The following is a 112,387-nucleotide window of genomic DNA, read 5'->3' on the forward strand; positions in this document are numbered from 1 at the left end:
CAAGACCCTCGACCCCACCTGCGCCCTGTTCAACAAGACCAAGGCCGCGTGGGACGCCGTCAGCCTGCCGGCGCAGCCGAACGACCCCACCTGCACCTCGGGTCCGAGCGACCCCGACTTCTCGATGACGCTCAACCCGACGTCGGGCAACGCGCCGCCCGGTGGCGACGTCACGACCACGGTCGGCACCACGACCACCGGCGGCACCGCGCAAACCCTCACCCTGACCACCTCGAACCTGCCCAGTGGGGTGACCTCGGAGTTCACGCCGGGCACCATCCAGTCGGGGGCCAACTCGTCGCTGAAGTTCTCGGTGAGTTCGTCGGCGACTCCGGGCACGTACCCGGTGACGGTGACCGCCACCGGCACCACCACCCATACCGCGCAATACACGCTGACCGTCGGCAACGGCCCCGGTGGCTGCACCGCACCCGCGTGGAACGCGAACACGGTCTACACCAACGGCAACGTGGTCTCGTACAACGGCCACACCTACCGCGCCAAGTGGTGGACCCAGGGCGAAGTCCCGGGAACCACCGGCCAATGGGGAGTGTGGGTCGACCTCGGCGCCTGCTGAGCAAAGCCGCACGCGACCGGTCCGCGCGACTTCGGCCCTGATCGGTCCGTCTTCGAACAATGCTGCCCGGTAGGCCGGTTGCCCGGCCTACCGGGCAGCAGCACGTCCGGAACATCGCCATGATCCCGACTGCCGCGGCCTCCGTCTCGGGCAGGGCCGTGACCTGGCCTTGAGCCGCGGACTCCACTACTGTCTCGTTGCCGGTCCCGGACGGCCTCGAAGCAACGATCCCGCTGCGGAGAGTGCTCCTGCGCTTCGTCGACCTGCCCTTGAGGAAGCCAGAGGAAGCCAGTCGACACCGATGGAGCCGTTCATGTCGCACGACCACAAGACCCTCGCCGTGACCGACGAGGGCGGCGTGCTGCGGGTTCGTCTCGACCGCCCCGACAAGGGCAACCCGCTCGACGAGACCATGTTGTCCGAGCTCGGCACCCTTCTTGCCGGACTCCGCGAACGCCCCGACGTTCGTGTCCTGGTGCTCTCGGGTGCGGGTGACGACTTCTGCCTGGGTGGAGGTCGGGCCGAGATGGCCGAATTGTTGGCGGCCGACCCCACGGGCCTCGCGCTTCGCCGCCTGGGCGACCGGGCCCGGGCCGTGTGCGAGGCGCTGGCCGCGGCCGAAGTCGTCACGATAGCCCGGGTACACGGCAGAACGATCGGAGCCGGGGTGGCCCTCGCACTGCACTGCGACCTGCGTGTGGGCACCGAGGACAGTCGCTTCCGGCTTCCCGAACTCGCGCTCGGGCTCCCCACCACCTGGGGCGGCGCGCTCGCCCGGCTGATCAGCGAACTGGGCATGTCGCGGGTACGGGAACTGGTACTGACCGCCGACGCCCTCGACGCGCAAACCGCCCACCGAATCGGCCTGTTGCATCGCGTGGTGCCCTCGACCGACATCGACCGGGTGGTCGACGGCTGGATCAGGCCGACACTGCGCAGGTCGGCCTCGGCGCTGCGCACGAGCAAGGCGCTCCTGCACGCGTACTCCGCCCCGTCCCGGCTTGCGGACGTCGGGCTTCTGGACAGCCACCTCCTCGCCGTCGCGGTCGGCGAGACCACCGGCGGCTGACCGGCACACCCATGCCCGGCCGTCATCCGCGGCCGGTGGATTCGGATGCCTCGGTGGCCACTTGGCGTGAATCCGACGCATCCCGGCGTCGGTCGTCGTCGCGACGGGCGCGTCATCGACACGGGATCCACCCGTCCGCCGCGTGCCACGCCGGGCTGGTTCGAGCGCACCGTGCGTGCCGCGCCCGCCGCGGGAGCCGCGTCCCGCGTTCCACCCCTGCCCCGCGACGTGGGCACGGCGTCGGCCCGGCATATCGGCCACCGGCGTCCATGCATATGACGCATTCCAGCCATCCGGTTCGCGCATTCCGGATCGCAATCCTCACCGACCTCTCCAATCGGCCGATTTCCCACTCGAAATGCGTCGCCGACCACCGTTCGTACCGTCGATCGGGATAAAGCAGCATGTCTCGATACTTCGGGACATAATCGCGTACTTCGTCAAGTCCGTCGCAGAACGGAATGGCTGGAAAGCGCCGCGTGACGAGGATTCGATCTGGGCAACTCAACGCCATTAGAATCACAAGGCCCTACAACCGAGAGAGCAATGCCAAAAGTGACGCTTGGTGTCAATGAGACATATTCGGCGCGTACGGAGAGGTCGGGTCGAACCATGGCCGACCGCTCGTGTTGTCGATGCACCCGCCGAACCGAGCCGGCCACCCGGGCTTGCCTTATCGCGTGACGAGGATCTTGTAAATGGATTTCATGCACGACCCCGCACTCTGGTACGGGGTGATCGGCACGGGCGCCGCCGGGATATACGCGGCGCGAAGCCGAAGAACTGTCAAGGGTTTGCGTGAAAGAAACCGCACACTCGCCGAGAATGTGAATATGCGCGACGACGAGATTCTCAACGTGGCGCGAACTCTGCTGCCCGCCCTGGTGGAATCGGGCGAACGGCTCAAGGGCTCCGTCCTGCTGCACGAGGAGCTACGCGACACCCCCTACGCGCAGGGCATCGAGACGGTCGTGGAGATGTTCACCACCGCGGTCGAGGACGCCCGGAACCGCGCCGATCATTCGGCCAAGACCGCTCTCAAGGCCGCGATGCGGACCCTGCAGGGTCTGGCCAGTGAGCAGCAGCTCGCGATCTCCGAGATGCAGAAGAACTACGCCGATTCCCAACTCCTCCAGGACCTGCTGGGAATCGACCACATGAACTCGCAGTTCGGCCGGCGGGCCCAGGTGATCGCCGCGCTGTGCGGCGGTTGGACCGGAAGGCAACGCAACGCCACACCGCTCTACGACGTCATGCGCGGCGCCAAAGGTCGGATCCGGGACTATCTGCGGGTCGAGATCCGGATGCAGTCCAACGTGGCGGTCATCGGCCGAGCGGTGGAGCCGGTGGCTCTCGCCGTGGCCGAACTCCTGGACAACGCCGCCAGTTACTCGCCCCCGCACACGACCGTCGAGATCAACTTCCAGACCGTGCCCAACGGCGTCTGCATCATGGTCGACGATGCGGGTGTGGGCATGCACGAGGAGGTCCGGCAAAGCGCCGCGCGCTTCCTGACCGCGGACGAGCCGGTCGGCATCACCCGGCTGGGGCATCCCCCGCAGTTCGGCTTCCCCGTGATCGGCATGCTCGCGGCCCAGTACGGGTTCACCGTCTCGGTGGACACCCGCTCCCCCTACGGCGGTACCCGCGCGGTGGTCATGCTGCCTCCCGAACTGCTCACCACCGCTGTGGACACGGGGCCGTCGCCCGAGCAGCCGATTCGACGCGAGCGCAGGGTCGCGGCCCAGCCCCGGGAAGTCGTGCCGGCCGCCCCGCGAGCCGCGCAGCCGGCCCCGGCGTCCGCACCCTCGGAGGACGACCTGCCGCAGCGCCGGCGCAGAGCGCCGCTCCCGGCCGCGCGGTCCGAGCAGGCCGACCCGCCGGACGCCCCCGCCCGATCGGACGCGGAAGTCGCGGGACTCATGGGTGCCTTCCAACGAGGCACCCGTTCCGGCCGCGTCCCCGACACAGACACCAAAGGGCACGAATCTCGATGAACAACGACCTGGCCTGGATGCTCAACGACGCTCTCAAGCTTCCAGAGGCCCGACACGCGATTCTCCTGTCCGCCGACGGGATATTGCGGGCGCATTCCGACGGAATCTCCCGCGATGAGGCGGATCGACAGGCTGCGGCGCTTTCCGGCCTCCAGTCGATCAGTCGCAGCACCGCGGAGTTCACCGGCAACGCGGAAACACCGTGGCGGCAAACCCTGGTCGAGTTCGGTGACGGATTCATCTTTCTCGTGGCGGCCGGCCCCGGAGCCTATCTGGCGGTGTCCGCCACCGAACACGTTGATATGGAGATCATCACGTTTCGCATGCAACAGCTGGTCCGTCAGCTAGGAAAGGAACTGACCAGCCCGCCCCGACAGGACGTGGATCACGCCGTATGATGACGCCCGACAAGCCGGAGCCCGGCACTCCCGAATTAGTCCGTGCCTACGTCATCACCCAGGGCCGCGGGCATCCCACCCGTGATGGCCTCGACCTGGTCAGTCTGGTGATCGCGCTTCCCGGCGACATGTCCCCGCACATCCTGGATCCCGAGAAGAAGCGCCTGGTCGCCCTGTGCCGGGGCGGCATCCTCTCCGTGGCCGAGGTGGCCGGGCATCTCGAACTGCCCATCGGCGTCGTCAAGGTGCTGCTGTCCGACCTCATCGACAGCGGCATCGTCGCCACTCGGCAACCCATACCCCCGGCCGAGTTGCCGCGGCGTGAACTCCTCCAGGAGGTGCTCGATGGACTCGCTCGTCTCTGACGACCGCCCCGGTGCCGGCCCCCCCGTCACCGTGGCAGACGTCTACCTCTCGGACAGCGTGCGCGTCGCGGCCAAGATCCTGATCGTCGGGCACTTCGCGGTGGGCAAGACCACCTTCGTCGGCACGATGTCCGAGATCCGCCCGCTGAGCACCGAAGAAACCATGACCCAGGCGAGCGTCGACGTGGACGACCTCACCGGCGCCGGCCGCAAGACCACCACCACCGTGGCATTGGACTTCGGCCGGCTCACCCTCAGCGAGCGCGTGGTCCTGTACCTGTTCGGCACCCCCGGGCAGCAGCGATTCGCGCAGGTGTGGAAGGACATGACCATCGGCGCCCTCGGCGCCCTGGTACTGATCGACCCGCAGCGCTTCGATCAGTCCTTCGACGTGATCGGACTGCTCGAGGAACACGACATCCCGTACGCGGTCGCGATCAACCGCTTCGACGGATCCCCCACCTACCCCATGGACCGGCTCCGCGACGCCCTCGACCTCCTTCCCGAGACGCCGCTGATCACGTGCGACGCCCGTGATCGCGATTCGTCGAAGGAGGCCTTGATGACCCTTGTCCGCTACCTCCAGGCCCGTGCGCAAAAGGAACCCGCGTGAACTCTCGTCCCGATGATCCGTCCGCGCCACCCCCCGGCTGCCCCGCGCACGCCGGCAACGGCGCGACTTCGCTGCACGGCAAGGCGTTCTCCATGGACGCCCATGCCGTGTACGCCGAACTGCGCCGCCAGGGACCTGCCGCACCCGTGGAGTTGGCGCCCGGCGTCGACGCCATGCTCGTGACCTCGCACGCCGCCGCGCTGCACGTACTGCACTCGCCGGAAGTCTTCGCCAAGGACCCTCGTCGCTGGCGGGCACTGGCGGACGGTACGGTGCCGGCCGACAGTCCGGTCGTGCCGATGATGATGTACCGACCGAACTGCCTGTTCACCGACGGTTCCGAGCACCTGAGGCTGCGTCAGGCGGTGACCGACAGTCTGAATCGGATCGATCCGTACGAGCTGCGTCGATTCGTCGAGAGCAGTTCGGACTACCTCATCGACCAGTGGGGCGACAGCGGCTCGGTGGACCTGCTGCACGGCTACGCCAAGACCCTGCCGCTCCTGGTCTTCAGCCGACTCTTCGGCAGCCCGGCCGAGTTGGGCGACCGGCTGGTCGCGGGCATCTCGGGAATCTTCGAGGGCGTCGACGCGGAGAACGCCAACGCGGTGCTCACCGGCGCCCTGGTGGAACTCGTCGCGCTCAAGCGCGCCCATCCCGGACCCGACGTCACGTCGTGGCTGATGGCGCATCCCAACCGGCTCAACGACGAGGAGATGATCCATCAACTCGTCATGCTGATGAGTGCGGGCACCGAACCGCAACGGAACCTTATCGCCAACGGGCTGCGGCTGATCCTGTCCGACGAACGCTTCTCGGCCAGCCTGTTCGGAGCCGGGGGTTCCGTCGAGGACGCGCTCGAAGAGGTGTTGTGGACCGACCCGCCGATGGCGAACTACGCCGTGCACTACCCCGTGCGCGACGTCGACCTGTCCGGCGTCGTGGTGCGCCAGGGAACGCCGGTGGTGATCAGTTTCGCCGCCGCCAATACCGACCCCACGCTCTTCGCGCACGGACAGCGCCCGAACAACCGCTCGCACCTCGCCTGGAGCGCCGGGCCGCACGCCTGCCCGGCCAAGGACTCCGCGTGGCTGATCGCCACCGCCGCGATCGAGAAGCTCCTCAACCGCCTCCCCGATCTCGAATTGGCGATCCCTGTTCAGGAGTTGGACTGGCGGCCGGGCCCCTTCCACCGCGCCCTGAACGCGCTGCCGGCGCGCTACACCCCCGTCCTCACCCACCGCGCGGCGAGTACACCACCCCCCGTACCGACCGCCGCCCCGCGCGTCGCCGCCGGCCGAGCCGACCGTGGTGAGGACGTTCGCAAGCCGGGTGTGTGGAGTTCCTTCCTGAACTGGTGGCGCAACCAATAACCCGCCGCACCGCCGATTTTTACCCCCACCCCCCCGGCCCTTTGGCCAAGTCCCGGGGGTGCCCCCCCCGCCCACACCACCCAAATACCACAAACCGCGGCGCCCGCCCGGACAGCGGGGCGCCCGACCGATCACGCCTGTGCCGAGCGTCTAGTTGACATCCTGTTGAGTTCCACCAAGGAGACGTCATGCAGTCCTCAGTATCCGCCACCGTGATTGACCGCCGGACCGTCGTCGGCCTGTTGTCCCGCCTGCGCTCGGTCGGCGGACAGGCGGACCCCCTGCCCATCTACGCGGAACTCAGAGCGATGGGCGAAGTCGTGCCCGCGCCCTGGGGCGGATATCTGCTGACGTCCTATCAGACCTGCGATCAGGTGCTGCGCAGTCCGGCCTGGCTCGCCTTGGACGGCGCGTGGCGCGCCGCTCAGACCGACGGTTCCCGCTGGACGACGCCCGCGTCCCGGGAGCTCGCCCATACCCTGGTGGCACTCAATCCGCCGCAACACACCCGGCGGCGCCGATCCATCAGCAACATCTTCGACCGCAGCACCCTCGACGCGATGCGGCCCGCCGTCGAGCGGATCACGGACGGATTGATCGACCTCCTCGTGGAACGCATGGCGGCGGGCGAAGCCGACTTCGTCGACACCGTCGGCGAGCAACTCCCGGTGGCGACGGTCGGGCACTGGCTGGGCGTGCCGGCCGAGGACTTCGATCTCCTACGCGCTCTGACGCACGCCCAAGCGTACTCGCAGGAGTTGCTGCCCACCAAACGCCAACTCCGCGAGGCGGACGCCGCCGCGATCGGACTGCGCGACTACTTCACCGCGTTGGTCGCGGAACGACGCGCGAAGCCCGGAGACGACGTGATCTCGACCTGGCTGCGTACCTGGGACTCCATCGAGCCGGACCGGGAAGTCGCCGACGAGGAGGTCTACTTCCTGGTCATGTTCATCGTCATCGCCTCGCTGGAAACGACGTCGACCCTGTTGTCCACCATGATGTGGATCCTGCACCGACATTCCGCCCAGCGGTCCTGGCTGAGCGGACGACCGGACGCGGTACCGGACGCGATCGAGGAGGTCTTCCGCTACGACCCGCCGATCCACGTGACCACCCGCCTGGCCGGCGAGGACACCGAACTCGCGGGAGTGTCCATCGCCCGCGGGGAAGTGGTGCACACCATGCTCGGCGCGGCGAACCACGACCCGGCGGCCACACCCGACGCGGACGACTTCGACGTCACGCGCCGGGGCCGACACATCTCTTTCGGCGGCGGAATCCACTACTGCATCGGCGCCGGTCTGGCCCGTCTGGAGGCCACCGTCCTCCTGGAGAAGACCCTGCGACGCCTGCCCACCCTTCGCGTCGTCACCGAGCCGAACTGGGAACCCCGCCTGGCCTTCCGCCGCATCACCACCCTGCGGGTGAGCGAACGCTGAACCCCCGCCGTCCACTTCCGGCTCCGCCGGGCCCCCGCCACCGCCTTGTGTGGGTCGCGGGTGCCCGGCGGGCGGCGGGCGCGGCCTCAGATCCTTGTCGTCTGCGCGCAGCCATGCGATGTAGTCGCCGGCAGCTCGGTCGGTGTCGTACTCGGCCTGGTAGTCGGTGTCTTCCCAAAGACGTCCGATGTCGAGGTCCATGCGCTGTCCCCCGCCTCCGGTCGGGAGGTCGATCCGAGCGTCGGGAACCACCTTCCCGATCGCACCGACGAGCACGGCGTTGGTGATGAACCGACCCTAACCAGCGTTGTAGGTAAGGCGGTTCAGTTTGTCCGAGAGTTGGAGAAGGGCGGCGGCGCACCCGGTGTCCTTCACGTAGTCGAGGTCGAGCCCGTGCGGCGCCGACGATCGTGTCGGAACGTCCGCCGGGAACAGGGCCTTCACTTGCTGCGCAACATCCCCAGTGGGTCGGCGGCGTCCTCCAGTGCGGCGACCGCGGTCTTCCAGCCGGTGTCCTCGGGGCGGAGCGCGCTGCGGAGGAAGGCCGTGGTGAACTGCTGGATCAGGGCGACGCGCGCGGGGCTCTCGTCCGTCGTCTCGGCGACCTCGTACCCGGGGATGCCGCCGAGCGAGTGCTCCGCCCCGAACAGGGTGAGCAGGCTCTTGTCTCCCGGGCTGTGGGTGTAGGGGTCGGTGAACCAGTCCGGTCCGCGGGTGGACAGGTGGGACTGGTCGTGGTCCCCGGCGACGATGAGGGCCGGGGTGGTCATCGCGTCGAAGGACGGCCTCAGGAACGGGAGGTGCTCGACGGCGAAGGGAGTCAGGTCGTCGCCCAGGCCGGTCAGAGCCAACAGCACGCCCGCCTTGACGCGGGGGTCGGACATGTCCTCGCCGGGAACGCCGTCGGCGTCGAGGACACGCGCCCCGAGCAGCGCGCTCGCCGACTGGGCGCCCCAGGAGTGGCCGGCGACCGCGATGCGATCACGGTCGACGCGGCCGGCGAGGCCCGGCACGGAAGCTTCGAGGACGTCGAGCCCGTCCAGCACGCGTGTGAGGTCCTCGATCCGAATGCGCCAGATCCGGGGCGTACGCGGGTCCTCGTGCGGGATGGCGAGCGTGCGGGAGTCGAGGTGGGTGGGCTGGACGACCACGAAGCCGTTGGCGGCCCAGTGATCGGCGAGCGGCGCGTAGCCGTTCATCGACCAGCCGAAGCCGTGCGAGAAGACGATGACGGGCAGGTCGCCGCCGGTCGCGGGGGCGGACACGCGCACCTGGAGGTCCTCACCGCGCCCCGGGGCGGGCAGGACGATCGGCTTCGCGGATACCACCGTGGTGCTCGGGATGTTTGTAGCTGCTGTGAAGTCTGTGGTGTTCGAGTCGGACATGGCACTGCCTTCCGTTCGGCTTCTTCGCACTCTTGGTTCGGTGGGGCCAACCGCCGCTCGCCTCGCAGGCGGCGGGACGGGTGGGATTGGAGGCGAGGGCCGTCCCCGACACGCGGGCACGCCGACACCGCCTGTCGAGGTCGTGTGCCCTTCCCCGGACGGAGCGTGAGCCCGTCGGACGGCATGGGCCGCGGTCTCTCGATCTGCCATCATGGGCGAAACGGAACCTCGCTCCGCCAACGATACGGAACATGGTTCCGCTTTGCAATGGCACGAAAGGACGCACGGCGATGAACGACGGCAACCGGCAGGGAAGCGCGGCCGAATCCAAGCGCAAGGACGTCCGGCGCAACCAGAAGACCCTGCTGGACGCCGCCGCCGCGGTCTTCGTCGCCTCGGGCGTGGAGGCCCCGGTACGCGACATCGCGACCAAGGCCGGCGTCGGCGTGGGTACGGTCTACCGCCACTTCCCCACGCGGGCGGACCTCGTCATCGCCGTCTACCGCCACCAGGTCGACGCCTGCGCCGAGGCCGGCCCCGCCCTCCTGGCCGCCGGCCCGACGCCCCACGTCGCCCTCGAACGGTGGGTCGACCTCTTCGTCGACTTCCTGGTCACCAAACACGGCCTGGCCGCCGCGATGCAGGCCGACAACGCCGGCTTCGAGGCCCTGCACGCCTACTTCCTCGACCGCCTCCTACCGGTGTGCGCCCTACTCCTCGACGCCGCCGTCGCAGCGGCCGAGGTCCGCTCCGACCTCACCGCGTACCAACTCATGCGCGGCATCGGAAACCTGTGCATCGGCGCCGAGACGGACCCCCGCTACGACGCACGCGCCCTGGTCGCACTCCTCGTCGCGGGCCTGCGCCAACCTCGCTGACCCGACACCCGGCAAGCCACGCCCACGCAGGCGGCCCCACCGACCGTGCGCGGTGAGCAGCGCGGTCCGCCGACGCGCCCAGGCGGCGAAGACGACGGCCGCGGCGTCGGAGTGCGAGACCGCGCCCAAGGCACGTCGACCTCGTTTGCTCCGATCGCGGATCCTTGACGAACGAAAATGTGAGTGATTAGCTACTCACATCTCGACTGACAGTAGGAGTACATCAAGACAACGTCGGCATATCGGTTGAATTTGCGCGAACTTGCCCGACATTCCTGTGATCCAAACTTTGAGTGATCAATCACTCATGAACTCTTCTCATCGAGGAGATCTCGCCATGAGCACCGGAGCCACCCCCCCTCGCCGCCGGCACACCCAACGCCGCCCTCCCCCCGATCGAGGCCGTCGACGCCGACGCCCCCGTCATCGTGCGGCTCTCCATCACGGTGAACGCCCCGCTCGCCGACGTCTGGGCCCTGCACAGCAACATCGACGCCTGGGCCGACTGGAACCCGGACATCGACCGCGCCGAACTCGACGCCCCACTCGCCCCCGGCGCGCGGTTCCGGTGGCTCACTCACGGCCTCGACATCACCTCGACCGTGTACCAGGTCGTCCCCGGAAAGCGCATCGTCTGGGGTGGCCCGGTGCAGGGCATCGAAGGCGTCCACGTCTGGACGTTCCACGAGCAGGACGGCGTCGTGGCGGTTCGCACCGACGAATCCTGGAGCGGCGCACCGGTCGACGCCGCCCCCGACGACATGCGCCACGCGCTCGACCACTCGCTGCGCCAATGGCTGCGGCACCTGAAGGACCACGCCGAGCGACGGCAGCAGTAACTCCGCCGCTGCGGTCGATGCACCCGGCCCGCCGACCCACCACCCACCACCCATCACCCACCGCCGAACAACTCACGGAGACCACCATGAGCAACCCTGCCGACGCACTGACCAGCCCCCCGATCTCCCTCACCAAACACCACCTCGAAGCACCCGCCGAGTCCACCCATGACGACACCGGGCGGTGCACGGGCGCCAAGGGCAAGGGCAAGCCCAAGGGCAAGGGCAAGGGCAAGGGCAAGCAGCGCAAGTCCACCAAGCACCGCCTGACCGAAGCAGCCGCCTACACCGGTCTGGGCCTGCTGGTCCTGATCGAACCGTGGGTCCTGCTATTCCTCGTCCCGGTGATCCTCTTCATGATGTGGAAGTAGCCCACTCCGGCTACACCTCGGGCGGAGGCGGCGGGCATGCACGAGGCGGTGCGCCCGCCGGTCGCGGAAACCCGGGACGGGTGACATGACGCGGCCGTCGACGTGATCGGACCTGATCGAAGGCTGGATGCCCGTCTCGCGGGTATTGGAAATCATGTCATCGCACGAAGGGAGCCGGTGATGAACACCGCGAAGATCGCGTACAAGCCGATCGGCCTGCTCGCGGGGGCACTGAGCGGAATGGTCGCGGGTGCCGTGTTCAAGCAGATGTGGAAGGTACTGGGGCACGAGGACGACGCCCCGGATGCCACCGACGAGGACCGTGGGTGGCGCGAGGTGCTCATCGCCGCCGCGCTACAGGGGGCGATCTTCGCAGCCGTCAAGGCCGCCACCGACCGCGGAGGGGCAACCGCCGTCCGCCGCGTGTCGGGCAAATGGCCCGGCTGACCGGCGCGGAACCCGAAGCCCGGGATTTGCCCCTCCGTGTCGGCCGTCCCGGTCGGCACCGGGAACTGCCGAGTCCGCGGCCAAGTCACCGGCGAGGAATGCCGGTTCCCGGGCATCCCTACGCCCGGCCGCCCACCGGCGAACTGCGCCGACAGACACCGAGACCCGTTGCCGACTGGCGGGGGGTCAAGGACTGCCACCCGTACGGCACCTCCTGTGCGCAGCGGCTCGGAACTGTTCACGCGTGATGCAAACCGGCTTGGCAAGGCCGGACTTCGTTGCGCCGAACACCACCCTCGCCGCGCCCGGCGCGGGTCCGCCACGGCGCATGGGGTCGCGCGTGCGCCGGGCCCGGGCGCCGAAGCATCACCGGCACGAGTCGGGGTAGCGGTTTGCACATGATCGCCCTGGCTCGGCTCGAATCGGCCTCGGCGGGAACCGTGGCCGCGGTGGCCATCCCCGCCGCACTCCTGGTCGCCGTCCTGCTCATCATTCCCGTGGTGAGCGGAGTGCGTCGCCGGCGCCGGCCGCCGCCCGCGCCTCCGCAGGGGATTCCCACCACCGCGTCCGAGGCGCCGACCGAAGGCGGGCGGCGGGAGTCCGCCGAGATGCCCCGGGACGGGCACCGGAGGGGCCCGCACGACATGCCCGGTTTCGGCAATCTCGGATCCCGGGCGGCCGACCCGCACAGGGAGGACCGGGACGGCATCCGACGGGACCACCCGGCTTGGTGCGGTTCGGCTGTGAACACGACGTTTGTCGACAATGCGCGTGGGCAGCAGGGGCGGTGGGTCGCCGCACAACCGATCGGCGGCCCTCTTCCCCTTGTCGTGAACCGCGAACCGAAAGGCCGACCTCGATGAACGACTCCGACCTGACCGGCCGACGCATCCTGGCGATCGTCACCAACTACGGCGTGGAGCAGGACGAACTGGTTGTCCCGGTCCGCCGTCTCCGCGAATCCGGTGCCCGGGTCGACATCGCGGCACCTTCGACGGAACCGATCCGGACCCTCGTCGGCGACAAGGACCCGGGCGTGAGCGTCGCGCCGACGCTCACCCTGTCCGACGCGGACCCGTCCGGCTACGACCTCCTGCTCGTGCCGGGCGGCACGCTCAACGCCGACTCGTTGCGCCTGAACGACACCGCCGTCGGCATCGTCCGCTCCTTCGCCACCTCGGGCCGCCCCGTCGCCGCCATCTGCCATGGCCCGTGGATGCTGGTCGAGGCCGACGTCGTACGCGACCGCACGCTGACCTCGTACGCGTCTGTCGAGACGGACATCCGCAACGCCGGCGGCCGTTGGCTCGACGAGCCGGTCGTGCGGGACGACACGGGCGACTATGTACTGATCACCTCCCGCACGCCCGATGACCTCAAGGACTTCGTGCACCAGATCGACGCGGCCCTGACGATGTCCGACCTCGGGTCGACGCGCCGGGTGTGAAGCGCGAACCACCTCCCGGCATCAGCGACATCCGGCTTTCGGACCACCGGACCACCGGACCAATCGATGGCGCTCCCCCCGCTCGGCGGGGTGGGGCGCCATCCGCGTGCCCGCAGCGTCCGCAACCCCACGCCCTCCGAGGTCGCTCGGCATGTCCCGCGGGCCTCGGAAATTTGGGAGCCGCGAAGAAGGGGCAAGGCGAGCGCGACGGCACCGAGCGCCGGCGAGAGCGAGACGAGCGCCGACAGTCGTTGCCGCAGTCAAGATTATGAGCATGCTCACAATCGTCGGCGCCGTCATCGCCAATCCTTGCTCTCTGCGATGATCACGACACGTTATCGACGTGTTGCCCGATGGTGATCCTTGGGTATTCACGCAGAATCTCTCGCCGTATTCCGATTCCGGAAAAGATCTTCCAGCATATCGCCGCCGAGTTCGAAGTATCTGCGGTCCGAGGGCAGGCGCTGTCGAGCGCGCGCCGACCGGAGGTTTGGCTTCCGACTTCCGGGCAACGTGCGCGCGTGCACCCGAAGATTACGAAGAGGTGCCCAGGCGGGGAAGGTCCGTCCTTCCGGTCCACCGAGAGCGCCTCGGTAGGTTCGATCCGCATGTCCGCCGAAACGAAATTCTTCGCCGAAACGGAATCCGCACATCCCGTCGTCTCGATGGGTCCACCCGAGCTGCGCGACGGCGCTGCGCTGTGGCAGCTCGCCCGCGACAGCGGATCGCTGGATCTCAACTCCTCGTACAGCTATCTGCTCTGGTGCCGGGACTTCGCGGCGACCTCGATCGTCGCCCGTGACCACGACTCCCGGGTCCTGGGCTTTGTGACCGGCTACGTCAGACCCGGTCTGCCGGACACGCTCATGGTGTGGCAGGTCGCGGTGGCCGAATCCGCCCGGGGGCAGGGGCTGGCCACGCGCATGCTGACCGCGTTGATGCGGCGGCGCCTACCGCATGGGCAAACCCGCCTGGAGACCACGATCACCCTCGACAACTCGGCGTCCATCGCGCTGTTCACCGCGCTGGGACGCGAACACGGGGCGGGCGTGAGTCGTACCGAACTCTTTCGCGCGGCGCTCTTCCCGGATGGGCACGCCGACGAAGTCCTCTTTCGGGTAGGCCCGTTCACCGCAGCCGCCTGACCCCCGACAGGCCCCGAACCGGAGGGGGCGGCACCGTCGGACGTGGCTCGCCGCTGCCCTCGACCATGCGATCCAGGAGAAACATGACTGTTTTCGAAACTCTCGAGTCCGAGGTCCGCAGCTACTGCCGGAGCTGGCCGACGGTGTTCACCCACGCGCGCGGCAGCCGGATGCACGACGAGAACGGCCGCACCTACCTGGACTTCTTCGCCGGAGCGGGCGCGCTGAACTACGGCCACAATCACCCACTGCTCAAGCGCGCGTTGCTCGACTACCTGGAGAGCGACGGGGTCACGCACAGCCTGGACATGTCCACCGTGGCGAAACGCACGTTCCTGGAGCGCTTCGACGAGGTGGTGTTGGAGCCGCGCGGCCTGGACTACAAGGTGCAGTTTCCCGGCCCCACCGGCGCCAACACCGTGGAGTCCGCGCTCAAGCTGGCCCGCAAGGTGACCGGGCGTGAGGCCGTGATCGGGTTCACCAACGCGTTCCACGGCATGACCCTGGGCGCGCTCGCGGTCACGGGCAACGCGAAGAAGCGCGCCGGAGCCGGTATTCCGCTGGTGCACGCCACACCGATGCCGTACGACAACTACTTCGACGGGCAGTTGCCCGACTTCATCTGGTTGGAACGCCTGCTCACCGATGGCGGCAGCGGCCTGAACCTGCCCGCCGCGGTGATCGTGGAGACTGTGCAGGGCGAGGGCGGCGTCAACGTCGCCCGTTCCGAGTGGCTGCGCGCACTGGCCGACCTGTGTCGGCGCCACGACATCCTGTTGATCGTGGACGACGTGCAGATGGGCTGTGGTCGCACGGGTCCGTTCTTCAGCTTCGAACCGGCCGGGATCACCCCGGACATCGTGTGCCTGTCGAAGTCGATCGGTGGCTACGGCCTGCCGATGGCACTCACCCTGTTCCGCCGCGACCTGGACGTGTGGGAGCCCGGCGAACACAACGGCACCTTCCGCGGCAACAACCCTGCCTTCGTCACCGCCACCGCGGCGTTGGATCTGTGGGCGGACGGATCGCTGGAGAAACAGACCACGCTCAAGGGCGAACTGATCGAGCGTCACCTCGACGACATCGTCACCGAACATGCCGAGCTCGGCGCCTCCCGACGCGGTCGCGGCCTCATCCAGGGCCTGACCTTCGCCGACACCTCCTTCGCCGACGCCGTGTGCGCACGGTCCTTCGAGGACGGACTACTGGTCGAGACCTCCGGTTTCGAGTCGGAGGTGGTCAAGCTGATGCCCGCCCTGACCACCACCGAGGACGAACTCGACGAGGGCATGGGGATCCTCGCGAACGCCGTCCGCGCCGTCCGTGCCGCCGCCTGAACTGAACTCCCTTACGCCACCGACCACAACGGAAGGACCAGCACGATGATCGTTCGCACACTGGACGAACTCGACGGCACCGACCGCGACGTCGTCGCGGACACGTGGCGCAGTCGCCGCATCGTCCTCGCGAAGGAGGGCGTCGGCTTCTCCCTGCACGAGACGGTGATGTACGCAGGTACCGAGACCTCGATGTGGTATGCCAATCACATCGAGGCGGTCTTCTGCACCTCCGGCGAGGGCGAACTCACCGACGAGGAGACCGGCCGGACGTACCTGATCACACCGGGCACGACCTACCTGCTCGACGGTCACGAACGGCACACCATGCGGCCGAAGACCGACATCCGGATGGTGTGCGTGTTCAACCCGCCGTGCACGGGCCGCGAGACGCACGACGAGAACGGGGTGTACCCGCTGCTGCACGAGGAGGCGGGCGCATGACGATCCACCCGCTCAACCATCCCTCGGTCGACCTCTATCCCACCCGGCAGGTCACCGACTCGCTGCGCCTCGAACGACGCGAACCCGTCGTGTGGGCCGACTCGTTCGAGGGCCCGATGGGCCGGGACGAACTCCGCGGCTACGAGCGGGACGGATTCGTCACGGTCGAGCAGTTGCTCGAACCGGACGAAATCGTCGCGCTGCGCGCCGAGTTGACCAGGCTATGCGGTGATCCCGAGGTTCGCGCGGACGAACGTACCGTCATCGAGCCCGCATCCGAGGCGGTGCGGTCGATCTTCGAGGTCCACCGGATCAGTCCGCTGCTGCGCGAACTCGTCCACGATCCACGGCTGGTGGGCCGGGCCCGCCAGATCCTCGGATCGGACGTGTACATCCACCAGAGCCGCGCCAACCTGAAGCCCGGCTTCGACGGCTCCGGCTTCTACTGGCACTCCGACTTCGAGACCTGGCACGCCGAGGACGGCATGCCCGCGATGCGGGCCGTGAGCATCTCGATCGCGCTGACCGAGAACCACGTACACAACGGCGCGTTGATGATCATGCCGGGCTCGCATCGTACGTTCGTCGCGTGTCCGGGCGAGACGCCGCGCGGTCACTACCGAACCTCCTTGCGTCGCCAGGAGATCGGCACACCCGACCCGGACTCGCTGACCGAACTCGCGGACCGACACGGCATCTCGGTGATCACGGGTCCGGCGGGCTCGGCGACCGTGTTCGACAGCAACTGCATGCACGGCTCCGCGGAGAACATCACCCCGTTCCCCCGCAGCAACCTGTTCATCGTCTACAACAGCGTCGACAACGCCCTGACCACCCCCTACGCGGCCCCGGCCCCCCGCCCCGACTTCATCGCCGCCCGCACGCGTCCCGTCACCTGACCCTCCCGCCCCGGGTCCCGAAACCCGGATACCGCATCACCCGGCGCCCCCGACGAAGGGTCACCGGCCCGAGCCCGCACCCGCCCCGGCGACCCGCCGGGGCGGGCCGACGCGTTCCGGCTCCGCTCCGGAATGGCGGCCGACCCCCGAGAGGCGTGGGCCGGCCGCCGTTTCGGGTCGCACTTTCGGTAACCGCCGGCACGGAACAGCGAGGGCTTGCGCACGAGGTGCGGCTCATGGAAGGAGGCGGCGCGACGCAGGTTGTCGGTGATCGGTCCCGATCGCGGGACGGCGGTGCCGGGCGGGGTCGGATTCGGCTTCGCCAACGCGGCGCGGCCCGGATCGGAGGGTGTCGTCGCGGGTGCGTGCAGCGGCGCGCAGCAGTTGTTGTGCCTGCTGGACGCCGCCGGCGTGGGCATCAGTCACTGTGTGGGGGTCGGGGGTCGTTCTCTCGGCCTCGCAGGGCAGCGGTTCGTCTCGGTCACGGGAACACACTCGCCATCGCGGCGGCGGCCTTGAGGCCCGATCCGGTCAGGACGACCACGACCCTGTCGCCGGGCCGGATCGCGCCCTTGGCGGTGAAGGCGTCGATCGCGGCGGCGGCCGAGGCCGAGGTCGGCTCAGCGTAGAGGCCGATGCCCGCCAGTCGGCGGGTCGCCCCGATGATGTCGTCCTCCGGGATCGCCACGGTGTCGCCGCCCGATCGCCGGATCGCGTCCACGATTTCCGGTAGACGGATGGGCGACTCGATGGCCGTGCCCTCGGCGATCGTGGGCCCGACGTCGACGGCGGGGCCGCCGTGGAACGCCGCGTGGATGGGCGCGCATCGTTCGGGTTGGGCGACCAGCAGCCGAGGGCGCCGGTCGATGTGACCCGCGTCGAGCAACTCGCCGAAGCCCAGATCGCATCCCAGTACGATGCTGCCCGCGCCGGCGACGGTGACGACGACGTCCGGTGCGGCGAAGCCCAGGTCCTCCCACATCTCGTACGCCAAGGTCTTGGTGCCCTCGAGGAAGAGGGGGTGCCAGTTGTGGCCGGCGTACGCGGTGGTTCGCGCCTCGCGCATCGCCTGCTCCCCGGCGGCCGCCCGACCGCCCGGCACGAGCACCACCTCTGCACCGTACGCACGGGCCTGCAACACCTTCGCCGCGGACGTGCCCTCCGGGGCCAGGATCCGGGCTCGGATGCCGGCGGCGGCACAGTAGGCCGCCACCGAGGAGCCCCCGTTGCCGGAGCTGTCCTCGAGTACCGACCGCACTCCGCGCTGGGCGAGCAGCGACATCATCACGCTGGTTCCGCGATCCTTGAAGCTGCCGCTCGGGTTGAACCATTCGAGCTTGAAGTGCACCTCCCGTTCCCCCCAGCGCCTTTCGATCAGCGGGGTGCACCCCTCGCCGAGCGACACCGGTCGGGTGACGTCTCCCGGGAGCGCGGCGCGGTAGCGCCACAGGGAGCGCGTGGAGGTCTCGATGTCCTTCGGCCCGATGCCCGGCCGCGGCCCGACCAACAGCGGCGCGCCGTCGTCGCCTTGCCAACGCAGCGCGTCGAGTGGGTAGGTCCGGCCGGAGCGGGGGTCGAGATAGACGTCCATGTTCACCTTCCTCGCATTGGACGGGAAGTCTAACATTGGACGCTCAGTCCAATCGGGCGCCGGGCCTCTGCTCCGATCGGGCATCGGGCATCCGGCGTAGAGCGCGGGCAGCGGCACGCCGCGGCCGACGCCTCACTCCCGCAGGCGACTCAGCGCCTGCATGGCCTCACGCTCGATGCGGGCCAGATCGCCGACGACGGCGCCGGCCTGCGCAAGGCATCCTCCGTCGCCCGATTCACCGGCCTTCGTGATCAGTTCCGCCGCTTCCGTCCAGAGGATGGCTGCCTCCGTGTACAGCGCGAGGCCGGTGCGCAGCCGGCCGCTGTCGATCCATTGCGCGCACTCGGCGAGAAAGTCGCGGTAGAGATTGCGGAACAGCGCGCCGCCGGTCCCGGCCCTCTCCATCAGGACGGCGGCCTGGGGCAGATCCCGTCGCGGGGTGTCCGTGCGCTTGAGCCAACCGGGTATCAGCTTGCCTGCCTTCTCGATGCCCCGGTGACCCAGGTTGGCGATCGGCGGGTTGAGGAAGGCGTGGGCGCAGACCGTGATGGCGGGAATGACCAGGTCCTGCACCGAGGGCGGGTTCTCGGGCACGGTGAGGGTGAAGGATCGGTGCCTGGCGGTCATCGGGCCGCGCGCGGCTCTGGCCCGGGCGAGGCTGATCAGGCTGGTGGATACCGCTCCGCCCTGCTGGTCGGTGTCCACCAGGTGCGCGTCGTGGTCGTCGTAGCCGTACATCGCCACGACATGGGCGCCGAAGTGCACCTTCGACGCGAAGTAGTCCAGGTGGTAGCTGTCCAGCTGCAATCCGACAGGGCGACCCGCGTCGATGGAGGCAGCCACGTTCTCCCATGCCTTGCGCGGCGAGGTGGTCTCCTGGACCAGGAGTTCCAGGTCGAGTCTTTCGGCCAGGTTCCTGGTGAGCTCGAAGGGCTTGACCCGTCCGCCGAGGAACGGGAAGTCCAGATTCTTGCCGTCCCAGTAGATGAAGGACAGACCCGAGCCGAGCCCGAAGAGCATGGGCTCGGACAGATCGAGTCCCTGGTGCCGCAACAGCACTCCCAGGGCTGTCGTCTCGCAGTGCCGCATTCCGCGGATGTCGATGTCTTCGAGCGTGGTCATGCCGTGTCCTCCTGGACGGGGATGATCAACCGGGTCATCAGCTCTTCTTGCGGTGCCTCGGCCGGCGCGACGAGATAGACCTCGCGTACGGGCGCCCGCGGGCGCAGCCCCCGCTCGTGGATGGCGGCGAAGAGCGCGTTGTAGGCCAGCGGCAGTTGGGTGTAGGGCCCGATGTGCACGGTCTCGGCCACCGGGCCGCCGGGCAACACCTCGAACTCCGGACCGGGCACGCCCTTCCCGTGCGGCGTATGCGCCCCGAGGGCGATCTCCATCCGGTCTTCCAAATCCAGCGGGTACAGGGCCCACAACGGTGGCTCCCAGGCGATTTCGGCCCCGGCGAGTGCGGGCAACAACCGACCCACGCACTCCGCGATCGTCGCTCCGATCCCCTCCGGGGCACAGACCGCTCGTACCACCGCCAACCGGCGCTCCGGCTCGCTGCCCATCGTCACCTCATAGCCGGGCAGGCCGCCTTCGACCAGGCGTTCCAGCATCTCCAGCCGTGCCCGGTCCCTGCTGATCCGCTCGGCCAGCCGATCCCGTTCCGCACCCAGGATCCGCGCCCTGGAGGCGGGCTCGGCAACCAGCGCCCGGGCGATGACGGCCAGCGGCAGATCCATGTCCCGCAGCAGGCCGATGGTCAGGGCGTCCCGGGCCTGTTCGGGCGCGTAGTAGCGATACCCGGAGCCGGCGTCCACGTGGGCCGGTGCCAGCAGTCCCAGTTCGTCGTAGTGCCGGAGCTGCTTGACACTGAGCCGACACAGGCGGGCGAAGCGCCCGATGGTGAGAAGTTCGTCGTGCACACCACCATCGTGGACTCTCCCACGGGGGGAGAGTCCACCGCCCGTCCGTCGGTTGCGCGGGAGCCGGGTAGTTGGTCCGGAAGGTGGGTTCGGTGCCCGCAACGTTCACGGTCCGGGTGCGCGCTCCGGGGCATCGGGCGTTGTCGACGAGCAGATCGATCCGGTCCGTCGCGGTGCGCACACGCCGGACCAGGCCGGCCACCTCGGCGGGTTTCCCGTACTCGGCGGAAAGCAGTCGAGCGGTGCTTCGGCACCCATCTCCTTCCGCACCGCGCGCAGCAGGTCTGCGACCTCGTCCTCTCGTCCGGCCCGCCGCCGGCCGACCGCCCCGCGCGCCGACACCCGCCGACCGCCCCCGACACGGGGTCCGGTCGGCGGGTGTCGGGCGTCCCGGCCGCAATCCCGCCACGGCGGGCGACAACGGCCGAATTCCCGGCGGGTGTCGGACCGCCGTGTTCCATCGGCGGGTGGGGCGTGGCCGCCTTCGACCGCCTTCACTCGTCGCTCGGTGTCCGCGTTCGGGCGGTGTCGGGGAGGGACGGGTCGGCGAGGAGGGCGTCCACGCTCGACGTGCCGTCCCAGGGGACATGCGTGCCGTACGCGGCGTCGAAGCGCGCGTCGCCCAGGATGTCGCGGGCCCGCGCCGTGATGCGGACCACGTCGTCCTGTTCGCCCTCGGGCAACGGGATACCGACCGAGCCGCGGGCCGCCGCAGCCGCGCCGAGCAGCCGCGCCGCGTGGTCGGCGTGGCCCCCCGACACCTGTGCGCCGGCCAGGCCCTCCAGCGCCAGCGCAACCGCCCGGGGGTCCCCGGATGCTCGGGCCGCGGACAGACCCTCGAGCTGCAACTCCAGGGCCGTCGCCGTCTCGCCCCGCAGCTCGGCGACGAACCCGAGCTCGGCCAGGATCAACGCCGGCAGGCTCGGCTCGTACCCCATCCGCCGGTGCACCTCCAGCACATTCCGCATGTGCTCCTCGGCGGCGTCCAGGTCACCCGCGCGGCGGGCCCCCATCCCGAGTCCGATCTCCGCGTACTGCTCGCCGAAGGTGTCCGCCTGCGCGACCGCGACCCGCTTGGCCCGCTCGTGGAACTCCCGGGCTCCCGGGTAGTCCCGGGTGAGCATGGCGACGCGTCCCAGGCCCGAGAGTTGGAAGGACACCTCCGGCCACAGCCCGAGGTCCTCGGCCATCCGCAGCCCCTCGCGGTGCAGCCGCCCGGCGCGTTCGTAGTCGCCCATCACCTCGGCCAGCGTCTGCAGCGGCACCATGGCCCGCAACTGCCCCCACTGGTCGCCCAGTTCCCGGAACAGCTCCAGGCTCCGCTCACCATGGCCGCGCAGCACGCCGAAGTCCCCACGCAGCTTCGCGTGGAAGGCCAGGCCGGCGAGCGCCGCGGCCGTGCCCCACCGGTCGCCGATCGATCGGAACGTCGCGAGCGCGGACTCGACCAGGTGCAGACTCGGCGAGGAATCACCGACGCCGTACAGGTTGGACGCCACGAACCACTGTGCCCGGGCCCGGGCCGGCGGGTCGTCGACGGTTTCGTACGGCCGCAGCGCGGCGCGGTACTCGCCGACGGGGTCCGCGCTGCCGCGGAGCGCCAGCGTGACACCGCCCAGCCAGGCCGTCGCCTCGGCCACCGACCCGGCGGGGGCATCCGTATCGACCGACAGGGCCGCGGCGAGGGAGCGTTGGGCCTCGTTGTTGCGTCCACGCAGACACCAGTACCAGGCCAGCGCGTTCACCAGGCGCAGCGCGCAGTCGGCGTCCCCGGCCCGCACGGCGCCGTCCAGCGCGGAGCGCAGGTTCGCGTTCTCGATGTCCAGCCGGCGCAGCCATCGGCGCTGCTCGTGGCCGCGCAGGTGCGGCTCGGCCCGCTCGGCCAGCGCCGTGTAGTAGGCGCGGTGCCTGCGCCGGTAGACCGCGGACTCGCCGGATTCCACCAGTCGTTCCGCGGCGTACGCGGCCACCGACTCCAGCATCCGATAGCGGGGTCCTTCGGCGCCCGGGCTCTCGGTCATCACCACCAGCGAACAGTCCACCAGGCGGGCCACCAGGTCGAGCACCTCCGCCCGGTCCACGCCGTCCCCGGTGCAGAGTTCCTCCGCGGCGGCGAGCGTGCACCCGTCCGCGTGTACGGCCAGGCGCCGCAGCACCGCCTGTTCCCGGTCGCCGAGCAGGTCCCAGCTCCAGTCGATCACCGCCCGCAACGTCCGCTGCCGGGCCGGGGCGCGGCGCGCACCCACCGCCAGCAGGTGGAAACGGTCGTCCAGGCGGGCGGCCAACTCGTGTACCCCCAGCGCCCGTACCCGCGTCGCGGCCATCTCCAAGGCCAGCGGAAGGCCGTCCAGGCGCCGGCAGATCGACACCACCGCGTCCAGGGTGCTGTCGTCCAGGACGAAAGGGGGTGCGGACGCGGTGGCCCGTGCCACGAACAACTCCACCGCGCCGAACCGGAGTACGTCTGCCGCGCTCAGCCCTTCGGCGGACGCAGGCTGCCGCAGCGGCGGTACCTCCCACAGCTGCTCGCCGGTGATGCCGAGCGGCACCTGGCTGGTGGCCAGGATGCGCAGGCCCGGGGCCGCCTTCAGCAGTTGTTCGGCCAACTCGGCCACGGGTTCGGCGACATGCTCGCAATTGTCGAAGATCAACAGGGCCGGCCGGTCCCCCAGCGCGTGCGCGACGCGCGCGGCCGACGACAGCGGCTCGTCCCCGGGGCGGATGGTGTCGTCCCGCACTCCGAGCACCGCACCGACCACCTCGTCGACCTCGGCCCACGCACCGGTCCGTGTGGTGGCGGATGTCGGTTCGAGCGCGGAGAACTCCGCCAGGTGGATGCCGGCGGGAAACGTCGCGCCAAGCTGCGCGGCGGTCGCCAGCGCGAGCTGCGTCTTGCCGACGCCGCCGGGGCCGGTGAGCGTCACCAGCCGGTGCGCGGCCGACAGCAGTCGCAGTTCGGCGACCGCCTCGTCGCGGCCGATCAGTGCGGCCGGCAGGGCCGGCACGTTGTTCGGCGGGCGGCTGGAAGGGGCGGCCGGCGCGGGTGGGGCGGCCGGGGCGAGGTCCTGGGTGAGGATCGCGTGGTGCAGGGCGGTCAGTTCGGGCCCCGGGTCGAGCCCCAGTTCCTCGGCCAGCCGGGTACGCAGATCCGCGTGGCTGCGCAGGGCCGCGTCCTGGCGACCGGCCAGATACAGCGCCCGCACGTGTGCGGCGCGCATCCGCTCGCGCAGCGGGTGCAGGACGACCAGGTCACTCAACTCGTCTGCGACGAGGGCGTGTTCGCCGAGTTCGAGGCGGGCTTCGGCTTGTTCCTCCAACGCGGTCAGCCGCTGCTCCTCGAGCAGGGTCGCCGCGGTGCGGGTGAACTCCTCGTCGGCGAAGTCGGCGAACGCGGGACCGCGCCACAGCGCCAGCGCGTCCGCCAGCACGGCGGCCCGGGTCCGCGGATCGGCGACCGCCCGCGCCCGCCCGAGCAGCTCCTGGAAACGGTCCGCGTCGACCGCGTCGGGTCCGACCCGCAGCTCGTACCCCGGCGGGCGCGAGACCACCAGGAGCCGTCCGCCCGGCTCGGCGTCCTCCAGCGCGCGCCGCAGTCGCCACACCTTCGTCTGCAGCGCTCCCGGGGGATCGCTCGGTGGCCTTGCCCCCCACAGGTCCTCGACGAGTCGGTCCGCGGAGACCGGGCGCCCCCGATGCACCAGGAGACACGCGAGAAGGGCGCGGGCCTTCGACTCGGGGACCTTGCTCTCCGAGCCGTCATCCGACCACACGCCGAGCGAACCCAGCACCCCGAAACGCATACGGCCAGGTTAGTCGACGGCACCCGGCGGCGGACGGGACGGCGCGGCGAGCGCCGAGCACGGGTCGGGAGCCGGCGCGGAAGGGCGGGAGCCGCGCGGTACGAACCCGGAAGCGGACCGGCAACCGAACCACAAGCCGACCCGGACGAGCCGGACGCGCCGCGAGCCGCCGAGCCCGAACCGAGAGCCGATCGAAAGCGGCGTGGCGTACCGAGGGACACCCAACGCGAAACGCGGATGCCGATCGAAGGAAGCCCCGGCTCCGGCGACCCCCGACTGTCCGGGAGGTGTGCAACAGTGCGCGCCATGACCTTGCGAAGCACCCCGCACGACTGGACGGAAACCGTCGCACTCTTCGAGCGGCGGGAGTTCCCCGAATCCTCGTACGGGAACCTGTACAACGAGACGTACGACGTACACGAGGGCAACACCTCGATACCCGGCCACTTCGACCTGGACGAGGCCGAACCCACCGGCACGGGCTACGTCATCGACGGCGATCTGACCGTCGACGGCAATGTCGTCAATGTGGACGACGGCTGCCCGGCACTGATCGTGCTGGGCGATCTACGCGCCGGGAACATCTACCTCGAAGGCGACGCCAAGCTCCTGGTCCAGGGAACCGTGCACGTGGACGCCTTCATCGGCAACATGACCGACAAACTCGTCATGATCCACGGCGACCTGCGGGCGACCGTGACGGTCCTGTCCGCCGAGTTCTCCCCCGACCTCGTCGGCGGCGAACTGCACGGCGGCGTGATCGCCCCCTCGTATCTCGAACTCGCCCAGGACCGCGATCCGGCCGCGCTGCTCGTCCCCGAGGTCCTGGTCACCGACGAGGACCCCGACGATGCCGACGACCGCCGCGGCTTCGACGCGCCGAGGGTACACGGCGGCCGCCTGCTGCGCCGCATCCGGAAGGGACTCCCGGTCACCCTGACCATCGAGAATCGGTGACCGCACAGTCCCGGGTCCCATAGCGCCACAAGAACCCTTTCCCTCCGCAGCCCCGCCCCCCGCACAGCGCAAAACCACCATCCGCACCCTGCCCATCTCCGGCGACAAACCCCTGGCCCCCGGTCACCCACAGGCCGGGGCAACCAGCCCCGCAGCCATGACCGAGACGGCGACACCAGACGACGACTCGGCCCGACCGAGCACCGCGATCAGCCCGGTCCCGATGAAGACCGGCTTCCGTCCGGTCGGCACGTTTACCGGAACGGGCGGCACGTTGTCCCTCGACCTGATCCTGGACCCTCCTCCCTGACCTCCCGAAGCCGAGGTCGCACGCGCAATACGCGAGCCGGCCCGGCGCGGCGGTGGCAAAAAGTCCTTGAGTCTCCAGTGAGGGGAGACGCCATGATGAGGGACATGAACGACGTGGCCCTGCATGCGATCGGGGAAGTCGCCCGACGCACCGGACTGTCGGTGAAGACCATCCGCTTCTACTCCGACTCGGGATTGGTGCCGTTCTCGGGTCGTAGCCCCGCCGGCTACCGGCTCTACGACCTCGACGCACTGCTGCGCCTGGACCTGGTCCGCACGCTGCGGGAGTTGGGCCTGGACCTCGCCACGATCCGTCGGGTGCTGGACCGCAAGGTGTCGGTGGCGGAGGTCGCGGCGGCCCACCTCGACGCCGTCGACGTACAGATCCGGACGTTGCGGCTGCGTCGAAGTGTCCTGCGAGTCGTGGCCACCCATGGCTCCAGCCCGGAGGAGACCAACCTCATGCACAAGCTCACCCGACTGACCGCGACCGAACGCCGACGCCTGATCGACGACTTCATCGGCGCCACCTTCGGCAGCGAACCCGCCTACCTCGATCTGGCGACCATGGTGCGCGCCGCCGCCCCCGACCTCCCCGACGATCCCTCTCCCGAGCAGGTTCGGGCGTGGGTCGAGCTCAACGAGCTCATCGGCGACGAGGATTTCCGCGACCGCATGCGCAAGTCGGCCGCACGCGAGGGCGACCGGGCCGATACCGGCATCTCCGACGAGGTACTGGAGGCCCTCCGCGAGCGGATCACCGCTGCGAAGGAAGCGGGCATCGACCCACTCGGCGCGGCGGCCGAACCCGTCGTCGAGGGCATCCTCCATGTGCTCGCGCGCGCGTACCCGCACGTGCCCGACGCGGAACTGCCGGCCTGGACGATCCGACACCTCGAACGGATCGATGATCCGCGCGTGGAGCGGTACTGGCGGCTGGTGTGGGTCATCAACGACTGGCACGTGCTGCCCGGTCTGCTCCCGGACTTCACCTGGCTGCTCCAGGCGCTGCGCAAGGACCGCGACCTTTGAGCGGAGGGCCGGGCGGCCCACCGGTTCGAACTCGGGTATCGGACCACCGGTGTGTTTTCCGAGCCGGGAACCGAGAAGGGGCCTCCCGTGCGGCCATGCGCGAGCGCATGCCGCGCGGGAGGGCCCCGGTTCGGCCTGGCGCCGATCACCCGTCCCCAGAACGGGTGATCGGCGGTCAGGCGCCGGCGGCCTTGGCCCGGTAGGTGGCCACGTGGACACCGGTGCCGCTGGTGACGGTGGAGACGAGGTCGAAGGCGCGCAGGGCGCCGTCGGCCGGGTAGATCGTCTTTCCGCCACCGAGCAGCACCGGCATGATCATCAGGCGGAGTTCGTCGGCGAGTCCTTCGGCGATGAGAGTACGGGCGAGCGAGGCGCTGCCGGTGACGACCAGGTCGCCGCCGTCGATCTCGCGCAGCTTCCCGATCTGCTCCAGGGCCTGGTCGCCCGGTATGCGGATGGTGTTGTTCCAGGTCAGGTCGTCGTCGGTGAGCGTGTTGGTCACCACGTACTTGGTGACGTTGTTCATGTGGTCGGCGAACGGGTCGCCCGCGCGCTCCGGCCAGGCGGCTGCCATGACCTGCCAGGTGTTGCGGCCGAACAGCATGGCCCCGGTACCGGCACTCCATTCGGCCAGGGCCTTGCCCATCACCGCCGGGTCGAAGTAGGGGTGGGTCCAACCACCGTGGGCGAAGCCGCCGTCGGTGTCCTCGTCCGGGTGGCCCGGCGCCTGTACGACACCGTCGAGGCTGACGAACTCGGCAATCACAATGCGCATTTGAGCATCTCGCTTTTTCTCGTGGTGGCGACGTCGGGTAGTCGGTGCGGTGGTCACCGGGACGGGTGCCAGGGCGCGTTGGATCGCGCCGCCTCCGCAACTCGCGATCCGGGACCTTCCGTTTTCCAGCTGGGGAAACGCTAAGTTGCATTCACCGGAAGGTCAATCGACAAGACCGTCAGTTTCCACTATTTTCCCAGGTCATAGCAGGTTACATCGTTGCAATGAAATGCCGCCGAACGCAAACACTACACATCAAACGTTGCAATGACCTGTCGCTGAACGCCCCCGGGAAGGGCTGTGGCGATCAGCCCGTCGGCGCCGACTGGTTGGTGAGGAACTCGCCGGCGGGCGGGGCCAGCAGCCCGACGTTCGGGTTGTGGCTGAGCTTCGGGATCTCGATGTGCCGGGCATCGGGCAGCACCGCGGTGGCGGCCCGGGCCGCGGTACGCAGCAGCGCGTCGCTGCGCGCGCCGGAGAGCACCAGCACCGGCACCCGTACGCCCGCCCAGTCGGCGGGGTCGAGCGGCTCGCCGCGCATGTACTCGCCCATCACCGCCCAGTCGTGCGGCGTGGAGCCGGCCACCGCCGTGAGCTTGGACCACATCGGGGTGATCCGCATCAGCCCCACGAACGGGGCGGGAATGCCCATCGCCTTGGTCATGAAGTACCGCACGACCTTGCCGCGTCGGTCGGCGGCGACCAGTGCGTGCAGGGTCTCGCCCAGGTCCGCCGGCGGCACATGGCGGGTGCGGTCGACGACGAACGGCGGCTCGAAGGCAACCACCCGACCGATCCCGGGAATTCGCCCCGAGGCGGCGGCCCGCAGCGCCAGGCCCGCGCCCGAGGACCAGCCGAACAGCGCCGCCGAGCCACCCTCGGCGGCGACCACCGCGGCCAGGTCGTCGATCTCCTGCGCGACATCGTGGCGCCCCGGGGTGTCGCCGCTGTCACCACGACCGCGACGGTCGTAGTCGACGACGGTCAGCCCGTACGAAGCGACCAACAACCGCGCCAGTTCCACCATCTTCGGGAACCCCCGGTAGCTGAAGGCGCCGCCGACGAGGATCACCGTCCCCCTGCTGTCACCCGCGGGCGTGTGCCGGTCGTACACGATGGTGGTGCCGTCGGCGGAGGTGACGGTGTGCGTGGTGGCCATGGAAGCTCCCGTGTCTGTGTTCCGGCGTCTCGCGTCGCTCTCGTTCCCGCTGCGAACGCTGTGATTGATCAGACCGGGCCCACCCGGAAAACTCATCGCCATCCCGGAACTTCTTTTCGATCACCCACTGCTCACCGTGGCCGTGCAGCCCGGCGCACGGGTCGCGGTACGCCGGGTCGAGTGCATCCGGCCGCGTGCCGGCACGCCGCCCCGAGCGATGCGTTCGTCCGACGCGGGATATCGCCGTGCGCCGCCGAAGCGCCGAGTGGTAGTCCTTGAGCTGTGATCACTCCCTTTCGAGCGGCGTCCTTCCGCCGTTCCATACCCGTGGCCGTAGCCTTGCTCGTGGCCGCGGGGTGCACCTCCGGCGCCGGCGACAGGGCGTCCGACACCGCCGTCGCGAAGCCCGTTCCCACACCGGTGACGACCGCGCCGCCGGCGCCCACCCCGCCGCCGGCAAAGCCCAAGGGAGCGGCGGACCCCGCGCTGCGTCCCTTCTACGAGCAAAAGATCTCGTGGCAGGCGTGCCAGGACGATCCGGCGACTCCCAAGAAGGACGAGGGCGAATTCCGGTGTGGGACCTTCAAGGTCCCGCTGGACTACACCGCTCCCGACGGCAAGTCGCTCGACATCGCCGTGATGCAACATCCGGCCGCCAAGCCCGATCAGCGGATCGGCTCGCTCGTGCTCAACCCCGGCGGACCCGGCGGCTCCGGCCAGGACTTCGTCAAGTACGCGTTCACCGAGTTCGACGGCGTCCTGCACGACCGCTACGACGTCCTCGGCTTCGACCCGCGCGGTGTCGCCGACAGTTCGCCCGTGCGCTGCCTGGACGACAAGACCCGGGACGAGCGCAACGCCCAGGACTCGCCGCACGATCCGATCGAGCGCAAGGCGCACGGCGAGCGGAGCGGCAAGGCGTTCTCCGCCGCCTGCCAGGAAAAGTCCGGCGACCTGCTCCCGTTCGTGGGCACCCGCAACGCGGCTCGCGACATGGACGTCCTGCGCGGTGCGGTCGGTGACGACAAGCTCAACTACCTCGGCGTCTCCTACGGAACCTACCTCGGCTCGCTGTACGCCGAGGAGTTCCCCGACCGGGTGGGCCGCCTCGTCCTGGACGCCGTGGTGGACCCGGCGGCCGACAAACTCGACGCGGCCATCGACCAGACCATCGGCTTCGAGCGCTCGTTCCGCGCGTTCGCCGCGGATTGCGCCGCCCGCAAGGGCTGCCCGCTGGGCGGCAACCCGGACCGGGCCGCCGAGATCGGCGCCGACTTCCTCGACAAGTTGCAGGACAACCCCCTGCGTACCGCGAGCCAGGGCCGCAAACTCACCTCCAGTCTCGGCTGGGCGGGCGCGAAGAGCCTGTTGTACGGCAACAAGGAAACCTCGTGGAAGTACCTGCGCGAGGCATTCACCGTGGCCATGAACGGCAAGGACGGCAGCGCGCTGTTGTTCTACGCGGACAACTACCTGGGCCGGGACAAGAAGGGTCACTACGACAACGGCTCGGACTCGCGCGCGGCGATCCGCTGTGCCGACGGCGCCGCTCCCGCTCCCTCCCCCGAGGCGATCCAGCAGGTCCTGGCGAAGCTCAAGGCCGACGCACCGTTGTTCTCGAAGGACACCGTCGCATCCGACATCGAGGGTCCCGGTTGCGAGTTCTGGCCGTATCGGACGCCCGAGAAGCCGCACGTGATCCGGGCCGAGGGCGCCGCGCCGATCCTGGTCGTCGGCACGACGGGCGACCCGGCCACCCCGTACGCCGCTTCCGAGAAGCTGGCCAAGGATCTCGCGCACGCGACGCTGTTGACCCTGGAGGGCGAAGGCCACGGCGCGTTCGGCCGCAGCAAGTGCGTCGACGCGAACGTCATCGCCTACCTCGTGGACGGCAGCCTCCCGGCGGCCGGAACACGGTGCACGGACGCGAAGTAGACGAAGCGGGCGAGATCGCCCCGTCGTCGTGGCGAACCCGCCGTGACCGGAAGGCAGATCCGGTCACGGCGGGTCTCGATCGGGTGCGCTCACACTCCCGCGGCGGCCGGCTTCGGCTTCCGCGGCGCGCGGTCCGCGTGCTCGGGTATCGACTCCGCGACCGGGCGCCGCGGCCACAGCAGGTGCGCCGCGAGGGTGACCGCGAGATTGGGTGCCAGGGCGATCAACCCCGCGTCCCAACTCCCCACGTCGACATGGGCGAACGTCAGCCAGCTCAGTACGCCGATGCCCGTCGTGATGCCCAGGAGCGCGGGCATCGCGGCCTGCGGGTTGCGCCGGCGCAGCGCCATCACCGTGGCCGGCGCCAGTTGCGACAGACCGCCGTAGGTGAGCAGCAGCAGGTTGGCGAGCAGTCCCGGGCGGCCCAGCGCCAGGATCAGGGCGAGGCCGGACGCGAGCACTACGCACGCGTGGTTGACCCGGAGTCGGTTGCGCTCGCCGCGTACGGGCACCAGGTTGTGCGACACCAGGGTCGAGATGCCCATCACGATCGCCGCCGACGGCACCATCGCGGCGGCGGCCGCGGCGACCGCGACCACGCCGACGAGCCAACCGGGCATCGAGTGCCCGGCCATGGTCAGCAGCACGCCGTTGCCGGCGCTGTCCGGCGAGAGTTCGAGCACGGCCGCGAATCCCACGATCACCGGGACCGCCAGGGCGACCTGGTACAGCGGGAGCCAGATGTAGTTCTGCCGCAGGGCGCGTGCGCTGCGCGCGGAGAGCACGGGCGGCCACAGGTGCGGCATCGTGTTCAGGCCCGATCCGATCGCGCTGATCAGCAGCGCGGTGGTGTACCAGGTCTTGTCGTAGTCGCCGCCGACCGTCAGCAATGACGCGTGGCTGTCCCGGACGGTGTCGAAGATGTGCGCGAACCCGCCGGTGACCGACATCGGCACCGCGATCAGGAGCGCGACGAGCGCGACGACCATGAGCACGTCCTTGGCGTACGCCACGCGGGCGATGCCCCGGATGCCGGACCACAATACGAAGCCCGCGGTCAGGACGGTCGCGAGCACCATGCTCAGGTGGCCGCCGGCCTTGCTGCCGGTGGCCAGTTGCACGATCAGCCCCAGGCCGGTGATCTGCAACTGCAGGTACGGCAGCAGGAACACCGCGCCGACCACCGCGACCACCTTGCCCAGCAGCGGGCTGGCGAAGCGGTCGGCGAAGAAGTCGGCCTGGGTCAGGTAGCCGCGGTCGCGGCCCAGTCGCCAGGTCCGCGGGCCGATGAAGTACATCGTGACGAGGGAAATGGCGAGATAGCCGAGCGCGTAGGTGGCCGCCACGCCACCCCCGAAGGCGAGACCGGCCAGACCCAGGAAGCTGAAGGTGGTGAAGGACTCGCCGGCCTGGAGGAACCACGAGGTCATGGCCGAGAAGCGCCGGTTGCCGACGGTCCATTCGCCCAGTTCGCCCTTGGCCGGCCGACGGGCGCCGACGCCGATCGCGGCGAGTGCCACGATGCCGAGCACGGTGATGACCATGGTGCTGTTCACGACGTGATCTCCGATGCGGCTGCGGCCTTCGTGGCGGACCCGGCGCCGTCGTGCTCGAGGTCGTCCCCGTGCTCGAGGTCGTCCCCGTACTCGACGTCGACCTCGTGCTCGACGTCCTCGTCGTCGTCCTCGGGGTGATCGGCGTAGCGCTCGATCGCGAACAGCGCGACGGTGCAGCCGACGGTCCACAGGACGGCCCAGACCAGTACCGAGGGCAGGCCGAGCCACAGGTGCGGGCCGTTGACGAACGGCAGGTAGGGAGTTGCGAAGAAGGCGAGCACGGGCAGCGCGGCCCATGCGGCGTGGCGTTTTCTCATCGGGGCTCCCTGGAGGGGACGGAACGCGGCGGGGACGAGGGCGGGGTCAGCCCCGGGGCGGGCGTCGGCGCCCGTGTCGGGTCGCGGCCTCGAACGCCGCGCCGATCCGCAGCGTGGTCAGGTCCGACCGCGGCGCGGTGACGATCTGCAGGCCGACCGGAAGGCCGCCGGGCGTGAATCCGGCCGGCACCGACAGCGCGGGGGCGCCGAGCAGCGTGACGTAGTACGCCGAACGCATCCAGTCGAGGTAGGTGTGCTGCGCGAGTCCGGCGACCGATTGCGGGTACTCCAGGTCGGCGTCGAAGGGCACGACTTGGCTCACCGGCGCCAGCAGCACGTCGTAGCGATCGAAGAAGTCGATGCCACGCGCGTACAGCCGACTGTGCGCGATCGTCGCGCGCGCGAGATCGTCCGAGCCGAGCCTGCGGCCCTCCTCGATGTTCCACACCAGGCTCGGTTTGAGCGCCGCGCGCGAGGAATCGAGCACGTGGCCGAGGCCGAGGTTGAACTCGTGGGCGCGCAGGGTGCGGAAGACGTCGTCGGCGCCGCGGAAGTCGGGGCTGTCCGACTCGACGTGGCAGCCGAGGTCCGCGAACACCGCGACCGCGTCCGCCAGGACGTCGAGCACCTCCGGGTCGACGGGCACGCCGGCGCCCAAGTCCGGTGCCCAGGCGACCCGCAGCCCTCGCGGGTCGAAGTCCAGGGGCGCCGCGAACGCCGAGCCGGGTGTCTCCAGGGCGATCGGGTCGCGCGGATCGGGCCCGGTCATCGCCGAGAGCAGCAGCGCGGTGTCGGCGACCGTGCGGGCCATCGGGCCGGCCACCGCCAGCGTCTGCCAACTGCTGCCTGAGGGGGCCTGCGGGACGCGGCCCGGCGTGGGGCGCAGGCCGACGACGTTGCAGAACGACGCCGGATTGCGCAGCGAGCCGCCCATGTCGCTGCCGTCGGCGATCGGCTGCATGCCGGCCGTGAGGGCCGCGGCCGCCCCGCCGCTGCTGCCGCCCGCCGAGCGGGAGGGGTCGTACGGGTTGCGGGTGGTGCCGAAGACGGTGTTGAAGGTGTGCGAGCCGGCCGCGAACTCGGGGACGTTGGTCTTGCCGATCCGGATCGCGCCGGCCGCCGTGACCCGGGCCACCAGCGGGTCGTCGTGGTCGGGCACGTCGTCGGCGTGCAGCGGGGACCCGTGGGTGGTGCGCATGCCCCGGGTGTGGTGGGTGTCCTTGAAGGCGATCGGCAGTCCGTGCAGCGGGCCGGTGGCCTCCCGGCGGGCGAGCGCCGCATCGGCCGCGTCGGCGGCGGCGAGGGCGCCCTCGGGGTCGAGGGTGACGATCGCGTTGATCGCGGGGTTCACCGCCGCGATGCGGTCCAGGTGCGCCTGGACGACCTCGCGGCTGGACAACTCGCGCCGCCGGATGCGGGCGGCGAGGTCGGTGGCGTCGAGGTCGGGGATGTCGTCGGTCATGGGTGTCCTGGTGCGAGCGGCGGCGGAAGCGGGAGGTGTGGGGTGGCGGCCGGAGGTGGTTCGCCTCCGGTGCGGCCGGGCCAGTCTGCGGATCGTTGACGAATTCAGTCAAGGGTTTGAGCAGCATGAACTTTTCGGCCGACGAGTAGCCGTCCGGATGTTCACGACCTTGCGCTTGTGGATCGAACAAGAAAACACACGGTCCGATCTAGACGAATTCGGCCATGCATGCTTATCTTCTGACTGTTTCAGTCAATAGACATCGCACACGTAAGGGGTCCCATGTCCGGCGATCCGTCCGGTATCCGCGGCCCGCTCGACGGCCGCCTCGTCCTCGACCTGTCCCGAGCCCTCGCCGGCCCACACGCCGCGATGATGCTCGGTGACCTCGGGGCCCGCGTGATCAAGGTCGAGCTACCCGGCGGCGGCGACGACACCCGGGGCTGGGGTCCCCCGTTCGTCGGTCCGGCGGACGCCCGCGAGTCGACCTACTTCCTGGCCTGCAACCGCAACAAGGAGTCGGTCACCGCCGACCTCAAGAGTGCCGAGGGCCGCGACCTGGTGACCCGGCTGGCCCGTCGGGCCGACGTACTGATCGAGAACTTCAGGCCCGGGGTGCTCGACCGCCTCGGCTTCACCGTCGAGCGCCTGCACGAACTCAATCCCGGCCTGGTCGTGTTGTCGATCAGCGGATTCGGCCACGACGGTCCGCACGGCGGGCGGGCCGGCTACGACCAGATCGCGCAGGGCGAGGCCGGCCTGATGAGCCTGACCGGCGAGCCCGGCGCGCCGACCAAGGTCGGTACCCCGATCGCCGATCTGCTCGCCGGGATCTTCGGCGTCTCGGGAGTACTCGCGGCGCTGCTGGAACGACAGGCCACCGGCCGGGGACGTGTGGTGCGGACCTCGCTGTTGTCCTCGATGATCGGCATCCACAGCTTCCAGGGCACCCGGTGGACCGTCGCCGGCGACCTCCCCGAGCCCACCGGCAACCAGCATCCCTCGATCGCTCCCTACGGGCTTTTCCACTGCGCCGACGGCGACATCCAACTCGCCGCCGGCAGCCCGGCGCTGTGGCGGGCCCTCGCCGCCGTCACCGGCCTGGATCCGGACGACCCGCGCTACGCCGGCAACGGCGACCGGGTCCGCCGGCGCGACGAGCTGGCGGCCGAACTGACGGCGGTCTTCGCCGGCGCGAGCGCCGCCGACTGGCTTGCCCGGCTCGACGCGGCCGGGGTGCCCGCGGGGAAGGTGCGCGGCATCGACGAGGTGTACGCGTGGGAGCAGACCCGGCAGCAGGGCCTGGTCGTCGAGGTGGAGCACCCCACGCTCGGAGCGATCGAACTGCCCGGACCGCCCTGGCGCTTCGACGACGGGGGGCGCCGCGAGCACACCGCGCCGCCCACCCTCGGCCAACACGACGCGAGCGTGCGGGCATGGCTGGACGCGCGGGACGCCGAGGACGAACACCCCTCGGACGCGCACCCCTGCGACCCGTCCCGGGCCGCCGACGACGCGCATCGCGACGCGGGGCACGTCGTCGCGGCCGACGTGCACCGAGCCCCGCGCACCGACGTGGGGACGCGCCGATGACACCCGCCGCCGCGACCCGCGGTCGGCCCACCGCCCTCGCCTTCGCCACCGACCTGCTCGACCCCGACAGCTTCCGCTCCTGGGACGAACCGATCCCGCCGAACGCCGCCCCGGGCCCGTACGCCGATGCCCTCGCGCACGCCCGCGCGCGCAGCGGGAGTGACGAGTCGGTACGAACCGGCGAGGGGCGCATCGCCGGGCACCGGATCGCCGTGCTCCTCGGCGAATTCGGCTTTCTGGCCGGATCGATCGGGGACGCCGCCGCGAACCGCCTGGTGGCGGCCATCCGTCGGGCCGGCGCCGAACGACTGCCGCTGTTCGCCTCACCGGTCTCGGGCGGCACCCGGATGCAGGAGGGCACGCCTGCGTTCGTGCGGATGATCGACATCACCGCGGCGATCGTCGCGCACAAGGCCGCGGGCCTGCCCTACCTGGTCCACCTTCGCCACCCCACCACCGGCGGGGCGTTCGCGTCCTGGGGCTCGCTCGGACACGTCACGACCGCCGAGCCCGGGGCGCTGATCGGGTTCCTGGGGCCGCGCGTGTACGAGGCGCTGCACGGCGCACCGTTCCCGGAGCATGTGCAGCGGGCGGAGAACCTGTACCGCAGGGGCGTCCTGGACGCGGTGGCGACCACACCCGAACTGCGCCGCCGCACGGCGCGGACGCTCGACCTGCTGTCCGGGGAACGAGCCACCACCACGGCACGAACCACTTCGGCGCACTCGGGCTCGGGGCCGGATCCCGGCGCGGCGCCCTCGGACCGGTACGGGAGTCCCCTCCAGGCGCCCCCGAACCAGCGTCCTCGTCCGGCCCGCGCGCCACACGGCGTCTGGCGGTCCGTCGTCCGGACCCGCCGGGCGGACCGTGTCGGGCTCGCCGACCTGCTGCGCCGCGCCGAAACGCTCGTACCGCTGTCGGGGACCGGGGCCGGTGAGCGCGACGACGCGATGCGGATCGCCCTCGCCCGGATCGGCGGTACGGCCTGTGTCGTGGTCGGCCACGATCGTGAACGGGCGGCCGTGGGCGGCCCCGTGGGACCGGGCGGCCTGCGCACCGCGCGGCGCGGGATGCGGCTGGCCGCCGAACTGGGCCTGCCGCTGCTGACCGTGATCGACACCGCCGGCGCCGCGCTGACCCCGGCCGCCGAGGAGGGAGCCCTGGCTGGCGAGATCGCCCGCTGTGTGGCCGACCTCGGGTCCTCCCCCGTGCCGACCGTCGGTCTGCTGCTGGGCGAGGGTGCGGGCGGCGCCGCGCTGGCGCTGATACCGGCGGTGCGCCGGATCGCGGCCGAACACGCGTGGCTGGCCCCGCTACCGCCCGAGGGCGCGTCGGCGATCGTGCATCGCGACACCACCCGGGCCGCCGAACTCGCCGACGAACAACGAATCGGCGCCCGGGCCCTGCTGGCAGCCGGAATCGTGCATCGCGTCGTCGCGGAAATCGCCGGAGCCCCCGGAGTCGCGGAAATCGCGGGAGCCGCCGAAGTCGCCGAGGTCGCGGAACCCGGGTCGCTCGCGCCGGGCGACTTCCTCGACCGACTCGGCACGGCGATCGCCGAGGAGTTCGCCCAGGCCCGAGCGGCCCGCTGAACCCGGCCGTACCGCCTGCGAGTCAGCCGACGCCGGCCCCGCGCCCGGCCCCGACCCGCGCACCGAGCAGTTCGCGCAGTCGTGGGGTCGGGGTCGCGCTGCGCATCAGGGGTTCGACCACGAGGTGCGACTGCACCGCCTCCACGCGCCGCACCCACGGCGAGGTGGTCAGGAACTCGTGCAGCGCCTGCTTCGACGGCTGCACGACGTCGACCAGGATCTGGTACTCCCCCATCACCACCGCCGCGTAGCGCACCAACGGCGAGTCGAGGAGCAGCCGACCCACCGCCTCGACGTCGTCGGGCCGGGTGCGGATCCACAACATGGCCTCCACCGGGAAGCCGAGCAGGGCCGGTTCGGTCGAGGCACGGATGCTCACCATGCCGGAACGGGTGAGCGCCTCCACCCGGCGGCGCGCGGTGGCCTCGGAGACACCCGCGATGGCGGCGAGTTCCTCGTGCGTTCGCCGGCCGTCCTCGGCAAGCGCGTGCAGAATGCTCCACTCCTCCGGGCCGACGTCGGCATCCGCCGGCTCGACGTGCTCGGTCGGCGTGGGAAACCGCGCGAGCGCACTCGCCTCGTCCGGGGCGAGGATGTCCGGCTGCCATTCGTGCACGGTGCGGAAGTACCGCAACACCGGCGCGACCTGTTGGGAGACCAGGCCGGGCAGGGTGGGCAGTTCCTCCAACATCAAACGCGCGAGCCGATCGGGCGGACACTGCACCTCGGCCACGCAGTCCACCGAGCCGGCCAGCACGTACGCGAACACGGTGCCGCTGCCGGACGCCGCGGCGATGGCCGCCTCGCGGACCTGCCCCGGCCGGCAGTTCAGCCGCACGATCACCGTGTCACCGCCGGCGACGAGGCCCGTCACGGTCACCGATCGGGTCTCCAGCAGGCGCAGCCCTCGGCGCGCCACGGTGCGCTCGGGCTCGCCGAGGGCGGTCGCGATCCGACGCCAGGAGGCGCGGCCGTCGACCTGGAGGGCGGCGATGATACGGCGGTCAAGGGCGTCCACGCCCGCGTCGACTGGGGTCACCGGAAACACGGTACCCACCGACCCTGCCGACCCGGGACCGCCCCACCGGGGCGACCGTGCGAGGCCGGTATCGGCCGACCGGCCATCCGTCGGGGCGGGGAGATCCGCGGAGCCGCGCGGGGCGCCCGACCGGAAACCTTCGGCCGAGCGCCCCGCGTCGATCACCCGCTCAATCCCTCACCCGCGCACCCGCTCACCCGCCGCTCGACCGCAGCGGCCGGAAGAAGGACCGCAGGTCGGCGACGACCTGGTCGGGTTCCTCGTGTGCCATGAAGTGGCCGCCGCGCTCCGGGATGTGCCAGTGGCGCAGGTCGGTGTGCACACGTTCGGCGAGGCTGCGCGGGTAGTTGCGGAAGGCGGGCTCATTGCTCAGGGTGATCGCCGCCGGGACGGTGATCGGCGGGACGGGAGTGTTCTTCGGGTAGTCGTAGTACTGACGGAACGACGAGCCGATGCTCCCGGTGGCCCAGTACAGGGTCGCCACCGTCAGCAGCGTGTCCCGGTCCCAGCGGGTCTCCAGGTCGCCGCCGCAGTCGCTCCAGTCCCGGTATTTGTCGGCGATCCAGGCCAACAGCCCGGCCGGTGAGTCGGCCAGGGCGGCGGCGATCGTGTCCGGCCTGGTCCACATGATCTCGCTGTAGCCCTGATCACCCTGGTCGTACGCGTCCAGCGCGTCCAGGAACGCCTGTTCGTCGGCGGTCGGCGGGGCGGTCCCGAAGTCGGCGGAGATCACGGCCGAGGTCAGGTGCACGCCGGCGACCTCCTTCGGGTACAGCGCGCCGAGCCACTGGTTGACGCCACCGCCGATGTCCCCGCCGAACGCGCCGAAGCGCGGGTAGCCGAGCGTCTCGGTCATCAACTCGTGCCAGATCTCGGCGACGCCGCGACGGGTGAACGGCCCCCGGGGCAACTCGGAGAACAGGAAGCCGGGCAGGGAGGGGATCACCACGTCGAACGCGTCGGCGGGGTCGCCGCCGTAGGCCGCCGGATCGGTCAGCGGCCCGGCCACGCGCAACATCTCCACAAAGCTGCTGGGCCAGCCGTGTGTGAGAATCAGCGGCATCGCCGCCGGCGCCCCCTCCGCCCGCCTGGCCTTGAGGTGCACGAAGTGCACACGCTTTTCGGCCACTTGGGCGGTGTACTGGGGATGGGCGTTCAGTGCCGTCTCGGCCGCGCGCCAGTCGAAGTCGTCGGCCCAGTAGGCGACCAGGTCGCGCAATTGCCCGGGGTCGACACCGGCGGCCCAGCGGGTGGAGTCGGAGGCGGTGGTGAACAGGGTACGGCGCAGACGGGTCCGCAGGTCGTGCAGGACGTCGTCGGACACGGAGATCCGGAAGGTCTCGACTGTCATGGTTCCTTCGTTTCGAGAGCGCGCTCACGCGCGGGGCACTCCCGAATGCGTCATACGGACGCGGCGAACGGGAGGGCCCGGTTCATACCGACACATGCCATGCGGTTGTTCATCGGGCTCACCTCCTCGTGTTGGTTGCGCGCGTCGCGCAACGGGCTCGATGGTACACACTTTCGCGTCGTCGCGGGCATCCGGCACGCCGCCCGCCGCCCGCCGACAACGGGCGGGCGGCGGGCCCGCGCCGACGGGCCGGCTCGACGCGTCAACTCAACGCAGGAGCAGGCGAGACACTCCAGAACTCGGCGTAGCGACCCCCGTGGCGCAGCAGTTCGTCGTGGCTGCCGGATTCGACGATCCGGCCCGCGTCCAGGAAGACGATGCGATCGGCGCGTTGCACGGTTCGCATCCGGTGCGCCACCATCACCACCGTCCGGCCCGCCATCAGGCGTTCGATGCCGTCGTGGACTGCGGCCTCGTTCACCGGGTCCAGCGCCGAGGTCACCTCGTCCAGCAGCACGATCGGCGCGTTCTTGAGCAGTGCGCGCGCGATCGAGACGCGCTGGCGCTCGCCGCCGGACAACAGCGCTCCACCCTCGCCGACGTGCGTCGCCCATCCGCCGGGCAGTCGCTCGATCACCTCGTCCAGCCGGGCCGCGGTCGCCGCCGCCCGCACCTCCGCGTCGTCGGCGTCCGGACGGCCCAGGCGTACGTTCTCCTCGATCGTGCCGTCGAAGAGATAGACGTCCTGGAAGACGATGGCGAACCGCTCCATCAACACGCGCGGATCGATCGCGCGCACGTCCACCCCGCCCACCCGCACCGCGCCCGCGTCCACGTCGTGGAACCGTGCGAGCAGCCGGAGCAGGGTGCTCTTGCCTGATCCCGACGGTCCGACGACGGCCAGTCGTTGTCCCTCCGGCACGGACAACGACACGTCGTCGATCACCGTACGGTCGCCGTGTCGAAAGACCGTGGACTCGAACTCCAGGCCGTGGCCCACCGGTTGCATCGGTTCGGAGGCTTCCGGCAGCGGCTCGGCGCGCAGCACCGCGTCGAGGCCCGCCAGCACGGAACGCGCGCCGCGGAGTTTGCCGGCGATGTCCGTCAGCGACAGCAACGGATCCGCGCAGCGGGCCGCCAACACCAGGATCGTCAGGACCTCCGCCGCGCCGACGTCCCCTTCGAGCGCGAGGTAGGCGCCCAGGACCAGCAGCACGGTGAACATCGCCTGCACCACGAGTGTCAGTCCCACCACGCCGGGCAGCGCCGACAGCGTGGAACGGCGGGACGTGCGCCGCACCTCCCGCAACGAGTCGTCGAGCAGCCGGAAGCGTTCGACGGTCCGGCCGCCGGCCCGCAACACCGGCTGGGCCTGCAGGTATTCGATCACCCGCCCGGTGGCCTCGTGGTCGCGTTCGGTGCGCTCCGCGTCGGCGGCGGCCATCGAGCGTGCGGTCCGGATCTGGATCGCCGCCACGATCGGTGCGGCGGCCAACGCGGCCAGCCCCATCTGCCAGTTGAAGGCGAGCATCACGACCGCGATGGTCAGTGGGGTCACGCAGGCGGAGACGAGCGGTGCCAGCAGATGCGCGATCACGCCCATGGCCTCCAGGACGCCCCGACTGGCCAGCGTGGACACCTCCCCGACGCGGCTCGCGCTGTACCAGCCGATCGGCAACCGGGCCATGTGATCGCCGAGTCGGTGGTACGTGCCCCGCAACACCGTGGTCCCGATCCGGAATCCGGACAGGTCGCCGCTGTAGCGCAGCACCGCGTAGACCGCGACCGCGCCCCCGAACGCGATCAACCAGGGCCAGGCGTCCTCGGGTGTGCTCCCGAACAACGCCCGCAGCACCGGGACCAGCAGTGCGTACGACAGGCCCTCGGCCAGCGCGGCCGTCGTCATCAGCGCCACGGTGCGGCGCATCGGCCGGGCGTGCTCGTTGCCCAGCACACGCAGCAACATTCGGATCATCGGGACTCGTCTCCTTGCGCCGCGTTTTCGGGGGCGCCCCCCTCGTCGGCGACAGCCGATCGGTGGGTGTGCCAGAACGCGGCGAACTTTCCGTCCTGCGCCATGAGTTCGGTGGGGCTGCCGCGTTCGACGATCGAACCGTTCTCCAGCATCACGACGGTGTCGGCGTCCGCGATCGTCTCCAGGCGATGCGCGATGACCAGCATGGTGCGATCGCTGCCCGGCGTCGCCAGGGCTCGGCGCACCGCGTGTTCGGTCTGCGGGTCGACGAACGCGGTCGCCTCGTCCAGCACCAGCACGGGTGTATCGGCCAGCAGGGCGCGGGCGATCGAGATCCGCTGCGCCTCGCCTCCCGACAGTCCGACGTCCGCACCGATCACCGAGTCGTATCCGCGCGGCAGTTCGAGGATGCGATCGTGAATGTTCGCGAGTCGGGCGGCACGCACGACGTCGTCCGGGTCGGCCTGCGGTACGGCGAGCGCGATGTTCTCCGCGACGGACGCGCGCAACAGGCGGACGTCCTGGAAGACGAAGGAGACCATCCGGTAGAGCTCCCGGCTGTCGAGCTCGCGCAGATCGACGCCGCCCAGGGCGACCGATCCGTGGGTCGGGTCGAAGAATCGCGGCAACAACTGGACCAGCGTGGACTTTCCGCTTCCCGACGGCCCGACGATCGCGGTGACCGTTCCCGGTTCGAGCACCAGGTCGATCCCGCGCAGCACCTCGTGCTCGGCTTCATAGCCGAATCGCACGTCGCGCAGTTCCACCCGGTGGCCGCGTGGTGCGACCGGGTGATCGGGCTCCGGTAGCACCGGCGCGTCGAGGACGTCCCGGATCCGGCCGACCGCGCGCCCGGCGGCCTGCATGTCGTCGAAGCCGTGGCCGAGAGCCGCCACCGGCGCGGTCAGGCCCAGTCCGAGCAGCAGGAAGGGCAGCAGATCGGCCGGGTCCATGCCGCCGTTCGTGATCAGCGCCGCGCCGCCGACGAGCACGACCAGCAGCACGAACGGCGGCGACAACACCAGCTGCATCGCGGCGGCGATCCGGGACAGCCCCTGCACCCAGCGGTGGAAGGTGTCGACGAAGTCGTCCGCGGCGGTGCGGAACTTGCGGTGGGCGCGCCCGGATCCGCCGAACGCCTTGACCACCGAGATGCCCTGCACGAACTCGACGACGGAACTGGAGATCCGCCCCATGGCCGCGTCGAACTCCTGCTGCTCGCCCAGCCGGGTCGGCGTCATCATCAACGGGACCATCGCCACGGCGAGCGCCACCGGGATCAACGTGATCAGCGTGAGTCGCCAGTCGATGGTGAACAGGTAGATCAGCGACGCGAGCGGCACCACGAACGCGGAGACGAGTTCGCCGGGGGCGTGCGCGATGAAGGGGTGCACGGCGCTCACGTCCTCCCCCACCACCTTGGCCAGTTCGCCGGTTCGCCGCCGGGAGAACCAACCGATCGGAACGCGCCCCAACCGTGCGGCCAGTTCCCGACGGAACATCAGCTGCACCCCGCCGTCGAGGATGTGCCCGATCCCCGACGACGCCGCCGTGAACACCAGCCGGACCAACATGCCGCCGGCGCCCGCGATCACGACCATCCGGACGTGATCACGATCGGTCGGGCCGGGCGACAGCAGGGAGCGGCCCAACTCGACGACCGCCAGCAGCGGCGCCAAACCCGCGAGCGCGCCGACGACCTGCAGGACGACAACGGCGGCGAAGCTCCATCCGTACGGGCGCAACAACCGCACCAGGCTCTTCCCCGCCGCCGCGTCGGCCTCCGGCGGGGATGGCGGGGATGGCGGGGATGGCGGCAGGGCCGCCGGCGGCGGTATGGACTGCGCCTCCGCCTGGGCGAGGTCGGTGGCCTTCATCGCTCTCCCGTCTGCGCCGTCAGCGCGGACTCCGGTCCAGGGCGCGGCCCGATCGACTTTCCGAACATGTTCCGAAAGTAGCATCGAGCCTCTCCCGTGTCGACCACGAGACCCGAGCCCACCCCGACGGCACGAGGAAGGAGGGGCGAGGCGCGTCCGCGCAACCGGCGCGCCGGCCGACCCCGGAACCCGCCGACGCACGGACCCTCGCGGCCCACGATCCGCAGCGCGACCCTCATTCGGCGCCGACCGAACCCTGGCGGTGCGTCAGCACGTTGACCACCCGGCCGTTGGGGTCGCGGACGAAGAACCGGCGTACTCCCCACTCCTCGTCCTGCAAGGGGTGCACGATCTCCGCGCCGCTCGCCCGTACCGCCGCATGGACCGCGTCCACGTCATCGACCTCGACGCTCACGTCGGGTACGACCGGCGCGGTCTTGTCGTGGGTCATGAAGGTGATTTGCGCGGTGGGGTTCGACGACGAGGCGAGCGTCATCACCCAGCCTTGGTTCATCACCTCCTCGAAGCCCAGGAGGCCGTAGAAGTCCCGGCTCTCCGCCATGGCCTGCGAGGGAAAATCGGGCATCACGCGGCGAATGGACATGGGCAGCTCCTGGTGACGGGCCGGTGGGCAGCGAAGAACCACCCGTCGGCGGGCGGACACCGACGAGGGTGCCCGAAACCGCCACCGCGGTCTTGTACAAATGGGAACGCCACGCCGAACGGCCGACGACGGCCCGTTCCCGGCGACGGCCCGTCCGGCAGCCGCCCGGCTTCGACGGCGAGCCGCACAAGACGCGCCGTCGAACCGGTCGTCATCGGTCGGCCGTGTAGCGCTCCCAGGGACGGCCCAGGCCCCGGCCGCGGCCCCACCCGCTCGACGGCGGCCGCATGCCTGTCGGCCGACTGCCCGCCCGGCCCGCGCACGAAGCCGGCGCCGCCGCGTGCCGCGCGCTGTTCCGACCGGCTCCACACGAGACCGGCAAAAGCGTCCTTCTCCTTCATGGCCGATTACTCCATGACGGGCTTGTTCGATGCCCGGGCCTTCCCTCGCCGGGGAAAACTGCGTGCCGTGTCCGTTCGCACCGGGAAAGAATCGGCGCATGGTGGACATGCGAGCGTTCCGGGATGCGGTTACCGGCTGGGCGGCGGGCGGCCCCGGCGGGCCTGCGGGTGAGTTGGCCGTGCGACTGCGCGTGCGGACCGCGGTGTTGCTGGAAGGGCCGAGTGATCTCGCGGCCGTCGAGACGCTGGCCGCGCGGCGCGGCCGGGACCTGTCCTCCGAAGGGGTGTGCGCGCTGCCGATGGGCGGGGCGATGAGCGTCGGCCGGTACGCGGGCCTGCTCGGGCCGCCGGGGCTGGGGCTGCGCCTGGCCGGACTGTGCGACGAGGGCGAGCAGGGCTTCTACGACCGCGCTCTCGAGCGGGCCCGCGCACCGCGCCGCGGGTTCTTCGTGTGCGTGTCGGACCTGGAGGACGAACTCGTCCGCGCGCTGGGCGTGGCACGGGTCGAGGAGATCCTCGCGGCCGAGGGCGACCTTCGGGCCTGGCAGACCTTCGTGAGCCAACCCGCACACCGGGACCGGCCCTCGCACCAGCGGCTGCGGCGCTTTCTCGGTACGAAGAAGGGCCGCAAGATCCGCTACGGCCGGCTGTTGGTCGAGGCCCTCGACTCCGAGCGGGTACCCGCTCCCCTCGACGATCTGCTCGCGAGCCTGTGACCGGGGCACCGATCGAGACCGGCGGCGGCGGCGCGGTGGCGGCGGTCAGTTCGAGAAGTCGGGCCGGTAGGGGCTGTGCATGGTGAGGAAACGGATGTCCAGATCGGACTGGAGATAGTCCATGCGGCTCTCCCAGAAGGCGCTCATCCGGGGGAGCGCCAGGTGGGCGTCGAGATCGGCCTGCGAGCGCCACGCCTCGTAGAAGACGAAGACTCCGGGTTCGTCGCGGTCCTCATGGAAGTGGTATTCGAGGCAACCGGGTTCCGCTCGTGTGGGCTCGACGAACGAGAGCAGGAGCTGCTTCAACTCGGCGGCGCGTTCGGGCTTGGGCCGGGCGGTGCCGACGAGGGTGAGCGGCTGGGGCATGGGATTCTCCTCCAGAAGGTAAGACGAAGTTCGTACCTAGTGCCCGGTGGACGCTAGCAAGGCAGTAGGTATGATGCAAGCCGTACCTGAAAGAGAGGTGGCCGCATGCCCGACGACGAAGGTCATCCGGACGTCGAGGAGATCGAACTCGGCCGGGTGCTCTCGGCGCTGGCGGACCCGCTGCGTCGTCGGGTGGTGCGCGAATTGGCCAACGAGCCCGATGCCACGGCGCGGACCTGTAGTTCCTTCGGGCTGCCGGTGTCCAAGGCGACCCTGACGCACCACTTCCGCACGCTGCGCGAGGCCGGGTTGGTCCGTCAGGTCGACCGGGGCAACAGCCGCATGGCCAGCCTGCGTCGAGCCGACGTCGAGCGGCGATTCCCGGGGCTGCTGGACATCATCGCTGCAGAACCGCAGGACTGACCCGCGGCGCGCCCCACGACCCGGGGCCGGCTCCGTACCACCGGGCCGACCCGCGTGGCGGGCCGCAGTCCGCGGACTTCGTGGTGGCCGCGGCCGCCATGCGGGACGCCTACCGCCGGGTCGTCGTGCAGCGCTCGTACCTCGACCTACCCGCTCGTGCCGTCGTGACCTCGTTTATTTGGCGGGCGTGGCGTATTCGTGGATGTTGCCGGCGAAGTCGAAGACGACCGCGGTCTCGTCGCCGACGACCCACGCGTCGTGGCCGGGATCGCAGACGAAGACGTCACCCGCGCCGAGATCCTTCTCCTCACCGTCGTCCATGCGGATGTGCAGATGCCCTTGGGCCACGTAACCGTTGTGGTGGAACTGGCAACTGTCGGTCCCCGCGATGGGTCCGACATCCTGCGACCACCGCCAGCCCGGCTCGAATCGGGCAACGCCGAAATCGACGCCTTCCAAACTGACTACGTCGAGGTGACCGTGCGGCATGTCGCGGCTCTCGTCGGCCTCGTTGATCGAACGCACAGCAAGCATGGTGAATCATCTCCTTCGGAGTCCACCACTTCCATCGTGCGCCTCATCGCGAGCGAACGCGAACGGAATCCCCGAACCGCAACCCGGGGCACCCATACGGGTGAGGACCCCTGGCCGGCGGGTCCGGCGGCGGGCCGGGAGTGCGGTGCGCGCGGTGGTCGGCCGCTTTGCGCGCGGGGGCCGTCTGCGAGGGAGCGGCACGGCAGCATGAGGAGCGCCGAGGGCCGCGGGGACGGCGCCGGCTCGGGAGAACGAAAGGTGACGGCAGATGCCCTACGGGATCATCCTCTTGCCCGACACGCGGACATCGGCACGCCTGGTGGCGTATGCCCGCTCCATTGCCCACGATGTGCCCACGATCATGTGTGTGGACGAAGTGCGCCGACCGCACCTGACGTTGCTGCACGTCGACTGTGGTCGGGCGGAGGCCGCCGAGCTGTGGGGGCGTACCTGCGCGACGGTCCCGGCGGAGTTGCCGGTGGTGTTGTCCGGTACGCAGATCGCCGCGTTCGCGACCGGCGACCCCTACGTGCCGCAAGGCGGTGTGTACGTCGGGTCGGAGGCGCTCCGCAGCGCCGACCTCGACGCGGCACACCGCGAAGTGCTCGGGCACGCCCGCGAGTTGTCACTGGGCACGCTCACCTCGGCGGGCGCGGACTATCGCCCGCACGTAACCCTGGCGGTGCTCGAGACGAGCGACCACGTCCTGGTGCCGGTGCCGCCGCAGGAGTTGTCGGTCCCGTTCACCGGCCGGCTCGCCTGGGGAGCCATGGGACCGTACGGGACCTTCCCGGACATCATCGAAATCCGGAACACCGCGGCCACATGAGCGAACTGCGCGGTCGTCGCCGATGATGACGCGGCGGCGAGGGCGCCCGGGGGCTTCGGCGATTCGGGGTCGGTCAGCGCAGTACGGCTGCCAGCAGGTCGGTGCCCAGAGTTGTCACGTCGGGCAGGTTGAGGGTGTAGCGGACGTAACGGCCCTGGCGTCGGGCGGTGAGCAGACCCGCGCGGCGTAGGACGGCGAGGTGACGGGACACCTCCGGGGCTGACAACTCCCAGACGTGGGCCAGTTCGCCGGTGGTGTGCGGGCCGCGGGCCAGGGTGCGCAGCAGGCGCAGTCGTACCGGATGGGCCAGTGCCTCCAGGCGCAGGGTGACCGTTTCCAGTGGCACCGGTTCCGAAGGGCCCGACTCGGCCACGGGGTACTGCACCACCGGATGCCACCCGGGCGCGTGGACCACGACTAGGTGCGGGCGGTTGAAGACGGTGGGGATGAAGGTGACCCCGGTGTCGTGCGCGGTGGTCGCCTTGTCCTGCAGCTTGTCGATGACGATGCGGTCGCCGTCCGGTGCCAGCGCGATCGCGCCGGAGACCGATGCGAGGGCCGACCCGATGCCCTTGCGCTTCAGCAGGTCGTTCTTCAGGCGCAGGTCGGTGGCGAGTTGTACGGCGACGCCCGACCAAGCGGCGTCGAAGAAGGCCTCGGCGCACTGTTCGAGGGTTTCGCGCACCCACACCCGCACGGTGGCCGGGTCCGCGAGCAGCCGTTCCGCGAAGGCCTCCTGTCGTGCGCCGCGGGCCTGGGCCAGATCCAGGGCACGTTCGCGGGCGGTGGCGTCGGTGAGCGGCGAGGGCGCGACGAAGCGGACCCGGTTGCCGCCGCATGTGGTGACGAGTGCGGCGGTCACATATCTCTCGTCGTCGATCCGGTCCACGTCGCGCAGCTCCTCGGCGAGGGTCGGCCGGGGCCGGGCGGGGATCAGGAAGTCGGCCTGTGAGGAGCGCCAGAGGAAGTCCGCCTCCCGCAACCGTTCGGCGAGTTCCGGTGACAGCCCGGCCCAGACGTCCCCGGCCCAGGCGGCGAACTGCGGATGATGTCCGGGTTCGGCCAGCACGTGCAGCATCGCGGTCAGTTCGGCCAGCGGGGATGCGGCGAACCGCACTCGCTCGGACGGCAGGCCGCTGATGTCGATCCTCAAGGTCACCCCCTCATCATCACCGACCGTCCGACCGGCGACGGCGTCGATTGACGGTGTCCGTCAACCGACGCGGGCGAACCCGGCGGCCGAAAGCACCGTTGTCGCCATGCCAACCACCAGCAAGATCCGGCCCCGCGCCCTCGTCCGTGCCTCCGGAGGCCCCCGCTACGCCGTCGCCCTGGCCGTGGACGCGCTCGGCACCGGCCTGTTGCGGCCTTTTCTGCTGCTCTACGGGATGACGGTGCTGAGGTTGTCCGCTCCCGCCACCGGTATCGCCATGACGGTCGGCGTCGTCGTGGGCCTGGTGTGCATGCCCGCCGTGGGTCGATGGCTGGACCGGGGCGCACGCAGCACGGTCGTGGCGGCGTCGATGCTGGTGCGGGTGCTGGGAGTGGCGCTGCTGTTGGCCACCCCGGCGGGGCAGGTCTGGGTATTCGCGGCGGCGGCGCTGTTCCTCGGCATCGGCAACCAGGCGTGGCCGGCCGCCCACGCGGCTCTCGTGGCCACGATCGCCCACGGCCGGGAACGCGACGCCGCTCTCGCGGCGGGCCGTGCCCTGCGCAACGCGGGCCTGGGGGTGGGCGCGCTCCTCGCCACCGTGTGCCTGGCGGGCGGAGCCACCGCCTTGCAGGCACTGGCCGCCGTCACCGGGCTCGCCTATCTCACGGCGGCGGCCCTGGCGTGGTCGGTCCACCTGCACGCACGTCCGGCCGCCACCGCGGTCGAGGACCGGGACGAGGGGTCCGCTCCCCGTATGCGCGCCGTGTTGGCCGCCAACGTGGTGTACGTCTTCTGCCTCAACGTCCCCGAGATCGCCCTCCCGCTGGTGCTGGTGACGCAGTTGCACGCATCGCCCGTGTGGTCGGCGGCCATCTTCGTGGCCAACACGGTGCTGGTGGTCACGCTGCAGGTTCCGCTCACCGTACTGATGTCCCGGTTCTCCCGGCGCACCGTGCTGGCCCTGGCCGGTGTCGTACTCACCGCGTCCTACCTGGGCTTCCTCGCGGTCACCTCACTGGGGCACGGCTGGGCCGCCCCGGCCGTCGCGGTGATGTCCGTGGTCTGCACCGTCGGCGAGATCCTCTACGCCGGCAGTGCCACCGCCCTCGTCACCGCCCTCGCCCCGGCCCACGTCCTGGGACGATCCCTCGCCCGCTTCGAACTCTCCACGGGCTTCGGCCTCGCCGTCTCCCCCGCGGTCTTCACCGCTCTCGCACCGCACGGTCCGGCCGCGCTCTGGGGCAGCCTGGCCGCTGCGACGCTCCTCTCCGCGTCCGCGGTTGCCACCGAGAAGGACGAAGGAGCGCTTCTCGGCGAAAGCGCCCACCGGGCGCGAGCGGCCTCGTGAACTCGGGGGCGTCGCCACCGGTGATCCGCCGCCGAGCCCCGGTCCCGTGCCACCCGTGCATACGCCGAACCGGCGCTCCCCCGGATCCGCGGCGCGAGGGCCGGGTCCGGCACGACGAAGCGGCCCGGCGCCGAGGCCGGCAACCGACGACGAGCGGTGCCGGCGGCTCTCCGGGCCATGCCCTCACCGGCGGCGCCACGCGATCGTGGTGAACGGCGGTGGCCAAGGATGCGGATAGGGCGCGGCATCGCGCCCCCACCCGCCGGCTGCGCAACATCCTCCGCGGCCGGCACACCCGGCCACTCACCGCCGCATGTACCTTCCCCGGGACCCGCCGGCCGGCGGGTCCCGGGCGCCCTCGTCGACAGCGGCCTCGAGAGTTTCCTCCGCAACGCGGCCGACCGGATACCTCGGAACCCGCGCAATGGCCGATCCGGCCGGGCCCGGCTGCCCGACCGGGCGAACCGCGCAGGCGGGGTCCCTGCCGACGACTCGGGGTTCAGTTCTTGTGGGGATCGTGGGCCACGACGCAGAACGGGTGGCCGTCCGGGTCCTCCAACACCACGAAATCCGGGTCGTCCGGATAGTCCCACTCGGGTCGACCGGCACCCAGCCCGATCAGGCGTTCGACCTCGCCGGCCTGGTCGTCCGTGTACAGGTCCAGGTGGACCCGCACCGGTTCGACGCGCTCGCGCACCTCGCCGAGTTGAAGCGAGAGGGCGTGCCCGCTCCCGTCCGGTTCGACCAGGACGACGAAGTCGGTGTCCTCGGCGACCCGATCACGGGGGCGAAGCCCGAGCGCGGACGTCCAGAATTCGATCGCTCGCGGCAGATCGGTGGTGGTGATGACCGTACATCCCATGCGTAGCGTCATGTCCTTGCCGCTTCCCACCGACGATCGTTCGATTCCCCGCCCCCGTCGCGGGTAACGGCACCGCCGACGGCGATCACCCTCGCGACACGGAGCGGCCGGCCATGCCTTCCAAGAGCACCCCATCCCCCGGCTCGACCAAGACGGCCGAGACGAGGCGCGAGCTCGTCGGCGCGGTGCTCGCCGAGGCGGGCACGACATACGCCCGACAGGCCGGCATCCGCCTGACGAACAAGCCCGCGCCGCTGTGGCGGCTGCTCGTGCTGAGCAACTTGATCTCCACGCGCATCAAGGCCGATATCGCGGTGCGCGCGGCGCGGGAACTGATCGACGCGGGCGGCGGCACACCGAAGGGCATGGGCGACCTGACCTGGCAACAACGGGTGGACGCGCTCGGACGGGCGCATTACGTGCGCTACGACGAAGGCACCGCGACACGGCTCGGCGAATGCGCCGACCTGGCCCGCGACCGTTACGCGGGCGACCTGCGTCGCCTGGCGCGGGACGCCGGCGAACGCCGCGAACGAGTGCTGGAACTGTTGCGCGAATTCCCCGGCATCGGCCCGTCCGGCGCCTTGATCTTCTGCCGTGAGGCCCAGGAGGTGTGGCCCTTCCTGCGCCCGGTTCTGGACGAGAAGGCGCTCGCGGGGGCAACTCGTGTGGGCCTGCCGGAGACCGCCACCGCGTTGGCCGAACTGGTCGACGGCGACGACTTGGCGCGCTTCGCGGCGGCATTGGTACGCATCGACCTGAACCGCGACCTGGCGGCGAAGGTCACCGCGTCCGGGTAGGGACACCGGCGCGTCGTCGTAGGAAACGGGCGGAAGAGTAGATATTTCGTTGTACGAGCCGATCCGCCCTGCGCATGAAGACCGTTGCCGGTGGAAACGGGACGCTGGAGTTCCCCTCGATCACTCGAAAGGAAAGAACCATGAACAGCAAAAAGAGGTTCGCCGTACTCGCCACCGCCGCAGCGCTGTTGACGGCGCCCGGTCTGGCGGTGAGTCAGGCGGTGGCGACGACGGGACCGGCGACCGGCCCCGCGGCCGCCGCCCCCTCGGTCGGCCCCGGCTGGCACCACGTGCAGGACTTCGCCCCCGAAGACCTGGGCGGCTGCCACACCAGGGGCCAGTGGTACCTGGACAACGGAGCCAACAGGTACGAGTGCCGACCTGCCGGAGTCTGGCAACTGTGGGTGCTCACGGACTCGTGAGCCGCCCCTCGGACGGGACCTCGGCGGCGCTTTGAAGCCACCGCCGTGGGTCCCGTCCGGGGATCCCGCGGCCGGCCCCCTTGACCTTGACACCGTGACAAGGTCTTGACTACGGCCGAGGAGGTGGTCCCGATGACCTTGCCGAAGCAGGAGGCGGATGTGCCGCGCGTCCTTCGGGCGCTGGAGGACGGCCGCTCCCCGGTGCGGCTGCGGGCGGCGATGGTCGCCGGCACGACCCCGGACCCGCGTTTCGTGGACAGGCTCGTCGAGCGATGCGCGATCGAGCCCGATTTCCAGGTGCGCGAGATGCTCACGTGGGCACTCACCCGCCACGCGTCGACGAGGACGGTCCCGGCACTTGTCGGTGAACTCGGCTCGGAGCGGGCGCAGGCCCGGAGCCAGGCGCTGCACACGCTGTCCAAGATCGGGGATCGCCAGGCGTGGCCGGCGATCACCCGGGCACTTCTGTCCGACCCGGACGACGAGGTGGCGCGAAGCGCTTGGCGGGCGGCGGTCGCACTCGTGCCAGAGGGTGAAGAGCCCGCGTTGGCCGCGGTATTGGCAACCCAACTCGGGCGCGGCGGGCGTGAGATCCGGCTGAGCCTCAGTCGGGCGCTGATCGCGCTCGATGAGGCGATCGTGCCGACCCTGCGCGCGGCGATGACGGATCTCGACCCCGACGTGCGCCGGCACGCGATCGCCACGGAGCGGCTGTTGCGCGACCCGGACGCGGGATTCGAGTTCGCCACCGAGGAGGCGAAGCGTGTCGTGGCACTCGGCAGGGCCGGCCAGAAGGAGTGACAGGCCGTGTTGATCGGTGATGTGGCACGACGGTCCGGGGTCAGCGCCCGCATGCTCAGGCATTACGAATCGCTCGGGTTGTTGCGGCCGACGGGTCGTACCGAAGGCGGTTATCGCGAGTATTCGGGGGAGGACATCCGGCGCATCTTCCACATCGAGAGCCTGCGATCACTGGGGTTGTCGCTGCGTGAAGTCGGGTCCGCGCTGGATGATCCCGGCTTCCGGCCCGCGGATCTCGTCGACGACCTCGTCCTCCGGACGCGGGAACGCATCGCGCGTGAGACGGCGCTGCTGACGCGACTTCGTCGGATCGAGGCCGCGGAACCCGTCGGCTGGGAGGACGTCCTCCAGGTCGTCGCACTCCTCCAGGCCCTGGGGTCGGAGAGCGCCGGGAAGCGCCAGCGCGCGGCGTTGGCCTCGGCCGAAGAGGTTCCGGTGCCGGTGGAAGCCCTCGTCGAGGCGGCGTTGAGCGAGACGGACCCGAACGTCGCCGGGGCCCTTCGATGGGCCTTGGCTCGATCGGGCGACGGCGAATGGGCGCAACCACTGGCGCAGGGCCTCGACTCACCGGCGGCCGAGGTGCGCGAACGTGCCGTCCGGGCCATCGCCGAGATTCCCGACGACGAGGCGTCCGCACTGCTGCGGGACGCCCTCACGCACTCCGACCTCGTGGTCCGCAGGTGTGCGGCTCTGGCGCTCGGTCCGCGCGGAGTGGCCGACGCGGTCCCGACGCTCGTGGACATGATCGTCCATGACACGAATGACGTCGAAGCGGCCGATGCGCTGAGCGCGTTGGCGAGTCGTCCCGCGTTGGCGGACGAGATCGCCACCAGGCTCGTCGACTGCCTCGCGCAGGGCACCGCAGCAGCGTCCGCACGTCGACGGCTGACCCAGGCACTTGCGGACATCCCGGGATCCACGGCGTCCCGCGCCCTGGCGGATCTGTCCCGTGACGAAGACCGTGCGGTCGCGCTCACGGCGGCATACATCCTCACGCTGCGCGACGCGTGATGACGGCTGCTTCCCGGGGGCCGTGCCCGCGTCCTCCATCGCCGCTGCCGCCGGATAATTGAACACGTTCAAATCCTCTGACATGATGCGTCGTGGTATCCGGGGAATGCTCCATGAGGGGACCATGGCATGACGAGTTCGCTGCTTCGGCCCAGGCGCCGAATCCACGAGGACACCGTCGATCGGAGAGTGGTCGCGGGAAGCACGGCGCCGACGCGGATCCTCGACTGGCCGGACCGGCGCGTGACCGCACTGGCCGAGCGCGCCGCGAACACGGCGTCGGCCCGGCACCCGGAAAGCGTCGAGAACCCGGGAAAGGTCGAGAACCCGGTAAGCACCGAAGGCACGATGAACGCCCAGGATCCGAGCATCGCCGGGGATGCCGTCCGTCGGGTACAAGTCCTGCGTACAGCCCATCGTTTGATCGCCACAGCCGTCCGACCCGTGTACTCCGTGCAGGACGAACGGCCCACGTCGCAGGTGCTGCGCCTGGGTCGCGGATCGTGCAGCCAGCGCCTGGCCGTACTCGAAGCCGTGGCCCGCGCGTCCGGAGTGGCCACGCGGGTGCGCGGTCTGCTCCTGGACGGGGCGTTCTGGTATCCGAGGTTCCCGCACCTGCGTCGGATCGTCCCGGACCAAGTGGTGCTGGCCTGGCCGGAATTCCACCTGACGGGCCCGTCCACCGGCGAGCACCCCATGGCGCACTGGTTGACCGTCGCGGAACTCTTCGGCAACCTCGACGAGTTGAGCAACGGTCCTGGTGGCGGCTTCACCAACACCGGCCCGGAGACCCTCTTCGAGGCGCTGTCCAGGACGGCGATCGACTGGGACGGGACGACGCTGTGCCCGACCACCGATGCCCGCACCGCGTGCGACCTCTCCGGCTATGTCCTGGCAGACTTGGGCCACTTCGGCTCGCGCGACGAACTCTTCGCCCGACACGGCCAGACGTTGTGCCGCGTGGCGCGACTCGTCGCGGAACCCGTCCTCGGCCGACACTCGGCAGGGGCCCGGTAGTTCCGTACCGACCCGCCCGATGGAAGGCAGCATGTTCGTCCGGGTGAACCACCTCGTGCCAGGACTTCCGATGGGAGCCGACGAGGGGTGCGTCGGGTCGTGGCTGGTGGCAGGCAATCGGGAGTGGTGAGGAAGCGGCATGTCGATGTGGTTGACCCTGGTGAAGATCGAGCCTGCGGCGCTCGGGGAGGTCGCGGATACTCCGGGGCTGGTCGGCGGGTTGTTCGCCGACAGGGGCCGCAGCGGCTCGGTCGTCTCCGGTTTCCGTCCGCGGGTGGACCGCTACGGATGCGACTATCGCGTGCTGACCATGTCGGCCGAGGGCCGACTGGAGGCCGAGGGCGGTATGGAACGTTGGACCAAGGAGTATCCCTGGTTGGCCAGGGCGGTCGGGTACGGCTGCGACATCGTCGAGGGTGTCGAATTCGCGGGTGAGCCGGCGTACTTCCTGCCTCCGGAGCAGGTGGGGCCGGTGGCGGAGGGACTACGCGACGAGCGGTGGGCCACCGGCGCCGGCGCGTCCCGTCCGTGGAACGGGATCACCGGAGACAACACGTTCGAGGATCTGATCGTGTTCCTCACCGCAGCCGCCACCGAGGGCAAGGCCGTCATCAGCACGGTGACCTGACCACCCTCCGCCCTCCCCGATCCCCCACGCGCTGCCACTACGCGTCGGCGCACGAGCACGCCCCGAAACGCGACGGCGCGGACCTGGTGATCCGCACCGCACAGCGCTGCCGTGCCCGTGGGCAGTACTTCGGTCGTGGTCGCGTCCGAGGACTCGCCGGCGAGAGCGGGTCGGGCAACTCGCGCACCGTCCCGTGCCGTTCGTCCATCGGGAGGGTATGGGGATCGGATTTCGTACCCCAGGGGTTGCGGCTACCGGGCGAGCGGCCACAACTCGGGTCCTGGGTCGGGCGGCCACTCTCGTACCGGCCGGGGAGGCGGACGATCGTTCGCGGGCACGACGTCGTGGCGCCGATCGCGACCAAGACTTGTGGACATCCACCGAAGTCCGACCAGGTCGGACCAGGTCGGACCACGCCAGTCGGTCCCACGCGTGGACGACTCGGCTGATCCGTATCGTCGAAAGCGAGTTGCCATGCCTGTGCACCGGATATCCCGGGTCTATCGTTCGCTCGCCGTCCTGGCCACCGGCACGCTCATCGCGTGCGTCGCCCCCTCGGCGTTCGCCGCCGATCGCTCGGCCGCCGGCGATAAGCCCGGGCCGGGGATCCGGCAGGTAGCGGAAGGGCAGGCGTTGAATGTCGTCGCGGGCGTCGGAGGTCTCGCGGCACCCGCCACCGCGGTGCCCGGATTCGCCACGTTCCGGGTGGCCACCTCCGACCCGGGTCGTGGGCATGTGGGGCTGCTGCGACTGAACCCCGGCGTGTCCGTCGAGGCGTTCGTGCCGAATCTCGTGCGGGCACTGTCGCACGATCCGGACGGGATTCGCGACGGCGGCAACGCGGTCATGCGGGAGGCGACGTTCCTCGGCGGCGCGGCGACCGTCCCGGGGCGCTCGGTCTCGTTCGGGGTGACGCTTCGGCCCGGCATGTATTTCTGGGTCGACTTCCTCGACTTCGAGACGGCGAATCCGCCGGGCGTCGAGCGGGTGCGGACGCTGACCGTGGCCGGCCGGCCGGACGCCACGCCCGGCCCCTCGCCCGAGGGCGTGATCGCCTCCATCCGGACGGGGGAGGGACCCCGCTACGTCGCGCCCGACCGGATCCGCTCCGGAGCGCCCCTGTTGGTGGTCAACCTCCTGCCCCGGCAGGTCAACGAGGCCATCCTCTACCCGGTGCCGGCCGGCACGACGAACGAACGGCTCGCCGAGTTCTTCCGCGCCCTGGACCGAGGCGAATGGGGCACACCGCCCTTCGATACGACTGCCGGCCTGGGCATGACCCCGCTGTCCCCCGGCCGCTCCGCCGTCCTCGACGCTCCCCTCGACGCGGGCCGCTACGCGCTCATCACGTGGGTCCACGACATCTCGGACGCCAAACGCCTGGGAGCCAAGGGCATGCACACTCTGATCGAGGTCGAATAGCCACGGAACGTCGCGGTCCCGACGATGTGGCCCCGGGACTCCCGACCCTGGGCCTCGCCCCTGGCGCCCCGACCCTGGGACCCCCGGCGCGGGACTGGAATCCGGGACCGGATCCGACTTCGCCACACCGGTCGGCGCGCCGTTTCCGCCGTGCCGCAGCGAAGGGCACGCAGGGTCGATCGAAGAGCCGATCACCCCCACCGGCGGCCCGGTGCCGCCGCGGAGGGCGCGCGTCGCCGAACATCGCTCGGGGATTCATCTCATGAGCACCCACGACTCGCCGGACACGCCGGATGCGCCTGCCGGGCCGGGTGCATCCGTGACCCGAGGCAATACGTCGGACCCGCGCCGAGGATTGCTGCGCGGCGCGGCGTGACCACGACGCCGGGCCGGCCGCGGTGTACGGCCCGCCGCCGGCAGCACCGGGCGCACCGCCGCCGAACGGGTGGTCCGTCGTTGCACAGACCCGGACCGGGGAACACGGCCGTGGTGAACGAGGTCCCGCCGGGCCCGAGACGCGCCGCCGACGCCCGGCGCCCGGCGCGTTTCGACCACATCGGCACCCCTCGCGCAGCGGGCCCAGCCCAGCTCCGGGGATCCTCCGGGACCGCGTTCCGGTTCCGGGTGGTCCGCGTCGGATTCCTCGTCTCGCCGCCGATGGACTACTCGATGACGAGTTCGACCGGGATGTTGCCCCGGGTCGCGTTCGAGTACGGGCAGACCTGGTGGGTGGCCTCGATCAGCGCGCGTCCCTCCTCCGCGGACAGGTGTTCCGGCAGTTCCACCCGCAGGGTCACGCTGAGGCCGAAGCCGCCGTCGCCGTTCGCGTTCAGACCGACCTCGGCCGTCACCGAGGCGTCTGCGGCGTCCACCTTCTGCCGCTTGGACACGAGCTGCATCGCGCTCGCGAAGCACGCCGCGTAGCCCGCCGCGAACAGTTGCTCGGGGTTGGTCCCCACACCGTCCCCGCCGAGTTCCTTCTGCATGCCCAGCTTGACGTCGAGCTGTCCGTCGGAGCTCACCGCACGTCCGTCGCGTCCGGCGGAGGTGGCGATCGCGGTGTACAGGCTCATGGTCCCGCCCTTTCGAAGAGATAGACAGAGGGGTCTGTCTTGGCGTGAAACGAATGTAGACAGACCTGTCTGGTAAAGTCAAGGTGTGAGTACGACACCCTCCGACCACCGCCGCGAGAGCCCGGCCCGCCGCCGCGTCCTCGACACCGCGACCACGCTCTTCTACGCGGAGGGCGTGCACGCCGTGGGCGTCGACCGGATCATCGCCGAGGCCGGCGTGGCGAAGGCGACGTTCTACAACCACTTCCCGTCCAAGGACGAGTTGGTCCACGCCTACCTGGACGAGCAGTACCGCACGCAGCGCGACGGTGCCGCGGCGCTGTTGGCGGGTTCGACCGACGTACCGCCGCGCGACGTGCTGCTGCGGGTCTTCGAGCTGATGACCGAGATCGGCCGCGAACCCGGCTTCCGGGGGTGCCCGTTCATCAACGCCGCCGCCGAATTCCCGGACGTGTCCCACCCGGTGCGCAAGGCGGTCCTCGACCACCGCACCTGGTTCCGCACAATGCTGACCGACCTGCTGACCGCCGCCGGCGACCCGCACCCCGTCGCGACGGCCGACATCCTGATGCTGCTGCGCGACGGCCTGGCGGTCGGCTGCTACCTGGACGACGCCGACGCCATCCGGCGGATCATCCCCGACGCCCTGAACCGCGTACTCGGCACACCCGGCGACGCGAACCACTGACCGACGGCGCGGCGCGGCACGGCGCGCGGCCCCCGACGCACACACCGGCGCGGCAGGTTCGGCCCCCGAGCGCCCCGGCTTCCACCCGGTCGACACCGGCACTCCGAGCCCGACCGTGACGCGGTACGTCTTCTACGCGGGGGCGGTCACCCGCTCGTGAGCTCGGCCATCAACCGGACCGCGACGGGTACCGGCGTGCCGTGCCGCGTGGCCGTGCGCAACAACGCGCCTCCGATCGCGTCGAGTTCGGTGGGACGGCCGGTCTCCGCGTCGCGTTGCATGGACGACTTGGTCTGCGCCGGAAAGGAGTCGTACAGCGCCAGGGATCGCGCGGGATCGACCGGCGCACCGCAGGCCGCGCTCACCGCGGCCGCTTCCTCGACGAGAGCGACCAACTCCGCCCGGCGCTCGGCCCTCACCTCGCCGATGGTGAGCCCGTAGCGGGTGGTGAGCAGCGCAAAGGGCGCGAGGAAGGCGAGTTTTGTCCACAGGGCGGCGGTCTCGTCCGCCACCGTGCGCGTGCGCACGCCGGCATCCGTGAGCACGGCCGCCAGGGGAGCGAGTTGCTCCCGCGATCCGGCCAGGTCGATCTCCGTGAACGGGCTGCCGTGTTCGATGACGCCCGGCGCGATGCGCGTCGACTCGACACGGATCACGCCGGGTGCGACGACGTTCCGTTCGCCGAAGTACCCACGCAGTACCGAGGGGTGCTCGATGCCGTTGAGCAGTGGCACGATCAGGCCGTTCCCGACCGCCTGCGGCGGTATGCGTTCCAGCGCGCCGCTCAGCGCGGTGTGCTTGACGGTGATCAGGCACAGGTCGACGGGATCGCGCAGTTCGGTATCCGTCTCGACGTGCGCGGTGAAGTCGCCGAACTGCCCGCTGCACACCCGAATCCCGCTTCGCCGCATAGTCTGTGCGGTCTCCTCCCCCGCGACACAGATCACCCGGTGACCGGCCCGGGACAAGAGCGCGGCGAGCAGGCCGCCCACTCCTCCCGGCCCGAGTACCGCCACGGTCCACGGGCGCGCGCCGGCGTGTTCGTTGTCGGAGGGAGTCGAAGCGGACACGGGATATTCCTCTCGATGGCGGTCGGGGTCGGCACCTGCTCCACCGGGCTCTCCCGTCCGGACGGGGGCGCGTGGGTGAGAGCAGGTTGCCGCCCGGATCGATCATCGAACCGGGGCACTTCCAAGTCAATCCTCGGGTTTTATGCCAACTACCCAAGCGTTACCTTAAGTCCATGACTCTCGATGATCTGCGTGTCTTCGTCGCGGTGTGCCGAGCCGGGAGCCTGAGCGCCGTCGCCCGGGAACTCTCGTGCACACAGTCGGCGGTGAGTCAGCATGTGAAGCGGCTGGAACGGGAGACGAAGCTACAACTCCTGGAACGCCACCCCCGCGGCGTCGCCCCCACCGCGGCGGGACGCCTGCTGCAAGCGGCCGCCGCCGACGGCATCGCCGGCCTGGACGTGGCCCTGCGTCGCCTCGACGAACTGGCCCACGGCGAGGCCGGATCGGTACGGGTCACGACGGGCGCCACCACCGTGCGGCACTTCCTGTCCGGGGCCGTCGTCGCCTTCCGCAGCCGATACCCCAAAGCCAGCCTGGAGTTTCGGACCGAGACCTCCAGTCGCAGTTGCTTCGACGCGCTCGCCTCCAACACCCTCGACCTGGCCTGGATCACCGTCGGCGGCCCGATCCAGGGCATCCAACAACGCCGCGTCGCCGAACTGCCCTGGGTGTTGGCCGTCCGCGCCGACGATCCGTTCGCCGACCGCACCCACATCGACACCGCCGAGCTCGTCGGCATCCGGCACATCAGGCTTCCGGAGGACTCCTCCTCGCGGGCGCACCTCGACGCGGCCTTCGCGAGGCTGGGCATTCACGTCACATCCGACACCAGCGTCGCCGACTGGGACACCGCCATCCTGCTCGCCGAACTCGGCCTCGGACACGCCGTCGTCCCGGCCCTCCCCGACCAACGCGGCACCGACGGAACCGGCCCGATACGTTTCCTCCCCATCCCCGACCTACCACCCCTGTCGGTCGGCTGGGCCGTACGCCGCTGGGACAACCTCACCCCCCTGGCCCGAGCCTTCGCCGACAGCGTCGCCCTCGACGGCCCACGGTGACGGACGAGCCGGCACGGTGCTCGCCGTGGCGGCCGGCCGGACGGCGATTCTCGATCGGGCGAACACCTGCGGCTGTCGTGGCGCGTCGGCTGTCGACGATCGCTTGAGGAACCGGGGCGGGGCAGGGACGGGTTCGGCCGCGTCGGGCGTCGGTGAATTCCGGGCTCCTCGAGGATGTGCCGATCTCGGGCTCGTGCAGGAACGTCGTAACGCTCACGCCGCCGCTCGCGCATGGGTGGCCGGTGGCTCGGGTGGATGCGGGACCGGTCAGGGACTGCCGGCTCAGGCGCCCGGGACAGCGCGAGATCGATGGTGAATGGCAGATGCCGCGATCCGGACTCGGATCCGAATCCGAATTCGGGTCGAAGGGTGAATCCGGGACCGGCCCCGAGGGCCGCGTGTCGTCTCGGTACGTCCCCCACCACCGCTCCACGCACAGCAAGGCAACCGCAATGATCCGCACCGAACGCTGCCACGGGCCATCCCTGCCCCGCCCCGTCGGCCGTCCCACCGAGACCACGGGCAGCACGGACGATACGGACAGTACGGGCAACGCGGGCACCATCAACAGCACCGGAAACGCCGGGAGCACCGGCACAACGGCGACTCGCTCGACCCGGCCCCGTGTCCACGACTCGCACCCGCCGCCTCGCGGGCCGACCTCGCCGCTGCCGGAGGTCGAACTGCCGGCGACACCCCTGGCCCGCCTCGAACACGTCGTCGGCGCGGAACGGCTCGCCGAGGTGCGCGGCGCACTGCGCGAGGCCCGCGAGCGCCTCGACGGGCGCGAGGTGTGGCACGTGAGTGACAATCCGACGCGCGGTGGGGTCGCCGAGCTTCTCCGCGCCACGCTGCCCCACATGCGCGGTGAGGGCATCGATACCCGGTGGGCCACGATCGAGGGCAGCCGCGCGTTCCGCGCCCTGACCAAGGCGCTCTACTACCGGATGTGCGGCGTCGCCGCGCACGCACACGAGGACCCGCCGACCCCGGAAGGCGGCCGCGCCCTGTACGAACGCATGTCGCGCGCAGCCGCGGAGCGCCTGCTCGGCGTCATGGGCCGACGCAGCGTGGTCGTCCTGCACGATCACCAGACGGCGGGCCTGATCCCGTACCTGCGCGAGGCCGGGTGCACCGTGTTGTGGCAATGCCACATCGGCGCTCCTCTGCATGCCGAACCAGCCGGTCCCGCTTGGCAGTTCCTGCGTCGGTACCTGTCCGCCGCACACGGCTTCATCGCGTCGTACGACGGAGCGCTGCCGGTCGGGCTGCCCGACGTACCGGTCCGCATCCTGTCACCGTCGATCAACCCGCTGTCACCGAAGAACCTGCCGCTGCGTCCCGCCGTGGACACGTCGCGCCTGATGGCGCGGATCGGCGTCTTTCGAGAGCCGAGCGGCGCTGACGCGGATCCGTCCGGTGGTTTCGCCTTCGCCGATCCGCTCCTTCGCCATACCGCGCGGATCGATCGTCACGCGGGTGCGTTGCCGGCCGGCACGCCACTCGTCACGCAGGTGAGTCGATGGGACCGGGTCAAGGACATCCCGGGCGTGATCGAGGCGTTCACCGACCATGTCGACCCGGACTTCGGTGCGCACCTGCTGCTCGTGGGACCACGAGCGGCCGGCGACGCGCAGGCCGAACAGGTGCTCGCGGAGTGCCGCGAGGCCCGCGAACGTCGGCGGAACCGGCCGGGCCGGGTGCATCTGGTCGAGATTCCCACCGATCATCCGACCGAGCACGCGTTGACCATCAACGCCATCCAACGGTGCTCGACCGTGGTGATCCAAAAGAGCCTCGCCGAGGGATTCGGATTGACCGTGTCCGAGGCCGCCTGGAAGGGACGGCCCGTGATCGCCTCGCCGGTGGGTGGAATCCGACAACAGATCCGACACGGCCGATCCGGCCTGCTGCTGAACCACCCGCACGATCTGCCGGGACTCGGCGCCGGCATCGACCGACTGCTCGCCGACCCGGCGTACGCCCGGGAGCTGGGCGACAACGGACGCCGCCATGTGCGCACGAACTTCCTCACGGACAGCGGCGTGCTGGGGTTCGCACGGATTCTCTGCGAACTCCCATAGCAGGCGGCGGCGAACCCCTACCCCGAACGGACCGGACCGCCGCACGACATGGTGCACCGGGCGCACTCCCGAGGTGAACACAGGACCCCGCGCAACGCCATCCACCACGACGTCCACCCCGACACCAAGGACCGATCGCCATGCGAATCCTCGCCCTCGGCGCCCACCCCGACGACGTCGAACTGCTGTGCGCCGGAACCCTCGCGCGCTACCGAGCGCAGGGCGCCCACGTGACCATCGCCATCCTGACCAACGGCGCACCGGGCGCACCGACCGAGCCCCGGGCCACGCCCTCCATCCCGTCCGCGTCCCCGTCTCCGTCCCCGATCGCCCGTGTTCGCGCACACGAGGCCCGCGAGGCCGCGTCCGTACTCGGAGCGGACTCGATCATGCTCGGACTGCCGGACGGCTTCCTCTACGACACCCCCGCGGCCCGCCTACTCGTCGTGGACGTGCTGCGCCGCACCCGCCCCGACGTGCTGTTCGCGCATCACCCCGAGGACTACCACCCCGACCACCGGGCCGCGGGCGCCCTCGCGAGCGCCGCGCGGCTACTGGCTCGCGAACCGGGCCTCGAAACCGGGCACGCCGCCCTCGACACCGTCCCGGCGTTGTTCCGGATGGATACGTTGACCGGCGCGAACGGGGGTACGCCGGACCTGTGGGTAAACATCACCGACACCATGCCGACCAAGGAGGCCATGGTGTCGCGACACGCGAGTCAGAACGACGGCCGCCGCCGGCGCGGCGGCCACGACTTCGTGGACCTCGCCCGACGGCAGTCCGCGCTGCGCGGCCGAGAGGTGGGCGTCGCGTACGCGGAAGCGTTCACCCGTGCCCGCGCCCATCCACCGACGACGACGGCCGACCTCGCGCTGCCCTGGATCACCCCCACACCCGCCACGCATGACCCGCATGACCCGCCCGGAGTCGTCGCGACCGTAGCCGACCGCCGCCCGAGCAGGACGTGAAACCACACGGAGAACGGAGAACGGACAGCCATGCGCATCCGCCCCGAAGCACCCGCTGCCCGCCGCGCGTCGCGCCGACGCCGCCGAGACCGGGAACACCGACCGGGTTCCGGCCGGTGGGGGCTGTACGCCGTGTTCTTCCTCAACGGGACGGTCCTCGCCAGTTGGGCGCCGCGCATCCCGCAGGTCAAGGCCGATCTGCACCTGTCGGACGGACAACTGGGCATCGCCCTGCTCGGCGTCGCGCTCGGGTCGGTACCGGCGATGCCGGCGGCCGGCGTCCTGGTCAACCGATTCGGAAGCCGCCTCGTCACCCGTGTCGCGCTGCCGATCTACGCGTCGGCGGTCGCCCTGCTCGCCCTGGCCGACGGTCTGATATCGCTCACCCTCGGCCTCGCGGTCCTCGGCGCCGCCGTCGGCGCGCTCGACGTGGCCATGAACACCCACGCCGTCGACGGCGAACGCGACGCGGAACGCCCACACATGTCCTCGTTCCACGGCCTGTACAGCGCGGGCGCGCTCACCGGAGCCCTGATCGGCACGGTCGCGGCGGCGGCCGGCGTCCGTCCGGCCACCCAGTTCGTGGTCACCGCCGCCGTCGCCCTGACCGCCTCGGCGCCGGCCGTCGCGGCGCTGCGACCGGCCGTCCACCACGTGCCGAAGGCGCGTACCGAACCCACATCCCGAACCCGACCGGGACTGCGGGGACGCCTGTTGGGGCTCAGCCTGCTCGGGCTGTGCGTCCTGCTCATCGAGGGCGTGGTCACCGACTGGGGCACCGTGTATCTGGCGGATTCCGTCCACGCGGGGCCCGGTGTGTCGGGCGCGGGCTACACGGTGTTCGCACTGGCCATGACGCTCGGACGGCTCTCCGGTGATCGTGTGGCCGCGCGCTTCGGCCCGGTGCGGGTCGTGCGCCTCGGCGCGTTGGCGACCGGATCCGCCGCCGCTCTCGCGATCGCGGCGCCTCACCCATGGGTGGTGGTACCCGCGTTCGCGGCCGTCGGCCTGGGCATCGCCTCGTCGTTCCCGCTCGTGGTGGGCGGCGTCGGCCGGCAGTACCCCGACACCCCCGGCCCCGCCGTCGCCACCGTCTCCACCACCGGCTACCTCGCCTTCCTGGCCGGACCGCCACTCGTCGGCTTCCTCGCCGGCCACATCACGCTGCGCTTCGCCCTGCTCCTGCTGCCCCTGCTCGCGGTCGTCGCAGCTTCCCTCTCCGGACTCCTGTCCGAGAACCGCACCTCCCGGAGTCCCGGGGGCGTCCGGGGCGTTCGCGATTCCCGGAAGACCCCGACGGTTCGGCGACGGGAGGAAACCTCGCCGACGACGGCCTCTGCCACCCGACCGGGTCGCGCGGGCCGTCGTCACCATCGAGAGCACCTGCCGCCAAGACTCGCCTAGGCGCCCAGACACGCCCGCAACTGGGCGGTGGCAAAGGCCTTGCCGCCGAGGTTGTAATTCATGTCGTACGCCTTCATGCACTGCGGCAGCCGCCCGTGCTGCGGCAGAGTGGCGTTCGCCGAAGTTCCCGTGGCCAGCACGAATACGGGTGCCAGGACGGCGGCGGAAACGATCGTGACGATCAAGCGGCGTATTTTCACGAGGAGTTGCATCCTTCCGGTTGAGGATTGGCAGCGGTCGATGCCAGGACGAGGCCCGGATGAGCATCGACCGGGGTACACACCGCCCGTGACGGGCGACGATGCCGAACGGGCCGATCCGGATACCGATCCGGCCCTGCTCCGGCCCCGACCGACGATGCCGGCCGGGGCATGGCCTCGATACCGACGAAAGTTGCCTGCCCCAACCCGAAAGTCGAACCGGACCCGGCCGCGACGCGGAGCGGGCCGTCGTCCCGGGAAGATGTGCGACGCTGTGGTCATGTCAGCACCCCGAGACCTCGCCGAGGTCCGCATGCGGATCGACGAACTCGACTCCGAAGTGGTCCGGTTGCTCGCACAACGTCAGGAATTGGTGCGCACGGCCGCCGGATTCAAGAGCGACGAGCAGGCGGTCAGGGCTCCCGATCGAGTCGAACGCGTCATCGCGGCCGTACGTGACCGCGCCGTCACGGCGGGACTGGCACCCGAGGTGGCGGAAGCCGTCTGGCGGGCCATGATCGCCGCGTTCATCGATCTCGAACTCCACGAACACCGCCGAAGCACCGACGCGGCCGATCCCGTACCCCACCAAGGGCCGTAGGCAGCCCGACACGTCCCCCGGGTCGAGCTTCGCTATTCGGCGACCTGCGTGTACCTGCCCTCTTCGGGGGTCTCCGCTTCCCACGGGGTGCATGCCTCGGAGAGGTCGACGGCCACCCCGGCCGGTTCGAGGGCTTCGCGGAGCCGTCGGACGGCGCCGTCACCGAGGAAGTGGTGACGGACGGTGAGGCGTTCGAGGTGGGTGAGGGGCCGGCCGGCGAGCAGCGCCTCGGCGCCGGTGTCGGAGAGCGTGCCCATGGACAGGTCGAGTGAGCGCAGCCGCGCGACGAGGGGGGCGGCGGCGACTGCCGCCGCGACCTCGTCCTGGATCTCGCTGTTCATCAGACCCAGGTGCCGCAGCGCGGGGTGCCGGGTGCCGTCCAGGAGATCGGCCAGGTCGGCCGGGGTCGCGTCGCCTCCGTACATGTCCACGCCGAGCCACAGGTCGAGGTGGTCCAGGGCGGGGAATTCGCACGCCGCGACCGTCCGGGGCAACTGCGCGGGCATGCCGCCGGTTTGCAGGACGAGCTTGCGCAGCCGCGCGTGCCGGATCGGGCGCAGGACGAGTCCGGGTTCCGCGGTGCGGAACTGGCCGAACCGGTAGCCCAATTCCTCGAGGTTCGGGAATGCCTCCAGGAGCGGTGTGATGTCCTCGGGTGGGATCCACGAGACTTCGTGCTCTTCGCTGGTGATGTCGGCGACGAACAGGTGGCGCAGCGCGGGGAACTTGTCGGCATGCGCGCACAGCAGGCCGATGACGGGTTCCTCGTCGCCGTCCAGGATGTCGGTGGCCCAGTAGCCGATGACCAGCGCCCGCACCTGCGTGGTGTCGACGGTCTTGAGGAAGAGCTCCAGCACCTCCGGGAATTCGAGCTCGGCGTCGAAGTGGGTGGCGATCTTCCAGGCGACCGCTGCGGGTTCGGGGGCGGAGGCGACGAGTTCGGCAAGGTGCTCGTCGTTGTCCGTCTCGAAGGTGTCGATGTCGTCGTCCGCCAGGAACGGATGCACCGTGAGCCCGCCCAACTCGGCGAGATGCTCCCACACACTCATCAGGATCTGCTCCGTTCCCGATCCGCCCTCGTCCCGGCGGAAGCCTACGGACACCCGCCGACACGGCGCGTGCGCGGGGGTCCGGGGCGAGGCGCGCCGACGGATCGGTCGCGTGAGCCGGATCGCCGCGTCGGTCACCGCACGCCGTCGCCCATCGACCGGCCCACCGCTATCGACGCTCGACCCTCAGCAGGCCGGCGATCATTTCGGCGGTCTTCTCCCCCGCGCGCTGTTTGATCAGCCCTTCCTTGGCCGTGCCGCGAACCACGACCCGTGTGGTCTCGGATTCGCTCGTGAGCGCGACGGTCACCAGAACCGGGTTCATCCGCAGATGGCCACCGCCCGTGACCACCCGGATCGTCCGCCGGCCCGGACTCGATTCGCCTCCACCCGGCTCCGGTGCGACACCCACGCCGGCCAGGATGGCCGCGACATGTCGCACGGCGCCGTCGAACGACATCGGCAGATCGAGGGTGACCTCGTGGGAGTTGTTGCGCATCAACGCGACCACGAACCCCACGCCGTAGCGGCGGCGGAATTCGGCATTCACCACCGCGTCCTCGTCCGACATCATCGCCCCTTCGCACCGTCCGGCCCCTGCGTGCATCGCGCCCGGCCCGGCCGTGTGCGGGCGGGTGGCAACCGGGACGACCGGTCGCCTACCACGACTTCGACGAAGACTAGGCCCCGACCCGGCGGTGATCTTTCGCCCCCGGGTTCGCGCCCCTACCTTTGGGATGCTTCCGAAATGCTTCGCGAACCGAGGGGAGGACAGGCCGTGGCCTACATCCAGCGGCACCGATTCAAGCTGATTCCGTGGCCGTGGACCACGATGGCCTGGGTGCGGGTCCCCGAAGGGCTGGAGTACACCCTCTACCAGGTCGGCGACGTCGTCCCGCGCGGGCAGTCGGTCCGGTGCCTCCCGGACGAGTACGCCCGGTGGTACCACGCCTTCGAGACCTTCCAGGGCGAGCTGCGATCGGCCGAGTCCGATGTGCGATACCAGCACGGAATCCGCTATGTGTCACGGCCGTTCGCCGATCGCACGGTCATCCGCCGACACTGGGGCGACCTGATGCCCAACCGCCGCGAGCGCTCCCGCGCCTCCTTCGAACGCTGCGCCGCCCGCATGCGCGCGGCCGACGCGGCGTACGCTCCGATCCGCCTGGTCATCGAGGAGCGATTGGCGGAGGCACACGCGACGGAGACACGTACGCAAGCCCCCGGGGAGTAACCCGGCACGCCCATCGGAGCACGGCCGCCGAGAACGGGTGGAAGCGGCACGGGAGCACGCACAGGTGCGACCCGGTGGGTTGAGGGACGGCCGGGTCGGACCCGGTGACGAGGCTGAGCCGCCAACCTCGCCGATCGGGTCGATCGCATCGGGAGGGCCGGTCAGCGGGAACCGGCCAGAAAGCCCCGCACGGTGGCGACGTACTGCTCGGGGTGGGTCGAGTGCGGGACGTGCCCGGCGCCGTTGAACGTCCGCACCTGCGCGTGTGGGATCGTGTCGTCGAGCTTGCCGACGATCCGCGGGAACCACGGCGGGCTCTCGGTGCCGTATGTCAGGAGCACGGGCGCGGCGAACCCGGACACCCCGGTGAGGTCGAGCCCGGCCCAGTGCGGATCGGCTTGTTCGTCCGAGAACGTGGCAGCGTTGGCGATGAACGTGTCGCGCACCGCATCGGTCAACTTCTCCCACATCCCGGGTCCGAGCGCGACCTCCTCGACGAAGCGGTACGCCCCGCCCCGGTCGTCGCCCGCGCGCAGGCTGTCGACGACCGCGTCGATCCGGCCCTGCATCTCGCGCATCAGCGGCTCGAGTTCCGGATCGCCCGCCACGGTCTCCAGCAGCGGCGGCTCGTGCGCGACGAGGCTGCGGAACCACTCGGGCCGACGCGCGGCCAATCCCAGCGCCGTGGACGCGCCGAACGAGTTTCCGACCACGTGGGCGGGCGCCACGTCGAGCCGCTCCACCAGCGCCGCCAAGTCGTCCTCGTCCTGGGTACGGGAGCCCGCTCCGGCCGGGGCGGTGCTCCTCCCGTGCCCCCGACGGTCGTAGGTCACCACGCGGTACGACGCGGCGAGCGCGGGAACGACCGGGCTCCAACTGCGATGGTCGGTCCACGAGCCGTGAACGAGCACGAGCGGCTCGCCCTCGCCCGCGACTTCGTAATACAGGTCGGCGCCATTCACCTGCGCGCGCGGCATGCCGGTTCTCCTCGCTCGTGCGTTCGCGGCGGGCCCGCCGCTCACTTCGTCCACGAGCCCCTGTCCCGGACTCGAGATTCCCATGCGTCCCGGCAACGGCCTTCCGGCGCCGGCCCGGGGGAAATCCCCGTATCCGGTGCGATATCACCGCGCCACACTGGTCGGCAGGTCTCACGAACGGAAGGAGAAGGGCCTTGACGACGACCCACCGGTACTGGGCCCATTCGAGCGACGGTCGCACGCACGAGGTCCGCCTGAACCAACTCACATACGACGTGTTCGTCGAGTGCGACGCGTGCGGTACGCGCCGCGCGGTGTACCTCATCACGCCACGCCAGGCCGCGGCACGCCACCTCGCCGAGGCGCACGCGGCGTACGACCGCCTCGGAAGCAAGCGCACGGCCGGGTGGTACTCCGGACTCTTCTGGCGCATGCTCGGCTCCGCCTGATCAGGACCACCGACAACCCACCCCGAACGGCCGAGCCGGACGCACGTCACCGTCGCGTGGTACGGATGCGGATCCCTTCGACACGGGTGATCATGAAGACCGCCCGAGGAGAAGGCGGCATATATCCATGATTGTTGCGGAAGGCCTCACCAAGAGGTACGGAGCGAAGACGGCTGTCGACGACGTCAGCTTCGAGGTTCACCCCGGACGGGTCACCGGGTTCCTCGGCCCCAACGGCGCGGGAAAGTCCACCACGATGCGGATGATTCTGGGCCTGGACCGGCCCAGTGCCGGTCGGGTGACCGTGGACGGTCGGGCCTACCGGGACCTGGCCGCGCCGATGTTGGAGGTGGGGGCCCTCATCGACGCCAAGGCCCTGCACGGCGGCCGCACCGCCCGGGACCATCTGGTGGTGCTGGCGAAGTCGAACGGCATTCCGCTCACCCGGGTGGACGAGGTGCTGGACACGGTCGGCCTCACTTCCGTCGCCAGGAAACGCTCCGGGGGCTTCTCCCTGGGGATGGGCCAACGCCTGGGGATTGCCGGGGCGCTGCTCGGCGACCCTCGGGTGCTGCTGTTCGACGAACCCGTCAACGGGCTCGACCCCGAGGGCATCCTGTGGATCCGGAACCTGATGAAGCGGCTCGCCGGCGAGGGCCGCACGGTCTTCGTCTCCTCCCATCTGATGAGCGAGATGTCCCTGACCGCCGACCACCTGCTGGTCATCGGGCGCGGAAGGATCCTCGCCGACACGGGCGTGGCCCGGTTCATCGCGGAGAACTCGATCAGCCATGTGAAAGTGCGCTCGCCGCAGGTGGATCGACTCGCCCGGCTCGCGACGGACGCGGGCTGGCAGGTGACCCGGGATCAGGCGGGGGCGCTGCTGGTCCAGGACGTGAGTACCGACCAGGTCGGTGACCTCGCCGGACACAACGGGGTGTTCCTGCACGAACTGGCGAAGGTCGAGGCCTCGCTCGAGGAGGCGTTCATGCGGCTCACCGCCGACAGCGTCGAGTACCACACCGGCGGCGCACCCCCGGAGGCCGCCGCGACGGTCCCGGGTTGGGGTCCGCCGACCACCGCCGACCGGATCGGATGAGGCCTCGATGACGACGACCACGCCCGCCGCGCCCACCGCCCTCGGGCACGCCCCGCGGCTGACCTTCGCCCGGATCCTGGACTCCGAGTGGGCCAAGATCAAGACCGTGCGCTCGACCATGTGGACGCTGCTCGCCCTGTTCGCGGTGAGCGTCCTGATCAGTTGGGGTATCGCCGCCCTGGCGGCGGGCGACGTGGCCAAGGACGTGGCCGAGGGAAAGGAGAACGACGCTCCCGACCTGCTCACCGTCGGCGTCGCCTTCGGCCAGATCGCCGCCCTGGTGCTCGGGGTGATGTCGATGACGGCCGAGTACTCGACCGGCATGATCCGTACCAGCCTGACCGCGGTGCCGTGGCGCGCCTCGATGCTCGCCGCCAAGGCCCTCGTCCTGGCCCTCGTCCTCTTCGTGGTCGGGGCGGTCACCGCGTTCTGCTGCTACTTCCTGGCCAACCTGATGCTCGACGCCAAGGACGTCGGTGTCGGCCTCGGCGAACCCGGCGTGCTCCGGGCACTGATCGGCACGGGCCTGTACCTGGCCATCCTGGGCCTGTTCGGGATGGCGCTGGGCGTGCTGCTGCGGCACACCGCCGGCGCCATCACCCTGGGCATCGCGCTGATCTTCGTGGTCGGCGGCGTGGTGGGCCTGATCCCCGGCAAGACCGGTGACTGGATCGCCAAGCTGATGCCCGCCAACGCCGGCGGACAGGTCATGGCGGTCGAGGCCGCGGACAAGATGTTCCAACCGTGGACGGGCTTCGCGGTCTTCGTCGCCGAGACCCTGCTCCTGCTGCTCCTGGGCGCCCTCCTCCTGGAGAAGCGGGACGCCTGACCCGGCGGGCCCGTCGTACCCCCGCGTCCCGCGCCCGTGCCGGGCGACCCCGGCGCCGGGCACGTGCACCCCGGCCCACGACGAACACGTCGGAAGGCGTCGACCGCACCGCGGTCGACGCCTTCCCTTGCCACACCGTCGCGGACGCGCGACACGACGCACAACGCATCGGCACACCGCGCCCGGATCGATCGCTCTACTTCGCCGGGTCGACCCCGAACGTGCGGGCCAGGTCGTCCAGGACCACGTCCGCGCCCTGGAGGGACACCGCCGTCATCCAACTCTCGTCCTTGACCTCGTACACGTGCCCGGCCTGCACGGCCTTCAGGCGCTGCCACAGCGGGTTGGCCATGAACTTGGCCTTGCGCTCCTCGCCGCCCGAGAAGGACGTCAGGAAGATGTAGTCGGCGTCGGCCTGCCCGATCTGCTCCTCGCTGACCTCGATGTTGAACTTCTCGGGGTCGCGCTGGTTCTCGGGACGGGTCAGGCCCATGTCGCTCAGGATGATGCCGCTGAACGTCTTGCCGAGGTAGATGCGCGTCGGGCCGTCCACGAAGCGCACGATGGACACCGTCGGCTTGTTCGCCTTCGCGTTGATCGCGTCGCCGACCTTCTTGGCGCGCGTCTCGTACGCGGTCAGCTTGGCCTTGGCCTTGTCGTCCTCGCCGAGCGCCTGGCCGACCAGCTTGACGTTCTCCTTCCAGATCGGACCGGTGGTCTTGACGAAGACGGTCGGCGCGATCTTGGACAACTGCGCGTACAACTGGTCGTGTCGCACGGTCGCGGAGACGATCAGGTCGGGCTTGAGCAGCGCGATCTGTTCGAGGTTGGGACTGTCGAGCGGGCCGACGTCCTTGGTGTTCTTCACCGCGTCGCCGAGGTAGGGCGGGAAGCCCTTCTGGTCGCGGTAGGAACCGATGCCGCCGACCAGCGGAACGTCGAGGGCGGCGACCGCCTCGACGAGGCTGTTGTCGAGCGCCACCACGCGCTTGGGCTTCTCCTTGATCGTGGTGGTGCCCTTGTCGTGCGTGATGGTGCGCGGGAAGGAGGCCGTGGAGGCGGCTGCGCCGGAGGACGCCGCCGCGGGCTTGTCGGTGCCCGCGGCCTTGTCGTCGGAGTCCTCGCCGCACGCGGCAAGGCCCGCCGTCAGCGCGATGGCCAGTGCGGCAAGGCCGAGACGAGCGCTCCGTCTGCGGCGTCCGAGCGTGAGCATGTGCCCTCCATGGATGAGCGATTCGGCAGGATGTCCGGGCACGGCGCAGCGCGAGGCCATCCGCATCCGGGAATTGGGGATGAGGTTAGCCTTGCCTATCCGGGCACAAGCGACAGGGTCGTGTTTTCCGGATTTTAGGCGTGCCTTACCTTACGTTCGTGCCTTCGAACATCGATCTCGCCGTCCCACGCGCGGCACCCGAACGACCACCGGCGCCGGAGCGCCACGGCGCCGGCCGCCGCCTCACGGTGACGGCCGTACTGCTCACCGCCCTGGCGACCGTCCTGTTCGCGTCGCTCGCCATCGGCGCCAAGAACGTCCCGCTCGCGGATGTCTTCCACGCGCTGGGCGGCAGCCGCGAGGGCGACGCGATCATCGTTCGGGACCTGCGCGTCCCGCGCACCTTCCTGGGCCTGTTGGTGGGCATCTCGCTGGGTGTGGCGGGCGCGGTCGCGCAGGACATCACCCGCAACCCGCTCGGCGACCCCGGTCTGATCGGGGTCAGCGCGGGTGCGGCCTGCGCGGTCGCCGCGAGCATCGGCCTGCTCGGACTGACCAGCCCCTACCAGTACGTGTGGTTCGCCTTCCTCGGCGGCGCGCTCGCGGGCCTGCTCGCCTACGTCGTCGGCGGCACCGGATACGGCGGCGCCACCCCCGCCAAACTCGCCCTCGCCGGCGCCGCCGTGACCGCGCTGTTGGACGCGTTCACCAACGCTCTCGTGTTGCTGGACGTCCGCACCCTCGACCAGTACCGCTTCTGGGCGGTCGGCTCGCTGGCCGGACGCGACACCGATCTCGGCGTCCACCTCCTGCCGTTCGTCGCCGTCGGGCTGATCCTGGCCCTCGGTCTGTGCGGCCGGCTCAACGCCCTCGCCCTGGGCGACGACCTCGCCTCCACCCTGGGCGTCAAGGTCGGCACCACCCGCGCGCTCGGCGCCCTCGCGGTCATCCTGCTCGCCGGCGCCGCGGTCGCCGCCGCCGGCCCGATCACCTTCGTCGGCCTGGTCGTTCCGCACGTGGTCCGGGCCTTCACCGGCCCGGACGCCCGCTGGCTCGTCCCCTGTTCCGGCCTCGCGGGCGCGACGCTCACCATCGGTGCCGACGTGATCGGCCGGGTGGTGGCGCGCCCCGGCGAACTCGAGGTCGGCGTGGTCACCGCGATCCTCGGCGCGCCGTTCCTGATCGCGCTGGTCAAGCGCGGCAAGCTCAAGGAGCACGCCCGATGAGAGTCGAACTCGGCCCCTTCGGCATGTCCGTTCGCCCGCGCGTGGCGATCGTGGCCGGCACGCTGCTCGCGATCATCGCGTGCGGCCTGGTGGCGTCGGTGTCCATCGGTACGTACTCCATCCCGATCCCCGACGTCGTCGACTCGCTGCTGGGTATCGGCTCCGGCGACGCCGACCTGATCGTGCGCGAACTGCGACTGCCGCGCGCCCTGACCGCACTGCTCGTCGGCCTCGCGTTCGGATTGTCCGGCGCGATCTTCCAAGCCGTCACCCGCAATCCGCTGGCCGGCCCGGACCTGATCGGCATCTCCGCCGGGGCGAGCGCCGGCGCGGTCTGCACGATCCTGATCGGCGGCGTCACCTCGGCGGGCGCCGCGTCCTTCGGTGCCGTCCCCTTCGGCGCGCTCGCCGGGGCGTTGCTCACCGCGGTCTTCATCTACGTGATGGCCTATCGCGGCGGCACCATCACCGGCTACCGGTTCGTGCTGGTCGGCCTGGCGATGCACGGCGTGCTGATGGCCCTGACCCGCTGGATGCTCGCGCGGGCCGACATCGACCAGGCATCCCGGGCCATGGTGTGGCTCACCGGCAGCCTCAACGGGCGCGACTACGCGCACGTGCGCTGGGTGGGTGTCGCGCTGCTGGTCCTGGTGCCGCTCACGCTCGCGCTGGCCCGCCCGTACCAACTCCTGCAGTTCGACGACGACACCGCGCTCAGCCTCGGAATGCCGCTGCGCCGCGCCCGAATCGCGCTGCTCGTGGTGGCCACGTGCCTGGCGGCGGTGGCCGCCGCCTCGGCCGGACCGGTGGCCTTCATCGCGCTCGGCGCGCCACAGATCGCCCGCCGACTCGCCGGCACCGCCGGCATCCCGCTGATCGCCAGCGGACTGGTCGGTGCCGCGACCCTGCTCGCCGCCGACCTCGCCGCCCGGCTCGCCTTCTCGCCGACCGAACTGCCGGTGGGCGTCGTCACCGGCGCGGTCGGCGCCCCGTACCTGATGTGGCTGCTCGCCCGAACCAACCGGGCCGGAAAGGGAGGCTGACGTGACCACCAGCGCACTCGACACCATGGGGCTGTCCGGCCACGGCCTGCGTCTGGGCTACGGCGACCGCGTCGTCGCCGACGACCTCGATCTGCACATCCCCGCCGGCAAGGTCACCGCGCTCGTCGGCCCCAACGCGTGCGGCAAGTCCACCGCGTTGCGCGCCCTGGCCCGCCTGCTCAAGCCCGCGGCGGGTGTCGTGCACCTGGACGGGAGCGACATCGCCGCCCTGCCCGGTCGCGAACTCGCCCTGCGCCTGGCCCTGTTGCCCCAGACGCCGACCGCGCCGGACGGCATCACCGTACGCGATCTCGTCGCCCGCGGCCGTACCCCGCACCAGCGCTGGTGGCGGCAGTGGTCCTCGGCCGACGAGGCCGTGGTCGATCGTGCCCTCGCGGTCACCGGCGCCACCGCGCTCGCCGAGCGCTCGATCGACGAACTCTCCGGCGGCCAGCGGCAACGCGTGTGGATCGCGATGGCGCTCGCCCAGGACACGAACGTGCTCCTGCTCGACGAGCCCACCACCTACCTCGACCTCGCCTACCAGGTCGACGTGCTCGAACTCGTCGCCGACCTCAACCGCACCGACGGACGCACCGTCGTCATGGTCCTGCACGAACTCAACCACGCGTGCCGCTACGCCGACCATCTCATCGCGATGCGCGCCGGCCGCGTCGTGGCCGCGGGTCCTCCCGCCGACATCGTCACCCCCGAACTGGTTCACGAGGTCTTCGACTTGCGCACGTCGGTCATCCCGTGCCCGGTGTCGGGCGTACCGCTGGTGATTCCACTGGGCGGCCGACGGGAGGCCACCGAGCCGTCCGTCAAGGCGTAACCTCCCACGCGAGCGGCCGACCCGCCCAACCGGCGGTCGGCCGCTCGCGCCGTTCCCACGCCGGGGGAATCGCAGCCCTCGCACCGGGCGCCGACCCACACCGATCGCCATCCCGCGGAGCCGCGGCGCCCCCCACGACGCCGGAGTACGCGCTCGCCCCACGCGCGGCCGGGGGCCGGCGCGGCGACCGGGCGGCCGTCTTCGCACATCCACATCCCGAGACAATCGATCGAGTTTCCTTGACTGTCGTCATGCCAACGGCATATCGACCTCCGCGCCGGACGCCGCTCGGGTGTCCGGCGCGGACCGAAGGGAACCATCGGCATGCAGGATTCTCCTCCCGACGTGATCGCGTCGACCACGCACGGCGCCATCCGTGGCGCCGCGCACGGAAATGCTCTCGCCTTCAAGGGCGTTCCCTATGCCGCGTCGCCGACCGGTACGCGGCGCTTCGGCCCGCCGCAGCCCCGGAGCCCTGGATCGGGGTTCGCGACGCCCGGGCGTACGGTCCGGCCGCGCCGCAGAATCACGACGCCGTCCTGGAACGCATGTTCGGCCATCCGCCGTTCGTTCAGGACGAGGCGGAGTGCCTGAATCTGAACGTGTGGACACCCGGCCCCGATACCGCGCGGCGGCCGGTGATGGTGTGGCTGCACGGCGGAGCCTTCCTCACCGGCAGTGGAAGCGACCCGGTGTTCGACGGGGCCCGCCTGGCGACGCGGCACGACGTGGTGGTGGTCACCGTCGACTACCGCCTCGGCGCGTTCGGGTTCCTCCACCTCGGCGAACTGCTCGGCGAGGGCTACCGGCACTCCGGAAACCTCGGCCTGCTCGACCAACGCGCCGCGCTCGCCTGGGTCCGCGACAACATCGCGGCCTTCGGCGGCGACCCCGGCAACGTGACCCTGTTCGGCCAGCCGGCGAACCCAGGCTGCTGATCGCGGACGAGCCGACCACCGCGTTGGACGTCACCGTCCAGGCGGAGATCCTCGATCTGTTGCGCACCCTCCAGGCCGAGACCGGAATGGCCGTACTCATCGTCACGCACGACTGGGGTGTGGTCGCCGACCTGTGCCGACGCGCGGTGGTCATGTACGCCGGCCAGGTCGTCGAACAGGCAGGCGTGGACGCCATGTTCGAGGTACCGCTGCATCCCTACACCGCCGGGCTGATGGCGGCCAACCCCCACCACGCGGGCGCCCGCGGCCCGCTCCCGACCATCCCCGGATCCGTCCCGGCGCCCGGAAACCGGCCGCACGGCTGCGCGTTCGCCGCACGCTGCCCGCGCGTGAGCGACGCGTGCACGCGCGAGCCGGTGGCCCTGGTCGAACCGGCACCCGAGCGGCTCACCCGATGCGTGCATGCCGAGCACCTGCTCACGGAGGGATCCCGCCGATGACACCACCCCTCGTCCTCGATATCCGCGACCTGGCGGTCGAGTTCCGCCAGGGCCGAAGCACACCTCCGCTGCGCGCGGTGGACGGCGTCTCGTTGAGCATCCGCGAAGGTGAGACCGTCGGCCTGGTCGGCGAATCCGGCTCCGGCAAGTCCACCATCGGGCGCGCCGTCCTGGGCCTGAACCCGATCCACTCCGGTCGGGTGCACTTCGAGGGCACGGACATCACGCACGCCGCCCGCGCCACGCGCCGCGGCCTGGCCGACCGCCTGCAGGTGGTCTTCCAGGACCCGTACTCCTCGCTCAACCCCGCCCGGACCATCGGCCGGACCCTGGCCGAACCCCTGGTGGCGCAGCGGCGGTCGGATCGGGCCGCGATCGACGAGCGCGTCGCGACGATGCTCGAACGCGTCGGCATGCCGGCCGACACCGCCGACCGCTACCCGGGACAGTTCTCCGGCGGGCAGCGCCAGCGGATCGCGATCGCCCGAGCCCTGATGATCTCGCCGCGGCTGGTGATCTGCGACGAACCGGTCAGCGCGCTCGACCTGTCGATCCAGGCGCAGGTGATGAATCTTCTGGGGGACCTGCAAAGGGAGTTCGCGCTCAGCTATCTCTTCATCGCGCACGACCTGCCCGTGGTCCGGCACCTGTCGCACCGCATCATCGTGCTCTACCGCGGCCGGGTGATGGAATCCGGCACCGCCGACGAGGTCTACTCCGACCCCGTCCACCCCTACACACAGACCCTGCTGGCCGCCGTGCCGGCCCCGGACCCGCGCGCGCAACGCGCCCGCAGGCAGCGCCGCGTCGCGGCCGAGCCGGCGCGCCCGCCCTCGACGGCCGGCTGCGTCTTCGCGCACCGCTGCGCGCACGCGGTGGACATCTGCCACACCGTCCGCCCCGAACCGCTGCCCCTCCCGGGCCCGTCGGACACACACACGGCCGCGTGCCACCGCAGTGCCGAACTGCACCCCCATCCCGTCGCCGTGAACCCTTCGGCGAAGCGGCACCCGGTTCCCACCGGTCACCACGTGAGAGAGGGATCGTCTTGCGAAGACTCCGAATAGCCCATGCGGTAGCGGCCGTTGCCGCGCTCGTGTTGGTCGCCGCCGGTTGTGGCGGCTCGTCTACGGGCAGTTCCGGCGGCAAGGGCGACACGCTCACCCTCGTCTCGCTCGGCCCGCCGGCCAGCCTCGACCCGGCCAAGGCCAACGTCGGCTCCGACAACTGGTTCGTGAACCTGACCTACGACACGCTTCTGCGGCTCGACCCGAACGGCAGGACCCAACCCGCGCCGGCCACCGAATGGGGCTATGTCGGCACCGGCAACACCGACTTCGAGTTCAAGCTGCGCGAGGGCGTGACGTTCGCGGACGGCACGCCGCTGACCGCCGAGGCGGTCGCCGCGTCGCTGAACTACACCCGCAAGAACGGGCTCAACGTCTCCTGGTTGTCGTCGATCGAGTCGATCACCGCGACCGGCCCGCTGAGCGTGCGCATCCACTGCGCCACCCCGAACCCGGTGCTGCCCCGGCTCCTGGACCACGTGTCCCTGGTCGGTTCGGTGATCAGCCCGGCCGGCCTCGCGGACCCCGCCAAGATGGGTACCGCCTCGTTCGGCGCAGGCCCCTACGTCCTCGACGCGGGCCGCACGGTCTCGGGCGACCACTACACGTACACGCCCAACGCCCGGTACTGGGACAAGAGCAGGATCCACTGGAAGACGGTGGTCATCAAGGTCATCCCCAACCCCAACTCCGCCCTCCAGACGGTCAAGACCGGCCAGGCCGACGTCCTGAACATCACCGCCGGCCAGGTCGACACCGCCAAATCCGGCGGCCTGGAGATCAGCAACACGCCACTGTTCACCCTCGGCGTCGACCTGGTCGACCGGGCCGGCACGGTGGCGCCGCCGCTCAAGGACGTCCGGGTCCGACAGGCGCTCAACCACGCCGTCGACCGCGAGTCGATCACCAAGGCCCTGGTCCGGCAGTACGGACAGCCCACCACCCAGGTCGCCCTGCCCGGGGCCGACGGCTTCTCGGCGGAGACCGATCGGCGCTATCCGTACGACCCGGCGAAGGCCAAACAGTTGCTGACCGAGGCCGGTTACCCCAACGGCTTCTCGTTCGACATGGAGACCACGAACCTGCTCGGCATGGACCTGGTCACCCAGGCCGTGGTCGAGTAATGGAAACAGATCGGCGTCAACGCCAAGGTCACCACCGACACCAGCGTCGGCCAGTGGCTCGCCAACGCCACCTCCAAGAAGTTCCCCGTGCTCGCCTTCGGCTACGGCGCGGCCCCCACCTATCTGATGTCGCTGGACTGGCTGCTGCCGCACGCCACCGCATTCAACCCGTTCGCCTCCGAGGACCCCGAGCTCACCCGCCGGCTGACCGAGGCCGCCGCGGCGCCCGCCGACCGACAGGGGGCGCGTTACGAGGAGGTACTGCGCTATGTCGTCGACCAGGGTTGGTTCGTGTCCGTGATGCGGATGGACGGCATCTACGCCTTCAACGGCAAGAAGCTCTCCGGTTTCACCTCCGCCCCCAACTACCTGCCGGACGTCGCGTGGGTGGTCGCACCCCGGTAGGACGGTCGCCCGTGGCGTCGCGAGACGCCACGGACTTCCGCTCACTGTCGCGGCGAACATGGGACGTGGGACGGTCGGATCGGGTTCAGGCGTCGGCACCCTCGCCGGCGCCGGCGCGCTTCGGCAGGAGCCCCACATCGGACACCGGTCCGAGTCGGTCCGTAGACGTTGGTGTCGTAGACCGAATGGATCTCCTCGACCGTCGCGTCCGCGGGCGCGATGCCCCTCCCTGGCGCGCCGGCGTTGTTGATCAACACGTCGAGCCGGTCGGTGTGCTCTCGAACGAGCCGTACGGCCGCGGTGACCGACTCGTCCGAGGTCACGTCCAGCGGGACCATGACCACCTTCGCGCCGCCGTCGGTCAGCTTGTCGGCGGCCGCCCGTCCCCGGCCCTCGTCACGCGAGCCGAGAAAGATCGTCCAACCCAGTTCCCCGAGGCGCCGAGCCGCCTCGAAGCCGAGTCCCTTGTTGGCGCCGGTGATCAACACTGTGGTCTGTTCCGAGTTCGTCATGGCCTCTAGGACAGCCCTCCCCCATCGGCTGTGACACGTACGGGCGACCTGTGACCGGCCTCACAACCACCCGTCGCGGGCCTGCGGTACCGGCTGCGCCCGCGTCACGGCGCGTCGACGCCGACCGGTTCCCGGCTGCGTCGGACGAAGTCGGCCGGGTCCAGGGTCCCGCCCAGACGTGGTGCCAGTCCCACCTCGGCGACCCGCCGGAAGTCGGGCGCCGTCGCGGCACCCTGCGCGAGGGCGCCGGCCGGCGGTTCGCCGATCGTGTGGGTGAGATCGGCGAGGTTGGAACGGGCGGCGAGGTCGGGTTCCGTCGGCCAGGCCCCGATCACGACTCCGGCACAGCGTACGTCTCGCGCGGCCGGCGCCTCCAAGGTCAGCGTGGTGTCGTTGAGCGTGCCCAATCCGGCCGCGGTGGTGACGGTCTTTCCGACGCCGGTCCCGGTTCCGGACACGATCACGATTCCTTCGAGCACGACGAATCCCCTTGCTGTGGTCGGTGGTTCCCGGCCCTGCCGGCGTGCCCCGCTCAGGGCGAGTTTCGCGGGCGCGGTCCGCGCCCGTGCCCGGCAGTCTCACCGAGCCCGGCCCTTTCCCGCAGCGTCGCGATCCGACAGGATCGAAGCCCCGACTTTGTCCGCGATCAGATGGCGGTGGGAGTTTCCGCCCCACTCCAGGTTGCCTCGCACCCAGGCGTTCGACGAACCGGACCGGGTTCGCGCCGTACTCCCGGTGGCGGCCCACGAGCCCGCCGCGGCGGATCACGCGGACGAAGTCGCGTCCGTCGCAGGAGAGTTCGCGTCGACGACCGGCGATCAGGCGCGCGGCCCCAGGAACAGGCCACCGCTCGCGTCGATGACCTGTCCGGTGATCCAGCGCGCGGCGTCGGAGGCGAGGAACACGACCACGTCGGCGACGTCGTCGGGCCCGCCCAGCCGATCGAGTGCCGTGCTCGCGGCGATGAGTTCGGCCAGGCCCGGCGCCTCGAAGACCGATGTGTTGCTCGCCGTCCGAGTGGCGCCGGGGGCAACCGCGTTCACCGTGATTCCGCGGGTCCCGAGTTCGTTGGCCAACGTCATGCCCATCGTCTCGACCGCGCCCTTCGTCATCGCGAAGGATGTCTGGCCGGGGTTGGCCATCCGGGTCGCCACGGACGAGATGGTGACGATGCGCCCACCGTCGCGGAGCAGGGGCAGTGCTCGCTGGATGATGAAGTACGGCGCGCGCACGTTCACCGCGAAGAGGTGGTCGAACTCGGCCCGCGTCGTGACTCCCATCGGGCCGGCGGGCGCGGCCGCCGCGTTGTTGACGAGGATGTCCAGCGGCCGTCCGGCCAGACCCGCCTCGACTCCCGCGAACAACGTCTCGACGTCGTCGTCGGCACCCAACTCCGCCCCTACGGCGAAGGCGGTCCCGCCGCCGCGCTCGATCTCGTCGACCGTCGCCCGCGCGCCGTCCTCGTCCGTGCCGAAATGTACGGCGACCACCGTCCCCTTCGCCGCCAGCCGGGTCGCGATCGCCCGTCCGATGCCGCGCGACGCCCCGGTCACCAGAGCCGTCTTTCCGGTCGGATCAGTCATGCCGTTCTCCCCGTGATGTCAGCAACCATCGTTGGATAGTCACTACCGACTTGGTAGCAACTACCGACTTGATAGTCACTACCACTCAGGTAGGGTCTACCACATGGCCGACCAGCACTCAACCCTGCGAGCGCAACGACGAGCCGAGACCCAGCGCACGATCCAGGCGCACGCGGTACGGCTGTTCACCGAGCGCGGATACGACGCCACAGCCATGACCGACGTCGCCGAAGCCGCCGGCGTGTCGCCGATGACCGTGTACCGGCACTTCCCCACCAAGGAAGACCTCGTGCTCGCCGACCACCACGGCCTGCTCGTCGCCGAACGGATCCTCGCGTCGCCCTCCGCACAACCCCTGGTCCACCGCATCGGCACCGCACTCGTCGACTCGGCCACGACGTTGACCGGTCGCGGCGACGGGGACGATCCGTCGGCGAACAAGCGGTTCCTGCTCGCCCGCCTCCGGCTGATGATCTCGACGCCTGCCCTGCGCGCCAGACACTTGGACAACCACTACGCGCTCCAACAGGCGATCGTCGACGCCCTCGGAGACGAGGCCGGCGACCCCGACTCGGCGTTTCGGGCCCAGGCGGCGGCCGGCGCCTGCCTGGCCGCCATGCACACGGCACTGGTGCGCTGGGCCGAGGACGACGGACGCACCGAACTGCCCGACCTGATCGCGAAAGCACTCGCCGCCGCCTTCGGCAACGACATCACCGGCACCGACCGGGGCGCGTGAGCGAGACCCCCGACACGCATTCTCCCGAACGCAGAGCCGCGCGCGGCACATGGCCCTCGCGCCGGTCATCGGCGTCCCCGCCCGTCCGGCGCACTCAGGGCAGGGCCCGTCCGGCGCGCTCAGGACCCCGATCGTCCGGCCGCCGCCGCGCGTTCGGCAGACGCGCCCACCGCCCACATCGGACTCGGGCTCCGCCTCACCCGGCCTCGGTCTCGCCTTCGAGCCCGGCCCCGGCCCCAGACGCGGACGCGGACGCGGACTGGACGAGCACACGCCGAAGCCAACGCATTCGCGCGTCGCGGGCGTCCCGGCTCAGCGCCGCCTCCGGCACGAACGTGTCGAACCCGTGGAAGGCCCCGGGCCACACGTGCAGTTCGGCTTGACCGCCCGCCTGCCAGATCGCATTGGCATAGGCCACGTCCTCGTCCCGAAACGTCTCGGCCGACCCGACCTCGATGTAGGCCGGGGGCAGCCCGGACAGATCCGTGGCGCGGGCGGGCGCCGCGTAGGGCGACAGGTCCGCGGCGCCGTACCGGTCGCCCAGCAGCGCCTGCCACGCGGTCACGTTGGACGTTCGGTCCCAGGTGTCGATGCCGGCCATCTGGTGAGCGGAGAAGGTGTCGGCGCGGTCGTCGAGCATCGGGCACAGCAGCAGTTGCCCGATCGGTGTCGGCCCGCCCCGGTCGCGGTTGAGCAGGGCGAGTGCCGCCGCGAGTCCACCACCGGCACTCTTTCCTCCGATGACGACGCGGCTCGCGTCGATGCCCAGTTCGGCCGCGTGCGCGGTCGCCCAGACGAACCCGGCGTGGCAGTCCTCCACCGGGGCGAGGTACCGCGCCCGCGGCGCCAACGGGTACTCGACGGAGACGACGGCCAGCCCCAGCGGGAGCGCCCATTCGCCAAGCAACTGCGGCAGTACGGACCACGCGTTGCCCATGATCATGCCGCCGCCGTGCATGTAGTACAGCAGCGGCAGCGGCCCCTCGATCCCGGCGGGCCGTGCGCTCACCAGCGTGACGTCCCGTCCGCCCGACGCCCCGGGCACGCGCAACTCGTCCACCTCGAAGCGGCCGTCGGCTCGGAGGTCCCGGGCCGTCGGCTTGGGCCGGGTCGCGGCATCCCGCTCCTGCCGGGCGGCGAGGTTCTCCGGGGTGAGTGGTTCCCTGTCCTCGTCACCGAAGGCCGCCAGTGCCGCGCTCAGTTCGGGGTCGAAGGGGGGCGCGACCCGGGTCGTCGAAACCGGTCCGGGCTCCGCCGGCATGCCGGCTCCCACACTCACGACAGGCCATCCCGTCGGGAGCACGCACATCGGCAGCCGGCAGCCCGACCGGAACCCCTCATCGACACCTCCGTGCATGAAGGAACGCTCGCGCGATGTGCATGCGACGTAGTCAATCACCGATGATCTCGCCGCGTCGGGACGGGAGCGGCGACGCATGTGCGCGGCGGGACGGCGACACCCGTTTTCGCGGACCGATCCGGGCTCGCACGGCTGCCGCACCGACGTCACGTATCGACTTCTCTCGCCGCCCCCGCCCGCGACGTGCCGCCGACTCCCCCGGCCCGCGCGCACGTCGCCGGCGGCGGCCTCGACCGGATCAGCGGCCGCGTCGAGGCCGCGGACGCCTCGGCCTGCGGGGTCTACGGGACCTGTGGCAGCCGGATGGACTGCTCGTTGCGGAAGATGTCGTGCGGGTCCCAGTGCTTCTTGGCCTTCTGGAGGCGCCGGTAGTTGTCCTTGTAGTAGAGCTGGTGCCACGGCTCGCGCGACTCGTTGAGGGTCGGATCCGAGAGGTCGACGTCCGGGTAGTTGATGTAGCAGCCGTCCGTGTTCGCCGTCAGGGTCTCGGGCAGTGCCGGGTCGGGCACCACGGGCACTCCGCCGGTGTCCCGGTAGACCGCCCGGTAGAGGTTGCGGATCCAGCGCAGATGCGGACCGGCGATCTCCGGGTCCATTTCGGCGTCCTGGTAGTCGAATACGCCGTCCCTGTTGGCGTCCGTGCCCCAGGCCCAATACACCTGGTACTGGAGCTTGAGGATCGAGGAGCGTTGCGGCACGGCCGTCGCGTCGGGGGCCACGTCGTTGATCGCCCCGCCGTAGGAGTCGACTTGCACCAAGGCATCCGGGTTGCAGTAGTCCGGGTCGGTGAGGTGCTCGTGGATCGCGTCGATCTGTTCGTCGGTGAAGCCCCGCGTCATGTATGCGGACTTGTACTTGCCGCAACGGTTGGGGCCGGAATCGTTCAGGCTCTGGGTGGCGGTCAGCCAGGGCAGCCGGGTGGGGACGAACAGCGCTGCCTGCGCCGGGTGTTCACCCATCTGTCGGTCCAGCACGGACTCCTCCACGAGCGGCCCCTCCGGCGTCGTGAATCCCTCGGTGATCCAGTTCAGGAAGGCCGCGAGGCGATCGACGGAGTCCGCCCTGGTGCCGTCGAGCTGGATCGTCAGACCGACCTTGCCGTTGCTCATGTGGGTGAGCTTGAGCAGGGTGAACATGTCGCGGTACGTGTAGTCGCCGAAGGCGGCCGGGAGTGTGCCCGCGGCCTCGGCCTCGAAGAACTGCCCGTAACGCCGGACGAGCGATGTGAAGAGTTCGGGATGCGTTTCGAAGTCCGACCACTTCCACGCGACGGAGCGCAGCAGCACGCGGGCCGGTGGTTGCGGCAGGTCGCGGAACCAATACCGGGTGATCACCCCGAAGTTGCCGCCTCCCCCGCCGGTGTGCGCCCACCACAGGTCGCGCAACGATTCCTCGGCGGCGTCCTTGCGGGCGATCGTCTTCCTCGGCTGCCTGTCGTCCCCGACGGTGACCACCTCCACCGCGTACAGGTAGTCGACCGTCAGGCCGAACAAGCGGGAGAGCAGGCCGTATCCGCCGCCGGACACGTGGCCGCCGAGCCCGACCGAGTAACAGGAACCTCCGGGCAGTGCCATGCCGGTCGAGGCGTAGAGCCCGGTGGTGCTGTGCCAGTTCGTCGCCCCCGCCTCGATGCAGTAGGCGTTCTCCCGGGGATCGAAGTAGACGCGATTCATCCCACTCACGTCGATGATGACCGCGACGTCCGAGGACGAGACGAAGTTCTCGTAGCAGTGGCCACCGGAGCGCACGGTGATCCGCCGACCCGCATTGGCCGGGTCGGCGAGGAACTTGGTCAGCGCCGCCACCACGTCGTCCGCCGTCGTGGCCACCGCCACGTAGTCCGGCCGGGCGATCCAGCGCTGATTGAACCCGCGGCGCAGGGCGTCGTAGCGCGCGTCCCCGGAGCCCACTTCGATCGGATTCGTCGGCATGTCAAACCCCCAGAGCTGATCCGTCCACCAATCACTCACTCCAAGTTATGACCGTCGAACTGATTGTTACTCCGCCGATCGGGTGAGAACGCCACCCCTCCGGTCCGATATTCGGAGAACCCGATTGTGTGCTTGCATATGCCATCGGAAGCACCGTGGATCATCGAATGAAGGCGGACCACGAAGACGTCGCAATTCGAAGAGGACGATCTCGATTTGATACTGCTCGATTGTTGTCGGAATCGGCTCGGTACCGGCTCGGTATCGACTCGGAATCGTCTCGCTATCGGATCGGGCCCGGCCCGGAGTCGGCGCACACCCGGTTCGGACTCGGTTCGCGCCGAGGTTCGCACTCGACTGGCACGCAACTCGCGCTCGACCTCGACACGCGATCACCGATTGCCCGTCCCCGGCGTATCCGCACGCGGCCGAGCCCCCGCCTTCGGGCGGGAACTCGGCCCGGTGTTCCCAGGCTTGCGTGGGGCACCGGGGCGTGTTGTACGTTCGTACTCCCGTATGCCCCACCGCGTCCCGGGCGGTGCCTTGGCGTGGCGGTTCGGCCGGGGCCGAGGGTGCCCGTGGTTCTGTCCGTACTTGCACTACGGACAGCATCCACCACGGGTACCCGAGGCCGGCGACCGAACCGGTTCGGTTCGTCCGCACGCGCGTGATGTTCAACCGTGCACGCGTGTCCCGTTCGACCGCGTCCGGTCCGTTTGGATCGTGACCGGATCGGAAGTCGATCAGATCGGGAAGCCGGTCGGAGCCGGGGACGCCTTCAGGGTGCAGGTGACGGTCAGCCCGGGCGGCGTGATCGTCATGACGATGCTGCTCGGCGCGCTGGGGATGCCCACACTGGCCGCCTTTTGCAGGACGATGCTGGTGTGCACCCCCGCGCTGATCGCCGTGGGGTTGGCCAGGCCGCTCTGGTTGCCGGTGAGCGTTCCCGTGATGCCACCCGCCGGGATGGCGGTCGGCACCCAGTAGGTGATGCTGGCCGTCAGCGTGAGCAGGTTGGTCGCGCTGCGGTTGAACGTGGCGCCGACCGAACTGCCGTAGATGCCACAGTCGTAGGTCGCCTTGCCGGTACCCGCCGCGGAGGCCGGGGTGACCATGGCGGCGGTGGCGCCGATCGCGCACACCCCCGCGATGGCCGCGCTTCTGATCTTCGACATGAGAAGTAGTCCCTTCCGCATCGACCTCGAAGCGCGGGACTGCGCAACGCACACGTGGCCCCGAGCGCCGAACGTGATGCAGTGATTGCCATTCGTGAGAACCGGGCCGGGCAGCCCGGACGTAGCCGTGCGGTCGCGTATCCTGCCGGCCGTTCGGCGAATGCGACAAAGCAAAGCTCCCTAAGGATCGCCCGCAGGTCAAGACCCTTCGAGAGGAAACCGTAACGACGGTGAAATCCGGGCGCCGGTGAATGATCTTGGATTTGAGACCACGCGCGGAGTCGACACGTGTCACCTGAATCGACTGTTCACCGCTATTGATTTCCGAGCGATTTGCGTACAGATTCCCCAGCATCATTGGACCTTCGCATGCCGCCCCGCATCCGACGGATGTCGATCGCGCGTGGCCCGGAGCCGGGACGACTTGCGGAAGCGATCTCCCACTCGTCCCCGGCGGGTGGGGATCAGTTCACGAAGGAGCACGGTTTTGGGGTTACGAAGATTGATTCCCCACAGGGCCACGGCCGTCGTGGTGACGGGGATGCTGGGAATGGCGGGGATCGCGGCACTGGCGCCGGCCGCGCATGCCGCGCCCATCGAGTACACGTCGCAATGCACGAACCAGACGCTGCCGGACCTTCCGATCGACCCGTCGCAGACCAAGGTCGACATCTCCGTGGACCCGGTCAAACCCACGTACAAGGTGGGCGAGACGATCACGGTGAACTGGAAGTGGCTGTCGTACGGCGTCGTGCCGCCGAACACGCCGATCGTGACCAAGGTGGAGAAGGACTCGACGCTGCCGAAGGGCAGGATCGGGTTGTCGGGGGCGCAGATCCGAGAGATGGACGTCGAGGGTGAACGCAAGAATCCCGAGACCCCGCTCGGCCAGGAGTTGATCGTCACCGACATGAAGGGCACCGTCACCCTCACCGACGCCGGGACCGTGAACCTGACGCCGCTTCAGCACTCGACGTGGACCAAGGCGTTCGGCTTCGACTCCGAGACCCGGTGCCTGCCCACGACCACGGTGCCGGTGGGTGCGTCGATCACGGTGGAGCCGGGTGAGGTGGAGCTGCCGGTTCTCCAGGCACCGGACGGTGACGTCTACTCGGGTTCGACCATCACGCTCACCGGCAGCAGGTTCGCGCCGAACGGCACTCCGCAGGTGGCGCTGTGCGACGCGAACGGCAGCGGATGCGATGCGGGCAAGTTCCTGATGAACACGCTCGCCATCGACGCCCAGGGCAACCTGACCGGAACCGCGATGTTGTACCCGTTCGGCATCGACGACGGCCGCTACGTCGTGCGCGTCTCCGACGGTTCCAAGGAGGCGACGGACACCCTCTCCATCAAGGCGTTCGTGCCGGGGCAACGGGTGCTCACGGCCGACAAGACCTCGGGTCCGGTGGGCACCGTGGTCAGGCTCGAGGGCCACGACTGGGTTCCCAACTACGAACTCCAGATCAGCGGTGTGGACGCGGACGGCAACATCTCCGACGTCCCGATCAGTGTCATGACCTCTCCCGACGGCAAGTTCGCCGCCGAGTACGTGATCGGGGCCGCCGAGGACGCCGCGATTCGCGCCGTCGCGGGCTTCGAGGACGAGGGCATGTCGGTGCCGTTCACGGTGACCGACGGCGGCGGCGGCCTGGAGCAGTCGCTCACCGGCACGATCACCCCCGGCGGCCTGACGATGACCCAGACCGCGGCGGGGATCGACTTCGGTACGACCACCCTCAACGGCCGGGTGCAGACCATGCACGCGGCGTTGAACCGGGTGACCGTGGTCGACGCGCGCGGCAGCGAACTCGGTTGGCAGTTGACCGGGTCGGTGTCCGACCTGACGTCGGACCGGGGTACCATCCCGGCCGCGAACGTGGCCTGGACGCCGTCCTGCGCGGCGGCCCAGGGAAGCCCGTCCACCGTGTCCTCGGGATCGACCGGCCCGATCGGGTCCGGCGCGACCCTGTGCACGCAGGCCCCGGGCGCCGGCCCGACCGGCGGCACTTTCACCGCGGACGCCGCCTTGGCGCTGACCGTACCGGCGTACGCGGCACCGGGCACCTATGGCGGGACGATCACGCTGACCCTGTCGTGACCACCCCGGCGCGCCGCTCGCGCGGCATCGCGTGACCGGCCCCGGCGCATCGTCCGGCCCCGTCCGATCGGACGGGACACCCGATGCGCCGGGGCCTTCGCACGCCCTCGGCCGGGCGGTCGCGCGGTCGAGCGGTCAATAGGCCGGTGCCGAACGCCACTTCGGCGGCGCCGACGCCACCGGGACCCGCGCGCGAGCAGTGCCGGTGGCGGGTCCGGCGGCAGGCGCGGCGGAGGGTGCGGGGTCGGTGACCGATTTCGCCGAGGGCCTTCCGGGAAGTGCCGCCGCGGTGCAGGCGGCGGCCAGGGCCGCCGCCGCAGCCAGGGCGAAGACGATGAGGTAGGCGTGCAGGGTGGGGTACGCGGTGCCGTGCACGTCGGTGGTGAACTGTGCCAGGACGGCCACCACCGTGGTGCTGCACACGCTTTGGCCCATCGTGCGCATCAGGACGTTGAGACCGGTCGCGGAGGCGGTCTGCTCCTGCGGCACCGCTTGCAGGACGAGGGTGGGCAGCGCGGAGTACACCAGCCCGGTGCCGACCGAGCACAGGGTCGCGCCCAGGACGATGGTCCACAGGGTGCCGCTGGTGAAGATCCGGAACACGTACGCTCCGGCGATCACCAGGGATCCCGCCAGGAGCGTCCAGCGGCCGCCCCGGGCGGCCGACAGTCGCGCGGAGACGGAGGACATGCAGACCATGACGAGTCCTCCGGGCACCAGGCACAGACTCGCGGTCAGCGCCGACGCGCCCAGGCCGTACCCGGTCGAGGTGGGGGCCTGGACCAGTTGCGCGGTGGCCAACCAGTTCGCGTAGAACGCGAAGCCGGTGAGCAGGGCGGCGGTGTGCGGCAACGCCACGGTGCGGCGTCCGGCCAGCCGCAGGTCCACCAGCGGTTCACGGGCCCGCAGTTGGCGCCAGACCCACAGGCCCAGGGCCACCACGCCGGTGGCCGCCGACACGGCCACGGGCATGCTGCCCCAACCCCAGACGGCGCCCTTGGACAGCGCCAGCAACAGCGCCACCAGGCCCACCGACAGCAGCACCGCGCCCGCGACGTCGAAGCGGCCGCGGGTACGCACCGGGGAGTTCGGAACCACCCACCACGAGGCGATCGCGGTGAGCGTGCCCAGCGCGGTGGTCACCCAGAACAGCGCGTGCCAGTCGGCGTGTTCGACCACCACCGAGGCCAGCGGCAGGCCCAGCGCCGCGCCGATGCCGACGGTGGAGCTCATCAGCGCGACGGAGGATCCGATGCGGTGCCCCGCGAGTTCGTCGCGCAGGATGCTGGTGGCCAGCGGCACCACCGCGGCGGCCGCGCCCTGCATCGCACGGGCGGCGATCAGCACCCGGATGTCGGACGTGAGCGCGCACAGCGCCGACCCGACGGTCATCGTCACCAGTGCGCCGATCAGCACCGGGCGCTTTCCGTACATGTCCCCGGCCCGACCCAGGACCGGATTGAGCACCGCGCCGGTCACCAGGGTGGCGGTGAGCATCCAGCTCACCGTCGAGGGCGAGGAACCCGTCGCGCGGGGCAGGTCCGGCAGCATGGGCACCACGACGGTCTGCATCAGCGCCATCAGGACACCACCGAACGCGAGCACCGGCACCAGCAGTCGCCGCCGCACTCGCACCCCGAGTGTGGCCGAGTGGGCCTCGGGCCCGGCTTCGGGCCCGGTCGGGGGCGACGCGGAATGGTCACGGGGTTGTTCCATGCTGCTCCTGAGACTCGGCGAGCCGCGCCCGTCATCGATCGACTATCGATCACAGTCACGCATGTACCGTGCACGTGATCAAGGGCCGCCACCCTGGAACTGACGCTCCGTCAGATGACTTGTCTCACATACGACGCCGTGGATCGGTGCCGCCTCCGGGGCACCCCCGAGAGGCGCCGGCGTCCGGTGCCCCCGCGGCGGTCGCCACGCGCGGCCGGGGCGTCGCGCCCAGGGCACAGGGCGCAGGGCGCAGGGCACAGGGACAACGGGCGCGGGGCAACGGGCGCGGGCGCGGGTGCGAGACGCGGGGACGCGAGTCCTCATGGCCGCAGACGTCGGCCACGTACGCGGCGCAGCCGGTGGGATCGTTGCCCGCACCCGGTGCTTGTCGTCGTACCGCCGCCGCCCGGAAACCCTGTTGCCCGCGATCGGGCGTACGCCGGAGGATTTCGACATGTCCGAGGCCGCGTCCCACAGTTCCGTTTGGATTCCCTACCCCAAGATCTCCGCGAAGGCGCGGCTCGGGATGGCCGGGGGTCGGGAATGGCTCGCGCAGGAGAAGGTGCACGGGGCGCACTTCGCGGTGGTGTGCGACGGTTTTGGGGTCCGGCCCGCGAAGCGACGCGAACTGCTCTCCGACGACCTGCTCGACGACTTCTTCGGCGTCAGCAGGATCTGGCCGGGGTTGTCGGTGTCCGCCGCACGATTCGCCGCCGAGCTGCGCGGTGTGTGGGGCGACGCGGCCGTGGTGACCATCTATGGTGAACTGGCCGGCGGGCACTACCCGCATCCGGATGTTCCCGCGGATTCCGCGGTCGAGCCGGTGCAGACCGGCGTCTGGTACACACCGGATCTGCACTGGTTGCTGTTCGACACGACGGTCGAGACCGAGAACGGGCGTTGCTGGATCTCCGAGCGTGCTCTGCGCGATGCCGCGGCCGGGGCCGGGCTGCGCTGCGTACCGACTCTCGCGCACGGTTCGCTCAACTCGCTCCAGCGGTTGCCGTGCGCGTATCCCAGCCTGGTTCCGGGCCTGTTCGGGCTGCCCGCACTCGTGGGCAACCTCGCCGAGGGGTACGTACTCAAGCCCGCCGGAGACTGGTGGGAGCACGGCGACGCCGGAACGAAGGGCTCCGGCGCCCGCCCGGTGGCCAAGGTCAAGCAGAACGGTTTCGCCGAGGACGAGCGCTTCGCCGGTTCCCGCCCGTACCTCGCGCCGCCCGAGGGCGCGACCGGCGTGCCCGCGTGGCTCCTGGTCCGGGCGGCGGCCCTGCTCACCCCCACTCGCGCGGCCGCGGCGGTGAGCAAGCTCGGGCCACGCGCCCCCGCCGACGCCGTGGTGGAGGAGATCACCCGCGACGCGGCGGAGGAGATCGCCGACGCGGTGGGCGGCCTGCCCGGCGCGCACCTTCGTGCCCTGATCCGCGCGCTCGAACCGGGAGCACGCGCCCTGACCCGCTTCGACGCCGACGAACGCCGGGCCGCCCGCCCCGGACGCCGTCTGCCGTAGCCGTCGCGCGACACGGGATCAATGCCCGACTCCGAGACGGATACCGCGATAGTGGAGCCGTTCGATGCATTCGATCCATCCGGGTCGCACGTCGACCCGTACGGCGGCTCGGCGTGCGGCGAGACATCCCGTCGACTCATCCCAGGAGAGAACATGACGCCCCCCGAGGCTCCGAAGACACCGCAGGTACGTCAACTACGCCTGGTCGTCGAGGCGGACGACTTCGAGGCCGCCCTGGCCTTCTACCGTGACGCCCTCGGCCTGCCCGAGCAGGCCGCCTTCTCCGGGGACGGCGGCGCCCGCGTCGCGATCCTCGACGCGGGCCGCGCCACCCTGGAGATCGCGAACCCGGAACAGAAGCGAATGATCGACGACGTCGAGGTCGGCCGTCAGGTCGCACCCGGAATTCGCATCGCCTTCGAGGTCGACGACACCCGCACCGCGACGACCCACCTCGTCGCCGCAGGCGCCACCCAGATCGCACCCCCCACCCTCACCCCCTGGAATTCCCTGAACTCCAGACTCGACGCCCCCGCCGACCTCCACATCTCCCTCTTCCAAGAACTCACCGACCCCGACGACCACCCCGAACCCGACACCCCCCGATCGACGGAACCCAACCCTCCCCGCACCGACTCCTGACCCCCGCCCCCGCATCCCCCGAACCCCGCCCCCACGACCACACCACCGACCCCGCCCGTCGGATGGCGGGGCTTCGGGAGGCGGGATTCGTTGAGTGGGGGTAAACGATGAGGCGGGCATCGGGCGTTGATCGACGACGTCGTAGGCGTGAAGGTTGAGGTGTTGGCATACCACCTCGGGAGCAGCTGTCATGAGCCTGGAAATCGTCGAATCCGCACTCCCTCACCCGCCCACGCCCTCCGGTGGCGACCCGTACGAACCCGACGAGTTCACGGACGCGGCGCTGCGGAGCGTGGAGCGGGTGTACCTGGCCGCCGTACGGCTGGCCGGTGATCGGGACGCGGCGGTGGATCTCGTCCTGGACACGTACGCGCACGCGTACCGGAGCCATCTGGAAGGCGGTCCGAGCGCCCCCGCCGGCTTGCCGCAGGAGCCGTGGTTCAGCGCCTGGCTGCTCCTGGTCCAGTACGAGCTCTGGTCGGACGGGGGCAAGGGGGCGGCGGCCGGGAGTCGATGACCGGGCCCACACGGGGCTTGAGCGAGGGCCGGGTCGCGCCACCGCGGAGAGCCCGGATTACCGCGTACCGGTGGGGCCGGCCGACTGCCTCCCACACTCGGTGCCGGTGGAGTGCGGCCGACCGCCTCCCGCGCTCGGACGAGGTCGCTCCCCCGTCTCGACCGAGCGCGAGAGCGCCGACCGTGCTTCGGCGGCCCGATCCCGGGTGCCGGGATCGGGTGGCCGGCCGCACGCGGCCGCGTTCGGGACGGTCGGTCAGCGGACGTACTTGATCGAAACCCAACCCTTGATACCCGACGCCTGGTGCTTGACGTAGTACCACTCACTGGCCTCGGCGTCGCCGTCCCGGTACACCACGCCCTGGCAGTAGACGGTGACCTTCGCGCCCTTCTGCAGCACCCGCAGAATCGGGTTCCAGGTGCCCTTGGCCTTGCGCAGGCTGACGTTGTTGCCCGTGATCTTGGCGGTGTGATCGCTGAGATCCCGGTAGCACGCCGGGTGGCTCGCGGCGGATGCGGACGGCGCGAGCGCGACGCCCACACCCGTGAAGAGCGACACCGACGCCACTACCGCGGCGGCGCTCCGACCGAGCTTGCTCACTGGTGATTCCTTTGGTCGAAGGGAGAAACGGGTCGGGCCCATCCTTCCCGTTGCCCGCCTCCAACGGATATCCAATTCACGCGACGGCGGCGCCAAAGCCTTGCTCCGGTGGGGAGTTCGCGGGACAGGATCAGGTGCGGCCTTCGTCGTTCTGGGCCTGCCGCAGGATCGCCGAGGTGGGCATCCAGTCGGCCCGGACCACGCGGAATCCCGCGGCCTCGTAGGCGTCGCAGACCTGGGCATCGTCGTCGACGACCATGGCGACGGTCCGACCCCGAGCCAGTTTGCGCAACAATTCGGGTTTGGCGACACGGGCCGCACGGCGGTCCCGGTCGGCGCGCATCAGCAGCCGGCCGGAAGGCAGGCCGTGCCGGTCCAGCCAGGCGACGGTGTCGCGGCGGCAGCGCTCCGGGCGACCGGTGACGTACACCACCTCGTGTGTCTCGGCGCTGTCCCTCGCGAGCGCGACGCCCTCCGCGAGCGGCGCGTCGTGCGCCGCGGCCGCGAAGAACGCCGTCCAGTCACGCGGACGCGACTCGACGAGGTGCAACCGGTGACGAGTATCGGCCACGGTGCCGTCCAGGTCGAACACCGCCAACGGGCAGGATATCACAAGCGCCTCCAAGGCATTCCGACTCGGCCGGGGAGTCTACGCCGGGCCCGGCCGCGGCCCGCCGGCGCCCGGAAACCCGAGTGCGGGCGCTCGGCGCGGTCTGGGACCATGCCGGATGGCCCACTCTCTCGAAGCCCTGATCGTCCGACATGCCCGCCGCCTCCCGGTCCCCTCCGGACCCACCGGGCAAGGCGACGTCGCCGCACGGCAATTCGACGCCGCGCTGTTGACCGTGGGCTTCAAGATGTCGGCGGATCTCTTGGAACGGCTGTCGGGACTGGCCCAGGACACGGTCCTCGACATCGCCACGCGTACGCTGAAGACCGTCCGCGAGATGGTCGGCGACCACGTCGAGCACAACAGCTACTTCATCGACTTCCCGGCCAACGTGCCGGACACCGTCGAGTTCTGGACACGCTGCATAGTCGAGGCGCTCGCCGACGAGGCGTCGCACGACGACGTACCGGCCCGGCTCGGCACCGGCGTGGTCGACCTGCTGACCCTGCCGTCGTACGGCAACTACCGGCACACGTATGCCGAGATGCTCGCGGCCCACGACGAGCTGATCGCCGCCGCGGGCGACCGCCTGACGATCCTGCACCTCGGTGGCGCCCCGGACGAGGAGGTCACCGCCCTCTACCTGGCCCTGGCGGGAAGCACGACCCCCCTGGGCGACGAGGGTCTGCGCGACCTGGGTGTGCTCGCCGCGCACTGCGCCAACGGCCCGAGGCCCGAGGCGATCCCGATCCGGGAGAACCGCGCCGTCGTCAACCGTGCCCGTCTCGACATCGGCGCGGACCTCCTCGTGGACACCGTCACCGACGTGCTCCGCCTGGCCTGCGCGCTCGCGGACGGCGACGTGACCCTCGTGGAACCGACCCGGTTCAAGGCCCTGTCCCGTCCCGTACGCCGGGCCCTGCTCGCCGCCCTCGACACGCTCGTCGCCGCCACCCCGGCCAAACTCGCCGACGTCACCGCGCACCGCGAGCCCTTCAAGCGCCTCGGCGAGCGGCTGCACCCGCACGAGTACCCCCGTTGGCCGCACGCCGCCGACGTGTTCGCCGTGGCCCGGGGCGAACTGAAGGCGCCGTCCCTGGACAGCCGCGTCGAGGAGTTGCTCCGCGCCGGCGACGTCACCGGGGCGACGCGCCTGCTGACGGCCGCTCCCGGCAGGCTGTTTCGCGCCCTGGACCGCCTGCTGCGCACGTGCGGCACCCAGGAGGAGCGCGACGCCGTCGTGGCCGCCGCGGAGCAACTCGCGGCGCGGGTGTCTGGGCGCGTCCTGCTGTCGGTCCGCGAGCACTTCCACAACCGCAGCGACGAGAGCACCGCACGCCGCATCTTCGTCAACCGCCTCGGCCGCGCCTGGGCGGCCGCCGACACCCGCGCACCGGTGCCATCGCCCGAGCGCGAGCGGCTGATCGCCGCTCTGGACGCCGAGACGCGCCGCCGCCTCCCCGAGCCGGGGCACCTGCTGATCGACCCGGACATCCTCGACGTCGCGCTCCCGCTCAGCGGGAAGGCGACGGCCGCCGGTCTGGGCGTACTGCCCCGCGGCTCGCTCTCCCCCGTCGACGGCGAACTGCTGCGGTTCTTCGTGTACTGGAAGCAGACCCGACACAGCACCGACTACGACCTGTCGGCGCTGATGCTGGACGACGCGTACGCGACGGTCGGTTGGCTGTCCTTCACCGCCCTCACCTCGTACGAGGGCGAGCACTCCGGCGACATCACCGACGCGCCCGACGGCGCCTCGGAGTTCATCAACCTGCGCCTGGGCGGTGTCACCGGCAGCTACATCGTCCCGCAGGTCGACATCTACTCGGGGGAGGGCTTCGAGCAGGTCGAGGAGTCGTTCTTCGGTTTCATGCTGCGCGACGCCGAGCAGCAGGGTCGTCCCTTCGAGCCGCGCACCGTGCGGATGAAGTCGGACCTGCGCGGCCCGGGCCGGGTCGCGCTGCCGCTGGCGTTCCTGCGCGGGAGCGACGGCCGTTGGCGCGCCAAGTGGTTGCACCTGTACCTCCAGGGCGCCCCCGACTCCAACACGGTCGAGGGGAACCGGGTGTCCGTCGCGACCCTGCTGCGCGGCATGCTCGAGCGCGAGCATCTCACCATCGAATACCTCGCCGACCTGATGGCCGACCGAGCCGCGACCACCACGCTGTGGGACCCCGAGACGATCCCGGACGGCCCCGTCACCTACATCGGCCTGGCCCGCCCGGACGGCCTGCACCCGGACTCCCGGATCTTCACCCCGGAAAACCTGCGCGACCTGATCCCCGCGTAGTGCTAGCGTTGGCCTCGGCGAGGCCATGAACGGACTTCCTTCTCACTCCTTGAACCAGTCCCTTCGCTTTCCTCGCCCTCGACTTGCAAGGCCGGGGTGCCGTCGGGCGCCCCGGCCTCGTCGTTTTCCCGGACACCGCCGACACCCCGCCGCGTGGGCCGGCGCCGTGCGCGGGGTACCGGCCCGCGTGGTCACGGATCTCCCTGTCAAGACTCGCCCGGCAGCGCGGGAAGAGCGTCGATGATGTCGAAGTCCGCTCGCAGGCCCGGAAGTTGCAGAACGTGCCGGACGAACGGGTCGACCCGGAACAGGCGCAGGTCGCCGTTGCGGGCGTGGGCGCGCTCGCGGCCTCGGGCCAGCACGGAAATGGCGCGGGCTCCGAGGAAGGTCACCTCGCCCAGGTCGACGATCACGTGGGGTCGGTCGATTCCGGTCAAGGCGTCCAGGGCGCGGGTGAGCGGGAGCACGGTGGCCACGTCGAGTTCACCGCGTGGGGTGACTACGAGGTGGAGTCCGTGCGATCGCGTCGCCAGGCGCGGGCGGGCGAGGGCTCGGTGCGTGCGGGTCATGGCGGAAGCGACCTTCCTGGCGGCGGGTGGGCGTGCGGGGCATGGCGGACGTGGCGGGCGGAACCCGGCGCGGTTCCGGGTACCGCCCACCGCGTCGGCGGGGCGAGGTGTCGGCCGACTCCGGTCCGGGGGATCCCGGCGCGGCCGTATCGTCCGGCACCGCGACCGCGCGGCGCCCGCGCCGCGTCGAGATCCCCCGAACCCGCCCCGAACCTGCCTAGACGTGTCCGGCGGCGGCGAGCAGACGGGGGAAGCGGTCGTTGGGTCGGCAGATCTCGCCGAGGTCGGGATCGTCGACCTCCTCGATGCCCGGTTCCACACGCGCGACGTACGCCTGCGGATCGCCCGCGCCCTCGATCTCGGCCGGCACCGGGGCGGGCGTGGCCGCGTGCAGGCGGCCGGCCCAGTGGTGGGCGTCCTCGGGTTCGCCCTCGACCCGATGGTGCAGGGTGAGCAGGCGCATCGCCTCGACGGTGTCGGCGCCGGCGGCGTACCTCCACCAGAACGCGGCGGGTGCGGGCCGCCCGGTGAGGTACAGCAGACATCCGAACACCAGCGCCCCCGCGGGAATGCGCCTTTGTACGAAATCCCCGAGGAGGGGGCCGGTGGTCGGTCGGGCGACGATCGCCTGGCAGAACTGTTCGAGTTCCGCCGCGGCGGCGTTCTGCGCGGCGTGGGCGTCCGTGAAACCCGCGCCGCGCGGGCGTCCGATGCCGGCGGGCCGGACCAGTGCGGCCACGAGTTCCTCCTGGACGATGAGGTCGGCCAGGCGGCGGGTGGCGGCGGCGGGGTCGTAGTCGGCGAAGGCCGTGTCCATGTCGCGACGGCGCTGTTGGAGCGCGCGGTCGAGCGGGGTCAGGTCGTTCATGCGTTGGGTTCCCGAGGGTGCGTGGGGGTCGGTGGGGTGGGGGCCGGTGGGGCGTGCCGGGTTCGGTCGAGGGCGCCGGCGAGTTGTTTGCGGGCCGCGTGGACGTGGCTGCGGACGGTGGAGATGGTCACTCCCAGGTAGTCGGCGACGTCCTGGAGGGGCAGTTGCATCACCAGGTGCAGGCGGGCGCAGGTGGCGCGTTTGGCGGGCATGGCGGCGATGGTGCGGTCGAGGGTGTCCAGCTGCGGGACGAGGGCGGCCGGGTCCGCGGTGGTCGTGGAGGCGACGTCGGGGGCGCCGGGAGCGGTGAAGTCGATCGGTACCTCGAGGCTGCGCCCGCGGCGGCGGCGGATGTCGACGACGCGCCGGCGCAGGATCTCGTAGGCGAGCGCGAGCGGCGGCCCGGGATGACGGACGATCTCGGGCCAGCGTCGGGACAGGGCGAGCAGGACGTCGGCGACCGCCTCGTCGGCGTCGTGCGGACAGCCCAGTTGTTTCCAGGCGTGGTCGGTCAGCGTCTGTTGGTGCTCGCGACAGAACCGTACGAAGTCCTTGGGCGCGTCGAGGACCGGGCCGCCCGGGGCGGGACGCCATCGTCCGAGCGAGTCGCGGTCGAGCGAGTCGCGGACGAGGTCGCGGCGCAGGCGACGGTCCTCGAGGGCGTCGGTCAGCATGCGGAACGCGCGCTTGACCGGCGGGGCGGGCTCGCGCAGTACGTCGTCCCAGCGCCGGTACAGGGCCAGGAGGACCTCGGCGACGATGTCCTCGGCCTCGGGGCGCGATCCGAGGTGGTCGTACGCGAAGCGGGTCAGGGTCGGGTGGTGGCTGTGGCAGAAGGCCACGAAGTCGACGCGCAAGAGGTCCACCAGGTCCACCGGGTCCATTTCCACGACTCGGGCCTGGTCGGGGCGCAGCGGTTCGGTCATCGTCCGCCGCCCTTGCCGCGCGCGGGGCGCGTCCGGCGATGCCCGGAGCCGCAACGGTGGTTCGGCTCGGGGAACGCCGTGCCGCGCATCAGGGCACCGAGCGGCGCGCGCACGACGACGACCAGCACGCCTATGACCAGCCACAGTTGTCTGGCCTCGGGGCCGAGAATTTCGTTCAAGGCAGCGCATCCTTCCGTGAAGTCCGGCGCGGACCCTGCCGGGGACGAAGCGCTTGTCCCCGGCGGCGTCCACGAGGCCCGAGGGCCTCTCACCCCATAACTCGCCCACCGGGCATCCCGCGTCCAAGTCGAAACCGCAAAATCTCACCCACCACGCCCGAACGACCACACGTTCTCGCACCACCAGGAAGAACGCCGACGGCTGTAACCGCGCGGCGGCGCAAGCGAGTTGACGGAGGCCCCGGACAAACGGCCGTTCGCGGTCGGCGGCACGGGCGGGCTCATCGCGGGCGGGTGCGCGCCGGACCGACAGCGGCGGCGAACAGGTCGGCGAGCTCCGCAGGGGTCTACATCGGCGCGCTCATGGACACGTTCCCCCGGCCGGTGTTCCCGACCGGGTAGCGCCCGGTGGCCGACCCGGGCGCGGCGACCGCGAGCCGGACGAGTTGGCCGACCGCCTCGCGCGGGTCGCGGGTACGCACCGCGCGGGCGAGCATCGCGCCGTGCGCACGCACGTGTGGCCACGCCCACGGCTGGGACAGGATGTGCGCCCGCTCCAGATGCGCCCACCCCCGCGTTCCCGGCCCGGCGGCGCGGGCGGCGGCCAACTCCGCGTCCAGCGCGACGCGTACGCCATGAGGCATCTTCGGCATGTCGATCCTCTCGCGTAGGGGTGCATGCGGCGGCGCAACAGGACCGGAACACCGGGACAACACCCACGCGGACGCGCACCCGCCGTGCGCATCGGCCGAGTTGGGCACGTGGGCGGCGGCGGCCCAGCCGGCCCCGTGCCGCAAATGGTCAAGATATGCTGAACAATTGATTCGATGCCGAACAATCAGGAAGGGACGGCGATCCGACTTCCCGTCCCTTCTCGACGCGTCGCGCCTCCGGTCAGTCCCGTGCGGGGACGGGATCGCGGTCGTCGGTTCGGTCGACCTGGTCGACTCGTGACGGCGGGCTGGTCCGACGCAGGACGGTGAGGGCGATGACAGCGGCGACGACCAGGAGCACGGCGCCGAGGGTCAGGCCGAGCGCGTATCCGTCGTTGAGGGCCTCGCGCGTACCGGTGTCACCGGTGCGCTCGTGCGCGGCGGTGCCCAGGGCGGCGAGTCCGAGCGAAGCGCCGATCTGGCGTGAACTGGCGAGCAGGCCCGACGCGGTGCCGGCCTCGTGCGGCGCGACGCCGGCGGTGGCGATGGAGACGACCGGTCCGAGGCACAACCCGAAGCCGAGGCCGGCGACGATCGAGGGCCCCAGGACGTCGCCGGCGAAGCTGCCGTCGGGGCCGATCCGGCCGAACCATGCGAGTCCGGTCGCGGTCAGGACTCCGCCGGCCACCAACAGGTGGCGCGGAGCGAAGCGGTAGCCGAGTTTGACGGCGACCACGGAACCGGCGATCACGCCGAAGGCGAGCGGCAGGAACATGGTCCCGGTCAGCGCCGCGCCCGTCCCGAGCACTCGTTGCAGGTAGAGGGACGCGAAGTAGAAGGCCGAGGCCATGGCCGCGCCCACCAGGAGGTTGTAGGCGTTCGCACCGGCCACGGCGCGATTGGCCAACAGGCCGAGTCGGATCAGGGGTTCACGCGCGGTGGTCCGCTCGACCTGGATGAACGCCACCAGCAGCGCGACGGCGACCGCCAGGGTGGTCAGGGTGACCGGCGAGGTCCACGCATACCGATCGGTGCGCACGACACCGAACACCAGCAGGGTCATGCCCGCCGCGACCAGGACGGCACCGAGTACGTCGGGGCGCCCTCCTCGCGAGGTCGGCGCACTCTCGGTGATGCCGCGCCACGCCAGGGCCAGCGCGCAGGCCGCCATCGGCACGTTCACGAACATCACCCAGCGCCAGCCGGCGTACTCGGTGAGCAGGCCGCCGATCAGGACGCCGAAGGCGCCCCCCGCGGCGTTCGTCGCGCTCCATACCCCGAAGGCCCGGACGCGGGCCTTGCCGGTGGGAAACGTCGCCGTCAGCAGCGCCAACGCGGCCGGGGCCAGCGCGGCGGCCCCGATGCCCTGTGCGGCTCGGGCGGCGACGAGTTGGCCGGGCTCCCGGGCGAAGCCACCGAGAAGCGAGGCCAGGCCGAACAGGCCCAGCCCGAGCAGCAGCACCCGTTTGCGGCCGTACCGGTCGGCGGCCTTGCCACCCAGCAGGAGCAGCCCGCCGAACGTGAGGGCGTAGGCGTGGATCACCCAGGTCAGGCCCACCGCACCGAAGCCGAGACCGGCGGCGATCTCGGGAAGTCCGACGTTCACGACGGACAGGTCCAGCGACACCATGAACTGCACGACGGCCACCACGGCGAGCGTGAGCCCCGGCCGGCCACTCGAAGCATTCGTCCTATTCGTCATCGCGAACTCCGTCCCCCGTGCCGCCGAATGTCTTTTCGAACATGTTCCGAAAGTAACATCGAGGCAGGCCGCTGTCGACCCGGGAACGGCCGACCGCCCATGGCCGACCCCGCACCGGTTTCGCGGCGCAAGAGGGTGGAGCGGCATGATGGGGCGATGCCCTCACCGCTCCCGTCGCCCGTACCGCACGGCCGCACCGGCCGCCCGCCCGTGACCTCCCGCGCGCAGATCCTGACGGCGGCGCGCCGGCTCATCGACCGGGACGGCTGGGAGAAACTGACCGTGCGCCGGCTCGCCGCCGAGACCGGCATCGGGGCGACGACCATGTACCACCACATCCGCGGCAAGGACGACCTGCTGGTCCTGCTGCTCAACGGCTACATCGACGAGATCGAACGCCCACCGCTCCCCGAGGACCCGCGCGAGCGCATCCTCACGGCCGCCACCGCGATGCACGACGCGCTCGCCTCCTGGCCCTGGGCCGCGGAGATCCTCTCGGCCGACGGCTTCGTCGGCCTCCTCGACGAATCGGCACTGTGGATGGTCGACGCCATCGTCGGCGGCGCCCGCGACCACGGCTGCACACCCGCGCAGACCGTCCGCGTGTTCCGCGACATCTGGTACTACACCATCGGCGAGGTCCTCGTCCGCGCCCACAGCGCCCGGGCCCGGGAGAACAACGAGCACCCCGCCTACCGCGAAATCTTCGACGCCACCCGGGTCCCCCACCTCGCCGCCGTCGCCCACCTGTGGGCCGAGGAGGGCGCCCGCGACAGCTACCCCCAGGGACTGCGCGCCCTCGTCGACGGACTCCTCGCCCAGACCACGCCGACCGACTCCCCCGGCACCGACTGAGCACCGGCATCGAAACCGGGCCGAAGCCCCCTCACCCGAAGGCACCGACAAAACCTGGGCGGCCCGCGCGCAACTGCCGCCATCATCAACGGACTTACCGTTCCGGTGCACATCCGCGACGACGAGGACCCCGCTCACGACAACGAGTTCCGCGTCCTGGGGCTCGCTCGCGGAAACGTGACCGAGCACACCGAGCCGCTGCTGTCACCGTGCGTCCCGACCCTCGAGGATCCCTACGAGGAATGACCCGACCGATTCACCGGCCGCCGCGTGCGGGATCGGCGCGAACCCCCACCCGCGCCCACGACTGTTGCGGATCCACCTCGATTTTCAACCTGTCGAGGGTGAAGGTCTGCCTGAGCCCATGGATTCCGGTGATGTCACGCAGGGGCCTGTTAACCATACAATCTGCCTATCCACTGGCGTCTCGCTCTCCTGGTGCTGAGCACACGAACTCAACCGGCCAGGCGGGGTCCAACTTGCCCACACCCGACAGGCGTTCACGACACCGACGGCCGCCTGCGCCGATCTCGCGCGCACCGAACCGGTCGAGGTGCGCCGATGCACGAACCGTCCCCACGGCACACAGGGCGGACGTTCACCCACAGGGACGCGCGCCGACCATCTGCGGCGCTACGCGATGCTTGCGGGCGCGGCGGCGACAGGGCCTGAGTTCACGTCGACGGCGTCGTCGGTCTCTATGGCCGCGATGATCCCGGCCGCCCAGTTTCGAGGGTGGTCGTGGCCGAGGGCGGTCGACAGGTGGATCATGCGGGTGCGGCGTTCGCGGCGGGGCATTCGCAGTGCCCGTCGGAGCGCCCACACGAGGTCGGCCGGCGAGCGGGGGTCGGTGAGGAGGGCGCCGTGGGCGAGTTCCTCGGCTGCTCCGGCGTAGCGGGACAGCACCAGCACGCCGTTGCCGCCCGCGGCCGATTGGGCCGCCACATACTCCTTCGCGGTGAGGTTCATCCCGTCCTGGAGCGACGTCACCCAGAACACGTCCGCGGCGAGGTAGTGGTCCACGACCTCGACGAACGAGAGGTTGTACGGGAGGTATTCGACCGGTTGCCAGGTCGCGGTGCCGAACCGGGCGTTCACGTCGGCGATGCGACGTTCGAGGGCGACGCGGGTCGAATCGTGGGCGGTGATGCCGGGTTCGGGCGGCGGGCAGACCAGACGGAACCGGAAGCGACCATGCAGGTCCGGGTCGGAGGCCAGAAGGGCGGCGACGGCGGCGACCTTGCGCTCGGGGGCCTTGACGTAGTCCAAGCGCTCGACGGAAAGCACCAAGTGACCCACGGCGGACGGAGCCTGCGGCCCGCGCGACCGCACCATCGCGTCGATAGCCGCGCGGTCGACACCCAGCGGATGCACACCCACCCGCGGCGCCCTACCGGCATCGCCCAGTGTGGCCCGGAAGTTCGCGGCGAATCCCTCGGTCTGGAACCCGGCCCAGTCCAGTGCCGTCAGCGAAGTTCGTACCTCGGCCGCTACCGGCAGCGAGTCGAAGATCCGGGCCGGCGGGAACGGCGTGTGATGGAAAAGGCCCACCCGCAGGTCGGGCCGCGACGCGCGCAGGAGTCCCGGTACGAGCCACAGGTTGTAGTCGTGCAGCCACACGGTCGCCCGCTCGGCCGCCCGGGCCGCGATGTGTTCGGCGAAGCGGCGGTTGACGGTTCGGTACTCGACCCAGGCGGCACTGTCGAAGCGCACGCGTTCCGGCTGCGACATCAGCGCCGGCCACAACGTTTCCTTGCAGGCCCGGTGGAAGTAGGCCGACCACGCCGCGGGTTCGAACCGCTGCAAGGACAACGCGAGACCGAGATCGTCGTCTCCGCCCCCAGGACCGAAACCCGAACCCGGACCCACACCCACACCAACGCCGGCACCGGCACCGGCACCGGCACCGGCACCGGCCAGATGGTCCCCCTCCCCCACCGCCCCCGCAACCCACAGCGCCGGCAACACCTGGGAGCTGTCCCCGTGTTCCGCACCGAGAACCGAACACAACGTCGGCAGGATCCCGTTCGGGCTGACCGGAGCGCACCACCCCGTGGAGGTCCATATCCGGGGCGGTCGGTGATAGCCCACGACCAACGCGTGTTCCGGCTCCACCCAACCCAGGTTCCGCAACGCGGCCACGATCCCGGCCGCGCCGTGCTGTTCGGTGCGGTACACCCTCTCGTCGCCGGCCACCGCCCGTTCCAGGGCGGGCTCGGCGCCACCGACCACCACACCGTGCGCGCCGATTCCGAACATCGACAGGTCGTTGAGCGAGTCGCCCGCGACCAGCATGTCCGCCCGTTCCCAATGCAACGAGCGCGCCAGGGCCTCCACCGCCGCGCCCTTGCTCGCCCCCGGGGGCAGAACGTCGAAGTAGCGATCGGCCGAGTACGCCCACGAGCACCCCAACGCGGCCACCGCCGCGCTGAGTTCATCGGTCAACTCCCCGGGAGGCAGTTCGAAGGAACACCGTCCCTCCTGCGCTACCCCGTCCTGATACCTCAGAGCGGGGAATCCGGAGAGCCCGTCGCGCACCCGTGCCGCACCGGGCCAGCCCGCGCGCAATCGGGACTGCAGATCCGCGACGGTACTCAGGTCCCTGCCGTCGGCCAGGCTGGCTCCGACGTCGGCGACGACCCACCGTGGCCTGGGCACGAGCGGGTCGGCCAGCACCTGGCGCACCGAGGCCAGTCCGCGGCCGGTGGCGAAGACCACCGTGATCTCGGGATGACGCGACAGGATCCCGTGCAGCCGCAGGCGTTCGGCGTCCGTACCGCCCAACAACGTGCCGTCCAGATCGGTGACCAGGACTCTCACCACACCCCCCGACGGACCGATGAGCACGCCACGAACACCCCACACACAAACGAATGTCGATCGACCCACGTGCAAAACGCGCTCCGCCCGATGAGCCGGAGAATGTGGTCGACCGACGACCTCGAAACGCTAACACGCGCGCGCAACCGTGGGGAGTACCGCAACTACCAGGGGTGATGCTCAAGTTGCGTCCCTCGGAGCGGCGGCACCGGCTCAGCCGGGGCGAGCCACGCGGACAGTTCGTCGGCGTCCAGGGCCCCGCCCGATCCCGGAGCCGTAGCCGCCGCCGATCCGCAGGCCACTGCCGCTGCCAGAGATCGGGGCAGATCCCAGCCGGCGAGCAGGCCGTGCACGAACCCGGCGTTGAAGCAATCGCCGGCACCCGTGGTGTCCACGACGCGAACCGGCGCGGCGGGAACGGCGATCCGATTCCCGGCCCGCAGCGCGATCGCACCGTGCTTCCCGCGCTTGATCAGGACCGTGCTCACCAGCTCGCCCAGCAACGTCGCCGCGTCGTCCGGCGTGGCGGCACCGGTAAGGCGCAGCGCCTCGTCGACGTTGGGCGCGAAGACGTCCACACACGCCAGGACTTCACGCACGGTCGGCGTCTCCAGCGTGACCGGAACATCCTGGCAGTCCATGAAGATCGACGTGCCCGCCTCCCGCACCGCACGCAGCGTCTCCACGACCCCCGGGCCATACCGCAGTTCGGGCAGTACGAGGACCCGCGGCCGGTGCACGCGCACCAGTTCGTCCACCGGGCGCGGTGTCACCGGGTCCTGAAAGCTGACCATGGCCCGGTCCGCGGTGTACGAGAGCGCGACCGTGACACTGCGCACGGGCTGCGGATGGTGCCGGAATCCGGACTCGGACAACCCCGCGGCCCGAACCCCGGCCAGGACGTGCCGACTGAACTCGTCGTTTCCGAAGTCGGTGGCCCACACCACGTCGTCCCCCAGCCGGTGCAGCGCCATCGCCGGGTTGAAGGCGCCACCGGGCAACATCTCGAACCCGCCGGCGAACGTCTCACGCCCCACGGCCACCGTCCGGGGCAGCTCACGAAAGATCAGATCGGCGAAGTACGCCCCGGCAACCAGCACATCGCAACGAGCCTCGGAGATACCCATGCCCGCATCATCGCCCCACCCTCGTCACGGGCGTCGGGCGTCGGGCGTCGGACGTCCCTGCACATGAGTCGACAAGACGTGAAATCCACCACACCCGAAAGCCAAACTTGATCATCCTTAGGCTAGGCTCCCCTAAATCAGCTCAGCGATCGGTCGCGGATGCGCAGTCCGCGTGCTTCGCCCTGTCCTGGAAGAGGAGTTCGTGTCCGGATCGTCATCACCCCTGGTGAAGAGACTCACCGACAAATCCCGGCTCGCCGCGGTCGCGTTCGCCGCGGTCTTGGCGCTGACCGCCTGTGGTGGCGGCGGTGACGACAAGTCCGCGAACGATCCGCCGGCCTCCGCAGGACCCGCGGCGGGCGCCGCCGGCACCTTCCCGGTCACCGTGGAGCACAAGTACGGCGCCACGCAGATCAAGGCTCAGCCGAAGAAGATCGTCACGCTGGGCCTGTCCGACCAGGACACGGTCCTGGCCCTGGGCGCCAAGCCGGTCGGTGCGATCGACTGGTTCAAGGAGAAGCCGTACGGCAAGTGGCCGTGGGCGAAGGACCTGTGGGGCACCACGCCGCAGATCGTGGGCGAGCGCGACGAGTACAACATGGAGAAGATCCTCAAGCTCCAGCCGGATCTGATCATCGCCGTCTACTCCGGGATGAAGAAGGAGCAGTACGAAACGCTGGCCAGGATAGCCCCGGTGGTCGCCCAGCCCAAGGGCTTCGACGACTACGGCGCACCGTGGCAGGCGATGACGCGGCAGATCGGCAAGGCGCTCGGCAAGGAGCCCGAGACCGAGCAGCGCATCGCGGGAATCGACGCGCGGTTCAAGGCCATTCGCGCGGAGCATCCCGAGTTCGCGGGCCAGACGGTGACCGTGGCGGACACCTTCGAAGCGGGCATCTACTCGGCCTTCGGCAAGACCGACCCCAAGGCGATCTTCTTCGCCGAGCTGGGGTTCAGGAGCAACCCCCGGGTGGACGCGCTCGCCAAGCCGGGCTCCAATGTCGTCAACCTGAGCGCCGAGCAGTTGGACGTCCTGGACACCGACCGGCTGATCTGGGTCACCTCCGGAGCCGAACACAACACGCGCATCAAGGCCGAGCCGTTCTACGGCAAGCTGAAGGTCTCCCAGGACAAGCGTGACCTGTTCGTCCCCTACGAGAACCCGGACGTCGGCGCCGCGTTCTCCTTCAACACGGTTTTGTCGATCCCGTACGCGATCGACCAGATGTTGCCGCTGCTCACCGCCAAGTCCAACTGACGTCTCGTGGAAGTGGAATCCGTTCGCCGGGAGACCGCGGTTTCCCCCGACGCGTCGTCGTCACGGGCGACGCGTCGGGTGACGGGGCTGGCAATCGCGGTCCCCGTACTGGTGCTGCTGTGCTTCGTCAGTGTCTGGGTGGGCTCGCGCGACATCGCGTTCACCGAGGCCTGGAACCTGTTGTGGCACAACGACGGTTCCAAGGCCGCACTGGTCATCCACGACTACCGCCTTCCCCGTACGGTGTTGGGCATCCTGGTCGGGATGGCCCTGGGCCTGGCCGGGGCGCTGATGCAGGCGATGACGCGCAATCCGCTCGCCGACCCCGGTCTGCTCGGGGTGAATTCCGGCGCGTCGACCGGTGTGGTCGTGGCCACCGCGTACGTCGGCGTGGGTTCGGTCCTGGGCCACCTGTGGTTCGCGTTCGTCGGTGCCGCGATCGCGTCGGTGCTCGTCTACGTGGTGGGTTCGTCCGGGCGCGGCCCCGCGACGCCCGAGCGCCTGGTGATCGCGGGGGCGGCGGTGACCGCCGTGTGCTATGCGTTCGACTCGGCGGTGTTGCTCCTGGACCCGCGCGCGTTCAACGACTACCGGTTCTGGATCGTCGGCTCGCTGGCCGGCAGGCAGTACGACGTCGTGTGGGTGATCGCGCCGTTCGTCGTGTCGGCGATGCTGCTGACCTTGAGCCTCGCCCGGCCGCTGAACGCGCTGTCCCTGGGCGACGACGTCGCGCGCGGGCTCGGCATCCGGGTCGGCCGCGTCCGAGTGCTCGGCGTCGTCGCGGTGATGCTCCTGTGCGGGACCGCGACCGCGGCGGCCGGCCCGATCGCCTTCGTGGGCCTGGCCGTTCCGCACGTGGCGCGCTTCATCGTCGGCCCCGACCAGCGCTGGGTCATGGCGTACTCGATCGTGCTCGCGCCGATCCTGCTGATCGGTTCGGATGTCCTGGGTCGTGTGCTGGGATCACCGGGCGAGATCCAGGTCGGCATCGTCACCGCGCTCCTGGGAGGGCCGATGTTCCTGGCATTGTGTCGCCGGCGGAAGCTGGTGGCGTTGTGACGCCCGGCCTGGTCCTGCGCGATCGACGCGGCCGATTCTCCATCCGGGTCAGGCCCCGTCCGGTCGTGGTGGGCCTGGTGTCGTTCGCCACGCTCGTGGCCCTGATGGCCGTCACCCTGACCACCGGCGAATTCACGCTGTCGTTGTCCGAGGTGGTGCGGGCCCTGATCGGTCGGGGCTCGCCCAGTGCCGACTTCGTCGTCAACACCCTGCGCCTGCCCAGGCTGCTGACCGCGGTGTCGGTGGGCGCCGCGCTCGCGGTCAGCGGGGCGATCCTGCAAACCGTGTCGGGCAATCCGCTCGGCAGCCCGGACGTCATCGGCTTCACCAACGGATCGGCGACCGGCGCCCTGGTCGTCATCACCGTGCTGCACGGCGGCATGACCGAGATCGCGCTCGGCGCCCTCGTCGGCGGACTGGCCACCGCCGTGGCCGTCTACCTCTTGGCCTTCGGCGGGGGCGCGGGCGGATTCCGGCTCATCGTGATGGGCATCGGCGTCGGCGCCATCCTGCTCGCGCTCAATTCCTATCTGGTCACCCGGGCCGACTGGCAGGACGCGCTGGAGGCCCAACACTGGCTCGTCGGCAGTCTCAACAACCGAGGCTGGGACCAGGCCAACGCCATGCTGATCGCCTGCCTGGTCCTGCTCCCGGTGGCCTTCGGATACACCCGCAGGCTCTCGCTGTTGGCGATGGGCGACGACAGCGCGCAGGCGCTCGGAGTGGACGCGCGCCGCACCCGACTGGTCATGTTGCTGGTCGGTGTCGCACTGGCCGCGGTCGCCACCGCCGCCACCGGCCCGGTCTGGTTCGTGGCGCTGGCCGCCCCGCAACTCTCCCGCCGCCTGGTACGGTCCCCCGGCCCGGGACTGGTCAACGCCGCCCTCATGGGAGCCGTCCTGCTCACCGCGAGCGACCTGGCCGTACAGCGCCTGTTCACCGCCGGCGTGCTGCCGGTGGGCGTGGCCACGGGATCCCTCGGCGGCCTCTATCTGCTGGGCCTGCTCCTCGCCGAGTCACGCCGAACCCGATCCTGACGAAACGAGGCCCTTCGCCGGCCCGGCGAACCGAGGACACGTCCCGTGTGACCGGGGCGGCGACACGCCCGGAGGCGGAAACCGCACCGCGCACGGCGCCACCGGGTCGGCGCACCGGCTCAGGTGAATGTCGCTTCGGCCAGGGTGGCACCGAGGTAGGCCGCGGCCAGGCCCGCCGCGATGCCGATGATCACGTTGGCGGCGGCGAACGCTTTCGCGCCGGTCTCGGTCAGGCGGACGGTCTCGAAGGAGAAGGTGGAGTACGTGCTGAGCGTCGCGCACAGCCCGGGGCCGATCAGGTGTTGGAGGGCCGCGGGCACGGTGGTGGCGGTGGCGGCGCCGGTCAGGAAGCCGAGCCCGGTGCAGGCGGCCAGGTTCACCGCGAGCGTGCCCCACGGGAAGACGCCTTCGTGCCGGGCCTGGATGGCCTTGTCGGTCAGGTAGCGCAGGGGCGCGCCGACGAGGGCGCCGGTGATGACCATGAGCCAGTTCACGCCGTGCCCGCCTTCCGGGCGGCGCGGGGCGGCGCGAGCCATCGGGTGAGGCCGGCCGCACCCCACAGCGCGAACAGGGCGGCGGCGAGGGTTGCCGCGAGGTAGGCCGACGCGACGCCGGCGCGTCCGTCGTCGATCAGGTGTCGGGCGTCGACGGCGTAGGTGGAGAAGGTGGTGAAGCCGCCGAGGACGCCGGTGCCGAGGAAGGGCCGCACCAGGGGGTGGGCGGTGGCGCGTTCGGTGATCAGCACCATGAGCACGCCCATCAGGGCGCTCCCGGTGACGTTGATCCAGAAGGTGGTCCACGGGAACGTGCCCGGTGCGGTCGGCCAGATCAGGGTCGCGCCATAGCGGGCACACGCGCCGATCACACCGCCCGTCGCGATCGCGGCGAGGATCTCGGCTTGCCGGCGGCGCGGCCCGCGCGGCGGCCACGGGTCGATCGCGGTGTCGGGGTCGACCGGCTCGGCCTGCCACCCGCCCGGCGCGGCGGGTTCGGCGTGTTGATCGGGGCGCTGGTCGGGATGCACGGCGTTCAGGCTCCCACCTGATCGACTTGGCCCCGTGGCGCGCGGGCACGCACGGGGAAGGTCAGGTAGGGACCGTTGGCGACCGGGTCGCGGTTCGGGTACGGCGGGCCCCACCGCCGTGCGGCCGCCCACCGGACCGCCGCACGGTCAGGATACCGACATGCGCGGCGGAAGTCGGGCGCGTGGCAACCCCGCCGGGCCGGTCGGCCAGGGGGGCGGCTTGGGCGGAAGGCGGGGCCGGCTGTCCTTCCGTCCGGGCGGGATTCGCTAGCGCATCGCCGGGTCGGTCGCGTCGCGGACGGGATCGGGCATGGTCCAGCGGTGCCCGCGCCTGGGGTGCAGGTAGGCGTAGTAGTAGAGGTAGCCCGCCGCGACCATGGCCACGGCGATCCCGACCGGGCGCCGGTCGGAGTCGATCGACTCGTACAGCACGTAGGCCATCACGCCGATCACGCCGAGCGGTACCCACGGCCAGGCCGGTAGGTCGCGTGGGCGGTGGTCCCCCTGATCCGGCCGTACAGCGCGGAGACGGCGACGAAGATGTACAGCACCACCAGGTTCGCTCCGGTGGCCAGGATCAGGGTGTCGAGCGGGACGAGCCACGCGACCACGATCGCGGCGCCGCCCATCACCAGGGTGGCCAGGACGGGAGTGCGCAGCCGCGGGTGCACGGCGGCCGGCGGCCTGCCCACCACGTCGGGCCAGGCCCGGTCGCGGGCGGAGGAGTACAGCAGGCGGCCGACCTGCAGCATGATCGCGATCACCGCGTTGACGATGGCGATGGCTATGCCCAGGCTGACGACGGTGTTCACCGCGTCGCCGCCGCGTTCGAGCAGGAAGTAGTTCATCGGGGACGGGGCCGCCATGAGTTCGCTCGTACTCGGCGTGCCCAGGAGTACGGCCACCAGCGGAAGGCACTCCGCGACCACGGTGATGCCGAGCGACCACATCACGACCTTGCCGATCGAGGAGACCTGCCGGGTTTCCTCGGCGAAGTACACGGCGGTGCCGTAGCCGTTGTAGGCGAACAGTGCCGTGGCGGCGAAGGACACGACGAGCCCGGCCGAGGCGCCGACCAGGATGTTGCCCTCCCCCAGGGCGTGCGCCGTCCACAGCGTGGACACCGGCTGCTCGACGTGGACCAGGCCGAGCCAGGCGAGCACCGCGATCGCCGCGAGCTCGACCGCCAGGAAGACCCCGGTGACCCAGGCGTCGAGGCGAATGCCCAGGACGGCGACGAGCGAGGCCAAGGCGATGACGGCGAGCCCGGTCCGCTTTCCGCCGAGCGAGCCCCACACCACACCCAGGTAGT

At 70.6% G+C, this 112,387-nt stretch carries 111 protein-coding genes and 2 pseudogenes (1 of these 113 cut by a window edge); 65 read left to right on the forward strand and 48 right to left on the reverse strand.

Going from position 1 to position 112,387, the window contains the following annotated elements; genetic code table 11:
• The 8 genes from ACIRL2_RS37630 to ACIRL2_RS37665 all read left to right on the forward strand — a co-directional run.
• Nucleotides 1-577: carbohydrate-binding protein (locus ACIRL2_RS37630; protein ID WP_395869616.1), on the forward strand; the 577-nt coding region annotated here is incomplete at its 5' end.
• A 313-nt stretch (nt 578-890) separates the two neighbouring features.
• On the forward strand, nt 891-1,646 hold the full coding sequence (locus tag ACIRL2_RS37635; protein ID WP_395869618.1) for an enoyl-CoA hydratase/isomerase family protein: 756 nt from the start codon (nt 891-893) through the stop codon (nt 1,644-1,646).
• 833 nt (nt 1,647-2,479) lie between these two features.
• Entirely contained in the window at nt 2,480-3,643 is a 1,164-nt protein-coding gene (locus ACIRL2_RS37640) for an ATP-binding protein (RefSeq protein ID WP_402238349.1), read from the forward strand.
• Nucleotides 3,640-4,041 (forward strand): roadblock/LC7 domain-containing protein, encoded by a 402-nt coding sequence (locus ACIRL2_RS37645; RefSeq protein WP_395869622.1) that lies wholly within the window; start codon nt 3,640-3,642, stop codon nt 4,039-4,041. Before ACIRL2_RS37640 ends, ACIRL2_RS37645 begins: the two co-directional genes overlap by 4 nt.
• Nucleotides 4,041-4,406: a DUF742 domain-containing protein gene (locus ACIRL2_RS37650; protein WP_402238532.1), complete on the forward strand. Its 366-nt coding sequence runs from the start codon at nt 4,041-4,043 to the stop codon at nt 4,404-4,406. The genes ACIRL2_RS37645 and ACIRL2_RS37650 overlap by 1 nt, the downstream gene beginning before the upstream one ends.
• The gene (locus ACIRL2_RS37655; protein ID WP_395869624.1) at nt 4,387-5,019 is read left to right on the forward strand and encodes a GTP-binding protein; all 633 of its coding nucleotides are present in this window, start codon (nt 4,387-4,389) and stop codon (nt 5,017-5,019) included. Before ACIRL2_RS37650 ends, ACIRL2_RS37655 begins: the two co-directional genes overlap by 20 nt.
• Nucleotides 5,016-6,392, forward strand: a complete 1,377-nt coding sequence (locus ACIRL2_RS37660) for a cytochrome P450 (RefSeq protein ID WP_395869626.1) — start codon at nt 5,016-5,018, stop codon at nt 6,390-6,392. Before ACIRL2_RS37655 ends, ACIRL2_RS37660 begins: the two co-directional genes overlap by 4 nt.
• A 188-nt stretch (nt 6,393-6,580) precedes the next feature.
• Nucleotides 6,581-7,834, forward strand: coding sequence for a cytochrome P450 (locus tag ACIRL2_RS37665; RefSeq protein WP_395869629.1), 1,254 nt, complete (start codon nt 6,581-6,583; stop codon nt 7,832-7,834).
• Between the two features lie 440 nt (nt 7,835-8,274).
• On the opposite strand, the gene ACIRL2_RS37670 is transcribed toward ACIRL2_RS37665, so the two are convergent.
• Nucleotides 8,275-9,219 (reverse strand): alpha/beta hydrolase family protein, encoded by a 945-nt coding sequence (locus ACIRL2_RS37670; protein ID WP_402238353.1) that lies wholly within the window; start codon nt 9,217-9,219, stop codon nt 8,275-8,277.
• 290 nt (nt 9,220-9,509) lie between these two features.
• On the opposite strand from ACIRL2_RS37670, the gene ACIRL2_RS37675 reads away from it, so the two are divergent.
• From ACIRL2_RS37675 to thpD, 11 genes are all read left to right on the forward strand, one after another.
• Nucleotides 9,510-10,097, forward strand: a complete 588-nt coding sequence (locus ACIRL2_RS37675; protein WP_395869633.1) for a TetR/AcrR family transcriptional regulator — start codon at nt 9,510-9,512, stop codon at nt 10,095-10,097.
• A gap of 428 nt (nt 10,098-10,525) precedes the next feature.
• Nucleotides 10,526-10,936: an SRPBCC family protein gene (locus ACIRL2_RS37680; RefSeq protein ID WP_402238356.1), complete on the forward strand. Its 411-nt coding sequence runs from the start codon at nt 10,526-10,528 to the stop codon at nt 10,934-10,936.
• 86 nt (nt 10,937-11,022) lie between these two features.
• On the forward strand, nt 11,023-11,307 hold the full coding sequence (locus ACIRL2_RS37685; protein WP_402238359.1) for a hypothetical protein: 285 nt from the start codon (nt 11,023-11,025) through the stop codon (nt 11,305-11,307).
• Nucleotides 11,308-11,487: 180 nt separating this feature from the next.
• On the forward strand, nt 11,488-11,754 hold the full coding sequence (locus ACIRL2_RS37690) for a DUF4235 domain-containing protein (protein WP_395869638.1): 267 nt from the start codon (nt 11,488-11,490) through the stop codon (nt 11,752-11,754).
• A 98-nt stretch (nt 11,755-11,852) separates the two neighbouring features.
• Complete coding sequence (locus ACIRL2_RS37695) at nt 11,853-12,002, forward strand: carboxylesterase family protein (protein WP_402238362.1); 150 nt, start codon at nt 11,853-11,855, stop codon at nt 12,000-12,002.
• A gap of 150 nt (nt 12,003-12,152) precedes the next feature.
• Nucleotides 12,153-12,617, forward strand: a complete 465-nt coding sequence (locus ACIRL2_RS37700; RefSeq protein WP_402238364.1) for a DUF6479 family protein — start codon at nt 12,153-12,155, stop codon at nt 12,615-12,617.
• Nucleotides 12,614-13,201 carry a type 1 glutamine amidotransferase domain-containing protein gene (locus tag ACIRL2_RS37705; protein WP_395869640.1) on the forward strand — a complete coding sequence of 196 codons (588 nt, stop codon included), beginning with the start codon at nt 12,614-12,616 and terminating at the stop codon, nt 13,199-13,201. Before ACIRL2_RS37700 ends, ACIRL2_RS37705 begins: the two co-directional genes overlap by 4 nt.
• 608 nt (nt 13,202-13,809) lie before the next feature.
• Entirely contained in the window at nt 13,810-14,346 is a 537-nt protein-coding gene (gene ectA / locus ACIRL2_RS37710) for a diaminobutyrate acetyltransferase (protein ID WP_395869642.1), read from the forward strand.
• Nucleotides 14,347-14,429: 83 nt separating this feature from the next.
• Nucleotides 14,430-15,683: a diaminobutyrate--2-oxoglutarate transaminase gene (ectB, locus tag ACIRL2_RS37715; protein WP_402238366.1), complete on the forward strand. Its 1,254-nt coding sequence runs from the start codon at nt 14,430-14,432 to the stop codon at nt 15,681-15,683.
• A gap of 45 nt (nt 15,684-15,728) precedes the next feature.
• The gene (locus ACIRL2_RS37720) at nt 15,729-16,127 is read left to right on the forward strand and encodes an ectoine synthase (protein WP_395869646.1); all 399 of its coding nucleotides are present in this window, start codon (nt 15,729-15,731) and stop codon (nt 16,125-16,127) included.
• The gene (gene thpD, locus ACIRL2_RS37725) at nt 16,124-17,026 is read left to right on the forward strand and encodes an ectoine hydroxylase (RefSeq protein ID WP_402238368.1); all 903 of its coding nucleotides are present in this window, start codon (nt 16,124-16,126) and stop codon (nt 17,024-17,026) included. The genes ACIRL2_RS37720 and thpD overlap by 4 nt, the downstream gene beginning before the upstream one ends.
• 481 nt (nt 17,027-17,507) lie before the next feature.
• Here the strand turns inward: thpD and ACIRL2_RS37730 are convergent, their stop codons facing one another.
• From ACIRL2_RS37730 to ACIRL2_RS37745, 4 genes are all read right to left on the reverse strand, one after another.
• On the reverse strand, nt 17,508-18,617 hold the full coding sequence (locus ACIRL2_RS37730; protein ID WP_395869649.1) for a pyridoxal-phosphate dependent enzyme: 1,110 nt from the start codon (nt 18,615-18,617) through the stop codon (nt 17,508-17,510).
• A 132-nt stretch (nt 18,618-18,749) separates the two neighbouring features.
• A complete protein-coding gene (locus tag ACIRL2_RS37735; protein ID WP_402238371.1) occupies nt 18,750-19,739 on the reverse strand; it encodes a BtrH N-terminal domain-containing protein in 990 nt (329 codons plus the stop codon).
• Nucleotides 19,736-20,542 carry a MerR family transcriptional regulator gene (locus tag ACIRL2_RS37740; protein WP_402238374.1) on the reverse strand — a complete coding sequence of 269 codons (807 nt, stop codon included), beginning with the start codon at nt 20,540-20,542 and terminating at the stop codon, nt 19,736-19,738. The genes ACIRL2_RS37735 and ACIRL2_RS37740 overlap by 4 nt, the downstream gene beginning before the upstream one ends.
• A gap of 494 nt (nt 20,543-21,036) precedes the next feature.
• Nucleotides 21,037-24,342 (reverse strand): BTAD domain-containing putative transcriptional regulator, encoded by a 3,306-nt coding sequence (locus tag ACIRL2_RS37745; RefSeq protein ID WP_402238376.1) that lies wholly within the window; start codon nt 24,340-24,342, stop codon nt 21,037-21,039.
• Nucleotides 24,343-24,648: 306 nt separating this feature from the next.
• Between ACIRL2_RS37745 and ACIRL2_RS37750 the strand changes: the two genes are divergently transcribed.
• The 3 genes from ACIRL2_RS37750 (at nt 24,649) to ACIRL2_RS37760 (ending at nt 26,640) form a co-directional block, all read left to right on the forward strand.
• Nucleotides 24,649-25,299 carry a hypothetical protein gene (locus ACIRL2_RS37750; protein WP_402238378.1) on the forward strand — a complete coding sequence of 217 codons (651 nt, stop codon included), beginning with the start codon at nt 24,649-24,651 and terminating at the stop codon, nt 25,297-25,299.
• 157 nt (nt 25,300-25,456) lie between these two features.
• On the forward strand, nt 25,457-25,609 hold the full coding sequence (locus ACIRL2_RS37755; protein WP_395869659.1) for a hypothetical protein: 153 nt from the start codon (nt 25,457-25,459) through the stop codon (nt 25,607-25,609).
• Between the two features lie 104 nt (nt 25,610-25,713).
• Nucleotides 25,714-26,640: a MerR family transcriptional regulator gene (locus ACIRL2_RS37760; protein ID WP_402238381.1), complete on the forward strand. Its 927-nt coding sequence runs from the start codon at nt 25,714-25,716 to the stop codon at nt 26,638-26,640.
• Nucleotides 26,641-26,815: 175 nt separating this feature from the next.
• Here ACIRL2_RS37760 and ACIRL2_RS37765 read toward each other — a convergent pair whose 3' ends face one another.
• The gene (locus tag ACIRL2_RS37765) at nt 26,816-27,415 is read right to left on the reverse strand and encodes a dihydrofolate reductase family protein (protein WP_395869663.1); all 600 of its coding nucleotides are present in this window, start codon (nt 27,413-27,415) and stop codon (nt 26,816-26,818) included.
• A 307-nt stretch (nt 27,416-27,722) separates the two neighbouring features.
• Nucleotides 27,723-28,574: an alpha/beta fold hydrolase gene (locus ACIRL2_RS37770; protein ID WP_395869665.1), complete on the reverse strand. Its 852-nt coding sequence runs from the start codon at nt 28,572-28,574 to the stop codon at nt 27,723-27,725.
• A gap of 420 nt (nt 28,575-28,994) precedes the next feature.
• On the opposite strand from ACIRL2_RS37770, the gene ACIRL2_RS37775 reads away from it, so the two are divergent.
• The gene (locus tag ACIRL2_RS37775) at nt 28,995-30,509 is read left to right on the forward strand and encodes an alpha/beta hydrolase (protein ID WP_402238384.1); all 1,515 of its coding nucleotides are present in this window, start codon (nt 28,995-28,997) and stop codon (nt 30,507-30,509) included.
• Between the two features lie 89 nt (nt 30,510-30,598).
• On the opposite strand, the gene ACIRL2_RS37780 is transcribed toward ACIRL2_RS37775, so the two are convergent.
• From ACIRL2_RS37780 to ACIRL2_RS37790, 3 genes are read right to left on the reverse strand one after another with little or no spacing between them, the layout of a single operon-like run.
• The gene (locus tag ACIRL2_RS37780; RefSeq protein WP_402238387.1) at nt 30,599-32,065 is read right to left on the reverse strand and encodes a sodium:solute symporter; all 1,467 of its coding nucleotides are present in this window, start codon (nt 32,063-32,065) and stop codon (nt 30,599-30,601) included.
• Nucleotides 32,062-32,382, reverse strand: coding sequence for a hypothetical protein (locus ACIRL2_RS37785; RefSeq protein ID WP_402238389.1), 321 nt, complete (start codon nt 32,380-32,382; stop codon nt 32,062-32,064). Before ACIRL2_RS37785 ends, ACIRL2_RS37780 begins: the two co-directional genes overlap by 4 nt.
• 46 nt (nt 32,383-32,428) lie before the next feature.
• Nucleotides 32,429-33,844, reverse strand: coding sequence for an amidase (locus ACIRL2_RS37790; protein WP_402238390.1), 1,416 nt, complete (start codon nt 33,842-33,844; stop codon nt 32,429-32,431).
• Nucleotides 33,845-34,126: 282 nt separating this feature from the next.
• On the opposite strand from ACIRL2_RS37790, the gene ACIRL2_RS37795 reads away from it, so the two are divergent.
• On the forward strand, nt 34,127-35,437 hold the full coding sequence (locus ACIRL2_RS37795; protein WP_402238393.1) for a CaiB/BaiF CoA transferase family protein: 1,311 nt from the start codon (nt 34,127-34,129) through the stop codon (nt 35,435-35,437).
• Nucleotides 35,434-37,029 (forward strand): carboxyl transferase domain-containing protein, encoded by a 1,596-nt coding sequence (locus ACIRL2_RS37800; protein ID WP_402238395.1) that lies wholly within the window; start codon nt 35,434-35,436, stop codon nt 37,027-37,029. The genes ACIRL2_RS37795 and ACIRL2_RS37800 overlap by 4 nt, the downstream gene beginning before the upstream one ends.
• Nucleotides 37,030-37,051: 22 nt before the next feature.
• On the opposite strand, the gene ACIRL2_RS37805 is transcribed toward ACIRL2_RS37800, so the two are convergent.
• The 5 genes from ACIRL2_RS37805 to ACIRL2_RS37825 form a co-directional block, all read right to left on the reverse strand.
• Entirely contained in the window at nt 37,052-38,068 is a 1,017-nt protein-coding gene (locus tag ACIRL2_RS37805) for an Lrp/AsnC family transcriptional regulator (RefSeq protein ID WP_402238397.1), read from the reverse strand.
• A gap of 193 nt (nt 38,069-38,261) precedes the next feature.
• A complete protein-coding gene (locus ACIRL2_RS37810) occupies nt 38,262-39,419 on the reverse strand; it encodes an epoxide hydrolase family protein (RefSeq protein ID WP_402238399.1) in 1,158 nt (385 codons plus the stop codon).
• Between the two features lie 262 nt (nt 39,420-39,681).
• Nucleotides 39,682-41,394: an ABC transporter ATP-binding protein gene (locus ACIRL2_RS37815; RefSeq protein ID WP_402238401.1), complete on the reverse strand. Its 1,713-nt coding sequence runs from the start codon at nt 41,392-41,394 to the stop codon at nt 39,682-39,684.
• Nucleotides 41,391-43,151: an ABC transporter ATP-binding protein gene (locus ACIRL2_RS37820; RefSeq protein WP_402238534.1), complete on the reverse strand. Its 1,761-nt coding sequence runs from the start codon at nt 43,149-43,151 to the stop codon at nt 41,391-41,393. Before ACIRL2_RS37820 ends, ACIRL2_RS37815 begins: the two co-directional genes overlap by 4 nt.
• A 355-nt stretch (nt 43,152-43,506) precedes the next feature.
• Entirely contained in the window at nt 43,507-43,875 is a 369-nt protein-coding gene (locus ACIRL2_RS37825; protein WP_395869686.1) for a VOC family protein, read from the reverse strand.
• Between the two features lie 499 nt (nt 43,876-44,374).
• On the opposite strand from ACIRL2_RS37825, the gene ACIRL2_RS37830 reads away from it, so the two are divergent.
• Nucleotides 44,375-44,992 carry a TOPRIM nucleotidyl transferase/hydrolase domain-containing protein gene (locus ACIRL2_RS37830; protein WP_395869688.1) on the forward strand — a complete coding sequence of 206 codons (618 nt, stop codon included), beginning with the start codon at nt 44,375-44,377 and terminating at the stop codon, nt 44,990-44,992.
• A gap of 45 nt (nt 44,993-45,037) precedes the next feature.
• On the opposite strand, the gene ACIRL2_RS37835 is transcribed toward ACIRL2_RS37830, so the two are convergent.
• Nucleotides 45,038-45,358, reverse strand: a complete 321-nt coding sequence (locus ACIRL2_RS37835; RefSeq protein WP_395869690.1) for a putative quinol monooxygenase — start codon at nt 45,356-45,358, stop codon at nt 45,038-45,040.
• 105 nt (nt 45,359-45,463) lie between these two features.
• Here ACIRL2_RS37835 and ACIRL2_RS37840 point away from each other — a divergent pair, with 105 nt between their 5' ends.
• A complete protein-coding gene (locus ACIRL2_RS37840; RefSeq protein WP_395869692.1) occupies nt 45,464-45,781 on the forward strand; it encodes an ArsR/SmtB family transcription factor in 318 nt (105 codons plus the stop codon).
• A 174-nt stretch (nt 45,782-45,955) separates the two neighbouring features.
• Here the strand turns inward: ACIRL2_RS37840 and ACIRL2_RS37845 are convergent, their stop codons facing one another.
• A complete protein-coding gene (locus ACIRL2_RS37845; protein WP_395869693.1) occupies nt 45,956-46,315 on the reverse strand; it encodes a cupin domain-containing protein in 360 nt (119 codons plus the stop codon).
• Nucleotides 46,316-46,583: 268 nt separating this feature from the next.
• Between ACIRL2_RS37845 and ACIRL2_RS37850 the strand changes: the two genes are divergently transcribed.
• Nucleotides 46,584-47,144, forward strand: coding sequence for a hypothetical protein (locus tag ACIRL2_RS37850; RefSeq protein WP_402238404.1), 561 nt, complete (start codon nt 46,584-46,586; stop codon nt 47,142-47,144).
• Nucleotides 47,145-47,217: 73 nt separating this feature from the next.
• On the opposite strand, the gene ACIRL2_RS37855 is transcribed toward ACIRL2_RS37850, so the two are convergent.
• The gene (locus ACIRL2_RS37855; protein ID WP_395869697.1) at nt 47,218-48,303 is read right to left on the reverse strand and encodes a DUF5937 family protein; all 1,086 of its coding nucleotides are present in this window, start codon (nt 48,301-48,303) and stop codon (nt 47,218-47,220) included.
• Nucleotides 48,304-48,403: 100 nt separating this feature from the next.
• Between ACIRL2_RS37855 and ACIRL2_RS37860 the strand changes: the two genes are divergently transcribed.
• Nucleotides 48,404-49,645, forward strand: a complete 1,242-nt coding sequence (locus ACIRL2_RS37860; RefSeq protein WP_395869699.1) for an MFS transporter — start codon at nt 48,404-48,406, stop codon at nt 49,643-49,645.
• Nucleotides 49,646-49,837: 192 nt separating this feature from the next.
• Here the strand turns inward: ACIRL2_RS37860 and ACIRL2_RS37865 are convergent.
• Both ACIRL2_RS37865 and ACIRL2_RS37870 read right to left on the reverse strand, forming a co-directional pair.
• Nucleotides 49,838-49,912 (reverse strand): annotated as a pseudogene (locus tag ACIRL2_RS37865) (DinB family protein); the annotation flags it as partial.
• Between the two features lie 232 nt (nt 49,913-50,144).
• Nucleotides 50,145-50,519 (reverse strand): VOC family protein, encoded by a 375-nt coding sequence (locus ACIRL2_RS37870; protein WP_395869701.1) that lies wholly within the window; start codon nt 50,517-50,519, stop codon nt 50,145-50,147.
• Nucleotides 50,520-50,620: 101 nt separating this feature from the next.
• On the opposite strand from ACIRL2_RS37870, the gene ACIRL2_RS37875 reads away from it, so the two are divergent.
• The 7 genes from ACIRL2_RS37875 (at nt 50,621) to ACIRL2_RS37905 (ending at nt 56,608) form a co-directional block, all read left to right on the forward strand.
• Complete coding sequence (locus tag ACIRL2_RS37875; RefSeq protein ID WP_402238409.1) at nt 50,621-51,307, forward strand: endonuclease; 687 nt, start codon at nt 50,621-50,623, stop codon at nt 51,305-51,307.
• A gap of 140 nt (nt 51,308-51,447) precedes the next feature.
• Nucleotides 51,448-51,729, forward strand: coding sequence for a hypothetical protein (locus ACIRL2_RS37880; protein ID WP_395869703.1), 282 nt, complete (start codon nt 51,448-51,450; stop codon nt 51,727-51,729).
• 132 nt (nt 51,730-51,861) lie between these two features.
• The gene (locus ACIRL2_RS37885) at nt 51,862-52,530 is read left to right on the forward strand and encodes a HEAT repeat domain-containing protein (RefSeq protein ID WP_395869705.1); all 669 of its coding nucleotides are present in this window, start codon (nt 51,862-51,864) and stop codon (nt 52,528-52,530) included.
• A gap of 6 nt (nt 52,531-52,536) precedes the next feature.
• Entirely contained in the window at nt 52,537-53,541 is a 1,005-nt protein-coding gene (locus ACIRL2_RS37890) for a HEAT repeat domain-containing protein (protein ID WP_402238413.1), read from the forward strand.
• A 129-nt stretch (nt 53,542-53,670) separates the two neighbouring features.
• Nucleotides 53,671-54,558 (forward strand): transglutaminase domain-containing protein, encoded by an 888-nt coding sequence (locus ACIRL2_RS37895; RefSeq protein WP_402238416.1) that lies wholly within the window; start codon nt 53,671-53,673, stop codon nt 54,556-54,558.
• 139 nt (nt 54,559-54,697) lie between these two features.
• On the forward strand, nt 54,698-55,186 hold the full coding sequence (locus tag ACIRL2_RS37900; protein WP_402238418.1) for a hypothetical protein: 489 nt from the start codon (nt 54,698-54,700) through the stop codon (nt 55,184-55,186).
• Between the two features lie 474 nt (nt 55,187-55,660).
• Nucleotides 55,661-56,608, forward strand: coding sequence for a hypothetical protein (locus tag ACIRL2_RS37905; protein WP_402238420.1), 948 nt, complete (start codon nt 55,661-55,663; stop codon nt 56,606-56,608).
• Between the two features lie 662 nt (nt 56,609-57,270).
• Here the strand turns inward: ACIRL2_RS37905 and ACIRL2_RS37910 are convergent.
• Entirely contained in the window at nt 57,271-57,681 is a 411-nt protein-coding gene (locus ACIRL2_RS37910; RefSeq protein ID WP_402238423.1) for an organic hydroperoxide resistance protein, read from the reverse strand.
• A gap of 85 nt (nt 57,682-57,766) precedes the next feature.
• Here ACIRL2_RS37910 and ACIRL2_RS37915 point away from each other — a divergent pair, with 85 nt between their 5' ends.
• Nucleotides 57,767-58,369 (forward strand): TetR/AcrR family transcriptional regulator, encoded by a 603-nt coding sequence (locus tag ACIRL2_RS37915; RefSeq protein WP_395869715.1) that lies wholly within the window; start codon nt 57,767-57,769, stop codon nt 58,367-58,369.
• Nucleotides 58,370-58,515: 146 nt separating this feature from the next.
• Here the strand turns inward: ACIRL2_RS37915 and ACIRL2_RS37920 are convergent, their stop codons facing one another.
• Entirely contained in the window at nt 58,516-59,439 is a 924-nt protein-coding gene (locus ACIRL2_RS37920) for a ketopantoate reductase family protein (protein WP_402238425.1), read from the reverse strand.
• Between the two features lie 173 nt (nt 59,440-59,612).
• On the opposite strand from ACIRL2_RS37920, the gene ACIRL2_RS37925 reads away from it, so the two are divergent.
• From ACIRL2_RS37925 to ACIRL2_RS37940, 4 genes are all read left to right on the forward strand, one after another.
• Complete coding sequence (locus ACIRL2_RS37925; RefSeq protein WP_402238427.1) at nt 59,613-60,503, forward strand: LysR family transcriptional regulator; 891 nt, start codon at nt 59,613-59,615, stop codon at nt 60,501-60,503.
• A 452-nt stretch (nt 60,504-60,955) separates the two neighbouring features.
• Nucleotides 60,956-62,587 (forward strand): glycosyltransferase, encoded by a 1,632-nt coding sequence (locus ACIRL2_RS37930; protein ID WP_402238428.1) that lies wholly within the window; start codon nt 60,956-60,958, stop codon nt 62,585-62,587.
• 140 nt (nt 62,588-62,727) lie between these two features.
• The gene (locus ACIRL2_RS37935) at nt 62,728-63,558 is read left to right on the forward strand and encodes a PIG-L deacetylase family protein (protein ID WP_402238430.1); all 831 of its coding nucleotides are present in this window, start codon (nt 62,728-62,730) and stop codon (nt 63,556-63,558) included.
• Nucleotides 63,559-63,588: 30 nt separating this feature from the next.
• On the forward strand, nt 63,589-64,962 hold the full coding sequence (locus ACIRL2_RS37940; protein WP_402238432.1) for an MFS transporter: 1,374 nt from the start codon (nt 63,589-63,591) through the stop codon (nt 64,960-64,962).
• On the opposite strand, the gene ACIRL2_RS37945 is transcribed toward ACIRL2_RS37940, so the two are convergent.
• Nucleotides 64,959-65,162 (reverse strand): hypothetical protein, encoded by a 204-nt coding sequence (locus ACIRL2_RS37945; protein ID WP_402238435.1) that lies wholly within the window; start codon nt 65,160-65,162, stop codon nt 64,959-64,961. The genes ACIRL2_RS37940 and ACIRL2_RS37945 overlap by 4 nt on opposite strands.
• Nucleotides 65,163-65,442: 280 nt before the next feature.
• Here ACIRL2_RS37945 and ACIRL2_RS37950 point away from each other — a divergent pair, with 280 nt between their 5' ends.
• The gene (locus ACIRL2_RS37950; protein WP_402238437.1) at nt 65,443-65,763 is read left to right on the forward strand and encodes a chorismate mutase; all 321 of its coding nucleotides are present in this window, start codon (nt 65,443-65,445) and stop codon (nt 65,761-65,763) included.
• 32 nt (nt 65,764-65,795) lie between these two features.
• On the opposite strand, the gene ACIRL2_RS37955 is transcribed toward ACIRL2_RS37950, so the two are convergent.
• Nucleotides 65,796-66,812: an STM4015 family protein gene (locus ACIRL2_RS37955; RefSeq protein WP_395869732.1), complete on the reverse strand. Its 1,017-nt coding sequence runs from the start codon at nt 66,810-66,812 to the stop codon at nt 65,796-65,798.
• Between the two features lie 169 nt (nt 66,813-66,981).
• On the reverse strand, nt 66,982-67,383 hold the full coding sequence (locus ACIRL2_RS37960) for a hypothetical protein (RefSeq protein ID WP_402238440.1): 402 nt from the start codon (nt 67,381-67,383) through the stop codon (nt 66,982-66,984).
• Between the two features lie 207 nt (nt 67,384-67,590).
• Here ACIRL2_RS37960 and ACIRL2_RS37965 point away from each other — a divergent pair, with 207 nt between their 5' ends.
• Nucleotides 67,591-68,046, forward strand: a complete 456-nt coding sequence (locus tag ACIRL2_RS37965) for a hypothetical protein (protein ID WP_402238442.1) — start codon at nt 67,591-67,593, stop codon at nt 68,044-68,046.
• Nucleotides 68,047-68,207: 161 nt separating this feature from the next.
• On the opposite strand, the gene ACIRL2_RS37970 is transcribed toward ACIRL2_RS37965, so the two are convergent.
• A complete protein-coding gene (locus tag ACIRL2_RS37970) occupies nt 68,208-69,023 on the reverse strand; it encodes an alpha/beta fold hydrolase (RefSeq protein ID WP_402238444.1) in 816 nt (271 codons plus the stop codon).
• Between the two features lie 194 nt (nt 69,024-69,217).
• On the opposite strand from ACIRL2_RS37970, the gene ACIRL2_RS37975 reads away from it, so the two are divergent.
• The 3 genes from ACIRL2_RS37975 (at nt 69,218) to ACIRL2_RS37985 (ending at nt 71,400) form a co-directional block, all read left to right on the forward strand.
• The gene (locus ACIRL2_RS37975) at nt 69,218-69,472 is read left to right on the forward strand and encodes a hypothetical protein (protein ID WP_395869739.1); all 255 of its coding nucleotides are present in this window, start codon (nt 69,218-69,220) and stop codon (nt 69,470-69,472) included.
• Nucleotides 69,473-69,599: 127 nt separating this feature from the next.
• Nucleotides 69,600-70,571, forward strand: coding sequence for an ABC transporter ATP-binding protein (locus ACIRL2_RS37980; RefSeq protein WP_402238447.1), 972 nt, complete (start codon nt 69,600-69,602; stop codon nt 70,569-70,571).
• A gap of 7 nt (nt 70,572-70,578) precedes the next feature.
• The gene (locus ACIRL2_RS37985) at nt 70,579-71,400 is read left to right on the forward strand and encodes an ABC transporter permease subunit (protein ID WP_402238449.1); all 822 of its coding nucleotides are present in this window, start codon (nt 70,579-70,581) and stop codon (nt 71,398-71,400) included.
• 196 nt (nt 71,401-71,596) lie between these two features.
• Here the strand turns inward: ACIRL2_RS37985 and ACIRL2_RS37990 are convergent, their stop codons facing one another.
• Nucleotides 71,597-72,613, reverse strand: a complete 1,017-nt coding sequence (locus ACIRL2_RS37990) for an ABC transporter substrate-binding protein (protein WP_395869745.1) — start codon at nt 72,611-72,613, stop codon at nt 71,597-71,599.
• A gap of 158 nt (nt 72,614-72,771) precedes the next feature.
• Here ACIRL2_RS37990 and ACIRL2_RS37995 point away from each other — a divergent pair, with 158 nt between their 5' ends.
• The 8 genes and pseudogenes from ACIRL2_RS37995 to ACIRL2_RS38030 all read left to right on the forward strand — a co-directional run bounded on the left by ACIRL2_RS37995 (nt 72,772) and on the right by ACIRL2_RS38030 (nt 79,712).
• The gene (locus tag ACIRL2_RS37995) at nt 72,772-73,839 is read left to right on the forward strand and encodes a FecCD family ABC transporter permease (RefSeq protein ID WP_395869747.1); all 1,068 of its coding nucleotides are present in this window, start codon (nt 72,772-72,774) and stop codon (nt 73,837-73,839) included.
• Nucleotides 73,836-74,882 (forward strand): FecCD family ABC transporter permease, encoded by a 1,047-nt coding sequence (locus tag ACIRL2_RS38000; RefSeq protein WP_395869749.1) that lies wholly within the window; start codon nt 73,836-73,838, stop codon nt 74,880-74,882. The genes ACIRL2_RS37995 and ACIRL2_RS38000 overlap by 4 nt, the downstream gene beginning before the upstream one ends.
• Before the next feature lie 25 nt (nt 74,883-74,907).
• Nucleotides 74,908-75,717, forward strand: coding sequence for an ABC transporter ATP-binding protein (locus ACIRL2_RS38005; protein ID WP_402238536.1), 810 nt, complete (start codon nt 74,908-74,910; stop codon nt 75,715-75,717).
• A gap of 324 nt (nt 75,718-76,041) precedes the next feature.
• Nucleotides 76,042-76,655: pseudogene (locus tag ACIRL2_RS38010) on the forward strand (carboxylesterase family protein).
• Nucleotides 76,656-76,678: 23 nt separating this feature from the next.
• A complete protein-coding gene (locus ACIRL2_RS38015; RefSeq protein ID WP_395869753.1) occupies nt 76,679-77,116 on the forward strand; it encodes an oligopeptide/dipeptide ABC transporter ATP-binding protein in 438 nt (145 codons plus the stop codon).
• The gene (locus ACIRL2_RS38020; protein ID WP_402238454.1) at nt 77,113-78,183 is read left to right on the forward strand and encodes an ABC transporter ATP-binding protein; all 1,071 of its coding nucleotides are present in this window, start codon (nt 77,113-77,115) and stop codon (nt 78,181-78,183) included. The genes ACIRL2_RS38015 and ACIRL2_RS38020 overlap by 4 nt, the downstream gene beginning before the upstream one ends.
• Nucleotides 78,165-79,307, forward strand: a complete 1,143-nt coding sequence (locus ACIRL2_RS38025; RefSeq protein ID WP_402238457.1) for an ABC transporter substrate-binding protein — start codon at nt 78,165-78,167, stop codon at nt 79,305-79,307. The genes ACIRL2_RS38020 and ACIRL2_RS38025 overlap by 19 nt, the downstream gene beginning before the upstream one ends.
• 87 nt (nt 79,308-79,394) lie before the next feature.
• Nucleotides 79,395-79,712, forward strand: coding sequence for a hypothetical protein (locus ACIRL2_RS38030; RefSeq protein ID WP_402238460.1), 318 nt, complete (start codon nt 79,395-79,397; stop codon nt 79,710-79,712).
• Between the two features lie 41 nt (nt 79,713-79,753).
• Here the strand turns inward: ACIRL2_RS38030 and ACIRL2_RS38035 are convergent, their stop codons facing one another.
• From ACIRL2_RS38035 to ACIRL2_RS38045, 3 genes are all read right to left on the reverse strand, one after another.
• Nucleotides 79,754-80,224: an SDR family NAD(P)-dependent oxidoreductase gene (locus ACIRL2_RS38035; protein ID WP_402238463.1), complete on the reverse strand. Its 471-nt coding sequence runs from the start codon at nt 80,222-80,224 to the stop codon at nt 79,754-79,756.
• A gap of 104 nt (nt 80,225-80,328) precedes the next feature.
• The gene (locus tag ACIRL2_RS38040) at nt 80,329-80,703 is read right to left on the reverse strand and encodes a hypothetical protein (RefSeq protein WP_402238466.1); all 375 of its coding nucleotides are present in this window, start codon (nt 80,701-80,703) and stop codon (nt 80,329-80,331) included.
• 339 nt (nt 80,704-81,042) lie between these two features.
• Nucleotides 81,043-81,807, reverse strand: a complete 765-nt coding sequence (locus tag ACIRL2_RS38045) for an SDR family oxidoreductase (protein ID WP_395869761.1) — start codon at nt 81,805-81,807, stop codon at nt 81,043-81,045.
• Between the two features lie 103 nt (nt 81,808-81,910).
• Here ACIRL2_RS38045 and ACIRL2_RS38050 point away from each other — a divergent pair, with 103 nt between their 5' ends.
• Nucleotides 81,911-82,546: a TetR/AcrR family transcriptional regulator gene (locus tag ACIRL2_RS38050; protein WP_395869763.1), complete on the forward strand. Its 636-nt coding sequence runs from the start codon at nt 81,911-81,913 to the stop codon at nt 82,544-82,546.
• A 196-nt stretch (nt 82,547-82,742) separates the two neighbouring features.
• On the opposite strand, the gene ACIRL2_RS38055 is transcribed toward ACIRL2_RS38050, so the two are convergent.
• The 3 genes from ACIRL2_RS38055 to ACIRL2_RS38065 form a co-directional block, all read right to left on the reverse strand.
• Nucleotides 82,743-83,807, reverse strand: coding sequence for an alpha/beta hydrolase (locus tag ACIRL2_RS38055; RefSeq protein ID WP_402238538.1), 1,065 nt, complete (start codon nt 83,805-83,807; stop codon nt 82,743-82,745).
• A gap of 380 nt (nt 83,808-84,187) precedes the next feature.
• A complete protein-coding gene (locus ACIRL2_RS38060) occupies nt 84,188-85,837 on the reverse strand; it encodes an FAD-binding oxidoreductase (RefSeq protein ID WP_402238469.1) in 1,650 nt (549 codons plus the stop codon).
• 743 nt (nt 85,838-86,580) lie between these two features.
• The gene (locus ACIRL2_RS38065) at nt 86,581-87,012 is read right to left on the reverse strand and encodes a hypothetical protein (RefSeq protein ID WP_395869768.1); all 432 of its coding nucleotides are present in this window, start codon (nt 87,010-87,012) and stop codon (nt 86,581-86,583) included.
• A 541-nt stretch (nt 87,013-87,553) separates the two neighbouring features.
• Here ACIRL2_RS38065 and ACIRL2_RS38070 point away from each other — a divergent pair.
• Nucleotides 87,554-89,113: a hypothetical protein gene (locus ACIRL2_RS38070; protein WP_395869770.1), complete on the forward strand. Its 1,560-nt coding sequence runs from the start codon at nt 87,554-87,556 to the stop codon at nt 89,111-89,113.
• A gap of 135 nt (nt 89,114-89,248) precedes the next feature.
• Here ACIRL2_RS38070 and ACIRL2_RS38075 read toward each other — a convergent pair whose 3' ends face one another.
• Nucleotides 89,249-90,829 carry an MFS transporter gene (locus ACIRL2_RS38075; protein WP_402238472.1) on the reverse strand — a complete coding sequence of 527 codons (1,581 nt, stop codon included), beginning with the start codon at nt 90,827-90,829 and terminating at the stop codon, nt 89,249-89,251.
• 454 nt (nt 90,830-91,283) lie between these two features.
• On the opposite strand from ACIRL2_RS38075, the gene ACIRL2_RS38080 reads away from it, so the two are divergent.
• The 3 genes from ACIRL2_RS38080 (at nt 91,284) to ACIRL2_RS38090 (ending at nt 93,498) form a co-directional block, all read left to right on the forward strand.
• A complete protein-coding gene (locus ACIRL2_RS38080) occupies nt 91,284-92,339 on the forward strand; it encodes an RNA ligase family protein (protein WP_402238475.1) in 1,056 nt (351 codons plus the stop codon).
• A gap of 153 nt (nt 92,340-92,492) precedes the next feature.
• Nucleotides 92,493-92,981: a VOC family protein gene (locus tag ACIRL2_RS38085; RefSeq protein ID WP_402238477.1), complete on the forward strand. Its 489-nt coding sequence runs from the start codon at nt 92,493-92,495 to the stop codon at nt 92,979-92,981.
• Nucleotides 92,982-93,171: 190 nt separating this feature from the next.
• A complete protein-coding gene (locus ACIRL2_RS38090) occupies nt 93,172-93,498 on the forward strand; it encodes a hypothetical protein (protein ID WP_395869777.1) in 327 nt (108 codons plus the stop codon).
• Nucleotides 93,499-93,753: 255 nt separating this feature from the next.
• Here ACIRL2_RS38090 and ACIRL2_RS38095 read toward each other — a convergent pair whose 3' ends face one another.
• Entirely contained in the window at nt 93,754-94,098 is a 345-nt protein-coding gene (locus ACIRL2_RS38095) for an SH3 domain-containing protein (protein ID WP_395869779.1), read from the reverse strand.
• A gap of 130 nt (nt 94,099-94,228) precedes the next feature.
• The gene (locus ACIRL2_RS38100; protein WP_402238541.1) at nt 94,229-94,690 is read right to left on the reverse strand and encodes a hypothetical protein; all 462 of its coding nucleotides are present in this window, start codon (nt 94,688-94,690) and stop codon (nt 94,229-94,231) included.
• A gap of 136 nt (nt 94,691-94,826) precedes the next feature.
• On the opposite strand from ACIRL2_RS38100, the gene ACIRL2_RS38105 reads away from it, so the two are divergent.
• Nucleotides 94,827-96,998: a hypothetical protein gene (locus ACIRL2_RS38105; protein WP_395869783.1), complete on the forward strand. Its 2,172-nt coding sequence runs from the start codon at nt 94,827-94,829 to the stop codon at nt 96,996-96,998.
• Between the two features lie 206 nt (nt 96,999-97,204).
• Here ACIRL2_RS38105 and ACIRL2_RS38110 read toward each other — a convergent pair whose 3' ends face one another.
• From ACIRL2_RS38110 to ACIRL2_RS38135, 6 genes are all read right to left on the reverse strand, one after another.
• Entirely contained in the window at nt 97,205-97,567 is a 363-nt protein-coding gene (locus ACIRL2_RS38110) for an STAS domain-containing protein (RefSeq protein WP_395869785.1), read from the reverse strand.
• A gap of 217 nt (nt 97,568-97,784) precedes the next feature.
• Complete coding sequence (locus ACIRL2_RS38115; protein WP_395869787.1) at nt 97,785-98,435, reverse strand: hypothetical protein; 651 nt, start codon at nt 98,433-98,435, stop codon at nt 97,785-97,787.
• Entirely contained in the window at nt 98,432-99,361 is a 930-nt protein-coding gene (locus tag ACIRL2_RS38120) for a sigma factor (protein ID WP_395869788.1), read from the reverse strand. The genes ACIRL2_RS38115 and ACIRL2_RS38120 overlap by 4 nt, the downstream gene beginning before the upstream one ends.
• Entirely contained in the window at nt 99,358-99,540 is a 183-nt protein-coding gene (locus ACIRL2_RS38125) for a hypothetical protein (RefSeq protein ID WP_331772050.1), read from the reverse strand. Before ACIRL2_RS38125 ends, ACIRL2_RS38120 begins: the two co-directional genes overlap by 4 nt.
• A gap of 347 nt (nt 99,541-99,887) precedes the next feature.
• Nucleotides 99,888-100,193 (reverse strand): DUF3703 domain-containing protein, encoded by a 306-nt coding sequence (locus tag ACIRL2_RS38130; RefSeq protein WP_402238483.1) that lies wholly within the window; start codon nt 100,191-100,193, stop codon nt 99,888-99,890.
• Between the two features lie 241 nt (nt 100,194-100,434).
• Entirely contained in the window at nt 100,435-101,895 is a 1,461-nt protein-coding gene (locus ACIRL2_RS38135) for an MFS transporter (protein ID WP_402238484.1), read from the reverse strand.
• A 156-nt stretch (nt 101,896-102,051) separates the two neighbouring features.
• Between ACIRL2_RS38135 and ACIRL2_RS38140 the strand changes: the two genes are divergently transcribed.
• Nucleotides 102,052-102,750, forward strand: coding sequence for a TetR/AcrR family transcriptional regulator (locus tag ACIRL2_RS38140; RefSeq protein ID WP_395869794.1), 699 nt, complete (start codon nt 102,052-102,054; stop codon nt 102,748-102,750).
• Between the two features lie 105 nt (nt 102,751-102,855).
• A complete protein-coding gene (locus ACIRL2_RS38145; protein ID WP_395869796.1) occupies nt 102,856-102,996 on the forward strand; it encodes an Imm7 family immunity protein in 141 nt (46 codons plus the stop codon).
• Between the two features lie 387 nt (nt 102,997-103,383).
• On the opposite strand, the gene ACIRL2_RS38150 is transcribed toward ACIRL2_RS38145, so the two are convergent.
• Nucleotides 103,384-105,597 carry a trehalose-6-phosphate synthase gene (locus ACIRL2_RS38150; RefSeq protein WP_402238487.1) on the reverse strand — a complete coding sequence of 738 codons (2,214 nt, stop codon included), beginning with the start codon at nt 105,595-105,597 and terminating at the stop codon, nt 103,384-103,386.
• Nucleotides 105,598-105,734: 137 nt separating this feature from the next.
• Nucleotides 105,735-106,697 carry a carbohydrate kinase family protein gene (locus ACIRL2_RS38155; RefSeq protein ID WP_395869802.1) on the reverse strand — a complete coding sequence of 321 codons (963 nt, stop codon included), beginning with the start codon at nt 106,695-106,697 and terminating at the stop codon, nt 105,735-105,737.
• Nucleotides 106,698-106,923: 226 nt separating this feature from the next.
• Here ACIRL2_RS38155 and ACIRL2_RS38160 point away from each other — a divergent pair, with 226 nt between their 5' ends.
• The 3 genes from ACIRL2_RS38160 to ACIRL2_RS38170 all read left to right on the forward strand — a co-directional run bounded on the left by ACIRL2_RS38160 (nt 106,924) and on the right by ACIRL2_RS38170 (nt 110,051).
• Nucleotides 106,924-107,955: an iron-siderophore ABC transporter substrate-binding protein gene (locus tag ACIRL2_RS38160; protein WP_402238488.1), complete on the forward strand. Its 1,032-nt coding sequence runs from the start codon at nt 106,924-106,926 to the stop codon at nt 107,953-107,955.
• Between the two features lie 78 nt (nt 107,956-108,033).
• Nucleotides 108,034-109,014, forward strand: a complete 981-nt coding sequence (locus tag ACIRL2_RS38165; RefSeq protein WP_402238490.1) for a FecCD family ABC transporter permease — start codon at nt 108,034-108,036, stop codon at nt 109,012-109,014.
• On the forward strand, nt 109,011-110,051 hold the full coding sequence (locus tag ACIRL2_RS38170; protein WP_402238492.1) for a FecCD family ABC transporter permease: 1,041 nt from the start codon (nt 109,011-109,013) through the stop codon (nt 110,049-110,051). Before ACIRL2_RS38165 ends, ACIRL2_RS38170 begins: the two co-directional genes overlap by 4 nt.
• A gap of 119 nt (nt 110,052-110,170) precedes the next feature.
• On the opposite strand, the gene ACIRL2_RS38175 is transcribed toward ACIRL2_RS38170, so the two are convergent.
• The 4 genes from ACIRL2_RS38175 to ACIRL2_RS38190 form a co-directional block, all read right to left on the reverse strand.
• On the reverse strand, nt 110,171-110,545 hold the full coding sequence (locus tag ACIRL2_RS38175; RefSeq protein ID WP_395869806.1) for a fluoride efflux transporter FluC: 375 nt from the start codon (nt 110,543-110,545) through the stop codon (nt 110,171-110,173).
• Nucleotides 110,542-111,075 (reverse strand): fluoride efflux transporter FluC, encoded by a 534-nt coding sequence (locus tag ACIRL2_RS38180; RefSeq protein WP_402238494.1) that lies wholly within the window; start codon nt 111,073-111,075, stop codon nt 110,542-110,544. The genes ACIRL2_RS38175 and ACIRL2_RS38180 overlap by 4 nt, the downstream gene beginning before the upstream one ends.
• A gap of 267 nt (nt 111,076-111,342) precedes the next feature.
• Nucleotides 111,343-111,528: a hypothetical protein gene (locus ACIRL2_RS38185; RefSeq protein WP_402238496.1), complete on the reverse strand. Its 186-nt coding sequence runs from the start codon at nt 111,526-111,528 to the stop codon at nt 111,343-111,345.
• Nucleotides 111,525-112,387, reverse strand: the 3' portion of a protein-coding gene (locus tag ACIRL2_RS38190) for an APC family permease (protein ID WP_402238498.1). It continues 391 nt past the right edge of the window; only the last 863 of its 1,254 coding nucleotides appear in the window; its start codon lies off the right edge, out of view; its stop codon occupies nt 111,525-111,527. The genes ACIRL2_RS38185 and ACIRL2_RS38190 overlap by 4 nt, the downstream gene beginning before the upstream one ends.

This window comes from Embleya sp. NPDC127516 (assembly GCF_044765325.1).
In the GTDB taxonomy this organism is placed as follows: domain Bacteria; phylum Actinomycetota; class Actinomycetes; order Streptomycetales; family Streptomycetaceae; genus Embleya.

Bases quoted from the DNA above. Each gene is read 5' to 3' on its own strand.
- ACIRL2_RS37635 (WP_395869618.1), top strand. From the start codon at position 891: ATGTCGCACGACCACAAGACCCTCGCCGTGACCGACGAGGGCGGCGTG.
- ACIRL2_RS37640 (WP_402238349.1), top strand. From the start codon at position 2,480: ATGCGCGACGACGAGATTCTCAACGTGGCGCGAACTCTGCTGCCCGCC.
- ACIRL2_RS37645 (WP_395869622.1), top strand. From the start codon at position 3,640: ATGAACAACGACCTGGCCTGGATGCTCAACGACGCTCTCAAGCTTCCA.
- ACIRL2_RS37650 (WP_402238532.1), top strand. From the start codon at position 4,041: ATGACGCCCGACAAGCCGGAGCCCGGCACTCCCGAATTAGTCCGTGCC.
- ACIRL2_RS37655 (WP_395869624.1), top strand. From the start codon at position 4,387: ATGGACTCGCTCGTCTCTGACGACCGCCCCGGTGCCGGCCCCCCCGTC.
- ACIRL2_RS37665 (WP_395869629.1), top strand. From the start codon at position 6,581: ATGCAGTCCTCAGTATCCGCCACCGTGATTGACCGCCGGACCGTCGTC.
- ACIRL2_RS37670 (WP_402238353.1), bottom strand. From the start codon at position 9,219: ATGTCCGACTCGAACACCACAGACTTCACAGCAGCTACAAACATCCCG.
- ACIRL2_RS37675 (WP_395869633.1), top strand. From the start codon at position 9,510: ATGAACGACGGCAACCGGCAGGGAAGCGCGGCCGAATCCAAGCGCAAG.
- ACIRL2_RS37685 (WP_402238359.1), top strand. From the start codon at position 11,023: ATGAGCAACCCTGCCGACGCACTGACCAGCCCCCCGATCTCCCTCACC.
- ACIRL2_RS37690 (WP_395869638.1), top strand. From the start codon at position 11,488: ATGAACACCGCGAAGATCGCGTACAAGCCGATCGGCCTGCTCGCGGGG.
- ACIRL2_RS37695 (WP_402238362.1), top strand. From the start codon at position 11,853: ATGCCGGTTCCCGGGCATCCCTACGCCCGGCCGCCCACCGGCGAACTG.
- ACIRL2_RS37700 (WP_402238364.1), top strand. From the start codon at position 12,153: ATGATCGCCCTGGCTCGGCTCGAATCGGCCTCGGCGGGAACCGTGGCC.
- ACIRL2_RS37705 (WP_395869640.1), top strand. From the start codon at position 12,614: ATGAACGACTCCGACCTGACCGGCCGACGCATCCTGGCGATCGTCACC.
- ectA (WP_395869642.1), top strand. From the start codon at position 13,810: ATGTCCGCCGAAACGAAATTCTTCGCCGAAACGGAATCCGCACATCCC.
- ectB (WP_402238366.1), top strand. From the start codon at position 14,430: ATGACTGTTTTCGAAACTCTCGAGTCCGAGGTCCGCAGCTACTGCCGG.
- ACIRL2_RS37720 (WP_395869646.1), top strand. From the start codon at position 15,729: ATGATCGTTCGCACACTGGACGAACTCGACGGCACCGACCGCGACGTC.
- thpD (WP_402238368.1), top strand. From the start codon at position 16,124: ATGACGATCCACCCGCTCAACCATCCCTCGGTCGACCTCTATCCCACC.
- ACIRL2_RS37730 (WP_395869649.1), bottom strand. From the start codon at position 18,617: ATGGACGTCTATCTCGACCCCCGCTCCGGCCGGACCTACCCACTCGAC.
- ACIRL2_RS37735 (WP_402238371.1), bottom strand. From the start codon at position 19,739: ATGACCACGCTCGAAGACATCGACATCCGCGGAATGCGGCACTGCGAG.
- ACIRL2_RS37745 (WP_402238376.1), bottom strand. From the start codon at position 24,342: ATGCGTTTCGGGGTGCTGGGTTCGCTCGGCGTGTGGTCGGATGACGGC.
- ACIRL2_RS37750 (WP_402238378.1), top strand. From the start codon at position 24,649: ATGACCTTGCGAAGCACCCCGCACGACTGGACGGAAACCGTCGCACTC.
- ACIRL2_RS37755 (WP_395869659.1), top strand. From the start codon at position 25,457: ATGACCGAGACGGCGACACCAGACGACGACTCGGCCCGACCGAGCACC.
- ACIRL2_RS37760 (WP_402238381.1), top strand. From the start codon at position 25,714: ATGAACGACGTGGCCCTGCATGCGATCGGGGAAGTCGCCCGACGCACC.
- ACIRL2_RS37765 (WP_395869663.1), bottom strand. From the start codon at position 27,415: ATGCGCATTGTGATTGCCGAGTTCGTCAGCCTCGACGGTGTCGTACAG.
- ACIRL2_RS37770 (WP_395869665.1), bottom strand. From the start codon at position 28,574: ATGGCCACCACGCACACCGTCACCTCCGCCGACGGCACCACCATCGTG.
- ACIRL2_RS37785 (WP_402238389.1), bottom strand. From the start codon at position 32,382: ATGAGAAAACGCCACGCCGCATGGGCCGCGCTGCCCGTGCTCGCCTTC.
- ACIRL2_RS37790 (WP_402238390.1), bottom strand. From the start codon at position 33,844: ATGACCGACGACATCCCCGACCTCGACGCCACCGACCTCGCCGCCCGC.
- ACIRL2_RS37795 (WP_402238393.1), top strand. From the start codon at position 34,127: ATGTCCGGCGATCCGTCCGGTATCCGCGGCCCGCTCGACGGCCGCCTC.
- ACIRL2_RS37800 (WP_402238395.1), top strand. From the start codon at position 35,434: ATGACACCCGCCGCCGCGACCCGCGGTCGGCCCACCGCCCTCGCCTTC.
- ACIRL2_RS37810 (WP_402238399.1), bottom strand. From the start codon at position 39,419: ATGACAGTCGAGACCTTCCGGATCTCCGTGTCCGACGACGTCCTGCAC.
- ACIRL2_RS37815 (WP_402238401.1), bottom strand. From the start codon at position 41,394: ATGATCCGAATGTTGCTGCGTGTGCTGGGCAACGAGCACGCCCGGCCG.
- ACIRL2_RS37825 (WP_395869686.1), bottom strand. From the start codon at position 43,875: ATGTCCATTCGCCGCGTGATGCCCGATTTTCCCTCGCAGGCCATGGCG.
- ACIRL2_RS37830 (WP_395869688.1), top strand. From the start codon at position 44,375: ATGGTGGACATGCGAGCGTTCCGGGATGCGGTTACCGGCTGGGCGGCG.
- ACIRL2_RS37835 (WP_395869690.1), bottom strand. From the start codon at position 45,358: ATGCCCCAGCCGCTCACCCTCGTCGGCACCGCCCGGCCCAAGCCCGAA.
- ACIRL2_RS37840 (WP_395869692.1), top strand. From the start codon at position 45,464: ATGCCCGACGACGAAGGTCATCCGGACGTCGAGGAGATCGAACTCGGC.
- ACIRL2_RS37845 (WP_395869693.1), bottom strand. From the start codon at position 46,315: ATGCTTGCTGTGCGTTCGATCAACGAGGCCGACGAGAGCCGCGACATG.
- ACIRL2_RS37850 (WP_402238404.1), top strand. From the start codon at position 46,584: ATGCCCTACGGGATCATCCTCTTGCCCGACACGCGGACATCGGCACGC.
- ACIRL2_RS37860 (WP_395869699.1), top strand. From the start codon at position 48,404: ATGCCAACCACCAGCAAGATCCGGCCCCGCGCCCTCGTCCGTGCCTCC.
- ACIRL2_RS37870 (WP_395869701.1), bottom strand. From the start codon at position 50,519: ATGACGCTACGCATGGGATGTACGGTCATCACCACCACCGATCTGCCG.
- ACIRL2_RS37875 (WP_402238409.1), top strand. From the start codon at position 50,621: ATGCCTTCCAAGAGCACCCCATCCCCCGGCTCGACCAAGACGGCCGAG.
- ACIRL2_RS37880 (WP_395869703.1), top strand. From the start codon at position 51,448: ATGAACAGCAAAAAGAGGTTCGCCGTACTCGCCACCGCCGCAGCGCTG.
- ACIRL2_RS37885 (WP_395869705.1), top strand. From the start codon at position 51,862: ATGACCTTGCCGAAGCAGGAGGCGGATGTGCCGCGCGTCCTTCGGGCG.
- ACIRL2_RS37895 (WP_402238416.1), top strand. From the start codon at position 53,671: ATGACGAGTTCGCTGCTTCGGCCCAGGCGCCGAATCCACGAGGACACC.
- ACIRL2_RS37900 (WP_402238418.1), top strand. From the start codon at position 54,698: ATGTCGATGTGGTTGACCCTGGTGAAGATCGAGCCTGCGGCGCTCGGG.
- ACIRL2_RS37905 (WP_402238420.1), top strand. From the start codon at position 55,661: ATGCCTGTGCACCGGATATCCCGGGTCTATCGTTCGCTCGCCGTCCTG.
- ACIRL2_RS37910 (WP_402238423.1), bottom strand. From the start codon at position 57,681: ATGAGCCTGTACACCGCGATCGCCACCTCCGCCGGACGCGACGGACGT.
- ACIRL2_RS37925 (WP_402238427.1), top strand. From the start codon at position 59,613: ATGACTCTCGATGATCTGCGTGTCTTCGTCGCGGTGTGCCGAGCCGGG.
- ACIRL2_RS37930 (WP_402238428.1), top strand. From the start codon at position 60,956: ATGATCCGCACCGAACGCTGCCACGGGCCATCCCTGCCCCGCCCCGTC.
- ACIRL2_RS37935 (WP_402238430.1), top strand. From the start codon at position 62,728: ATGCGAATCCTCGCCCTCGGCGCCCACCCCGACGACGTCGAACTGCTG.
- ACIRL2_RS37940 (WP_402238432.1), top strand. From the start codon at position 63,589: ATGCGCATCCGCCCCGAAGCACCCGCTGCCCGCCGCGCGTCGCGCCGA.
- ACIRL2_RS37950 (WP_402238437.1), top strand. From the start codon at position 65,443: ATGTCAGCACCCCGAGACCTCGCCGAGGTCCGCATGCGGATCGACGAA.
- ACIRL2_RS37955 (WP_395869732.1), bottom strand. From the start codon at position 66,812: ATGAGTGTGTGGGAGCATCTCGCCGAGTTGGGCGGGCTCACGGTGCAT.
- ACIRL2_RS37960 (WP_402238440.1), bottom strand. From the start codon at position 67,383: ATGTCGGACGAGGACGCGGTGGTGAATGCCGAATTCCGCCGCCGCTAC.
- ACIRL2_RS37970 (WP_402238444.1), bottom strand. From the start codon at position 69,023: ATGCCGCGCGCGCAGGTGAATGGCGCCGACCTGTATTACGAAGTCGCG.
- ACIRL2_RS37980 (WP_402238447.1), top strand. From the start codon at position 69,600: ATGATTGTTGCGGAAGGCCTCACCAAGAGGTACGGAGCGAAGACGGCT.
- ACIRL2_RS37985 (WP_402238449.1), top strand. From the start codon at position 70,579: ATGACGACGACCACGCCCGCCGCGCCCACCGCCCTCGGGCACGCCCCG.
- ACIRL2_RS37990 (WP_395869745.1), bottom strand. From the start codon at position 72,613: ATGCTCACGCTCGGACGCCGCAGACGGAGCGCTCGTCTCGGCCTTGCC.
- ACIRL2_RS38000 (WP_395869749.1), top strand. From the start codon at position 73,836: ATGAGAGTCGAACTCGGCCCCTTCGGCATGTCCGTTCGCCCGCGCGTG.
- ACIRL2_RS38005 (WP_402238536.1), top strand. From the start codon at position 74,908: ATGGGGCTGTCCGGCCACGGCCTGCGTCTGGGCTACGGCGACCGCGTC.
- ACIRL2_RS38020 (WP_402238454.1), top strand. From the start codon at position 77,113: ATGACACCACCCCTCGTCCTCGATATCCGCGACCTGGCGGTCGAGTTC.
- ACIRL2_RS38035 (WP_402238463.1), bottom strand. From the start codon at position 80,224: ATGACGAACTCGGAACAGACCACAGTGTTGATCACCGGCGCCAACAAG.
- ACIRL2_RS38045 (WP_395869761.1), bottom strand. From the start codon at position 81,807: ATGACTGATCCGACCGGAAAGACGGCTCTGGTGACCGGGGCGTCGCGC.
- ACIRL2_RS38050 (WP_395869763.1), top strand. From the start codon at position 81,911: ATGGCCGACCAGCACTCAACCCTGCGAGCGCAACGACGAGCCGAGACC.
- ACIRL2_RS38055 (WP_402238538.1), bottom strand. From the start codon at position 83,807: ATGCCGGCGGAGCCCGGACCGGTTTCGACGACCCGGGTCGCGCCCCCC.
- ACIRL2_RS38060 (WP_402238469.1), bottom strand. From the start codon at position 85,837: ATGCCGACGAATCCGATCGAAGTGGGCTCCGGGGACGCGCGCTACGAC.
- ACIRL2_RS38065 (WP_395869768.1), bottom strand. From the start codon at position 87,012: ATGTCGAAGATCAGAAGCGCGGCCATCGCGGGGGTGTGCGCGATCGGC.
- ACIRL2_RS38070 (WP_395869770.1), top strand. From the start codon at position 87,554: ATGCTGGGAATGGCGGGGATCGCGGCACTGGCGCCGGCCGCGCATGCC.
- ACIRL2_RS38075 (WP_402238472.1), bottom strand. From the start codon at position 90,829: ATGGAACAACCCCGTGACCATTCCGCGTCGCCCCCGACCGGGCCCGAA.
- ACIRL2_RS38080 (WP_402238475.1), top strand. From the start codon at position 91,284: ATGTCCGAGGCCGCGTCCCACAGTTCCGTTTGGATTCCCTACCCCAAG.
- ACIRL2_RS38085 (WP_402238477.1), top strand. From the start codon at position 92,493: ATGACGCCCCCCGAGGCTCCGAAGACACCGCAGGTACGTCAACTACGC.
- ACIRL2_RS38090 (WP_395869777.1), top strand. From the start codon at position 93,172: ATGAGCCTGGAAATCGTCGAATCCGCACTCCCTCACCCGCCCACGCCC.
- ACIRL2_RS38105 (WP_395869783.1), top strand. From the start codon at position 94,827: ATGGCCCACTCTCTCGAAGCCCTGATCGTCCGACATGCCCGCCGCCTC.
- ACIRL2_RS38110 (WP_395869785.1), bottom strand. From the start codon at position 97,567: ATGACCCGCACGCACCGAGCCCTCGCCCGCCCGCGCCTGGCGACGCGA.
- ACIRL2_RS38115 (WP_395869787.1), bottom strand. From the start codon at position 98,435: ATGAACGACCTGACCCCGCTCGACCGCGCGCTCCAACAGCGCCGTCGC.
- ACIRL2_RS38120 (WP_395869788.1), bottom strand. From the start codon at position 99,361: ATGACCGAACCGCTGCGCCCCGACCAGGCCCGAGTCGTGGAAATGGAC.
- ACIRL2_RS38130 (WP_402238483.1), bottom strand. From the start codon at position 100,193: ATGCCGAAGATGCCTCATGGCGTACGCGTCGCGCTGGACGCGGAGTTG.
- ACIRL2_RS38135 (WP_402238484.1), bottom strand. From the start codon at position 101,895: ATGACGAATAGGACGAATGCTTCGAGTGGCCGGCCGGGGCTCACGCTC.
- ACIRL2_RS38140 (WP_395869794.1), top strand. From the start codon at position 102,052: ATGCCCTCACCGCTCCCGTCGCCCGTACCGCACGGCCGCACCGGCCGC.
- ACIRL2_RS38155 (WP_395869802.1), bottom strand. From the start codon at position 106,697: ATGGGTATCTCCGAGGCTCGTTGCGATGTGCTGGTTGCCGGGGCGTAC.